106 protein-coding genes and 1 pseudogene (1 of these 107 running past the window's edge) are annotated in these 112713 nt (G+C 71.1%); 35 read left to right on the top strand and 72 right to left on the bottom strand.

From position 1 onward, the window contains the following. From ACTWNK_RS26795 to ACTWNK_RS26820, 6 genes and pseudogenes are all read right to left on the bottom strand, one after another. Positions 1 to 732 carry the 5' end (the start) of an FAD-dependent oxidoreductase gene (locus tag ACTWNK_RS26795; protein ID WP_474307305.1) on the bottom strand. It extends 1671 nt beyond the left edge of the window, so the window shows 732 of its 2403 coding nt (coding positions 1–732); it begins with the start codon at positions 730 to 732; its stop codon lies off the left edge, out of view. Positions 733 to 1851: 1119 nt separating this feature from the next. Continuing rightward, positions 1852 to 3024, bottom strand: a pseudogene (gene mshC, locus ACTWNK_RS26800) (cysteine--1-D-myo-inosityl 2-amino-2-deoxy-alpha-D-glucopyranoside ligase); the annotation flags it as partial. A gap of 700 nt (positions 3025 to 3724) precedes the next feature. Continuing rightward, entirely contained in the window at positions 3725 to 4414 is a 690-nt protein-coding gene (locus ACTWNK_RS26805; RefSeq protein WP_474307306.1) for an NRDE family protein, read from the bottom strand. Between the two features lie 85 nt (positions 4415 to 4499). After that, complete coding sequence (locus tag ACTWNK_RS26810) at positions 4500 to 5255, bottom strand: SCO1664 family protein (RefSeq protein ID WP_474307307.1); 756 nt, start codon at positions 5253 to 5255, stop codon at positions 4500 to 4502. Beyond that, positions 5252 to 5800: a DUF3090 domain-containing protein gene (locus tag ACTWNK_RS26815; protein ID WP_474307308.1), complete on the bottom strand. Its 549-nt coding sequence runs from the start codon at positions 5798 to 5800 to the stop codon at positions 5252 to 5254. The genes ACTWNK_RS26810 and ACTWNK_RS26815 overlap by 4 nt, the downstream gene beginning before the upstream one ends. A 9-nt stretch (positions 5801 to 5809) precedes the next feature. Next, entirely contained in the window at positions 5810 to 6496 is a 687-nt protein-coding gene (locus ACTWNK_RS26820) for a histidine phosphatase family protein (RefSeq protein WP_474307309.1), read from the bottom strand. Positions 6497 to 7477: 981 nt separating this feature from the next. On the opposite strand from ACTWNK_RS26820, the gene ACTWNK_RS26825 reads away from it, so the two are divergent. Beyond that, positions 7478 to 8425, top strand: a complete 948-nt coding sequence (locus ACTWNK_RS26825) for an aldo/keto reductase (protein WP_474307310.1) — start codon at positions 7478 to 7480, stop codon at positions 8423 to 8425. Positions 8426 to 8868: 443 nt separating this feature from the next. Continuing rightward, positions 8869 to 9612, top strand: coding sequence for a hypothetical protein (locus ACTWNK_RS26830; protein WP_474307311.1), 744 nt, complete (start codon positions 8869 to 8871; stop codon positions 9610 to 9612). Between the two features lie 256 nt (positions 9613 to 9868). On the opposite strand, the gene fabI is transcribed toward ACTWNK_RS26830, so the two are convergent. Together fabI and fabG are read right to left on the bottom strand one after the other, a co-directional pair. After that, positions 9869 to 10633 carry an enoyl-ACP reductase FabI gene (gene fabI / locus ACTWNK_RS26835; RefSeq protein WP_474307312.1) on the bottom strand — a complete coding sequence of 255 codons (765 nt, stop codon included), beginning with the start codon at positions 10631 to 10633 and terminating at the stop codon, positions 9869 to 9871. 3 nt (positions 10634 to 10636) lie between these two features. Beyond that, positions 10637 to 11332, bottom strand: a complete 696-nt coding sequence (gene fabG / locus ACTWNK_RS26840) for a 3-oxoacyl-ACP reductase FabG (protein WP_474307313.1) — start codon at positions 11330 to 11332, stop codon at positions 10637 to 10639. A 77-nt stretch (positions 11333 to 11409) separates the two neighbouring features. On the opposite strand from fabG, the gene ACTWNK_RS26845 reads away from it, so the two are divergent. Together ACTWNK_RS26845 and ACTWNK_RS26850 are read left to right on the top strand one after the other, a co-directional pair. Beyond that, positions 11410 to 12903, top strand: a complete 1494-nt coding sequence (locus ACTWNK_RS26845) for a TldD/PmbA family protein (protein WP_474307314.1) — start codon at positions 11410 to 11412, stop codon at positions 12901 to 12903. Continuing rightward, positions 12903 to 14273, top strand: coding sequence for a metallopeptidase TldD-related protein (locus ACTWNK_RS26850; RefSeq protein WP_474307315.1), 1371 nt, complete (start codon positions 12903 to 12905; stop codon positions 14271 to 14273). Before ACTWNK_RS26845 ends, ACTWNK_RS26850 begins: the two co-directional genes overlap by 1 nt. Here the strand turns inward: ACTWNK_RS26850 and ACTWNK_RS26855 are convergent. Further along, positions 14257 to 15261, bottom strand: coding sequence for a carcinine hydrolase/isopenicillin-N N-acyltransferase family protein (locus ACTWNK_RS26855; RefSeq protein WP_474307316.1), 1005 nt, complete (start codon positions 15259 to 15261; stop codon positions 14257 to 14259). The two genes, ACTWNK_RS26850 and ACTWNK_RS26855, sit on opposite strands and share 17 nt — an antisense overlap. Positions 15262 to 15817: 556 nt before the next feature. On the opposite strand from ACTWNK_RS26855, the gene ACTWNK_RS26860 reads away from it, so the two are divergent. The 7 genes from ACTWNK_RS26860 to ACTWNK_RS26890 all read left to right on the top strand — a co-directional run bounded on the left by ACTWNK_RS26860 (position 15818) and on the right by ACTWNK_RS26890 (position 21840). Continuing rightward, complete coding sequence (locus ACTWNK_RS26860) at positions 15818 to 17431, top strand: pyridoxal phosphate-dependent decarboxylase family protein (RefSeq protein ID WP_474307317.1); 1614 nt, start codon at positions 15818 to 15820, stop codon at positions 17429 to 17431. Next, the gene (locus ACTWNK_RS26865) at positions 17428 to 18981 is read left to right on the top strand and encodes a phenylacetate--CoA ligase family protein (RefSeq protein WP_474307318.1); all 1554 of its coding nucleotides are present in this window, start codon (positions 17428 to 17430) and stop codon (positions 18979 to 18981) included. Before ACTWNK_RS26860 ends, ACTWNK_RS26865 begins: the two co-directional genes overlap by 4 nt. A gap of 42 nt (positions 18982 to 19023) precedes the next feature. Beyond that, the gene (locus ACTWNK_RS26870) at positions 19024 to 19455 is read left to right on the top strand and encodes a hypothetical protein (RefSeq protein ID WP_474307319.1); all 432 of its coding nucleotides are present in this window, start codon (positions 19024 to 19026) and stop codon (positions 19453 to 19455) included. Between the two features lie 37 nt (positions 19456 to 19492). Continuing rightward, positions 19493 to 20278, top strand: coding sequence for a hypothetical protein (locus ACTWNK_RS26875; RefSeq protein WP_474307320.1), 786 nt, complete (start codon positions 19493 to 19495; stop codon positions 20276 to 20278). An 18-nt stretch (positions 20279 to 20296) separates the two neighbouring features. Next, entirely contained in the window at positions 20297 to 20728 is a 432-nt protein-coding gene (locus ACTWNK_RS26880; RefSeq protein WP_474307321.1) for a hypothetical protein, read from the top strand. A 13-nt stretch (positions 20729 to 20741) separates the two neighbouring features. Further along, positions 20742 to 21278, top strand: coding sequence for a hypothetical protein (locus tag ACTWNK_RS26885; protein WP_474307322.1), 537 nt, complete (start codon positions 20742 to 20744; stop codon positions 21276 to 21278). A 274-nt stretch (positions 21279 to 21552) separates the two neighbouring features. Then, the gene (locus ACTWNK_RS26890) at positions 21553 to 21840 is read left to right on the top strand and encodes a DUF3099 domain-containing protein (RefSeq protein WP_474307323.1); all 288 of its coding nucleotides are present in this window, start codon (positions 21553 to 21555) and stop codon (positions 21838 to 21840) included. A gap of 274 nt (positions 21841 to 22114) precedes the next feature. Here the strand turns inward: ACTWNK_RS26890 and ACTWNK_RS26895 are convergent, their stop codons facing one another. Genes ACTWNK_RS26895 through moaA form a run of 3 tightly spaced genes read right to left on the bottom strand, consistent with a single transcriptional unit; the run spans position 22115 to position 23964 of the window. Next, complete coding sequence (locus tag ACTWNK_RS26895; protein WP_474307324.1) at positions 22115 to 22372, bottom strand: DUF6457 domain-containing protein; 258 nt, start codon at positions 22370 to 22372, stop codon at positions 22115 to 22117. Continuing rightward, positions 22369 to 22923, bottom strand: a complete 555-nt coding sequence (gene mobA, locus ACTWNK_RS26900; RefSeq protein ID WP_474307325.1) for a molybdenum cofactor guanylyltransferase — start codon at positions 22921 to 22923, stop codon at positions 22369 to 22371. Before mobA ends, ACTWNK_RS26895 begins: the two co-directional genes overlap by 4 nt. A gap of 51 nt (positions 22924 to 22974) precedes the next feature. Beyond that, positions 22975 to 23964: a GTP 3',8-cyclase MoaA gene (gene moaA / locus ACTWNK_RS26905; RefSeq protein WP_474307326.1), complete on the bottom strand. Its 990-nt coding sequence runs from the start codon at positions 23962 to 23964 to the stop codon at positions 22975 to 22977. Between the two features lie 223 nt (positions 23965 to 24187). On the opposite strand from moaA, the gene ACTWNK_RS26910 reads away from it, so the two are divergent. After that, positions 24188 to 25342, top strand: coding sequence for an RtcB family protein (locus ACTWNK_RS26910; RefSeq protein WP_474307327.1), 1155 nt, complete (start codon positions 24188 to 24190; stop codon positions 25340 to 25342). Positions 25343 to 25352: 10 nt separating this feature from the next. Here ACTWNK_RS26910 and ACTWNK_RS26915 read toward each other — a convergent pair whose 3' ends face one another. Further along, a complete protein-coding gene (locus tag ACTWNK_RS26915) occupies positions 25353 to 26273 on the bottom strand; it encodes a hypothetical protein (RefSeq protein ID WP_474307328.1) in 921 nt (306 codons plus the stop codon). A gap of 168 nt (positions 26274 to 26441) precedes the next feature. Here ACTWNK_RS26915 and ACTWNK_RS26920 point away from each other — a divergent pair, with 168 nt between their 5' ends. Beyond that, positions 26442 to 27011: a papain-like cysteine protease family protein gene (locus tag ACTWNK_RS26920; RefSeq protein ID WP_474307329.1), complete on the top strand. Its 570-nt coding sequence runs from the start codon at positions 26442 to 26444 to the stop codon at positions 27009 to 27011. A 12-nt stretch (positions 27012 to 27023) separates the two neighbouring features. After that, complete coding sequence (locus tag ACTWNK_RS26925; protein WP_474307330.1) at positions 27024 to 27839, top strand: hypothetical protein; 816 nt, start codon at positions 27024 to 27026, stop codon at positions 27837 to 27839. Between the two features lie 85 nt (positions 27840 to 27924). Here the strand turns inward: ACTWNK_RS26925 and ACTWNK_RS26930 are convergent, their stop codons facing one another. The 13 genes from ACTWNK_RS26930 to ACTWNK_RS26990 form a co-directional block, all read right to left on the bottom strand. Next, positions 27925 to 28782, bottom strand: coding sequence for an aldo/keto reductase (locus tag ACTWNK_RS26930; protein WP_474307331.1), 858 nt, complete (start codon positions 28780 to 28782; stop codon positions 27925 to 27927). Positions 28783 to 28906: 124 nt separating this feature from the next. Next, the gene (locus ACTWNK_RS26935; protein WP_474307332.1) at positions 28907 to 29404 is read right to left on the bottom strand and encodes a hypothetical protein; all 498 of its coding nucleotides are present in this window, start codon (positions 29402 to 29404) and stop codon (positions 28907 to 28909) included. Positions 29405 to 29515: 111 nt separating this feature from the next. Continuing rightward, entirely contained in the window at positions 29516 to 30595 is a 1080-nt protein-coding gene (locus ACTWNK_RS26940; RefSeq protein ID WP_474307333.1) for a hypothetical protein, read from the bottom strand. 73 nt (positions 30596 to 30668) lie between these two features. Next, a complete protein-coding gene (locus ACTWNK_RS26945) occupies positions 30669 to 31223 on the bottom strand; it encodes a DUF6461 domain-containing protein (RefSeq protein ID WP_474307334.1) in 555 nt (184 codons plus the stop codon). 25 nt (positions 31224 to 31248) lie between these two features. Beyond that, a complete protein-coding gene (locus ACTWNK_RS26950) occupies positions 31249 to 32613 on the bottom strand; it encodes a type I glutamate--ammonia ligase (RefSeq protein ID WP_474307335.1) in 1365 nt (454 codons plus the stop codon). Between the two features lie 16 nt (positions 32614 to 32629). Continuing rightward, entirely contained in the window at positions 32630 to 34489 is a 1860-nt protein-coding gene (gene asnB / locus ACTWNK_RS26955) for an asparagine synthase (glutamine-hydrolyzing) (protein ID WP_474307336.1), read from the bottom strand. 9 nt (positions 34490 to 34498) lie between these two features. Next, the gene (locus ACTWNK_RS26960; RefSeq protein ID WP_474307337.1) at positions 34499 to 35686 is read right to left on the bottom strand and encodes an MFS transporter; all 1188 of its coding nucleotides are present in this window, start codon (positions 35684 to 35686) and stop codon (positions 34499 to 34501) included. 1 nt (position 35687) lies between these two features. Continuing rightward, the gene (locus ACTWNK_RS26965; RefSeq protein WP_474307338.1) at positions 35688 to 36923 is read right to left on the bottom strand and encodes an LLM class flavin-dependent oxidoreductase; all 1236 of its coding nucleotides are present in this window, start codon (positions 36921 to 36923) and stop codon (positions 35688 to 35690) included. Beyond that, complete coding sequence (locus ACTWNK_RS26970) at positions 36920 to 38524, bottom strand: ABC transporter substrate-binding protein (RefSeq protein WP_474307339.1); 1605 nt, start codon at positions 38522 to 38524, stop codon at positions 36920 to 36922. The genes ACTWNK_RS26965 and ACTWNK_RS26970 overlap by 4 nt, the downstream gene beginning before the upstream one ends. Next, positions 38521 to 40134, bottom strand: coding sequence for an ATP-binding cassette domain-containing protein (locus tag ACTWNK_RS26975; RefSeq protein WP_474307340.1), 1614 nt, complete (start codon positions 40132 to 40134; stop codon positions 38521 to 38523). Before ACTWNK_RS26975 ends, ACTWNK_RS26970 begins: the two co-directional genes overlap by 4 nt. Continuing rightward, entirely contained in the window at positions 40131 to 40964 is an 834-nt protein-coding gene (locus ACTWNK_RS26980) for an ABC transporter permease (RefSeq protein WP_474307342.1), read from the bottom strand. Before ACTWNK_RS26980 ends, ACTWNK_RS26975 begins: the two co-directional genes overlap by 4 nt. Next, the gene (locus ACTWNK_RS26985) at positions 40961 to 41959 is read right to left on the bottom strand and encodes an ABC transporter permease (RefSeq protein ID WP_474307343.1); all 999 of its coding nucleotides are present in this window, start codon (positions 41957 to 41959) and stop codon (positions 40961 to 40963) included. The genes ACTWNK_RS26980 and ACTWNK_RS26985 overlap by 4 nt, the downstream gene beginning before the upstream one ends. Next, complete coding sequence (locus ACTWNK_RS26990; RefSeq protein WP_474307344.1) at positions 41944 to 43320, bottom strand: aspartate aminotransferase family protein; 1377 nt, start codon at positions 43318 to 43320, stop codon at positions 41944 to 41946. The genes ACTWNK_RS26985 and ACTWNK_RS26990 overlap by 16 nt, the downstream gene beginning before the upstream one ends. Before the next feature lie 607 nt (positions 43321 to 43927). Between ACTWNK_RS26990 and ACTWNK_RS26995 the strand changes: the two genes are divergently transcribed. The 5 genes from ACTWNK_RS26995 to ACTWNK_RS27015 are packed head-to-tail and all read left to right on the top strand — an operon-like array spanning position 43928 to position 48720. Beyond that, positions 43928 to 44587, top strand: coding sequence for a hypothetical protein (locus ACTWNK_RS26995; RefSeq protein ID WP_474307345.1), 660 nt, complete (start codon positions 43928 to 43930; stop codon positions 44585 to 44587). Next, the gene (locus ACTWNK_RS27000) at positions 44584 to 45759 is read left to right on the top strand and encodes a 3-deoxy-7-phosphoheptulonate synthase (protein WP_474307346.1); all 1176 of its coding nucleotides are present in this window, start codon (positions 44584 to 44586) and stop codon (positions 45757 to 45759) included. Before ACTWNK_RS26995 ends, ACTWNK_RS27000 begins: the two co-directional genes overlap by 4 nt. Before the next feature lie 21 nt (positions 45760 to 45780). Next, the gene (locus tag ACTWNK_RS27005) at positions 45781 to 46860 is read left to right on the top strand and encodes an AMP-binding protein (protein WP_474307347.1); all 1080 of its coding nucleotides are present in this window, start codon (positions 45781 to 45783) and stop codon (positions 46858 to 46860) included. After that, complete coding sequence (locus ACTWNK_RS27010; RefSeq protein WP_474307348.1) at positions 46860 to 48242, top strand: aldehyde dehydrogenase family protein; 1383 nt, start codon at positions 46860 to 46862, stop codon at positions 48240 to 48242. Before ACTWNK_RS27005 ends, ACTWNK_RS27010 begins: the two co-directional genes overlap by 1 nt. A gap of 10 nt (positions 48243 to 48252) precedes the next feature. Next, positions 48253 to 48720, top strand: a complete 468-nt coding sequence (locus ACTWNK_RS27015; protein ID WP_474307349.1) for a GNAT family N-acetyltransferase — start codon at positions 48253 to 48255, stop codon at positions 48718 to 48720. 2 nt (positions 48721 to 48722) lie between these two features. Here ACTWNK_RS27015 and ACTWNK_RS27020 read toward each other — a convergent pair whose 3' ends face one another. Then, positions 48723 to 50519 (bottom strand): AMP-dependent synthetase/ligase, encoded by a 1797-nt coding sequence (locus tag ACTWNK_RS27020; RefSeq protein WP_474307350.1) that lies wholly within the window; start codon positions 50517 to 50519, stop codon positions 48723 to 48725. A 171-nt stretch (positions 50520 to 50690) separates the two neighbouring features. Between ACTWNK_RS27020 and ACTWNK_RS27025 the strand changes: the two genes are divergently transcribed. Next, positions 50691 to 52157 (top strand): peptide MFS transporter, encoded by a 1467-nt coding sequence (locus ACTWNK_RS27025; RefSeq protein WP_474307351.1) that lies wholly within the window; start codon positions 50691 to 50693, stop codon positions 52155 to 52157. Positions 52158 to 52181: 24 nt separating this feature from the next. Further along, positions 52182 to 52796, top strand: a complete 615-nt coding sequence (locus ACTWNK_RS27030) for a trimeric intracellular cation channel family protein (RefSeq protein ID WP_474307353.1) — start codon at positions 52182 to 52184, stop codon at positions 52794 to 52796. Here the strand turns inward: ACTWNK_RS27030 and yczR are convergent. Beyond that, a complete protein-coding gene (gene yczR, locus ACTWNK_RS27035; RefSeq protein WP_474307354.1) occupies positions 52788 to 54224 on the bottom strand; it encodes a MocR-like transcription factor YczR in 1437 nt (478 codons plus the stop codon). The genes ACTWNK_RS27030 and yczR overlap by 9 nt on opposite strands. Positions 54225 to 54287: 63 nt before the next feature. Between yczR and yczE the strand changes: the two genes are divergently transcribed. Together yczE and ACTWNK_RS27045 are read left to right on the top strand one after the other, a co-directional pair. After that, positions 54288 to 54896 carry a membrane protein YczE gene (gene yczE, locus ACTWNK_RS27040; RefSeq protein ID WP_474307355.1) on the top strand — a complete coding sequence of 203 codons (609 nt, stop codon included), beginning with the start codon at positions 54288 to 54290 and terminating at the stop codon, positions 54894 to 54896. Positions 54897 to 54988: 92 nt separating this feature from the next. Then, positions 54989 to 56743 carry a glycoside hydrolase family 15 protein gene (locus tag ACTWNK_RS27045; protein WP_474307356.1) on the top strand — a complete coding sequence of 585 codons (1755 nt, stop codon included), beginning with the start codon at positions 54989 to 54991 and terminating at the stop codon, positions 56741 to 56743. A gap of 15 nt (positions 56744 to 56758) precedes the next feature. On the opposite strand, the gene ACTWNK_RS27050 is transcribed toward ACTWNK_RS27045, so the two are convergent. Next, positions 56759 to 57640, bottom strand: coding sequence for a hypothetical protein (locus ACTWNK_RS27050; RefSeq protein WP_474307357.1), 882 nt, complete (start codon positions 57638 to 57640; stop codon positions 56759 to 56761). 42 nt (positions 57641 to 57682) lie between these two features. Continuing rightward, positions 57683 to 58558 (bottom strand): S66 peptidase family protein, encoded by an 876-nt coding sequence (locus ACTWNK_RS27055; protein WP_474307358.1) that lies wholly within the window; start codon positions 58556 to 58558, stop codon positions 57683 to 57685. An 87-nt stretch (positions 58559 to 58645) separates the two neighbouring features. Here ACTWNK_RS27055 and ACTWNK_RS27060 point away from each other — a divergent pair, with 87 nt between their 5' ends. Beyond that, the gene (locus ACTWNK_RS27060; RefSeq protein WP_474307359.1) at positions 58646 to 59524 is read left to right on the top strand and encodes a sulfotransferase family protein; all 879 of its coding nucleotides are present in this window, start codon (positions 58646 to 58648) and stop codon (positions 59522 to 59524) included. 27 nt (positions 59525 to 59551) lie between these two features. Here the strand turns inward: ACTWNK_RS27060 and ACTWNK_RS27065 are convergent, their stop codons facing one another. From ACTWNK_RS27065 to ACTWNK_RS27085, 5 genes are all read right to left on the bottom strand, one after another. Then, positions 59552 to 61420: an ABC transporter ATP-binding protein gene (locus ACTWNK_RS27065; protein WP_474307360.1), complete on the bottom strand. Its 1869-nt coding sequence runs from the start codon at positions 61418 to 61420 to the stop codon at positions 59552 to 59554. Positions 61421 to 61494: 74 nt separating this feature from the next. Further along, the gene (locus tag ACTWNK_RS27070; protein ID WP_474307361.1) at positions 61495 to 62274 is read right to left on the bottom strand and encodes an enoyl-CoA hydratase/isomerase family protein; all 780 of its coding nucleotides are present in this window, start codon (positions 62272 to 62274) and stop codon (positions 61495 to 61497) included. A 179-nt stretch (positions 62275 to 62453) separates the two neighbouring features. Further along, positions 62454 to 62669, bottom strand: coding sequence for a helix-turn-helix domain-containing protein (locus ACTWNK_RS27075; RefSeq protein ID WP_020547488.1), 216 nt, complete (start codon positions 62667 to 62669; stop codon positions 62454 to 62456). Between the two features lie 113 nt (positions 62670 to 62782). Beyond that, positions 62783 to 64381 carry an ABC-F family ATP-binding cassette domain-containing protein gene (locus ACTWNK_RS27080; RefSeq protein WP_474307362.1) on the bottom strand — a complete coding sequence of 533 codons (1599 nt, stop codon included), beginning with the start codon at positions 64379 to 64381 and terminating at the stop codon, positions 62783 to 62785. A gap of 121 nt (positions 64382 to 64502) precedes the next feature. Further along, positions 64503 to 65189 (bottom strand): acVLRF1 family peptidyl-tRNA hydrolase, encoded by a 687-nt coding sequence (locus ACTWNK_RS27085; RefSeq protein ID WP_474307363.1) that lies wholly within the window; start codon positions 65187 to 65189, stop codon positions 64503 to 64505. A 137-nt stretch (positions 65190 to 65326) separates the two neighbouring features. Between ACTWNK_RS27085 and ACTWNK_RS27090 the strand changes: the two genes are divergently transcribed. After that, positions 65327 to 66412, top strand: coding sequence for an EAL domain-containing protein (locus ACTWNK_RS27090; protein WP_474307364.1), 1086 nt, complete (start codon positions 65327 to 65329; stop codon positions 66410 to 66412). A 3-nt stretch (positions 66413 to 66415) separates the two neighbouring features. Here the strand turns inward: ACTWNK_RS27090 and ACTWNK_RS27095 are convergent, their stop codons facing one another. Together ACTWNK_RS27095 and ACTWNK_RS27100 are read right to left on the bottom strand one after the other, a co-directional pair. Further along, on the bottom strand, positions 66416 to 66811 hold the full coding sequence (locus ACTWNK_RS27095; protein WP_474307365.1) for a nuclear transport factor 2 family protein: 396 nt from the start codon (positions 66809 to 66811) through the stop codon (positions 66416 to 66418). Positions 66812 to 66851: 40 nt separating this feature from the next. After that, positions 66852 to 67427, bottom strand: coding sequence for a TetR/AcrR family transcriptional regulator (locus tag ACTWNK_RS27100; protein WP_474307366.1), 576 nt, complete (start codon positions 67425 to 67427; stop codon positions 66852 to 66854). Between the two features lie 85 nt (positions 67428 to 67512). Here ACTWNK_RS27100 and ACTWNK_RS27105 point away from each other — a divergent pair, with 85 nt between their 5' ends. The 4 genes from ACTWNK_RS27105 to ACTWNK_RS27120 all read left to right on the top strand — a co-directional run bounded on the left by ACTWNK_RS27105 (position 67513) and on the right by ACTWNK_RS27120 (position 72885). Next, the gene (locus ACTWNK_RS27105) at positions 67513 to 68829 is read left to right on the top strand and encodes an aminotransferase class V-fold PLP-dependent enzyme (RefSeq protein ID WP_474307367.1); all 1317 of its coding nucleotides are present in this window, start codon (positions 67513 to 67515) and stop codon (positions 68827 to 68829) included. Positions 68830 to 68911: 82 nt separating this feature from the next. Then, complete coding sequence (locus ACTWNK_RS27110) at positions 68912 to 70057, top strand: PucR family transcriptional regulator (protein WP_474307368.1); 1146 nt, start codon at positions 68912 to 68914, stop codon at positions 70055 to 70057. 114 nt (positions 70058 to 70171) lie between these two features. Next, entirely contained in the window at positions 70172 to 71920 is a 1749-nt protein-coding gene (locus ACTWNK_RS27115; protein WP_474307369.1) for a glycoside hydrolase family 3 protein, read from the top strand. Further along, complete coding sequence (locus tag ACTWNK_RS27120) at positions 71917 to 72885, top strand: alpha/beta hydrolase (protein ID WP_474307370.1); 969 nt, start codon at positions 71917 to 71919, stop codon at positions 72883 to 72885. The genes ACTWNK_RS27115 and ACTWNK_RS27120 overlap by 4 nt, the downstream gene beginning before the upstream one ends. 18 nt (positions 72886 to 72903) lie before the next feature. On the opposite strand, the gene ACTWNK_RS27125 is transcribed toward ACTWNK_RS27120, so the two are convergent. The 19 genes from ACTWNK_RS27125 to ACTWNK_RS27215 all read right to left on the bottom strand — a co-directional run bounded on the left by ACTWNK_RS27125 (position 72904) and on the right by ACTWNK_RS27215 (position 91986). After that, a complete protein-coding gene (locus ACTWNK_RS27125; RefSeq protein ID WP_474307371.1) occupies positions 72904 to 73518 on the bottom strand; it encodes a response regulator transcription factor in 615 nt (204 codons plus the stop codon). Continuing rightward, positions 73515 to 74651: a sensor histidine kinase gene (locus tag ACTWNK_RS27130; protein WP_474307372.1), complete on the bottom strand. Its 1137-nt coding sequence runs from the start codon at positions 74649 to 74651 to the stop codon at positions 73515 to 73517. The genes ACTWNK_RS27125 and ACTWNK_RS27130 overlap by 4 nt, the downstream gene beginning before the upstream one ends. After that, positions 74648 to 75367 carry an ABC transporter permease gene (locus ACTWNK_RS27135; RefSeq protein WP_474307373.1) on the bottom strand — a complete coding sequence of 240 codons (720 nt, stop codon included), beginning with the start codon at positions 75365 to 75367 and terminating at the stop codon, positions 74648 to 74650. Before ACTWNK_RS27135 ends, ACTWNK_RS27130 begins: the two co-directional genes overlap by 4 nt. A gap of 2 nt (positions 75368 to 75369) precedes the next feature. Further along, on the bottom strand, positions 75370 to 76254 hold the full coding sequence (locus ACTWNK_RS27140) for an ABC transporter ATP-binding protein (RefSeq protein ID WP_474307374.1): 885 nt from the start codon (positions 76252 to 76254) through the stop codon (positions 75370 to 75372). A gap of 136 nt (positions 76255 to 76390) precedes the next feature. Next, positions 76391 to 77092, bottom strand: a complete 702-nt coding sequence (locus ACTWNK_RS27145; protein ID WP_474307375.1) for a carbonic anhydrase — start codon at positions 77090 to 77092, stop codon at positions 76391 to 76393. A gap of 88 nt (positions 77093 to 77180) precedes the next feature. Further along, positions 77181 to 78026 carry an ATP phosphoribosyltransferase gene (hisG, locus tag ACTWNK_RS27150; protein WP_474307376.1) on the bottom strand — a complete coding sequence of 282 codons (846 nt, stop codon included), beginning with the start codon at positions 78024 to 78026 and terminating at the stop codon, positions 77181 to 77183. Positions 78027 to 78086: 60 nt separating this feature from the next. Continuing rightward, the gene (locus ACTWNK_RS27155) at positions 78087 to 78350 is read right to left on the bottom strand and encodes a phosphoribosyl-ATP diphosphatase (RefSeq protein ID WP_474307377.1); all 264 of its coding nucleotides are present in this window, start codon (positions 78348 to 78350) and stop codon (positions 78087 to 78089) included. Between the two features lie 38 nt (positions 78351 to 78388). Further along, positions 78389 to 80836, bottom strand: coding sequence for a glycoside hydrolase family 2 protein (locus ACTWNK_RS27160; RefSeq protein WP_474307378.1), 2448 nt, complete (start codon positions 80834 to 80836; stop codon positions 78389 to 78391). A gap of 231 nt (positions 80837 to 81067) precedes the next feature. Continuing rightward, on the bottom strand, positions 81068 to 82981 hold the full coding sequence (locus tag ACTWNK_RS27165; protein ID WP_474310992.1) for a DEAD/DEAH box helicase: 1914 nt from the start codon (positions 82979 to 82981) through the stop codon (positions 81068 to 81070). 419 nt (positions 82982 to 83400) lie between these two features. After that, positions 83401 to 83766 (bottom strand): metal-sulfur cluster assembly factor, encoded by a 366-nt coding sequence (locus ACTWNK_RS27170; protein ID WP_474307379.1) that lies wholly within the window; start codon positions 83764 to 83766, stop codon positions 83401 to 83403. Then, entirely contained in the window at positions 83763 to 84203 is a 441-nt protein-coding gene (sufU, locus tag ACTWNK_RS27175) for a Fe-S cluster assembly sulfur transfer protein SufU (protein ID WP_474307380.1), read from the bottom strand. Before sufU ends, ACTWNK_RS27170 begins: the two co-directional genes overlap by 4 nt. Positions 84204 to 84205: 2 nt before the next feature. After that, complete coding sequence (locus tag ACTWNK_RS27180; protein ID WP_474307381.1) at positions 84206 to 85468, bottom strand: cysteine desulfurase; 1263 nt, start codon at positions 85466 to 85468, stop codon at positions 84206 to 84208. Then, positions 85468 to 86214, bottom strand: a complete 747-nt coding sequence (sufC, locus tag ACTWNK_RS27185; RefSeq protein ID WP_474307382.1) for a Fe-S cluster assembly ATPase SufC — start codon at positions 86212 to 86214, stop codon at positions 85468 to 85470. Before sufC ends, ACTWNK_RS27180 begins: the two co-directional genes overlap by 1 nt. A 3-nt stretch (positions 86215 to 86217) precedes the next feature. Next, on the bottom strand, positions 86218 to 86535 hold the full coding sequence (locus tag ACTWNK_RS27190; RefSeq protein WP_474307383.1) for a non-heme iron oxygenase ferredoxin subunit: 318 nt from the start codon (positions 86533 to 86535) through the stop codon (positions 86218 to 86220). After that, the gene (gene sufD / locus ACTWNK_RS27195) at positions 86532 to 87653 is read right to left on the bottom strand and encodes a Fe-S cluster assembly protein SufD (protein ID WP_474307384.1); all 1122 of its coding nucleotides are present in this window, start codon (positions 87651 to 87653) and stop codon (positions 86532 to 86534) included. The genes ACTWNK_RS27190 and sufD overlap by 4 nt, the downstream gene beginning before the upstream one ends. Beyond that, complete coding sequence (gene sufB / locus ACTWNK_RS27200) at positions 87653 to 89065, bottom strand: Fe-S cluster assembly protein SufB (protein WP_474307385.1); 1413 nt, start codon at positions 89063 to 89065, stop codon at positions 87653 to 87655. The genes sufD and sufB overlap by 1 nt, the downstream gene beginning before the upstream one ends. Then, positions 89062 to 89772, bottom strand: coding sequence for a helix-turn-helix transcriptional regulator (locus ACTWNK_RS27205; protein WP_474310993.1), 711 nt, complete (start codon positions 89770 to 89772; stop codon positions 89062 to 89064). Before ACTWNK_RS27205 ends, sufB begins: the two co-directional genes overlap by 4 nt. 93 nt (positions 89773 to 89865) lie before the next feature. Then, a complete protein-coding gene (locus ACTWNK_RS27210) occupies positions 89866 to 91098 on the bottom strand; it encodes a multidrug effflux MFS transporter (protein ID WP_474307386.1) in 1233 nt (410 codons plus the stop codon). A gap of 114 nt (positions 91099 to 91212) precedes the next feature. Further along, on the bottom strand, positions 91213 to 91986 hold the full coding sequence (locus ACTWNK_RS27215) for a VOC family protein (RefSeq protein WP_474307387.1): 774 nt from the start codon (positions 91984 to 91986) through the stop codon (positions 91213 to 91215). 230 nt (positions 91987 to 92216) lie between these two features. On the opposite strand from ACTWNK_RS27215, the gene ACTWNK_RS27220 reads away from it, so the two are divergent. The 3 genes from ACTWNK_RS27220 to ACTWNK_RS27230 all read left to right on the top strand — a co-directional run bounded on the left by ACTWNK_RS27220 (position 92217) and on the right by ACTWNK_RS27230 (position 95077). Then, on the top strand, positions 92217 to 93125 hold the full coding sequence (locus tag ACTWNK_RS27220; RefSeq protein WP_474307388.1) for an ABC transporter ATP-binding protein: 909 nt from the start codon (positions 92217 to 92219) through the stop codon (positions 93123 to 93125). A gap of 160 nt (positions 93126 to 93285) precedes the next feature. Then, positions 93286 to 94002, top strand: coding sequence for an ABC transporter permease (locus ACTWNK_RS27225; protein WP_474310994.1), 717 nt, complete (start codon positions 93286 to 93288; stop codon positions 94000 to 94002). Positions 94003 to 94141: 139 nt separating this feature from the next. After that, entirely contained in the window at positions 94142 to 95077 is a 936-nt protein-coding gene (locus tag ACTWNK_RS27230; protein WP_474307389.1) for an EamA family transporter, read from the top strand. 7 nt (positions 95078 to 95084) lie between these two features. Here ACTWNK_RS27230 and ACTWNK_RS27235 read toward each other — a convergent pair whose 3' ends face one another. Together ACTWNK_RS27235 and ACTWNK_RS27240 are read right to left on the bottom strand one after the other, a co-directional pair. Then, entirely contained in the window at positions 95085 to 96068 is a 984-nt protein-coding gene (locus tag ACTWNK_RS27235) for an SPFH domain-containing protein (protein WP_474307390.1), read from the bottom strand. A 126-nt stretch (positions 96069 to 96194) separates the two neighbouring features. After that, the gene (locus ACTWNK_RS27240; protein ID WP_474307391.1) at positions 96195 to 96623 is read right to left on the bottom strand and encodes a hypothetical protein; all 429 of its coding nucleotides are present in this window, start codon (positions 96621 to 96623) and stop codon (positions 96195 to 96197) included. 132 nt (positions 96624 to 96755) lie between these two features. On the opposite strand from ACTWNK_RS27240, the gene ACTWNK_RS27245 reads away from it, so the two are divergent. Next, the gene (locus ACTWNK_RS27245; RefSeq protein WP_474307392.1) at positions 96756 to 97430 is read left to right on the top strand and encodes a GntR family transcriptional regulator; all 675 of its coding nucleotides are present in this window, start codon (positions 96756 to 96758) and stop codon (positions 97428 to 97430) included. 79 nt (positions 97431 to 97509) lie between these two features. Here ACTWNK_RS27245 and ACTWNK_RS27250 read toward each other — a convergent pair whose 3' ends face one another. From ACTWNK_RS27250 to ACTWNK_RS27295, 10 genes are all read right to left on the bottom strand, one after another. Next, positions 97510 to 98058 carry a hypothetical protein gene (locus tag ACTWNK_RS27250; protein WP_474307393.1) on the bottom strand — a complete coding sequence of 183 codons (549 nt, stop codon included), beginning with the start codon at positions 98056 to 98058 and terminating at the stop codon, positions 97510 to 97512. A gap of 148 nt (positions 98059 to 98206) precedes the next feature. Further along, positions 98207 to 98872: a GntR family transcriptional regulator gene (locus ACTWNK_RS27255; protein ID WP_474307394.1), complete on the bottom strand. Its 666-nt coding sequence runs from the start codon at positions 98870 to 98872 to the stop codon at positions 98207 to 98209. A gap of 10 nt (positions 98873 to 98882) precedes the next feature. Next, positions 98883 to 99872 carry an ornithine cyclodeaminase family protein gene (locus ACTWNK_RS27260; RefSeq protein WP_474307395.1) on the bottom strand — a complete coding sequence of 330 codons (990 nt, stop codon included), beginning with the start codon at positions 99870 to 99872 and terminating at the stop codon, positions 98883 to 98885. Continuing rightward, positions 99869 to 100912 (bottom strand): proline racemase family protein, encoded by a 1044-nt coding sequence (locus tag ACTWNK_RS27265; RefSeq protein WP_474307396.1) that lies wholly within the window; start codon positions 100910 to 100912, stop codon positions 99869 to 99871. The genes ACTWNK_RS27260 and ACTWNK_RS27265 overlap by 4 nt, the downstream gene beginning before the upstream one ends. After that, entirely contained in the window at positions 100909 to 102240 is a 1332-nt protein-coding gene (locus ACTWNK_RS27270; RefSeq protein ID WP_474307397.1) for an aldehyde dehydrogenase family protein, read from the bottom strand. Before ACTWNK_RS27270 ends, ACTWNK_RS27265 begins: the two co-directional genes overlap by 4 nt. 98 nt (positions 102241 to 102338) lie before the next feature. Further along, entirely contained in the window at positions 102339 to 103340 is a 1002-nt protein-coding gene (locus ACTWNK_RS27275; RefSeq protein ID WP_474307398.1) for a proline racemase family protein, read from the bottom strand. 29 nt (positions 103341 to 103369) lie between these two features. Beyond that, positions 103370 to 104263, bottom strand: coding sequence for a dihydrodipicolinate synthase family protein (locus ACTWNK_RS27280; RefSeq protein ID WP_474307399.1), 894 nt, complete (start codon positions 104261 to 104263; stop codon positions 103370 to 103372). Then, positions 104256 to 105584, bottom strand: coding sequence for an FAD-dependent oxidoreductase (locus ACTWNK_RS27285; RefSeq protein WP_474307400.1), 1329 nt, complete (start codon positions 105582 to 105584; stop codon positions 104256 to 104258). The genes ACTWNK_RS27280 and ACTWNK_RS27285 overlap by 8 nt, the downstream gene beginning before the upstream one ends. Further along, positions 105581 to 105829, bottom strand: a complete 249-nt coding sequence (locus ACTWNK_RS27290; RefSeq protein WP_474307401.1) for a (2Fe-2S)-binding protein — start codon at positions 105827 to 105829, stop codon at positions 105581 to 105583. The genes ACTWNK_RS27285 and ACTWNK_RS27290 overlap by 4 nt, the downstream gene beginning before the upstream one ends. Next, on the bottom strand, positions 105826 to 106971 hold the full coding sequence (locus tag ACTWNK_RS27295) for an NAD(P)/FAD-dependent oxidoreductase (RefSeq protein WP_474307402.1): 1146 nt from the start codon (positions 106969 to 106971) through the stop codon (positions 105826 to 105828). Before ACTWNK_RS27295 ends, ACTWNK_RS27290 begins: the two co-directional genes overlap by 4 nt. Before the next feature lie 250 nt (positions 106972 to 107221). Between ACTWNK_RS27295 and ACTWNK_RS27300 the strand changes: the two genes are divergently transcribed. Next, positions 107222 to 108199: a COX15/CtaA family protein gene (locus ACTWNK_RS27300; RefSeq protein ID WP_474307403.1), complete on the top strand. Its 978-nt coding sequence runs from the start codon at positions 107222 to 107224 to the stop codon at positions 108197 to 108199. A 165-nt stretch (positions 108200 to 108364) separates the two neighbouring features. Then, entirely contained in the window at positions 108365 to 109000 is a 636-nt protein-coding gene (locus ACTWNK_RS27305; protein ID WP_474307404.1) for a SanA/YdcF family protein, read from the top strand. Position 109001: 1 nt separating this feature from the next. Here ACTWNK_RS27305 and ACTWNK_RS27310 read toward each other — a convergent pair whose 3' ends face one another. From ACTWNK_RS27310 to ACTWNK_RS27325, 4 genes are all read right to left on the bottom strand, one after another. After that, positions 109002 to 110279 (bottom strand): PrsW family intramembrane metalloprotease, encoded by a 1278-nt coding sequence (locus ACTWNK_RS27310; RefSeq protein ID WP_474307405.1) that lies wholly within the window; start codon positions 110277 to 110279, stop codon positions 109002 to 109004. Between the two features lie 84 nt (positions 110280 to 110363). Further along, on the bottom strand, positions 110364 to 110993 hold the full coding sequence (locus ACTWNK_RS27315) for a response regulator (protein WP_474307406.1): 630 nt from the start codon (positions 110991 to 110993) through the stop codon (positions 110364 to 110366). Continuing rightward, positions 110990 to 112084 (bottom strand): sensor histidine kinase, encoded by a 1095-nt coding sequence (locus ACTWNK_RS27320; RefSeq protein ID WP_474307407.1) that lies wholly within the window; start codon positions 112082 to 112084, stop codon positions 110990 to 110992. The genes ACTWNK_RS27315 and ACTWNK_RS27320 overlap by 4 nt, the downstream gene beginning before the upstream one ends. 31 nt (positions 112085 to 112115) lie before the next feature. Beyond that, complete coding sequence (locus ACTWNK_RS27325; RefSeq protein ID WP_474307408.1) at positions 112116 to 112676, bottom strand: RNA polymerase sigma factor; 561 nt, start codon at positions 112674 to 112676, stop codon at positions 112116 to 112118. Between the last annotated feature and the right edge of the window lie 37 nt (positions 112677 to 112713).

The following is a 112713-nucleotide window of genomic DNA, read 5'->3' on the forward strand; positions in this document are numbered from 1 at the left end:
CCCTCCACCAGCCCCTCTCGCCAATTCTCCGGCGAACCCTTCACCAGACCCCCTCGCCAGCTCTCCGGCAAGCTCTCCACCGGACCGTCTCGCCAGCTCTCCGGCGTGCCCACCACCGGACTTCCCCGCCAACTCCCCCCTGGCCCCTCTTGGAGGCTGTAAGGAGTGCTCCCTGCCCGCATCCGGCTTGAGCCCCTTCGTGAGTCCCGTTCTGGACTCCCCCACGGGCTCCGTGGCGAGTTCCCTGCCGGACTTGCCCGTGAGTTCTGTCGTGAACTCCGCCCGCAGGCCTGCTCGTCTCGCCGCTGTTGCCTCAAGGCATACCTGGCGTGCGCTCTCGCCGCTTGCGGCGTAGGTGATGGCCGGTCGGCGTTCGAGGTCGCAGGCGATGCCGAGTTCGGCGACGAGCTCCTCGACGTGCCTGACAGCCTCCTGCTGCGCCTGGGCGTACAGCCTGCCCTCCTGGTCGCTCAGCCGTGAGTAGACGAGGCCGTGCAATGCGGTCACCTTGCCGCCCCCGTGTCCCGTAACGCCCCCGGCCACCCGCCCCGCCTCCAGCACCACCACCCGAGCCCCCGCCCGCACCAGCTCCCACGCCACACTCAACCCCGCGATCCCCGCCCCGACCACCACAACATCGGCGTCACACACCCCGTCGCCCAGCTGCGGGTATTCGTCCCCTTCCACCCCCATCCAGTACGAGCCGGGCCCGACACCGCTGCCCCTGGTCATGCTGGGCCATTCGTCCGTGTACGAGCCCTCCCCCACTTCGCAGGGGGAGGGCTCTCTGTGCCTTGATCCCGACCTATGACGTGTCCAGGAGAACTACCGGGGAACATCACCACCCGCCCCGACTGCCCTGGCACACCAGGTCAAAACACACCAACCTGGACTCCGAGCCCAGACCTCACGGTGGGACCACGCCTCCGACTGAGCAGATGCCTCCGACTGGGCAGACGCCTCCGACTGGGCAGACGCCTCTGGCCGAGCAGCCCACCTCGCACAAAGACCCCGGCCTGCACGCAGACCAGCAGCACGCCAAGAATCAACCGATCCCGAACACTCGCGACAAACGACAAACCGCAATCGACAAACGAAGCCACGCAACTCTGCCCACTACGCCCGCCATGCACATTCCACCCATCACCACACCCTCACCGCAGCCCGATCACGCCACCAGGGCCGTCTCGCAGCCTCATCGCGCCGCCAGCACACCCCCACCACGGCCTCACCGCACCCAGCCAGCAAGGGCACGTCGCCCCAACACGCTTCGCGGACCCATCACCACGAGCCCCCCAAACCGGGACGCCCCCACACCGGGACGCCCCGCGAAGCGGAGGCCAGCCGAGCGAAGGGCCAGCCGTGCCGACACGGTGGCAAGCAGGATGAGCGCGAGCGGCGGAGCAAAAGGGCGAGCGGGCAAGGATGAGCGACAGAAACGCCAACTCACCCGCCAAGCAACCTGCGACGCAGCCACGCCCTCAAACAGCCTGTGGCGCTGAAAGCGGCCCGACCTAACGCCCAGGGGCAAAGGCCCCAAGGTCAGAGACGGACCCCAAGCAGAGCATCAACCAGATCCCGCACCAGATCCGGCGCCCCAGCATCGAGATCATCCCGACCACCACCCGCAACCCCTGCACCGCCACCGACACCAGCCGTGACGACCACATCACCCGCACCGGCCACGCCAGCCACACTGACCGCTCCAGCCCTGTCAGCCCTGCCATCCGCGCCATCCGCGCCATCCGCGCCATCCGCGCCATCCGCGCCATCCGCGCCATCCGCGCCATCCGCGCCATCCGCGCCGATCATGCTGCCCGCGCTGGCCCCCACAGGCGTACCACCCGGGAAAGCAGCTGCGCTGTCGGCGCTGCTCTCCCTCGCCTGCTTCACCCAGGCGTCGATGGCTGCCAGTGCTCCAGGCGTGTCGAGGTCGTCGGCCATGCGCTCGCGTACCTCGGCCAGCAGGGCGGTGGCCGACGGCGCGGCGTCGAGTGCCACGGCGGCCCGCCAGGCGGTCAGCCGGGCTTCGGCTGCGGCGAGCTGGTCGGCGGTATAGGCCCAATCCTCACGATAGTGATGCGCCAGCAGGACCAGCCGTACGGCCATCGGGTCGTGCAGTGCCCGCAACTTCGACACGAAAACCAGATTGCCCCGCGACTTCGACATCTTCTCGCCGTCGAGCCCGACCATCCCGGCATGCGTGTAGAACTTGGCGAACGGCCACTCCCCGGTCACCACATGCCCTTCGCAGGCACCACACTCGTGATGAGGGAAGATCAGGTCGGACCCGCCCCCCGCCACATCGAACCCCGCCCCAAGATTCGACAGCGCGATCGCCGTACATTCGATGTGCCACCCCGGCCGCCCCTGCCCGTACGGCGAAGGCCACGACGGCTCGCCCGGCCGCTCGGCCCGCCAGAGCAGCCAGTCGAGCGGATGCTGCTTGCCCGCCCTGTCCGGATCGCCGCCGCGCTCGCCGAAGAGGGCGAGCATCTCCTGCTCGGAGTACCCGGAGACGGCGCCGAACTTGGGCGCCGACGCGACCGAGAAGTAGATGTCGCCGTCAAGGTCGTAGACGACGCCCTTGCCCTCCAGGTCGGTGATCAGCTGGACGACCTGGTCGATCACCTCGGTCACCCCGACGTACTCCCGAGGCGGCAGAATCCGCAACGCCTCCATGTCGGTGCGGAACAGCTCGATCTCCCGCTCGGCCAGTTCCTGCCAGTCGACGCCTGTCTGCTCGGCGCGTTCCAAGAGCGGATCGTCGACATCCGTGGCGTTCTGCGTGTAGTGCACCTCCAGCCCGGCGTCCAGCCATACGCGCTGCACGAGGTCGAACGCCAGGTACGTATTGGCATGCCCGAGATGCGTCGCGTCGTAGGGCGTGATGCCACACACGTAGATACGAGCCGTACCCTCGGGATCGCTCTGGCGTACCTGCCGCGCGGCCGTGTCATAGAGCCGCAGCGCGACACCAGTGCCAGGAAGATCCGGAACATTCGGGGCAGACCACGATCGCATACACCCAGCCTATCCAGCGCCCAGACTACCGATCACCCGGGTATACCCCACCCCACCACCCCAAAAGCCTCCCCACCCCTAACACCCCACACAACCAACAAACAATCCCGCCAATCCCCGCCCTTACACTCGCCAAGCGCCTCATATTGCCACAAATCACCCCACGCCCCGAGCAGGCGCTCACCCGACGCACTACCGGCCCGCACACAACAACATCCACGGATACCCGCCTACCAAGCGCATCGCTCTCTCCATGCATGCCCGCCCACCAAGCACATCGCCCTCACCACGCATGACGTCACCCGTACGCCGCCCACTCAAGAACAGCCACCCAGGACACCTCACCTCCGCCCCGCCCACCGCCAACGCCTTCTCCTCACACGCCCCCATCCGCCGCGGTCGTCTCACTGTTGGAGGATCCGAGCGCTTCAGGTCTCCAGGCGCACGACAGCTATCAGTCACCCTCGGGCGAGCACCGCCAGAGAGGCATCCCGCCCGGTGGGACGAGATGGGGCGTTTGGATAGTTGTTGCCTTCCGAGCGACACGGAGCGTCATTGGGGTGATGCGGAGTCATTGGATGGCGACAGCCCCGCCCCCTCGCTCACCCCAGGCGACCCCAGCCACCCTAAAGGCCCACAAAAGCCCGCGAAAGCCCACAAAAGACCCCTAAAGCAATCCCAGCCCCATCGCAGGCCTCCCTCAGATCACGTCCGCCCACCCCTCGTCGCGATCACCCAACCCGCTGAACTCGTACCCAACCGCCCCATCGCCCAACGTCACCAGCGAGGCCGACAGCGAAGCGAACACCCGCCCATCCGGCAGCTCATGCCGAATGATCAACGCCTCAGGCGCACTCGACGCCTCGCCGGCCGTCAGCCCCCGCCAGTCCTCCGCCCCCTCCGCCTCTTCCACCCGAGGCGCGAACTCCCGCACCCGAGGACTGTCAAGATCATCAAGCCCGGTGTTGACGACAATGTGCGTCCCCTCCCCCAGCTCCACCGAGGCAAGCCGCACGCCGTCCCAACTCCACATCCGCCCACGGCTCCGCCCTTGTACCTCATCCACGATCACCAGATGAAACGGGTCGTACCGCTCCAGCTCGAGCTCAGGCAGCCCCCCAGCCGCAACAGCCCGCAACGGCAACTCACCCCGCGAGATCCGCCCCTCCTCAGGCGCAAGCCGCCCCACCCCGTTCAACAGGGCCGCGACCCGCCGCCTCGCAGGATCGACCGCCAGCCAAGTCCCCCCAGCCTGCAAGTCCCGCCCACCAAGCACTCCGGGATAGTCCGCCCAATGCCCCCCGGGGCCCTCCCAAGGCCGCCCTACGAACTCATCCCGCACGCCCAGCAGCGCGCCTTCCTCCCCAACTCGCACAACAACCGTACACATACGGCAAACATAGCCTCACCCGACCAACCGCCCCCCAATCGCCGTACGTAACGCAGTCCTTCAAGGGTCGGCCTCGCACCGACCGCTAAATGGGTGGCCAGGGAATCGCAGGCCAGTCCTCGGACGGGTACGGATGGGTGCCGGTGTCGAGGAGGCGGCGGACTCGGGTCCAGGTGGCTTCCACCTCGGCGAGGGTCAGGAGTTCGCGCAGGCGGCGGCCGAGGGCGCCGGACTCAAGGTCACGTTCCAATCGGGCCAGGACGCCTACGGCTTCGCGCGACAGGGTCTTGCCGCGCCACTGCCACAGGACCGTGCGGAGTTTGTCCTCGGCGGAGAAGCAGACGCCGTGGTCCACTCCGTAGACATGGCCGTCGGGGAGCGGGAGCAGGTGGCCGCCCTTGCGGTCGGCATTGTTGACGACGGCGTCGAACACCGACATACGACGCAGCGCCGGGTGGCGGCTGCGGACCAGGCCCATGAGGTCGACCTCATGGTCGGTGTCGATCCATAACTGACACATGCCGGGACCGAACGGGCCGTCGCGATAGACGGTCGGAGGGACGATACGCCACCCCGTGGCCGCCGAGACCTCGAAGGCCGCCACCTCCCGGGCGGCGAGGGTACCGTCGGGGAAATCCCACAACGGCCGTTCCCCGCGTACGGGCTTGTAGACACAGGCAGCGGTCAGGGTGCCGAGCCTGACCGAGCAGTAGAGCGTCATGTTGCTCGCCTCGACCAGACGGCCGGCGACCTCCAGACGCCCTTCCTTGAGCAAACGCAGCGCACTAGCGTCGTCCAGCGAACCCGGTGGCGCAACCGGCTCGCTCTCAGGCGCACTCATCGCGCGTCATCACCCCCGCGGTAGCCGTTCAATCGAACACACACATGCCCCTCGGCGTCGAGGGGTTGAGCACACAGCGGGCACGGTGGTCTGCCCGCCGACACGATGCGCAGCGCCCTGGCGGTGAACGCCCTGGCCACCCCGGCCGCGATCCGCACCCGCAGCACGGCGGGCTCGGAGGCGTCCAGGTCGCCCTCGTCCGTTACCTCTTGGGCCTCGATGACGACCCTTGCCGTCTCCGGATCCCAGGCGAGCGCCATCGTGCCCACCCGGAAGTCCTCGTCGAGCGGTGTTTCGAGCGGACCGTCGTCGGCCAGATCGACCGGTGCCACCGCGGGCACCGCGGCGGTGCCGCCACTGCGGCGGAGCACCTCGTCGAGAAGCTCTTCGAGTCTGCCCGCGAGCGCGGCGACCTGGAACTTCTCCAGCCCTACTGTCGTCAGTCTGCCGGCACCCCGGGCCTGCAGATAGAACGCTCGCGCCCCCGGCTGCCCCATGGCACCGGCCACGAACCTGTCTGGTGGGTCGTAGTCGAAGACCGGCATAGCCCGACCTTACGTGGTCCCGGGTCCGCCGCCCACGGCGGCATCGCTCCCGGTGGAGTTTTCTCCCCCGTCTTTGTCCTCCGAATCCTCCGGAAGCCGCAATTCCCCCACATCGTTGAGTTTGATGACAAAGGGGCGCAAGAGGGTATAGCGAATCACGGTGACGGAGGCGGGATCTGCGGTGATTCGCTGGAATTGATCCAAATGAAGGCCCAAGGCGTCGGCAACAATGGCCTTGATCACGTCTCCGTGGCTGCAGACCAGGTAGACGCCTTTATCTCCCAGTGTGGCATTCCACTCCCGCACGGCCGCGACCGCGCGATGCTGAACGTCGGCCAGCGCCTCCCCACCCGGGAAGACCGCCGCGCTGGGATGCGTCTGCACCACCCGCCAGAGGTCCTCCTTGGCGAGATCCTTCAGCGGCCGACCGGTCCAGTCGCCGTAGCGGCACTCGCCGAACCGGTCGTCGATCCGCACCTGAACGTCGCGCCCGTCGGTCACCGCCTCGGCGGTCTCGCGGCACCTCTCCAGCGGACTGGACACGACGGCGTCGAGCCGCACGTGCCCGAGCCGCTGCGCCAGCGCCTTGGCCTGCGCCCTGCCGGGCTCGCTCAGGTGCACACCGGGAGTCCACCCGGCGAGCACAGGTCCGGTGAGCTCGGTCAGCCCGTGTCGGGCGAGGATGAGCGTGGTCACACAGGCAAGGGTACGGCGGGAAAACGCGAAACGAGCGGCACGGAGCGAGCCTGTGGACAACGAGTAGGACAACGACCTGGCCTGTGGACAGCGGTATGGACGATCGGTATGGGTGACACACCGCACACGGAGGAAAAGTGCACTACGGGTGAACGCCTGAATCGATCACGTGGGAGGAATCGACTCGGCGGGACTCGCCGGAGGCAGGACCACCACAACACGGCCCCGCCTCCGGCGAACCCCACCCACCACGCCCCTGACCCACTACTTCCTGACACACCGTTTCTTGACACACCGCTCCTCAGCCTCAGCGCAGCCCTGACACGCCGCCCTCCTCGACACACCGCTTCCTGACGGACCGCTCCCCAGCCTCAGCGCGCCCCTGAGATGCCGCTCTCCCTAGTACGCCGCTCGCCAGCCCTTGCTCACGCCCTGCGCACCAACCCCCTCCCCCTGACATCCCGCGCCGAACCGCCCGGCGTCGGCATAGTCGCTGGGCGCAGAATTCAGGAGGAGGGAAACAGGACGCAGGGTGCGGGGGCAGGAAGTAGGACGCAGAGCGCGGGAAGTAGGACGCGGGGCGCAGGACGCGGGACGTAGGAAGCAGGGCGAGGACACAGAGCGCGGGACGCAGAGCATAGGAAGCAGAGCCCGGGATGCGGGGGGTAGGAAGCAGGGCGGGGACGCAGAGCATAGGAAGCAGGGCGCGGGAAGCAGGAGGCAGAGCGCAGGAAGCAGGATGTGGGCAGGCGAATGCGTGGCGCCACGCAGCTGACGCCTGCCTGGTGCCATGCGGCTGACGTCGGGAATGCGCGGTTGGCCCTGGACTCGTCCCCCCTCCCACCCCCACCAGCCAAATCCCCCACACCCCCCGCCTCCTCCCCAACCCCTCCCGCGCCCCCCGCCCCCTCCCCCCGACATGCCCACCCTCCTGTGTGCCTCCCCGGCTTTCAACCCCCCGACCGGTACCCTGGCCGGATCATGGAGCAGCGGTATGTCGGGCGGAGCGGGTTGTCGGTGTCCCGCCTTGGACTGGGCACGATGACGTGGGGGCGTGACACCGACGCCGAAGACGCGGGCGCGCAGTTGCGTACGTTCGTGGAGGCGGGCGGGACGCTGATCGACACGGCGGACGTGTACACGGGAGGCGACTCCGAGCGGCTCATCGGGCGGCTGTTGCGTGACACCGTGGCCAGGTCCGAGGTGGTGATCTCCACCAAGGCGGTGCTGACCCCGGCGGGACGCCGTCCCAGGGACGCGTCGCGGCGGCATCTGATCGCGGCCGTCGACGCCTCCCTGTCGCGGCTCGGTCTGGACTGTGTGGATCTGTGGCAGTTGCATACCTACGACGCCGAGGTCCCCTTGGAGGAGACGCTCGCGGCGCTGGACGCCATCGTGGGATCCGGACGCGCACACTATGCAGGGGTATGCGACTACACGGGCTGGCAACTCGCCGCGGCGGCGGTGACCCAGCGGGCGGTGCCCGGACGAATCCCGATCAGCGCGACGCAGGTCGAGTACTCGCTGCTCGCCAGGGATCCGGAACGTGAGGTCCTGCCTGCCGCCGAGCACGTGGGAGCGGGCGTACTGGCGTGGTCCCCGCTGGGACGCGGCGTACTGACCGGGAAGTACCGTACGGGGATCCCGGCCGACTCACGGGCGGCGACGCCGCATTTCGCCGATTTCGTACGCCCATATCTCGACGAGCGCTCGCGACGGGTCGTGGAGTCGGTGACGACCGCGGCCGAGGGGCTCGGCGTTTCACCGCTTTCGGTGGCCCTTTCCTGGGTACGCGACCAGCCGGGCGTTTCCTCCGCGATCGTGGGTGCGCGCACACATACGCAACTGGCCGCCATTCTGCTGTCGGAAGACCTCAAACTGCCCCGGGAGATCCGCGAGGCCCTCGACGACGTCTCCACCCTCGACTGACCACCCACCCGGACCACGACTCACCGCGCCAACTACAAACCCGGATAACTCACCGCACCCCAGACCAGCCACCCCAAAACCCCCACCCTCCAGATCGCCCTCCCAGATCGCCCCCAGATCGACCAATTGCACCTCCGCCCCTATCTCCCTAAAACCCTCCCGCGTTACCGTGTAATGATCACAACAAGGTATCGGTGAACGAGAGCGGGACTCGCGTATCACTAGTCGATACCGAATCGCAACTTTCCCCGGAAAACGCGGACGTCTCAACAATGCTGGGGCCCTGATAGAGCGACTCGGGAGGGGCACGGATGGGGAAAGGCCGCCGAAGGTCTGCGATCTCGGCAGGTGTGCTGGCAATGGCGTTGGCTGCGGTCCCCCTCACCGCCGGGCCGGCGCTGGCCAGGGTTCACGAATGTCAGGGGGGCGGTCTGCTGGCTCCGTTGACCGATCCGCTGTGCAGGGTCGTGGGCGGTGTGACGGACGTGGTCGACGAGCTCACCGGCAACACGCTTTCGCCGGTGACCAACACCCTCGACACCGCGACGGGTACCGTCCTGGACACCGTCGGCGAGGTCGGCAAGGGCAAGGACGGGAAGCCGGGCAAGGGCAAGGGCGCGACGCCCTCGCCGACGCCGGGACAGGGCCAGGAGGGCGTGCTGCCGCTGCCTCCGTTCGAGGAGGTGTGCTTACCCCTGGTGGAGTGCCCGACCGAGGTGGACGAGGCCCAGGGCCCGCACGCGACGACGTCGGAGCGCCCCAGGCCTTCGGCCGACCCGTCGCAGCCTCCGGGCAAGCGCAAGCGAGGCCGGGTCGGGCAGGACGAGGACGGCGCAGCGGTGAGCCACGACAGGACACCGACTCCCCCGCCGACCGAGCCGCACTCACTCGACAGCACCACCACCGAGCTCATCGCCGACGAGCCCGTCGCCGAACTCGACGACGCCAGGGTGGACCTGCTGCTCCCGCTCCCCCTGGCCGACCAGCTCACCGGCCAGGTCAGAGGCCAGCGCCTGGTACGGCCGGGCGACGGCTCGGACCCGCTGGGCACGGCCCTGACGGCCGGACTGCTGGTCGCGGCGATCCTGGCGGCCAGGATCGTGCAGGCCAGACGGGGCGCCGAGGAAGGGGAGTCGATCCCGTTCGAGCCGATCCGCGTGAGCGGCGGCCGTCACCGCCTGGCCTGACACAGCACATTAAGCACAACACACAAGCACGAAAGGGGCAAAGCGCTACGGAGGCGCAGCGCCACTCAGAGCTTCCACAAGAACAAGCCAGCCCCCAGCACGACCTGCGCGAACGCGGCGCCGTGGCCGACGCCAACCCCATTCCGTCGGGCGCTCCCAGAGCTCCCAACGGAATGAGTCGCCCCCTCCAGTGACACCTCACACGGCCACGGCGCCCACCAAGCACCCAAGACGCAGAGCCGACCCCAGCCCCCGCTCAAGCCCCGATCGCGTGCACCCCACCATCGACATGCACGATCTCACCCGTGGTAGCCGGGAACCAGTCCGACAGCAGCGCCACCACAGCCTTGGCCGCGGGCACCGTGTCGGCGAGGTCCCAGCCCAGCGGCGCCTTCGCCGGCCAGCTGTCCTCGAACTCCTTGAAGCCGGGGATGGACTTGGCCGCCATCGTGCGCAGCGGCCCGGCGGCGACCAGGTTGGCGCGGATGCCGTGGGCGCCGAGGTCGCGCGCCAGGTAGCGGTTGCACGACTCCAGCCCGGCCTTGGCCACGCCCATCCAGTCGTAGACGGGCCACGCCTTGGTGGCGTCGAAGTCGAGTCCGACGACCGCGCCGCCCGCCTTCATCAGCGGCAGGCAGGCCACGGCCAGCGACTTGTAGGAGTAGGTGGAGATGTGCACCGCGGTGGCGACGTCCTCCCACGTGGTGTTGAGGAAGTTGCCGCCGAGCGCGGTCTGCGGCGCGAAGCCGATGGAGTGCACGACGCCGTCGAGGCCGTCGACGTGCTCGCCGATCCTGGTGGCCAGCGATTCGAGGTGCTCGGTGTTCTGCACGTCGAGTTCGAGCACGGGCGGCAGCTCGGGCAGCCGCTTGGCGATGCGCTCGACGAGCGACATCCGGCCGAAGCCGGTGAGCACGACGGTCGCGCCCTCCTCCTGGGCCAGCTTGGCCACGGAGAAGGCGATGGAGGCGTCGGTGAGCACCCCGGTGACCAGGATGCGCTTGCCTTCGAGGATTCCCATGTGTCAGTGCCCCATTCCCAGGCCGCCGTCGACCGGGATGACGGCCCCGGTGATGTAGGAGGCGTCTTCGCTCGCCAGGAAGCGCACGACGCGTGCGACCTCGGCGGGCGAGGCCTGCCGTCCCAGCGGGATGTTCTTGACGATCGCCTCGGTGTCGAGGTCGGCGGTCATGTCGGTGTCGACGAAGCCGGGCGAGACGATGTTGACCGTGATACCGCGCGAGCCGTACTCACGGGCCAGGGAGCGGCCGAAGCCGATCAGACCGGCCTTGGAGGCGGCGTAGTTGGACTGGCCCGCCTGGCCGAGCATGGCGATGACCGAGGAGACGAGGATGATCCGGCCGCGCTTGAGCCGCATCATGGGGCGGATCGCCCGCTTGGCGACGCGGTAGGCGCCGGTGAGGTTGGCGTCGATGACGTCGGTGAAGGTCTCCTCCTTCATCATCGCCAGCAGGGTGTCCTTGGTGATGCCCGCGTTGGAGACGACGACCTCGACGGGACCGTGCTCGGCCTCGATCTTGTCGAACGCCGCGTCCACGTCGGACGTGCTCGTCACGTCGCATCGGACGCCGAACAGCCCCTCGGGGGGCTCTCCCGAGCGATAGGTGACGGCGACGGCGTCGCCCGCCGCCGCGAGGTCTCGGGCGATCGCGAGGCCGATGCCGCGATTGCCGCCGGTGACGAGTACAGAGCGTGCCATGGGAAGCGACGCTATCGCCTACCGGCGGGTATGCCCTTGTCCAGGGGATACAAGATCACAGGTCTAGGATCGTCGGTATGCGCCAGATCGACAACGACTTCCTAGCGCTGCCGCTCAGGCAGCTGGCGGATGCCGCGCTACAGCGCGCCCGCGACCTCGGTGCCGAGCACGCCGACTTCCGCCTTGAGCGGGTCCGCGCCGAGAACCTGAGCCTCTACGACGCCAAACTCGAAGGCTCCGTCGACGCCGACGACCTCGGCTATGCCGTACGCGTGATCAGGAACGGGACCTGGGGGTTCGCCTCGGGGCTGGTGCTGACGCCCGAGGCGGCGGCGCTGGTGGCCGAGGAGGCGGTGGCCGTGGCCACGCTCGCCGCAGCGGTCAACCGGGAGCCGATCACCCTGGCGCCCGAGCCGGTGCACGCCGACGTCACCTGGGTCTCCTCCTACGAGGTGGACCCGTTCGAGGTCGCGTTGCGGGAGAAGGTCGCGCTGCTGGCCGACTGGTCGGGCGAGCTGCTCAAGGGGGCCGACCACGTCTCGGCCAGGCTCATGCAGGTCAAGGAGCAGAAGTTCTACGCCGACACGGCGGGCACGGTGACCACCCAGCAGCGGGTGCGCGTGCATCCGGTGCTCAACGCGATGAAGACGGCGGGCGACAGGTTCGACGACATGTCGACGATCGCGCCTCCGGCGGGCCGGGGGTATGAGTACCTCACCGGCACCGGTTTCGACTGGGCCGCCGAGCTCGCCGCGCTGCCCGGCCTGCTCGCGGAGAAGCTGGCCGCGCCCTCGGTCACGGCAGGCGACCACGACCTGGTCGTGCACCCGTCGAACCTGTGGCTGACCATCCACGAGTCGATCGGCCACGCCACCGAGCTGGACCGGGCGCTCGGCTACGAGGCGGCCTACGCCGGCACCAGCTTCGCCACGTTCGACCAGCTGGGCGAGCTGGTCTACGGCTCGCCCGTCATGAACGTGACGGGCGACCGCACGGTCGAGCACGGCCTGGCCACGATCGGCTACGACGACGAGGGCACCGAGACCCGGAGCTTCGACATCGTCAAGGACGGCGTGCTGACCGGCTACCAGCTCGACAGGCGGATGGCCGAGATGAAGGGGTTCGGCCGCTCCAACGGCTGCGCCTTCGCCGACTCCCCCGGCCACATGCCGATCCAGCGCATGGCCAACGTCTCGCTCAAGGCGGCCGAAGGCGGCCCCTCGACCGAGGAGCTCATCTCGCGCGTCGAGCGCGGCCTGTACATCGTCGGCGACAAGAGCTGGTCGATCGACATGCAGCGCTACAACTTCCAGTTCACCGGCCAGCGCGCCTACGCCGTCGAGAACGGCGAGCTGAAGGGCCAGGTACGCGACTTCGCCTACCAGGCGACCACGACCGACTTCTGGGGCTCCATGGAGGCCGTCGGCGGCGAGCAGACCTACGAGCTGGGCGGCGCCTTCAACTGCGGCAAGGGCCAGCCGGGCCAGGTGGCGCCGGTCAGCCACGGCTGTCCTTCGGCTCTGTTCCGCGGCGTGCGCATTCTCAACACCGTGCAGGAGGGTGGCAAGTAGTGAAGCCTCAGGAGCTTGTCGAGCAGGCCCTCGCGCTGTCCACGGCCGACGACTGCGTGGTCGTCGTCGACGAGGGTTCCAGCGCCAACCTGCGTTTCGCGGGCAACACGCTGACCACCAACGGCGTCTCGCGCTCCTCCCGGCTGACGGTGATCTCGATCGCCGGCCAGGGAGTGGGCGTGGTGTCGCGCGCCGCCGTACGCGCCGAGCAGGTGGCCGGGATCGTGGCCGCGGCCGACCGGGCGGCGCGTGAGTCCTCGCCCGCCGAGGACGCGCGCCCGCTGCTCGAAGGCGGCGAACCGGCCGCCGACTGGGACGCGCCCGTCGTCCCGACCTCGATCGCGGTGTTCACGAGCTTCGCCCCGGCGCTCGGCGAGGCGTTCGCCGCCGCCGAGGCGGGAGACAGGAAGCTGTACGGCTTCGCCGAGCACGTGCTGACGACGACGTTCGTCGGCTCCTCGCGCGGCATGCGGCTGCGCCACGACCAGCCGACGGGCCGCCTGGAGCTCAACGCCAAGTCGCCCGACATGAAGCGTTCGGCCTGGACCGGGGTGGCGACCAAGGACTTCACCGACGTGGACGTGGCGGCGCTGGACCAGACGCTGGCCCAGCGCCTGGAGTGGGCCAAGACGCGCATCGACCTGCCCGCCGGCCGCTACGAGACGCTGCTGCCGCCCAGCGCGGTCGCCGACCTGATGATCTACCTGTACTGGTCTGCGGGCGCGCGTGACGCGCTGGACGGGCGCACGGTCTTCTCCAGGCCGGGCGGCGGCACGAAGGTGGGCGAGAGGCTCGCCGCGATCCCGCTGCGCCTGGCGAGCGACCCGGCGGCGGCGGGGATCGAGGCGGCGCCGTTCGTGGTGGCGCACGCGCCCAGCAGGGAGAGCTCCGTCTTCGACAACGGCCTGCCGCTGCCCGCGACCGACTGGATCAGCGAGGGGAGGCTGACGGCGCTGCGGCACACGCGTTACTCGGCCGAACTCGCGGGCGCGCCCGTGACGCCCGCGATCGACAACCTGATCATGGAGGGCCCCGAGGGCGGCAGGTCGCTGCAGGAGATGATCGCCTCGACCGAGCGCGGACTGCTGGTGACGTGCCTGTGGTACATCCGCGAGGTGGACCCGCAGACGCTGCTGCTGACCGGGCTCACCCGTGACGGCGTCTACCTGGTCGAGCACGGCGAGGTCGTCGGCGAGGTGAACAACTTCAGGTTCAACGAAAGCCCGGTCGACCTGCTGGGCCGCCTGAGCGAGGTCGGGGCGAGCGAGCGCACGCTGCCGCGTGAGTGGAACGACTACTTCAACCGCACGGTCATGCCGCCCGTGCGGGTGCCCGACTTCAACATGTCGACGGTCAGCCGGGCGAACTGACCGAGCCGATGGAGAAGGTGTGCACCCGGTCCCAGCGCTGTCCGGTGACCAGGCGCGCCTTGCCTGCCTGCAGGTCGTAGAGCACCGACCAGCGGGTGTGCCCCTGGGCCACCCGCTGGAGCAGGTCGAAGCCGGTGGCCTCGGTGTTGAGTCCCTTGGTCAGCGTGGCGTACCTGTCGTCGCGCATGCGCTGCTCGGTCGTGGTGGCGTTCATGGTGAAGTTGGTCAGCACCCTGTCCTCGATCACCTCGACGCCGTCGTCCGACATCTCCACGACGGCCGACTCGCCCCAGGCGTCGGCGATCAGGTAGTGCACGACCGGCCCGCCGGTGAAGTCGATGTCGTGGTCGCGCATGAGGGCGACGGCCTCCTCGACGCTGGCCGCACGGTCGAGCAGCAGCCTGATGACGCGCACACTGCTGACGGCGGTCCGGTTCGGCCGTCTGGCGGGCAGCCCGGTGTCGGGCACGGAGGCGAGGCCGACCGCGAGGCCCTTCTCGTTGAGCCCGTCGAAGGGTGAGAGCACGGCGTGGGCGAGCCTGCGCCTGACGCCGGGGTCGCTCAGGTCGGCCGGGGCGCGTGAGCCGAGCACGTAGAAGGCGTCGACCATGGAGACCGAGGCGTAGTCGCGTCCTGGCGGGTCGTTGTGCACGATCAGGGCCGGGTTGGGGTCCCAGTCGAAGTTGCGGCCGAACTCGCCGTCGCGCACGAACAGCGAGCAGGCCCAGCCGCCGCCGGGCGCGGCTTCGAGTTCGGCCTGGCTGAGCGGCGTCTCGGCGTTGTAGCCGCCGTGGAAGGTCATCTCGTACAGCGGGTGGTCGTTCACCTGGCGCAGGCTGGCCACCGTCCGCCTGATCTCGTCGGCCGTCTGGTAGAGCACCGGGGCCGTACGCGTGGGCGCCTGCGGGGCCGGTGCGCCGCCCGTGCACCCGATGGCGCAGAGCACGACGGCCAGGAAGGCCGAGGCGACGAAGGTACGGCGTGACATGGAACTCCCCCTGAGTGATCTCCTGTGGCCAGTCTCGCCCGGCCGGGCGCAGAAGTCACCCCGTAAATCCGAGCCGCACCCCGGCCGCCCAGGGGCCCAATAGAACGCGATGACAATTCATGATGAATTATCCAAATGGGACAAACACAGATATGGCCCTCCCCATAGCCCCTCCCCTTCACCGCCGTATCCTCCGAACCCCCTTTCCGGCCACGCTTTTCGGTATGGGCGACGCCTCGCCCGATATGCGGTCGTGATCTTATCCGGGCCAAACCGAATCGGAGACACCCTATTGATTTCGATAACCAATCCATGTTTTGATCCAATCTGCTACCGAGACTTACATGTCCCACCAACGGACAGTACGGCCCGCAATAAGACGGACGCAGGTCGCCAGGCAATTCTCGATTGCTCCCCGAGAATGTCGTGTACCTCGTTCTGCAGTGCACACCACCCCTGAGGCCACACGCGGGCCGCATCCCCTTCCACCAGCACTTCTCGCTCCGCCATGCCCGAACGAACTGCGTCCCGCCCGCACCGAACCAGGTGTATCCGCATGTTTTCGAAGGAGGCCGCTCTGATGGAATGCCGGTCGCACTCCCTCGCAAATGCGATGCCGGTCCCGCATTCTCCCGACCCCGATCCGCCTCCCTTATCGACCGAACGCGAACAGGCCGGAGGAATGCTGCTGGAGGCGTTCGACGCCCAGGTGTTCAAAGACAGTGCGGAAGCCGCCGTGTCCAAGCTGGACAAACATCTGGCCGACCTGTCGATCAGAGGATTACGGCTGACCGACCCTTCGGCGCTGTCCAGGGCGGCCAGGGCCCTGATGACGGCCGAGCACCTGCGGATCGCCGGGCACGACGAGGAGCGCCTGGCCGCGATCATCGACCTCTACCTGTCGACCGGCATCCAGGTGCACTCGCCCGGCTCCATGGGGCGGCAGTTCGCCGGGCCGATCCCGCTGGGCGGCGTGCTCGACTTCGTGAGCTCCATGGTCAGCCAGCCGTCGTCGTTCTACGAGGCGGGCCAGCTGCCCAACGTGGCCGAGAAGATCATGGCCGAGGAGCTGAACCGTTTCATCGGCTGGGACCCCGGTCGCCTCGCCATGGTCACCACGTCTGGCGGCTCGCTGGCCAACCTCACCGCGATCCTGGCTGCGCGCAACGACCGGCTGCCCGGCTTCTGGCTGGAGGGCGGCGCCGCACTGCCCGCAGGCGTCAGAGCTGCCATCGCGGTCGGCGAGGACGTGCACTACAGCGTCAGCAGGGCGGCCGGCGTCCTGGGCATCGGTGAGGCCCAGATCGTCCGGCTCCCGCTGAACGCCGCACGCCAGATCGACGTCGCCCTGGCCGGTCCGGCCCTGGAGGCGGCCGAACGGCGAGGGCTTCGGGTGTTCTGCCTGGTCGCCACCGCGGGCACCACCTCGGTCGGCGCCTTCGATCCGATCGGCGAGCTGGCCGACCTTGCGGCCGAGCGCGACATCTGGCTGCACGTCGACGGCGCGCACGGCGCCAGCCTGCTGGTCTCGGACCGCCATCGCGACCGGCTGCGCGGCATCGAGCGCGCCGACTCGCTGACCTGGGACGCGCACAAGCTGATGTTCGCGCCCGCGCCCTGCACGCTGCTGTTCTACCGCGACCGCGACACCAGCCTCAGGGCGTTCAGGCAGCAGGCCAGCTACGTCTTCGACGAGGAGCCCGACGCCTACACCGCACTCGACAGCGGCGGCCGTACCGTCGAGTGCACCAAACGCCCGATGATCATGCCGCTGTGGGCGACCTGGGCGATGTACGGCAGGGCGCTGTTCAGCGAGAAGATCGACTACCTCTGCGACCTCGCGACGAGCGCGTACACGATCGTGTGCGGCGAGCCCGACTTCGAGGCGGTGCACGCGCCCGAGTCCAACATCCTGTGCTTCCGCCACCGGCCCGACGGGCTGGCCGAGGCCGACGTGCACCGGCTGCAGGTCGCCGTCAGGGACCGGATCAAGCACAGGGGCAACTTCTTCGTCTCCAAGGTGAACATCGACGGCGTCGCCGCACTGCGGGTCGTGCTGATGAACCACCTCATCACCGAAGAGCACTTCCGGCTGCTGCTGGCCGAGATCAGGACCGTCGGACAGGAGCTCCGCGCCGCCGGAGCGGGCATCGAGAGGGGACGGGTATGAGCGCGACACGATCCATGGAGGTCCGCACGGACGCGGAGGCGACGGAGCTGGCCGCACGGCTGATCCCCGACGAGGAGCTCGCGCCCCGCTCGATCGACGAGGTGATCGCCCTGCCCGCGTTCGCCGCGAAGATGAGCGAGGTCGAGCGGGTGGTCGGCGCGCCCTACAGCGAGGTTCCGCACGTCGTGCAGGACGCGCTGGTGCTGCGGCGGCTGCGGCAGATGGTCAACACCGTGCTGCTCAATCCGGCCTGGCGTTCCAGGCTGGAACGTTCCGGGATCACCGATGCCCCCGCCTCCTACGAGGACTGGCAGCGCATCCCGCTGTCGGACAAGAACCTGCAGCGCGACCTGTACATGGGCGCGCGGCCCGGCCTGGTCGTGCCGCTGGAGCGCGGCGGCTTCGAGGTGGTGGCCAGCGGCGGCACCAGCGACGGCAACCCGCTGGAGATCGTGTACTCCCTGCGCGAGCTGCATGACACCTACCGGGTGGCCGGGCGCTTCCTCGGCGACTACCAGCTACGCGCCCATCTGGCGGGCGAGGAGCCCAAGTGGCTGCTCACGACGCTGGCCGACTACCAGATGTGGAGCAGCGGCACCATGGTCGGCGGCGTCCTGCAGAACGTGCCCGGCGTCAACTACATCGGCGCCGGACCCGTCACCGGCGGCGTGCTCGAGCACATGTTCTCCTACCCGGGTCCCAAGGCGCTCATGGGCATCACCGCGGGCATCGCGATCCTGAGCGAGCTCGGCTCGGGCCTGAAGCAGGAGGCCAGGGAGAGCTTCCGCCTCGCCCTGTACGGCAGCGGCGTGCTCTCGCAGCGCAAGCGGGCCGAGCTGAAGGAGGTCTATCCGAACCTGGCGATCCTCAGCTACTTCGCCGCCACCCAGGCCGAGACCATCGGCCTGCAGCTCAGCGAGCGCTCGCCGTACCTGGCGGCGGTGCCGGGGCTGCATCTGGTCGAGATCGTCGACGAGCACGGGCGCTGGGTGAAGGAGGGCCAGGAGGGCGAGCTGGTGGTGACCAGGCTGCACGCGCACGAGGCGCCGTTGCTGCGGCTCAAGCTGGGCGACCGGATGATCAAGCGGCCACCGCTGGACGGGCCGGGCCCGAAGGCGGCCCAGTTCGAGTTCGCGGGACGCACGGGTGACGTCCTGCACATCGCCGACAGCCAGTACTCGGCCACCCGCACCTACGCCGCGCTGCGCGAGGACCTGAGGACGGCCACCTCGGTCGACCTCGACGACGTGGCGCACGAGATCCAGTTCATCAACCACAGGGAGGCCAAGACCATCACGCTGCTCGTCGCCGTCGACGACGTCGCCGGTCTGACGTACACGGCCGAGAGGCTCTTCGGCCCCTACGGCACGCATCAGCTCTTCCTCACCGCACTCCCCCGTGCGCTCTCGCTGTTCAACCAGGGGGAGGCCAATCCCGCCTCCATCGAGAAGAGCGGCTACCGCTTCCAGGTCAGGTTCGTCTACCGGACCTCCGCCGAGATCGAGCGCACGAACGTCGGCAAGGTGCCGCTCGTCAGGGACCGAGGCTAGCCGCCGCATCCAGGAAGCCGCATCCAGGAAAGGAGCACGGACGTGGTGGTCAAACCACAGGTCAACATCGTGGCTCTGGTCGACGTCATCGGGGCGCTCTCGGCCAGGTCGCTGGCGCAGGGCAACCTCTGCCTCATCGACGACAGTCCCTTCCAGAGCACCGCGCAGGGCACGACGGAGCTGTGCACCGTCGTGCAGCCCGGCCAGGTCGTGCAGTGGACGGCGCTGGCGGTCGACCTGCAGACGCCGGTCGACATCAGGTCCATCACCTTCCTCGGCCCCGGCGGAGAGGTACCGGCCGCCGCCGGCGAGCAGGAGGCCGACAGCGACAAGCTCGACCTGCGGGTCTGGTCCGGCGTGGTGCCGCACCACCTGACGCCGGGCACGCCGTACCGCTACCGCCTCGAACTGCAGATGTACGAAGGCCCGCACAGCCTGCTGCACGTCGACTCCCCCGCCCTGCTGGCCCTCTAGACGGCCCGCGCAGGGCGCAATCGAGGAAGGAGGACCCATGCCCCAGCAACTCGCGATCATCGTCCTGGTGGACATCGGCAACGCGCTGGACAGCGGGACCCTGGACGGCAACACCTATCTGTTCGACAACATGAAGCTGCACGGCTCCGAAGGCCAGGGCACGGGCGAGCTGGTCACGGCGATCAACGGCGCCTACTGGCTGGACGGCTCCCAGGCCACTGAGCAGGTGCTGAACTGGCTGCCCTACAGCCTGGGCTCGATGCCGCCGACGCTGCCGCGCGGCTACCTGGCCGATCGGGCGCGCCAGACCGACCAGCAGGCCCTCTCGGCGCTGCAGGAGCTCGCCAAGCACCCTCAGGAGGCGGGCTCGGAGGCCGAGCTCGGCCGTATCCAGAACGCGGTCGGCACCAAGGTCAGAAGTCCCAAGCGGACCAAGGGACCGGCGACTCAGAAACTGCTCGACGTCACCGGCAAGGTCGTCACCGCCGGGACGACCGCCTCGCTCAGCTACCCGCCCCCGGTGATCACCGACATCTACGGCGAGGCCGTGGAGGAGAAGATCATGTATCCGGCCGCGTACGGCTCGCCCGACCTGGTGACCGACGGCTGGTACTGGTCGGCGACCGTGGACACCTCACGGCCAGGCACCTACGCCTACACGATGGCCGTGCAGTTGCACCGGCTGAAGGTCCAGGGCGAGGAGTGGACCTGGGAGCCGGTCGACCTGACGTGCGCCTCACGGCTGCGCATCACCGCCGAGCCGAAGCGCAACGCCTTCACCGGCGCCGGTGTGGGGCCGCTGCCCGTCCCGCCGCCGTTCTGACACCTGAAGGAGGATCCAGTGCCCCCGAGAGCCAGAAAAGCCGAGACCCCCGAACGCCCGCCGATCTCGATCACCGCGGTCGTGGACTGCGTCGGCGCCCTCGCCTCCGACAGTGTGAGCGGCCATCTCTACTTCTACGACACCAACAAGGCGGCCGGCTCGACCGGCTTCGGCACCGAGGAACTGCGGACGAAGGTACGCAGCGGCGACCGGCTGCTGTGGAGTGTGCTCGCGCTGGAGTGCGAGGCCTATGTGGGCATCGCCGGCATCGAGATCGACGGCGAGGTCGCCGAGCCCGAGCGCAAGGTCTATCCGGGCACCGACGTCGCCTACTGGACGGCGGTCGTGAAGAAGGACGTCACCGAGCCGGTGCCGTACCGGATCTCCTTCCTGCTGGGCTCGCGCGCCCAGCCCGTCACGACCACGCTCTCGCCCGTACTCGTCGGTTGAGGAGGACAGCAGGATGGCCACGGCGGAAAAGCAGAACCCAGGGCAGCTGAACTCCGTTCAGCTCAACATCGTCACGCTCGTCGACATGGACAAGGCCGTGGAGAACGGCTCGCTCACCGGCGCCATGTACATGGTCGACAACAGCATCGGCGGCACCGGCCAGGGCACGGCGAGCCTGGAGACGGTGTGCAAGCAGGGCCAGGTCCTCAACTGGATCATCAGGCCGATCGACATGGACAGGCGCCCGGACGGCACCTGGCCACCGATGCCCAAGATCAGCAACATCGTGTTCCTCGACACCGAGGCCGGTGACGAGGAGGACGTGGCGGAGAAGAAGATCTGCACCGAACTCAAGATCTACGGAGCGCCCGACCGGATGCGGCACGCGTTCACACCAGTCTACTACTACTGGGCGGGCACGGTCCTGAGCACGGCCAGGCCCGGTCTGTATCGCTATCGGCTCGTGGTGGAGCTCGAACAGGAGCACAAGAAGGAACGGCTCTATCTCAACACCGAGCGGCATCCGTCGATCAGGGTGCTCGCCGTGTGAGCGGCTGACCACGAGGACGTGAAGCGGGGCGGCGCCTTCCGGGGGGTGCCGCCCCTTTTCATGGGCATTTTTCGTGGCAATTGCCTGAGGTCGCCGGGCGTCTCGACGGGCCGCCGACTATCTCCGTCACCTGGAACGCTCCAGCAGGCGACCTGGGACCCTTACCGGAAGGCCATGATCGCATGACCCGGGAGCCCGGCGGGGGCCGCGATCGCACCCTCCCCGTCCGAGGTCTAGGTTGGAAGGCGTGAAGGGTCGCCGCAAAGATCATGTCGTGTACCAGCTGACCGACGCCCAGCCGTCGCTGAGCGCCGACATCGGCCGTCGCGAGCGGGTCTACCTCGTTCAGATGGGCATCCGCACGATCTGCCTGATCCTGGCCGTGGTCGTGCCGGTGCCGTGGCCCTACCGGCTGCTGTTCATCGCCGGTGCGATCTTTTTGCCTTACGTGGCCGTAATCGGGGCCAACGAGAGGGGACGGGTTGGCCCGCCTCCGACCTTTAGCAGCCCTGGGGCTAACCAAAACGAGATACCACTCCACCGACGCGAGATCGGGTCGTGACTAAGTCTTGACGCATCCCACGGGTTGTAGGTGTACGCTTTAGCCATGCGCTTCGGTCCCCCGTCGAAGCGCAGGTGCCGGCGTTCCGGGCCCCCGTCGGAACGCCGATGAAGCGACGCCGGGTGGTTTGCCCCCGTAACCACCCGGCGTCGCCCTTTTCATTTTCCGGCGACTTGTCCGGTATTCCAGATCTGATAGGTCTTCTTTCCCGAAACCGTTTACAGTGCGGACATCTCTTCGGGTTTGCTGCGATTGGTCGCATGGTTGTTCTAGATCAGGCGTCCTGCGCGGGCTCGGTCGTCGCCTGCCGCCAGGTGCGGGCCAGGGCCGTCAGCCTGGCCACGGCGTCGTCCGGGGCCGTGCCCGCGCCTTCGGCCAGGCCCAGCAGGTAGGCCGTCAGCGGCGCGGCCGGTCTGGCCACCCCGTGTGCGACCTCCCTGGTGAGCTCCAGCACGGCGTCCCCGTCCACCCTGGCGGGGTCGACACCCAGCTCGTCGCATGCGAGCGCGGTCCATTCGGTCAGCGTGTTCATCGCCCGGCTCCTCCTCTGGCCCTGTGCAGGTCCTCCATGGTGTCGCAGTCGAACCAGGGCTGTCCGCGCAGCCCCACCTCGGCCGGGCGCAGCGGGGCGAGCAGGCCGTGCAGGGAGCGGCCGGTGTAGGCGTCGAGCGCCTCGCGCAGCGCGGCCAGGTCCCAGGCGCTCGTCAGCCACTGCGCCCTGTCCTCGCCGTCGACCAGCACCGCGCCCGGCGCGCCCCGTGCCGCCCGCCTCAGCGCGGCCACGTGGGCGGCCTCCAGCAGCGGGAGGTCGGCGGCCAGGAGCACCACCTGCGGCGCCGAGAGATGCCGCAGGCCCTCGCGCAGCGCGGGCACGGGCCCCGAACCCGGCGGGTCCTCACGGACGAACAGGGCGCCGGGCAGGTCGCGCTCCGGACCGACGACGACCAGCCTGGCGGCGCCGGGCACGGCCGCGGCCACCGAGGCCAGCAGGGATCGCCCGCCGACGATCAGGCCGGGCTTGTCCAGGCCGCCCAGGCGCCTGGCGCCGCCGCCTGCCAGGATCAGCGCGTCAAATACCGACATATCCCGTCGCCTCGCTGAAACTTTTCTCGCTCATCCGAACCGGCACCCGGCTCAGCCGCCGATCGCGGACATGGGACGCGCGGGCTGCAGGAAGGACGGGTCGTCGATCCCGTGGCCGGGCTTCTTGCCGCGCACCGCCGCGATCCAGCGTTCGGCCAGCACGTCGTCGGAGGCGCCATCGCGCATCGCCGCACGCAGGTCGGACTCCTCGGTGGCGAACAGGCAGTTGCGCACCTGCCCGTCGGCGGTGAGCCTGACCCGGTCGCAGGCCCCGCAGAACGGACGCGTCACCGAGCCGATCACCCCGACCCTGGCGGGCCCGCCGTCGACCAGGAACAGCTCGGCGGGCGCACTGCCGCGCTCGGCCGCGTCGGCGTCGGTGAGGTCGAACTCGCGCTTGAGCAGCTCCAGGATCTCATCGGCCGTGATCATGTCGTCGCGGCTCCAGCGGTGCTGCGCGTCCAGCGGCATCTGCTCGATGAAGCGCAGTTCGTAGCCGCGCTCCAGGCAGTGGCGCAGCAGGGCGCCCGCCTCGTGGTCGTTGACGCCGCGCATGAGCACCGCGTTGACCTTGACCGGCCGCAGCCCGGCCTCGTGCGCGGCCGTCAGGCCTTCGAGCACGTCGGTGAGCCGGTCGCGATGGGCCAGCCTGACGAAGGTGGGCCCGTCCAGCGTGTCGAGCGAGACGTTGACCCGGTCCAGCCCGGCCTCGGCCAGCGGTCCGGCGAGCCTGGCCAGGCCGATGCCGTTGGTGGTCAGCGAGACCTGCGGCCTGGGGTCGAGCGCGGTCGTACGGGCGACGATGTCGACCAGTTCGCGGCGCAGCAGCGGCTCGCCCCCGGTGTAGCGCACCTCGGTGACGCCCAGGCGCTCGACGCCGATCGTGACCAGCCTGACGATCTCGTCGGCGGTGAGCAGCTGGGGCTTGGGCAGCCAGTCCAGGCCTTCGGGCGGCATGCAGTACGTGCAGCGCAGGTTGCACTTGTCGGTCAGGGACACCCGTAGATCTGTCGCCACCCGTCCGAACGAGTCTCGCAACATGGGTGTCACCTCCTGTGGGTCGGGGTCTCCGGCCAGACTACGGCGCGCCGTGTCCGTGGCCCAAAACCCGGGCTTCACCCCCGGCAACAGTGGCGGGCGCCAGACGATTCCTTGGGCGAAGGCCCGGGCTACCGGGTGTTTCGCCCCGATTCGCGGAAAAACCATTAGGCGAGGCGCCGAGCCCAGGCCAGACTTGGCCCTCGACCGATCAAGGAGAGCAGTCATGCCGAACCACCCCGCGCCGAACCTGGTGTCGTGGGCCAGCGAGATCGACGAGGGCACGATCACGCAGGCCGCGCGCACCGCACGCCTGCCGATCGTGGCGGGGCACGTCGCCCTGATGCCGGACGCCCATGTCGGGATCGGCGCGACGGTCGGCTCCGTCATCCCCACCGAGGACGCGATCATCCCCGCCGCCGTCGGCGTCGACATCGGCTGCGGCATGGTCGCCACCGAGACGACGCTGACCGCGGCCGACCTGCCCGACAGCCTGGCCCCGCTGATGGCGCTCGTGGAGCACCGCATCCCGGCCGGTGTGGGCAAGGGGCACGGCGACCCGGCCATGGACAGGGCGCTGAGCGAGATCGGCAGGCCGCACACGAGCCTGAACCCCAAGCTGGAGAAGAAGACCGGCCTGCAGTTCGGCACGCTCGGCTCGGGCAACCACTTCGTCGAGGTCTGCCTGGACGAGCGCGACCGCGTCTGGACCGTGCTGCACTCCGGCTCGCGCGGCGTCGGCAACGAACTGGCGACCCGGCACATCCTGGACGCCAAGCGCATGATGAAGCAGCTGGCGATCGGTCTTGAGGACCCGGGCCTTGCCTACTTCGTCCAGAACACGCCTGAGTTCGCCGCCTACATCGAGGACATGCTCTGGGCGCAGCGCTATGCCATGGCCTCGCGGGCCAGGATGGACAAGGTCCTCATCACCTCGCTGTTCAGCGTCGTGGGCACGGGCAGGCGGGTGCGTACCATCAACTGCCACCACAACTTCACCCAGCGCGAGACCCACTACGGCAGGAAGTTGTGGATCACGCGTAAGGGCGCCATCAAGGCCGACACCGGCGACGAGGGCGTGATCCCGGGCTCGATGGGCACCAGGTCCTACATCGTGCGTGGTCTCGGCAATCCCGAGTCCTACCACTCCTGCTCGCACGGCGCCGGGCGCAGGATGTCGCGCAGCAGGGCCAAGCGCGAGCTGTCGGCCGCTTCGCTGAAGGAGGCGATGGCCGGGCGCACGTGGAACGCCGACCGGGCCGACGCGCTCGTCGACGAGCACCCGGAGGCCTACAAGTCGATCGACCAGGTGATGGCCGACCAGCGTGACCTGGTGACGGTGCGGCACACGCTGCGGCAGGTGTTCAACTACAAGGGCTGACCCGCCCGCCTCACGACGGCCAGCTCCAGCGCACGCCGACCAGGCCGGGCTGCAACGAGGGCGTCACGACGTGCACGGCGTGATGGGCGTTGAGCGTGAGCTCCTCGCCCGTCTCGCCGACGCCCGCGCGTTTGGCGAAACGCCTGATCCTGACCGGCAGCGCACGGGCGTCGAAGCCGACGCGCAGGACGTACTGGCCGGCGGCGAAGCGGAAACCGCGTTCGTACTCCAGCGCCTCGGCCGCGCTGGAGTCGGTCAGCTCGTACCTCAGCACCTGCGTCTCGCCCACGCGCAACGCCCTGTCGAACAGCAGCTCGGCCGCGACCAGGGTGGAGCGGGGGTCGCGGCGCACCCGGCCGAGCCTGCAGTCCTCGACGGCCGTGACGCGTATCCGGTCGACGTCGCAGCCGGGGTCGCCGCGGTAGACCATGATGTAGCGGTCGGCGGCGTCCTCGTGCGCCTGGACGACCTGGAGCGTCTCGCGGCGGACGATGCTGCGGTCGGCGCCGATGACCACGTTCTCGTACATCCCGGCGATGTGCAGCCTGCGGTCGTCGGCCACGCCGTCGAGTTCGCGCAGCAGTTCGGCCAGGGCGTCGGCGGTGTGCATGATCGAGGAGTAGTTCACCGAGCCCGGCGGCAGGCCCGCGCCGCGCCCGCGCGGGCGCGGCGGGCCGAGCAGGGCGGTCAGCGAGGTCGGGGGCAGCGCAAGGATCTCCTCCAGCGCCCTGACCGCGCGCAGCGACTCGGCGCGTTCGGGACGGCGCAGGCCCTGCTGCCAGTAGCTGAGGCTGGTCACGCCGACGCGTAGCCCGCGCTGTTCCAGTCTGGCCCGCAATCGGTGCAGGGTCAGCCCGCGCGCCTCGACGGCGGCGCGCAAGGCGACATGGAACGGGCCTGAGCGCAGCACCGCCTGGAGGTCGTCGGGCACATGTGAATGTTCACAGATTTTCACTCTTACGTCACTGTCTGCGGTGCCTTGCGTGCCGGGCTTCGGTCTGGTCTTCACACCTGCCGGTCAGGACGATTCATGGCTTCTTGTCGGGCCGTTGGGGGCGCGCTCAGAATCCGGTCACCCCCCATTTCCATAGGAGCGCACATGCAAGTAGGCAGAGCCTCCCGCCTGGCCGTGGCGCTGGCCCTGGTCGCGAGCGCCTGGTTCGCGACCTCGGGCACAGCACACGCCTGGACCTGGTACAAACTCGGATTCACCCAGCAGGCCCAGCAGTACTCCAACTGGTGCTGGGCGGCCACCGGCAATTCGGTCGCCGCCTTCTACGGCCACACCTACAGCCAGAACCAGTTCTGCAATCTGGCGTTCAACCGTTCGGTGAACTCCTCGTGTCCGAACAACCAGGCCACGCTGGCCAACGACCAGACCGCCTTCAGCAAGATCGGCATCAGCCCCGGCACCTACGTCTACAACTACCTGAGCTACGCGGCCATCATCAGGGAGATCGACGCGGGACGGCCGATCATGACACGGATCCAGTGGACGTCGGGCGGCGGCCACATGGAGGTCATCTACGGCTACGACACCAGCAAGTCGTGGGTGTACTGGTCCAACCCCTGGGCCTCGAGCACCCGCTACAACTGGACGACCTACAGCTACTACACCTCCAACAGCTCCTTCTTCTGGACCCACTCGCTCAACTACATCGGCGCATAGGGAGGCCATCGCATGAAGCACATCGCATGGGCGGCCGCTCTCGCCCTCGCCGTCATCCTCACCCCCGCCACCGCCCTGGCCGCATCGGCCCCGGGCCCCGACCCGGCCGCCGTCGCCGCCGAACCCGCGCCTCCCGGCCCCGCCGACGTGGCCGCGGCGCAGTCGGCGGCGACGGCGGGCGCCACCCGCACCACGCTCGGCAAGTTCTTCGGCGCCAAGGGCAAGGCGCCCAACGCGCCCGGGGTCGCGCAGGCGGCGCCGATCGAGGCCTCCGTCGAGCGCCGGAGCGTCGCCGTCTACGACCTCAACCCCGACTTCGTGACGGGCCGGGCGCCGCAGGTGGCCAGGTTCGCCTTCCTCGCCACCCGGGCGACGGCGGCCGACGGCCAGCTCGCCTCGGTGTGGACCACGCGCGACCCGCAGGGCACGTGGGCGGTCACCAACATCGCCAGCGGCGACGACGAGCAGCGCTACGCGGGCCAGCCGGGCACCGTGTTCCGCGAACTGCAGATCAACGCCTGGTACGCACTGCGCTCGGGCATCGTGGTGCCGCTCAACCAGGAGGCGGTCGCCTCGGTCGGCGCGGCAGGCGTGCCGCTGGCCGGGTACCAGCGCCTGGTACGGCAGCGCTATGCCGACAAACTGCCGGGATCGGCCTACGACCGCGACGGGTACGCGGGCGGCTACGGCCCGCCCGCGGCCGGCGCGTCGGGCGGTCCCCGGGGTGAGACACCGGGAGGCGCTCCCGTGGGGCTGCTCCTCGCCACGGCCCTTCTGCTCGGCGGCGGCCTGCTCACCGCCCGCCTGGCCATGAGCCGCCGTTCCTGATCCCACCCCGTTCCGGGTACGGCTCGCGCCTCCTCCTCCGGCATCCGGGGCGCGAGCCGTACCTTTTCGCCTCTGGCTTGTGGGGTCAGGGCAGTTCGGCCAGTTCCTGCGGGGTGAGCTCCAGGTCGGCGGCGGCGATCGAGTCCAGGACGGTCTCGGGGCGGCTCGAACCCGGGATCGGGATCACCGCGGGGCTGCGGGCCAGGTGCCAGGCCAGGCACAGGCGCTGGGCCGAGATCCCGCGCAGGCGGGCGAGCCTGCCGAACGCCTCGTGCTCGCCTCCCAGGCCGCCCGCCACGCCGATCCCGCCGAGCGGCCCCCACGGCAGGAACGCCACGCCCAGGTCCTCGCACACGTCGATCTCGGGCTCACTGCCGCGAAAGCGCGGGGAGTACTCGTTCTGCACACTGGCCAGCCGCCCGCCGAGTATCTCGTAGGCCAGGCCGATCTGCCGCGGATCGGCGTTGGAGATGCCCGCGAGCCTGATCTTCCCCTCGTCCAGCAGGTCGCGCAGCGCGCCGATGGAGTCCTCGTAGGGCACGGCGGGGTCGGGCCTGTGGTGCTGGTAAAGGCCGATGGCCTCGACGCCGAGCGCCTTCAGCGAGCGCTCGCAGGCCGCCCTGATGTAGGCCGGGCTGCCGTTGCGGCCCCACGAGCCGTCCGGCTCCCTGGTGTGGCCGCCCTTGGTCGCGACCAGGATCGTGTCCTTGTCGCCGCTCCACAGGGCCAGGGCCTTGGCGACCAGGCGTTCGTTGTGGCCGATGTCGGCCGGGTGCGGGGTGTAGGCGTCGGCGGTGTCGATGAGCGTGACCCCGGCGTCGAGCGCGGTGTGCACGGTCAGGATCGAGCGGCCTTCGTCCGGCATGTGACCGGCTTCCGACATGGGCATGGCGCCGAGACCGATGGCGCCTACTTGGAGTGGTCCGAGGGTTCGCGTCCGCATGCCACCATGCTCACCCGTGGAGTGCGCTCCAGGTCAAGATCCGTACCCGGGTACGGCGGAGGCCCGGCGCCCTCTGACGCCGGGCCTCCGTCGTTCACCGGTGCCCGGGTGGTGTGCTGCCCGGTTATCGGACGACCTTGACCCAGTCGGTCGCCTCGGCCGGGCGCAGGTGCTTGGCGCCCTCGAACACCACGCGCCACGTGCCCGAGGTGTAGGCCTTCACCTCGGTGTAGAAGCGGCCGTCGCTGTTGGTGCGGATGGTGTCGACGTACTGCCACTTGGAGGAGTGGTCAGGCTGGAACAGTACGACGATCTTCTTCCAGCCCAGACGGTGCCAGCGCTCGACCTTGTCGCAGGAGTCGGCGTGGTGCACCGAGACGAATCCCTCGATGTAGTCCTCGGAGCACTGCACCGACAGCCTGCCGCCGAGCGAAAGCCTGTGGTGCTTGTAGACCGGCTCGGGCCCGGCGTCGAAGGACAGCCTGGTGCCGCCGAGGTCGAGGTCGTAGCCCCACTCCTTGCCCGGGTCGTAACCCGGGTCGGCCATCGCGGGCGCCGACATGGCCAGAACCGACGCGCCAAGGGCGGCCGCGACCGCTGCCGAGGCCAGACGTCGCATCATGTGTGATCTTCCCTTCCCCGTGTGAGACACGCTCAGGGCAGAGCGCGTCTATGCCGGAGACGCGCAAAAGGGGGGAAAAGTTGGCAAGATCGGGATCACAATTACACAACATCACGAACGGCGCGTTGTGGCCTGTTCTCCCGCATAGTGCGCGGTTCCCCGGTAGGTGATGCGCCAGTAGCCCTTGCCCGGTGTCCTGACTTTTCGGGTGAATCGCCCATTCTTACTGGTCATGGCCGTGGCGACACGCTTCCACTCGCCTGTGCCGTCCTTGCGGTGGTGAATCTCCAGGCGCTGTCCGGCGTACGGGGCGAAGTCCGAGTAGCCCTGCGGGTCGACCCTGGCGAGCACTCCCCTGACCCTGACCGTCCCCCGCGTCCGCTCGGCCTTGACCGAGGCCAGCCTGGTCTCCCGCTTCAACGAGAACACGGCGTACTCGGTCACCTTGGCCTTGCCTCGCCCCTTGGCCGTGACCGTGACCGTCCATTGGCCTGAGGGGTAGAAGCGGTTCAGGCCTCGCGCCGGGAGGAAGCGCCATGTCTCCCAGGCGGGGGCGGCTTCCGCGGATCGGCGTAGGGGGGTGTCGGTCTGGGTGGCCGACTCCTGCCAGCTTTGGGCGGGTGGGGTGGAGGGGCCTTCGAAGGTGGTGGGGGTATCGGACCATGCGGTTTCGGCTGGGTATGGGTGCTGGTCGGCGGGGACAGGCTGCGGGGTGTCCGGGGGCGCCTGGACCAGCGGCGAATCCAGAGGCATGGGAGATGCCGGGGGCGTCGGCGACTGCGGAACTGCCTCGACCGTGGGAGGTGGCGACGTTTCCCAGCCTTGCGGGGCCTGCCCTGACTCCGTCGTCGGCCCGGTCTCCGCAGCGACTGCTCCCCCTTCACTCCCGGTGGACTCCCCCGGCGGCGCGGGTGGAAGGTCGCTGAGGAGGGTGGCGCCCTTGGGAGGAGGGCCGGGCTCGACCTTGATGCTGACGCCGTTGCGGCCGCGGGCGCCGAGGGCGACCACGTCGACCACCAGGCGTACCGAACCGGTGGGCCCCACGACCGGGCGGGCCGGGCGGATCGTGATGGAACGAATGGCCAGATCGTCCGCGACGGCGGACGGCGCGTCGGCCGTCGAGGCCTCGGCGATGACGGGCAGCCCGAGCGTGCCCACCGCCAGCGACGCGAGAAGAACTCTCTTGGTCATGCCCGTCACGCTAGGAAAGCCCCGGTCATCCCCGAGCCCGCAACACGCGCCCCAAACGGCAAAAGCCAGAGCCTCAGGAACGACGCCTTCCGCCGAGGTAGCACCGCTGCGGACCGTCGAACCACGCCCGGTCGAGCGCCGCCCCACTCAGCCGTTCCCCCACCCCCAGGGCCACAGCCACACGCTCGCCGAAGCTCTGCCCAGCCGCGAACCCGGCGCCCTCACGACCGGAACCCCCGCCGGTCAGCGACGACGAGGTGACGACCGCACCCCCCTCGGCCAGCGTCAGCCCGCTGTCCAAGTTGACCGTCCAGAACACGGCGAACGCCTGCCCGGCACCCGCCGACAGCCCCCTGAGCCGATCCTCGTCGGCCCCCAGAAAGCTCTGCGGCTCGACGACGAGCGTGTGCGCCACGCCGATCGGCCCCACGAACAGCACCGGCCGATCCCCGGCCACACGCCACCGATCGGCATGCACCTCCCGCATGCTACGAACGGTCGCCGTACGGACGTCGGCCCCGAACGCCCGGACGACGTCGTCGGCGCTCAGCCCGCGAACCCACGTCCCGCAGAACTGCTCAAGAAGGCCCACGCCCTCCAGCAGGTCTGCCACGTCGGTGGTGTTCACGGGCTCCTCGTCCAGGTGTGCGGCGTCAGTAGCGCCACAGGTGGCCGGCGACGACCTCCTCGGGGCCGCGTTCGCTCGCCCAGCGGGCGTCGGAGGCGCGTACGACGCGGAAGGCCTCCCGGTGTTCGGGGGTGAAGACGGAGTGTACGGGCGCGCTCGCGTCGATGGCCGCCTCGGCCTCCTCGGGTGTGTACGGCAGCGGCAGCACCCCGAGCGCCTCACGCCGCTCCCGCGACCACAGATGCGGGTCCTCGGCGATCGGCGAGGGCAGCGGCGCCTCCCGGGCCAATCCGGCCAGCCCGGCCGAAACCAGTGCGGCCAGCACCAGGTACGGGTTGCCGGAGGCGTCGGCCGCCCGGAACTCGACGTTCCAGTACGCGTCGCCGAGCAGCGCACCGCCTTCGGCCACCCGCAGCACGGCGTCGCGGTTCTCCACCCCCCAGAAGGTGTAGGACCCGGCGAAGTACCCGGGCCGCAGCCGCCGCAGCGAGGGTGCGCTGGGCGCGGCGACGGCCGACAGGGCGGCGACCTCGCCGAGCAGCCCGGCCAGGAACGACGAACCGGCCCGCCCGAGCCCGTGCACGTCGCCCGCGCCTCCCGACGGCGTCAGCAGGTTCACCCCGTCACGCCAGGGCGAGATGTGCACGTGGGCGCCGTTGCCCACCCGGTCGAGCGCGGTGAGCGGGGCGAAGCTGGCCCGCAGGCCGTGCCTGGCGGCGACGTCGTGCACGAGATGGCGGGCCAGCAGGAGTTCGTCGGCGGCCTGCAGCGGCCCGGTCGCCCCCAGGCTCACCTCGACCTGGCCGGGGCCGTACTCGGCGTGGACCTGGTCGGCGGCGATCCCGGTCGTGGCGAAGGCGTCGAGCAGGGCGGCGGGGAAGGCGCCGAGCTCGGTCAGGGCGAGCGCGCTGTAGGCGGGCCCGGCGTGCGCCGGGGTGGAGCCGTCGGCGCGGAACAGGGTGAACTCGAGCTCGTGCCCGACCAGGAAGGACACGCCTTCGGCCGCGGCCCGCTCCAGCTGCCGCCGCAGTGCGTGCCGTGGGTCGTACTCGCTGGGCGCGCCGTCGGCGCGGTACTGGTCGACGGGGGCGAAGGCCAGGTGCGGCCTGCTGCCCGAGCGCCGCAGGCCGCCGAGGTCGGGTACGACCCTGCGCTCGCCGCTCGCGGTGTCCAGTCCGGCGTAGCCGCGCGCGACCCCGTCGTGGGAGTCGAAGGCGGCCAGCAGGACCGAGGAGCCGAGCCCGCGCCCGGCCACCCGTTCGAGGCGTCGTACGTCGACCAGCCGGGCGCGCAGGATGCCGTTGTTGTCGGCCCAGTGCAGGACGAGCCCGGTCACGCCCTGCTCGCTCAGCTCCTCGGCGAGCTTGGCCGCGTCGATCGTCAGCGTCATGCGATTCTCCCTGGGGTCAGGCGACGAGGTTGGGGCGGTACTGCCGCAACCAGGAGGCGAAGTTGAGGACGACCTCGCCTTCGAAGTTGCTCACCAGGCCGTGCGACCTCGCGGCCTTCTCGATCTCACGCGGGTCGAGCAGGCGTTCGGCGAAGAGGTCGCCCAGGCCGTCGGGCGGGTCGGCGACGACCTCGGTGACCTGCGCGGCGATGGTGCGCGAGTAGTCGGGGTCGGGTGTCGTCGGATAGGGCGACTTCTGGCGTTCGAGCACGTCGTGCGGCAGCAGGCCCTTGGCCGCGTCGCGCAGGACGCCCTTCTCCCTGCCGCCCGCGTTGTGCACCCGGCGCGAGAGCGTGACGACGTGCTCGACGATCCGGTGGTCGCAGAACGGCACGCGGATCTCCAGGCCGGTGGCCATGCTGAGCCGGTCGCTGCGGTCGAGCAGCATGGGCAGGAAGTAGGTGAGCCCGAGGTAGACGATCTCCCGGTGCCTGCGCTCCGCACGGTCCAGGCCGGGTTCGAAGGCGAGGCCGCCGAGCGCGGTGGCGTACTCGTCGCGCAGGTGCTCCTCGAGGCGCAGCTTCTGGGCGAGGCCGGGCGCGAGGGTGGCCAGCACGCGCTGGTGCAGGTAGCCGTGCGCCGGGCTGTCGGCCATCCAGGGGAAGGTGCCGCCCCAGACCGCGCCCGGGTCGTGGAACCAGCGGTAGCCGCCGAGTATCTCGTCGGCCGCCTCGCCCGACAGCGCCACGGTGGCGTGCCTGCGGATCTCGGCGCACAGCAGCAGCAGGCTCATCTCCAGGTCGCCGAACCCGTTGGGCAGGTCCCTGGCGCGTACGGTGGCGTCTCGCGCCTGGCGGGCCGACAGGGAGGCGGCGTCCAGCACGACGTTGGTGTGCCGTGAGCCGATGTGGTCGGCCGCCTGCCTGGCGTAGCGCCGGTCGAGTGCCGAGCGGGAGTCGTCGGCGCCCGCCGCGTCGGAGAAGTCGACGGAGAAGGAGGCGACGCCGCGCCGTCCGGGCAGGCCACCGGCGATGGCCGTCACCACGGAGGAGTCGAGCCCGCCCGACAGCAGTGTGCACAGCGGCACGTCGGCGATCGTCTGGCGGGCGACGGTGTCGTCGAGCAGGTCGCGCAGGCGTTCGGCCGATGCGGCGGCCGTGGTGTGCTCGGCCGGTCGGGTGATGATCTCGCGTAGGTCCCAGTACTGGATCGGGCGGGCGCCCTGGCGGGAGAAGGCGAGGATCTGGCCGGGCAGCACCTCGCGTACCCCTCGGTAGGGGTTGGCGCCGGGGAACTTCAGCAGCGGGAGCACCAGCTGGCGCAGCCCGTCCTCGTCCACGGCCGGGGGCACGGCGGGATGGGCCAGCAGCCCCTTGGCCTCGGAGGCGAAGAGCAGAGCGCCGTCGGCCAGGTGGTAGTGCAGCGGTTTGACGCCCAGCCGGTCGCGTACCAGCCACAGGCGCTCGTCGGTGGCGTCCCACACGGCGAAGGCGAAGATGCCGTTGAACCGCTCGACGGCTCCCGCGCCCCACTCGGCCCAGGCGTTGAGGATCACCTCGGTGTCGCTGACGGTACGGAAGCGGTGTCCGCGTGTCCGGAGTTCGGCGCGCAGTTCGCGGTAGTTGTACAGCTCGCCGTTGTAGGTCAGGACGAGGCGTTCGCGCCCCGAATCGGGATCGGTCAGGGTCATGGGCTGGCCGCCGGTCTCGATGTCGATCACCGAGAGCCGCCGGTGGGTGAGGATCACCCGTTCCGCGCTCCAGCTGCCGGAGCCGTCGGGGCCCCTGCTCGCCTGGGCGTCGTTCATCCGCCCCGCGATCAGCGCCGCGCCCGGGGCGAGTCCCCTGTAGTCAACCCAGCCTGCGATCGCGCACATGTCGGCCCCCTAGTTCGTGTGGTGTTCTTCGGTCCTGGCCGGGTCCGGGCCCCACGGCAGGACGGCCAGTGCGGCCAGCACGAGCCCGGCGGCGCCCCACAGCAGCGTGGTCGTGCCCGCCGCCTCCAGCACGGCGCCTCCGGCGAGGCTGCCCAGCGCCACGGAGGCGTTGAACGTGCCGACGTACTGGCCGGTGACCTGTTCGGCCCGGCCCGGCGCCGAGCGGGTGAGCCAGATCTGACCGCCGACGGACAGCCCGCCGTAGGCCAGGCCCCACAGCAGCACGCTCACGCCGGTCACGGCGGCGACCGGTCCGGCGGCGGCCAGCAGGACGAGCGAGGTCAGGACGCCCACGCCGATCCCGGCGATCGTGCGCCTTGCCCTGCGTGCGGCCAGCGCCCCGGCGGCGAAGTTGCCCGCCAGGCCGACGACCCCGTAGGCGAACAGCGCGACGGCCACGGCCGCGGGCCCGAACGCGGCGTCGCGTTCGAGGATCGCCCTGATGTAGGTGTAGGCGGCGAAGTGCCCGGTGACCAGGACGGCGACGACGACCAGCCCGACGCCGACACCGCTGCCGCCCCCGTCCCCGCGCCTCGGCCCGGCGGGCTGCCCGGGCAGCGAGGGCAACGCCACCGGTACGGCCGCCGCCAGCACCAGTGCGATCGCCGCGACGAGGGCGAAGGCGCTGCGCCAGCCGAGCAGGTCGCCCGCGACCGTGCCCAGCGGCACGCCCGCGACGGCCGCCGCCGCCACGCCGCTCACCGCGACGGAGACGGCCAGCGGCCCTTCGCGGGACTCCACCAGCCTGACGGCCACCGCACCGGCCAGCGCCCACACGACGGCGACGGCCACGCCGAGCACCAGCCGCCCGGCCGCCAGCGTCGCGAAGTCGCGCGCCAGCGCCGTCACCGCGTTGCCCGCGCACAGCAGCAGCACGGCCCCGCAGAGCGCGAGCCTGCGATCCAGCGTGCCGAGCACACGCGGGACGAGCGGAGCGGCGACGGCGGTGACCAGGCTGGTGATCGTCAGCGCGTAGCCGATCGTGCCGGGATCGGCCCGCAGCCCGGCGGCGACCGGGGTGAGCAGGCCGATCAGCAGCGTCTGCGAGGTCACGGTGGTGAAGGTGACGCCCCACAGGAAGGCGACACGCCCCCACTGCCTGCGTGTCGTGGCAGGGGTCGCCGAGAGGTCCGGCATGTCAGCGTCCGGTGCCGAGCAGGCGTGGCACGACGTGGTCGCACACGGTGTCGAAGGCGTTGCCGAGGATGAGCTGGAAGCCGTCCACGCCGCCCTCGTCGTACCAGCGGCGCAGCTCGTCGCCGACCTGTTCGGCGGTGCCCGAGAAGTGCGCGTGCTCGCCGAGCCCGGCCAGGGCGACCACCAGGTCGCCGATCTTCCTGCCCGGTTTGCGGGCCTCCTCCCAGACCGGCAGGTAGCGGGAGCCGAGCGTCTCGAACACGACGTCGGGATCGCGGGAGATCAGCGTCCGCGGCACCAGGTCGCCCGGGGCCACGCCGTCCAGGTCGAGTGCGGGGAAGCGGGAGCGCACCAGGGCGAGCGCCGCGCCCGCGCCCAGGGGTTGCGGCGCGGGCCTGGCCGTCCAGGTGTCGGTGATCTGGACGAAGGCGCCGGGCAGCAGCTCCACCGCGTCCGCGCCGCGCCCGGCGCGCACGCTCTCGGCGCGCAGGATGCGGCGCAGCTCCTTGGCCGAGCCGAGCGTCGGCGTGCCCGCGAACACCGCGTCGGCCGTGCGCGCCGCCAGCCGTACCCCCTCAAGGGAGGAGGTGGCCTGCAGCGTGTAGGGGAAGGGGGCGGAGTAGGGTGCGGTGTCGATGGGACCGGCCTGCTCGTAGAACTCCCCGGCGTGGTCGACGTCGGTGATCAGCTCGCTGCGGACGTAGGGGCCGCCGTCGGCGCCGAGCACGTTCGCGTGCGGTGGCCAGCTCGACCACAGGTCCCGTGCGACGGTGAGGAACTCCTCCGTCTGCAGGTGGCGCTTGTCCTTCGGGATCTCGCGCCGCATGCCGATGGCCGTGCCCTCCCGGAAGGAGGAGACGACGTTGATCCACGCCCGGCCGCCCGCGATGCGGTCCAGGCTGGCCAGATTGCGGGCGAAGGTGAAGGGATGGGTGTAGAGCGTGGAGACCGTCGGCATCACCGCGATACGCGTGGTGGCGCTCGCGACGAGCGCGGACAGCTGGAAGGACTCGAAGGCGGCCAGCGGCGGCCCCTGTCTGAGCCGGTCCCTGCTCACGCCGGAGAAGTCGGCCTGGAACAGCGCGTGGAACCCGGCCGCCTCCGCCTGCTGGGCCTGACGGACGAAGGTGGCGACGTCGAAAGGCGAGTTCGCCCTGCCCTCCTCGGTGCGCCAGTCGTGGCTGGTCGGCAGGTACTGGGCGTTGAGCAGCAGCGTCGGCCGCGAAGCGCCGCTCACCGCTTCTCCCCCTTCTCGACGCCGTAGAAGATCGGCTCCCAGGAGTTGATCGGGAAGGTGAGGCCCTTCACCGTGTTCCTGACCAGGAGCACCTGGGCGGAGTCGTAGAGCGGGATGCCGTAGCCGTCTTTCAGGATCTTCGTCACCGCGTCGTCGACGAGACGGCGGCGCTGTGCGGTGTCGAGTGTGGCCGCCTGCTCGGCCAGCGGGCCGTCGATCTCGGGCCGCGCCGCCAGGCCCTTGTAGAGGCTCAGCCTGGTGGAGTAGTAGGCGGCGATGCCGTCGGCGTCGCCGCGCGCCGCGCCCTGCGCGATGGCCAGCTGCCACTTGCCCGACGTGCGCAGGTCGCTCTGCTGGGCGTTGGAGATCGGCGCCAGGGTCAGCTCGATGCCGACCTCCTTGAGCTGGGTCTGCACGTACTCCCAGCCGGACTGCACGGCGCCGATCGACCCGCTGACGAACGACAGGGCGAACGCCAGGCGCCTGCCGTCCTTCACCCGGACGCCGTCCGCTCCCGGCTTCCAGCCCGCCTCGTCCAGGAGGGTACGGCTGAGCTCCTGGTCGAAGCTCAGCAGCTCGCCCCGGTCGCGGTAGAAGGGATGGCCGCGCGAGACGACGTCGCTCGCCGGCTCGACGCCTTCGCCGTAGAAGGTGGCCACCAGCTCCTTCCTGTCGACGGCGTGCTGCAGAGCCTGCCGTACGGCGGGGTCGGCGAGCACGGGGTCGGCGGTGTTGGGCAGGAAGCTGTTGACGACGCCGCGGTTGGGCGCCAGCACGCGGGTGACGTCGGCATGGCCCTTGGCCTGGTCCACCCCGGTCTGGAAGATCGAGTACGCGATGTCGTAGTCGCCCGCGATCAGCCCGGCGGCCCGGCCGCTCTCCTCGGGCACGATCTGGATCGTCAGCCGCTCCAGCGCGGCCTCCCCCTTGCGCCCGAACGTGGCAGGCGCCCAGGCGTAGCCCTCGCGCCTGACGTACTCCAGGCGTTCGTCCTGTACGGCACGCTTCAGGACGAAGGGTCCGGTGCCGATCGTGCCGAGCGCGCATCGCTGTTCGGGCGTCTTGGCCAGCGAGGCCGGGGCCAGGATGCCGAACTGGCCTTCGGTGTTGGCCTGGAGGAACCCGGCGTTGGGCGCGTCGAACACCACCTTGACCGTGCGCTCGTCCACGGCCTCGGCATGGTCGAAACCGCGCAGGTAGGCGCCGGGCGTGGGCGAGACGCCCTGCTCGGCCAGGCGCCACAGCGTCCGGAAGTTGTCCGCGACGACCTTCGCGGTCAGCTTCTCGCCGTTGCTGAACGTCACCCCCTGCCTGATCGTGAACTCGTAGACCTTCCCGCCTTCACGCACGGCCCACGACTCGGCCAGGTACGGCTTGAGCTCGCCGGTCGAAGGGTCCTCGCTGAGCAGGGTGTCGAGCACCTGCCTGCCGAAGATGGCGACGGGATTGGACTGGGCGTAGTCCAGGCAGGTGGGATAGGCGCCGTAGGCCACCCGCAGATGCGCGGTCGCGGCCACGGGTTCGGCGCCGTCGCCTCCTGAGCATCCGGAGAGCAGCAGTGCGGCGGCGGCCAGCAGGCCGCTCCAGGGTCGAAGGGTCATGACAGAGCTGTCCTTTCCGATGGGAGCACGGTCCCCGGCGCACCGGCCGATGGCACCGCGTCGAGCAGGGCGCGGGTGTGCGCACTGCGCGGCCGTTCGAAGACCGCCCGCGTGGGCCCGCGCTCCTCGACCCGGCCCGCACGCATGACGATCACTTCGTCGGCCACCGCGCGCACCACACCGAGGTCGTGCGAGACCAGCAGGTAGGCGATGCCGAGCCGATGCTGCAGCTCGGTGAGCAGAAGCAGCAGGTCGTACTGCACGGCCTGGTCGAGTGCGGAGACCGGCTCGTCGAGCACGACCACGCCGGGTTCGAGCGCCAGGGCCCTGGCGATGGCGACGCGTTGCTGCTGACCGCCCGACAGCGCGGTCGGGCGGCGGCCCGCGACGTCGCCGGGCAGGCCGACGAGGCCGAGCAGGTCGCGGGCGCGGGCGGCGCGCGAGGCGGGGGTGCCGACGCGGTGGGCCAGCAGCGGTTCGGCGACGATGCGCCCGACGGGCATCGCCGGGTTCAGGCTGGCCGCCGGGTTCTGGTAGACGAGCTGGACCCGCCGGGTGAAGTCGGCGTGCGAGCGGCTCGGCCTGCCGTGCAGCAGCACCGATCCCGCGTCCGGCCGCTCCAGGCCGGTGATCAGCCGCATCAGCGTCGACTTCCCCGCGCCCGACTCCCCCACGACGGCGACGGTCTGGCCCCGGCGCAGGGTCAGGCCGACGTCCTGGACGGCCTCGACGCGTTCGCGCCCGGCGCCGAACGCCTTGGCCAGCGACCTGGCCTCCAGCACCACCGGGGCCTCGCCCGCGGCCGGGCGCGCCGGGAGCCTGCCCGGCTGCGACGACAGCAGCTGCCTGGTGTAGGCGTGGCGCGGATCGCCGACGACCGAATCGGCCGGGCCGGACTCGACGACCCGGCCGTGCCTGACGACGAGCAGGTGGTCGGCGCGTTCGGCGGCGACCGCGAGGTCGTGCGTGACGAGCAGCAGGCCGAGGCCGCGCTCGGCGCGCAGGGCGTCGAACAGGTCGAGCACCCGTCGTTGCACGGTGGCGTCCAGGTTCGAGGTCGGCTCGTCGGCCAGCAGCAGCCGTGGTTCGCCGACGAGGGCGAGTCCGATGAGGATGCGCTGGCGGATGCCGCCCGACAGCTCGTGCGGGTACTGCCGCAGCCTGGCCTCAGGCCGGTCGACGCCGACGGCCCGCAGCGCCTCGACCGTGCGCCGCCTGCTGTCGCCTCTGTGGGTGACGCCGAGGAAGTGGCGGTGCAGTTCGGCGAAGTGGCGTTCGATGCGCACGAGCGGGTCGAGTCCGCGCACCGGGTCCTGCGGGACCAGGCCGACGGCACGGCCGCGCAGCTCGCGCGGGTCGGCGACGGCCCTCGGCACGCCGTCCGCGCCCGCGATCTCCAGGGCGCGGTGCGAGCTGCGGGCGGACCTGGGCAGCAGGCCGAGCAGCGCGTGCAGGGTGGTCGACTTGCCCGAGCCGGACTCGCCGACCACGGCCACGCATTGGCCGTGCCCGACGGTGAGCGACAGATCGGCGACGGCGGGCGCCCGGCCGCCCGGATAGGTGACGGTCAGGCCGTCCAGGCGCAGCAGCGTGATGGGCGTGGTGCTCATGCCAGACCGGCTCCCGTCACGCCGAGCGAGCGGCCGAGCCGGTGCAGGGCCAGCACGACGCCCGCGAGCACGACGCCCGGCAGCACGGTCAGCCACCACGCCGTGGCGAAGTGGTCGCGTCCGGCGGCGATCAGATTGCCCCACTCCGGGTCGGGCGGCCTGGTGCCGTAGCCGAGGAAGCTGAGCGCCGAGACCGACAGCACCATGCTCGCCAGCTCCAGCGCCGCCAGCGCGGTGATCGGCCCCTTGGCGTGCGGGAGCACGTGCCGCCACAGGACGCCTGCCCTGGACAGGCCGTAGCCGCGTGCCGCCTCGACGAACGCCTGGGAGCTGACCCGCAGCACCTCGGCCCTGGTGACCCGGGCGAAGGCGGGCACCGAGGCGATGCCGATGGCCAGCGCGAGGTTGACCGGCCCGGTGCCGAGCCCCGACACGACGAGCAGCGAGATCAGCAGCGAGGGCAGCGCGAGCAGCACGTCGACGACCCCCATGAGCATCCGGTCGACCAGCCCGCCCAGGTAGCCTGCGAGCAGCCCGGCCGCGATGCTCAGCCCGAAGGCCAGCGCGAGCGCGAGCAGCGCGGTCGACAGACTCGCCCGTGTGCCGTGCACGACCCGGACGAGCTGGTCGCGCCCCAGCTCGTCGGTCCCGAACGGATGGGCGAACGACGGCGCGAGCAGCCGCCGCGAGACGTCGGAGTCCAGCGGATCCCCGGCCGCCACCAGCCACGGGAAGGCCGCCGCCACCCCCGCCAGCACCAGCACCGCCGAAGCCACCCACGGCACCCCGCTGCGGCGGACTCGGCCCACCGCGACGAGCACGGCGCTCATCTCGGCGCCCCGCGCGTGCGCAACCGGGGATCGACGAGCGGGTGGAGCAGGTCGACGGCGAGGTTCACCCCGGCGAACACGACTCCGGCCAGGACCGCGATCGCCAGCACGACGGGCGCGTCCTGCGTCTCGACCGAGGCCACGAGCAGCCGGCCGAGCCCCTGCCTGGCGAAGACCGTCTCGGTGATGACGGTGCCGACCAGCACGCCGCCCACGGTGAGCCCGGTCAGCGTCATGAAGGGCAGCAGGGCGTTGCGCGCCACGTGCCCGAGGTAGACGCGCCACCAGGGCAGCCCCCTGGCCCGCAGCAACGCCACGAACGGCGCGTCCTGGACGTCGTCGAGGCTGCGCACGAGCACGGCGGTGAGCACGGCCGAGACCGGCAGCGCCAGGGCGATCGAGGGCAGCACCAGCCCTTCGGGCCCGCTCCCGCCGGTGGAGGGCAGCCAGCGCAGCTCGAAGGCGAACACTTGAAGGAGCAGCAGCCCGAGCCAGAAGGCGGGCACGGCCGAGACGAGCGCGGGCACGTTGACCAGCACCCGGTGGGCCAGGCCGCCGCGCCGCCACGAGGTCAGCAGGGCCAGCGCCGCCGACAGCGGCACGGCCAGCGCGAGCGCGGGCACGGCCAGCGCCAGCGTGCTCGGGGCCGCCGCGCCCAGCACCTGCGGCACCGGCATGCCCGACTGGAAGGACACGCCGAGGTCGCCGGTGAGCAGGCGTCCGAGTGTGGAGAAGTACCTGACGTGCAGCGGCCGGTCCAGCCCGTACCTGGCCCGCAGCGCCGCGATCTGCTCGGGCGTGCCGCCTCCCGCCCCCATCGACCTGCGATCGAGCATCAGGGCGACCGGATCGCTCGGCAGGGCGTACAGCAGGAGGTAGGCCAGTGTGTAGACGGCGAGCACGACGACGGCGAAGTAGCCGAGTCTGCGCAGGACGTACCAGCCCGACGGGCGTCGCTCGCGTGCCCGCCAGGCGACGGTCACAGACGCTGCCATGCGGTGGCCAGGACCGAGCGGAGCACCTGCTCGATGAAGGCGAACTCGTCGGCGCCGATGGTGGTGGGAGGGGCGAGCAGGACGGTGGGGTCGCCGCGTTCGTCCAGGCGCACGTGCAGCCCGGCCTCGCGCAGCGCGGGGGCGAGGAGCTCGTCGAGCAGGCGGCGGCGTTCGGCGGGGGCGAAGCTCTCGCGGGTGGCCTGGTCCTTGACCAGGACGACGCCCCAGAAGTAGCCCGCGCCACGCACGTCGCCGACGATCGGCAGGTCGCGCAGGCCCGACAGGGTGGCGCGGAAGGCGTCCTCGTTGGCCCTGACGCGCTCGTTGAGCTTCTCGCGTTCGAAGATCTCCAGATTGGCCAGGCCGACGGCGGCTGCGACCGGGTGCCCGGCGAAGGTGAGGCCGTGCGCGAACGTGTTGCCCGCCTTGGTGAACGGCTCGAACAGCCGGTCGCTGACGATGGTGGCCCCGGCGGGGATGTAGCCGGAGGTGATGCCCTTGGCCCCGGTGATGATGTCGGGCGTCAGGCCGAAGCGGTTGACGGCGAAGTAGTCGCCGATGCGGCCGAACGCGGTGATGACCTCGTCGGCGACGAGCACGACGCCGTACTTCCGGGTGATCTCGCGCACGCGTTCCAGGTAGCCCTTGGGCGGGGGGATGGCGCCGCCGGAGTTCTGCACGGGTTCGATGAAGACGGCGGCGACGGTCTCGGGGCCCTCGAACTCGATGGCCTCGGCGATCCTGTCGGCCGCCCATACGCCGAAGGCCTCCTCGTCGTCCCTGAGGTGCTCGGGTGCGCGGTAGAGGTCGGTGGCGGGCACCTTGTGGCCGCCGGGGACCAGGGGTTCGAACGGCGCGCGCAGCGGTGGCAGCGAGGTGATCGACAGGGCGCCCTGGGTGGTGCCGTGGTAGGCCATGGCCCGGCTGATCACCTTGTGGCGGCCGGGCTGGCCGATCAGTTTGAAGTACTGCTTGACGAGTTTCCAGGCGGTCTCGACGCTCTCGCTGCCGCTGTTGGTGAAGAAGACGCGGTTGAGGTCGCCCGGCGCGCGTGCGGCCAGCGCCTCGGCCAGCCTTGCCGCGCTCGGGTGCACGGCGTTCCAGATCGGGAAGTAGTCGAGCTCGCGGATCTGCCGCGCCGCAGCCTCCGCGAGTTCGGCCCGGCCGTGCCCGGCGTTGACCGCGAACAGGCCGGACAGGCCGTCGAGGTGCCTGCGCCCCCTGTCGTCCCAGAAGTAGGCGCCTTCGGCCCTGGTGACGACCGGGACCTCGCCTCCGGCGTGCAGGGAGGCGTGGTTGGTGAAATGCAGCCAGAGGTGCCTGCGCGCCTGCTCCAGGACGGTGTCGTGGGTGTCTGCCATGTGCTCTCCGCTCTGCTTTCCGGCGCGCCGAAGAGGGGGCACGCCGCGTTCGTACGGTTCAGCGGGGTTGTGAGGGTTCGCCCGATGAAGGGCATGGGCCATCGCGTCGTCGTGGGGTTCGTCGTCGGAGGAGGCGGACGTCAGGCGTCTTTCCTGGCACTCCGAGGGGTGCGTCGCTTGGGTGGCACGGTCACCATAACCCCATAAAACCTACTTTTCATAGAGGAAATCAAGGGATCGTCGGAACGAGTCGATCATGACGGAAACCCGTACCCACAGGGGCTCCGGGCGGCCTGGAGTGCGTTTTGGGTCCCCCACCTGCGAAAAGAAGACTTTCCCGTATAACCCCTATGAAAAGTAGGTTTTATGGGGATATGGTGACCGCACCCCCCGCCCCGCGACGCAGGCGTTGACATGCGCCCGCATCGCAGCCCAGGTATGTCCGCACCGTCAGCTTCAGCGGGACCACCCCACCCGCGACCATCCGGCCCCAGGACGGCGAACCTCGCCGCGTGCCGGAGCCCGTGTCGCCGCCCGTCCTCCACCACGGCCGAACCGGCCCGCGCTGTGCCGCGGGCCGCATTGGGGATACTGGAGAAACCAGGTGATGATCGAACCTGCCCACGATCCGTCCTGCCGCGAGCCTGCGATCGTGGCCGGGCTGGAGCACCGCAGCACGCTGTGGAGGCGACGGCTGTTCGAGGCCGAAGCCGGTCTGACCAGATTCGTCGTCGAGAGCCGCGCCGGGGCCTTCATGCACGACCTGCTGCGCGTCAAACAGGCGATCTTCGAGTCGCTGCCCCCTTCGGGAGCGGGCGAGCAGGAGTGGAAGGCCGCCTTCTTCCGGGCTCAGGCGCTGATGGAGCAGTTCGTCGTGACCAGGTTCGGGCACGACCAGCTCGCCGCCTGGGCCTCGGCCAACAGCGCCGTGTACGCCGCCGTCGACGCGGCCCCCAGGCACGACGCCGTCGTGCCGCTGCAACGCCTGCACGACCAGGCCGAGCTCTACCGCTCGGAGGTCAGATGGCTGGCCAGGGACGAACGCAGGGCCGTGTTCGAGATCCGCCACTGTGCGATCTGGGACTACCGCGAGCTGGCCAGGAGCCGCGGCGTCACCATCACACTCGGCTCGCCCTGCGAGTACTGCGTGCCCGCGACCACCGCGATGATCACCAACAAGGGCCTGCACGCGCGCTGTGAGCTGACCGACGGCGAGCAGGGCAAGGGATGCGTGTGGACGGCTTCGGCGGCGAGGACCGAGGCTTGAGCGACAACAGCGCCCTGATCGAGACCGACGCGTGGACGGCCCTGCGCCGCCTGCCCGCACACCAGCAACCCGACTGGCCGGACCGGCGTGAGCTCGACGCCGTCCTGGACGCCCTGCCGCCCGGCGACCTCGTCACCCCGGCCTCCGTCGACGCCTTCGCCTCGGCATTGGCCACCGTCGGCTCCGGCGCGCTCGTCCTGCAGCTCGGCGACTGCGTCGAGGACATCGAGGGCGACGTCGCCGCCGTCACCGCGGACAAGACGGGCTTCCTCGCCGAGGCGGGAGCGCATCTGCGTCACCGCACCGGCCGTGAGGTCGTCACCGTCGGCAGGATCGCGGGGCAGTACGCCAAACCGCGCTCCAACGACCACGAGAGCGTCGGCGGGGTGCTGCTGCCCAGCTTCCGCGGCCCGATCGTGAACTCGCCGCATCCCAGCGCCGAGGCCCGGGTGCCCGCTCCCTCCCGCATCGCACGGGCGCACGACGCCGCCAGGCGCGCCCACGACGTGATCTCCGCCCACAACCGCACCACGGGCCGCGAGCGTCCGGTGTGGACCAGCCACGAGCTGCTCCTGCTGGACTACGAGCTGCGCTTCCTGCGCCCCGGCCTGCCCCGCAACCACCTCGCCACCACGCACTGGCCCTGGATCGGCGAGCGCACCAGGCAGCGCGACGGCGCCCACATCGCCGTCGCGGCGGGCCTGCGCAACCCGGTCGGGGTGAAGATCGGCCCGACCACCACGCCGCAGGAGGCCCTGCGCCTGGCCCTGCTGCTCAATCCGCACGACGAACCCGGCCGCCTGACCTTCATCGTGCGGATGGGACACCGCCACATCGGCAACCTGGCCGCCGTCGCCCGGGCCGTGCACCGGCGTCTCGCGCACGTCGCCTGGATCAGCGACCCGATGCACGGCAACACGACCACCGCGCGCTCGGGGCTCAAGACCCGTCACGTGGAGCACGTCGTCACCGAGCTGCGCGCCTTCCAGGAGATCCTGCTGCGCGAACGGCTCACGCCCTCCGGCCTGCACCTGGAGGCCACGCCCGACGACGTGCACGAGTGCGCGCGCCACGGCCGCGAACCCGCCGACCACTCCCGCTACCTCACCCTGCTCGACCCGCGGCTGAGCCCGGAGCAGACCGCGCACGTGCTCGACCAGTGGTTCGCCTGACGACCAGCGAAGGAGACACCCATGCCGCGCTCGTTGCCCGACCTGGAGGACGCAGGCCCGATCGACCCCGCCGAGTACCTGGCGGCGGCCCTTCGCTGGCACTTCTCCGAGCGGACGGGATCCAGGCTCTGGCTCACCCTCGCCAAGGAGCTCGACTTCGACCCGCTCACCGACATCACCTCATACGACCAGCTGCGCCGCTTCCCCGACATCGGCGCGCACCTGCGCGAGCGGCCGGTCGAGGACCTGCTGCCCCGCGGTCTCGACGGCGACCCGGCCCCCTCGGTCTTCGAGACCGGCGGGACCACGGGATCGCCCAAACGCCTGCTCTACACCGAACGCTGGGTACACAGGGCCCTGGCCTGGAAGCGCGAGGAGCTCGTCGAGGCCGGGTTCCCCGCCGGCAGGCCGTGGCTGGTGGCGATGCCGTCAGGCCCGCACGCCTTCGGGTACACCACCAGGCTGCAGGCGCGTGAGCTGCGCTCGGTGCTGCATGCCGTCGACCTCGATCCGCGCTGGGTGAAGAAGCTCATCGCCGCGGGCGGCGCGCCCGACGCCTATGTCGCCCATCTGGTCGACCAGATCGGGCACGTCATCCGCAGCCAGCCCATCGCCGCCCTGACCACCACCCCGCCGATCCTGTCGGCGCTGCTGCTGCACGAGGGGCTGACCGACCGGCTGCGCGGCACGCTGAAGTACCTCGCCCTGGCCGGGGCCCACCTCGACGACGACACCTACGACCTCATCGCCGAGGCCTTCCCCGACGCGGTGATCCACAACGTCTACGGGAGCACGATGGTCCTGACCACGGCCAGGCTCAGACCCGGCCCCGCGAGCGTGCCCGACTCGGTCTACGACGGCTACTCACCCTTCGTCCTGTTCAACGTCGTCGACCCCGACAGCGGCGAGCCCGTGCCCTACGGCGAACGCGGGCAGGTGCGGATGAGCCATGTCAGCAGCGGCGTCTTCATCCCCAACAACCTGGAACGCGACTCGGCCGTCCGGGTGCCGGGCCCGGCCGGGTCGGCGGGCGACGCGCTCACCGCGATACGCCCGCTGGCCACGTTCGAGGGCGACCGGGTGATCGAGGGGGTGTACTGATGGCCTCCGGCGCGGCCGCCCCGCTCAGGCTGCCCGCGCTCACCCATCGCGGACGCCTGGTCACCAGGGCCGCCGACGTCGTGCACGGCGTCGGCGGCGAGCCGCTGGCCGAGCTGTCGATCAGCCCGGACCTGCTCATCGCCCAGGCGATCCAGGCCCAGCGGGCGAGCCAACCGCTGCCTGCCGACGAGCGGGCGCACCGGCTCGCCGACGCCGCACGGCGCTTCGCCGGCGACGTGCTCGGCGGGCTGACGTTCGCCGAGCACCTCGACCTGGTCGCCAGGGTCTCCGGGCACAACCCCGGCCTGACCGAACGGCTGAGCCTGGCGGTCGCGGACGCCGTCGCCCAGGCGCCCGGGCGGGCCGACCGGGCCAGGCCGAACGGCTCGGTACGGGCCTGGCGCGAGGTCGCGGGCGGATCGGGCAGCGGCGTGTGGACACGGCGCGGCGAGACGCTCGGCGCCGTCCTGTCGGGGAACCTGCCGACGATCCAGAACGGCTGGCTGCAGGCGCTGGCGCTCGGCTACCGTGTCGCGGTGCGGCCGTCGAGCCGCGAGCCGTTCACCGCCTACCGGGTGATCGAGGCCCTGCGCGCGGCCGGGTTCCGCGACGCCGACGCCGTGTACCTTCCCGCCTCGCACGCCGGGGCCGCCACCGTGCTGCGCCGGGCCGACCTGGGCCTGGTCTACGGCGGCGACGACGTCAAGGCGGCCTACGAGCACTCCCCCACGGTCAAGGTCGGCGGCCCGGGCCGTTCCAAGACCTTCGTCGGCCATGACCGGCTGACCCCCGGGACCGTCAGCTCGGTGGCCGACTCGGTCGGCGCGCTCGGCGGCGTCGCCTGTGTCAACACCACCGCCGTGCTCGTCGAGGGCGACCACGCCGCCTTCGCCGCCGACCTGGCCGCCGAGCTCACCGCGCGGGCGGGCGAGCGGCAGGGCACCGACGCCCATCTCGGCCCGCGCGTGCGCGAGGCGGCGGCCCGTACGCTTCTCGACCGGCTGCGCGCCCGGGCGGCGCACACCCGCGCCGAGATCCCGTTCGAGCGGATCGCGACCCCGCACCCCGGCGGCGGCGTCGTGCTCGGCCCCGCCGTGTTCACCGTCGAGGACCCGCTGGACGCCGTGCTCGGGGCCGAGCTGCCCTTCCCCTGCGTGTGGGTGGCGCCGTGGCGAAGGCACGACGGCGTCGCCCCGTTCGCCGGGTCGCTCGTGGTCAACGCCGTCACCGGCGACGGCGAGCTCATCACGAGCCTGCTGGCCGAGCCCGGCATCCAGAACGTGCACGTCGACGTGCCCACCGTGCACAGCGACGGCGACCTGCCGCACGAAGGCTTCGTCGGCGACTTCCTCATGCGCAACAAAGCGCTCGTGTCCGGCTGAGAGGAATCCCATGCAGATCCGCCGCGTCGACTTCGACCACCCCGACGCCGCCGAACTCAGAGCCCGCCTTCAGGAGTTCTACGTCGACAGGTACGGCGGGCCCGACGAGGCGCCCGTCGACCCGGCCGAGTTCCGCCCGCCGCTCGGCGAGAGCCTCATCGGCTACCTGGACGACCTGCCCGTGGCCGCGGGCTCCTGGCACACCGTGGACGTCCGGCGGCTGGGCGCCGGGCGCGCGGCCGAGTTCAAACGGGTGCACGTGGTGCCGGAGGCCAGGCGCAAGGGCCTGGCCCGCCTGCTGCTGGGCGAGCTCGAACACACGGCCAGGCAGGCCGGCCACGAGGCGGCCGTGCTGTCCACCGGGATACGCCAGCCGGAGGCCATCGCGCTGTACGAGTCCTCCGGCTACACGCCGATCAAGGGGTTCGGGCACTACGCCGGGCACCCCCTGGTGGTCTTCCTCGGCAAACGGCTGTGAGGTCAGTCCTCGTAGAGGGAGTCGATCACCTCGGCGTACTTGGCGTGGATGACGCGCCTCTTCAGCTTCAGCGAAGGCGTCAGCTCCTCGGTCTCGGCCGTCCACTCCACACCGAGCAGCGCCCAGCGCTTGACCTGCTGGACCCTGGCCAGCTTCTCGTTGGCCGCCTCGACCGCAGCCCCGACCGCCTTGAGCACGTCGGGGTGTGCGGCCAGGTCGGCGGGCGAGTCGAAGGCGATGCCCTGGGCCCGGGCCCAGCCGGGCGCGACCTCGCCGTCGAGGGTGAGGACGGCGACGGGGTGCGGGCGGTTGTCGCCGTAGGCGAGCGCCTGGCCGATGAGGGGGTGTTCCTTGAGGTAGCTCTCGATGTTGGCCGGTGAGATGTTCTCGCCGCCCGCGGTGATGATGAGCTCCTTCTTGCGGTCGACGATGCGCACGAAGCCGTCCTCGTCGATCGAGCCGACGTCGCCGGTGTGCAGCCAGCCCTCCTCGTCGAGGAGTTCGGCCGTCGCCTCGGGGCGCTTGAGGTACCCGGCGGTGTTGAGCGGGCTGCGGGTGAGGATCTCGCCGTCGTCGGCGATGCGGATCTCGACGCCGGGCTCGGCGCGGCCGACCGTGCCGAGCTTGTAGGCCTGCGGGCTGTTGGCGGTGAAGGCGCCGGACGTCTCGGTCATGCCGTACACGTCGATGACCTTCATCCCGAGTCCGGCGAAGAAGCGCTGGGTCTCCAGGGGCATGGGCGCCGCGGCCGTGGCCAGCCACTGGGCGTCGCCGAGGCCGATCATGGAGCGGATGATCGAGAGCAGTCCGGCGTCGGCGGCGTCGTATGCGGCCTGGATCTCCGGGGTGATCGTGTGCCCGACCTGGCCGGCCTCGACCCAGGCGCGGCCCGCCCGCATGGCCTGGCGTACGCCCTCCTGCTGCTCGGCCGGCTGGGTGGCGAGCAGGGCCTGCAGTCTGGCCTGCATCTTCTCCCACACGCGCGGCACGCCGAAGAACATCGTGGGCTTCACCTGGCCGAGCGTGGCGCCGAGATCGGCCAGGTCGGTGCAGAAGTGCACGTGGCCGACCTTGAACAGCGGCAGGTAGAGGCTGAGCGCCCGCTCGGCGATGTGGGCGTAGGTGAGGTAGGAGACCTGCGGCCCGTGCTCGGGCAGGCTGACGATCTGGTCGACGGCGTCCACGGCGAAGCCGAGGTTGGCATGGGTGAGCGGCACGCCCTTGGGCATGCCGGTCGTGCCGGAGGTGTAGAGCACGGTCACGGTGTCGCCCGGTGCGACGGCCTGCCAGCGCGCGTCGATCGAGGCGGGGTCGTCGGCCAGCCGCCGCCTGCCGAGCTCCAGCAGGTCCTGCCAGCCGAGGAAGCGCTCGCCCTGGCCCGAGCCGTCCAGCACGATGATCTTGCGCAGGCCGGGCAGCTCGTCGAGGACCGGCTCCCAGCGGGCCAGTTCGGCCGCGCCGCCGAGCACGGCGTACTTCGCCTCGACGTTGTCGGCGACGAAGGCGATCTGGTCGGGTGTGAACGTGGAGTACACCGAGCACGGCAGCCCACCGGCGTGCAACGCTCCAAGGTCGGCCAGCACGTGCTCGCTGCGGTTGACCATCATCAGCGCGACGGCCTCGCCCGGCCGCAGCCCGAGTGCGACGAACCCGGCGGCGATCTCCAGCACGCGCTGCCTGGCCTGGCCGTAGGTCAGCGTGCTCCAGCCGCCGTCGACCGGGTCGGAGTAGGCCGGGGCGTCGGGAAAGCGCTCGGCGGTGCGGCGCAACTGCTCACAGACGGTCGGGACGTCGGCCATGGTGCACGCCTCCAGAAAGTGCTCACTTGCACGAGTGCTGTGCATCGCATCACACCGGATCGCGACTGGACAACCCCCTCTTGGGGAGAAGAAGCCACGCCCCAGCACAGGGGTGACAATTCGATCACGTAGAGTGACCGATCATCAGCACACAGTGCCGGAAGGGCGCGCATGACAACGGGCGAGAAGACGTTCTTCGGCCATCCGCGGGGACTGGCCACGCTGTTCGGCACCGAGATGTGGGAACGCTTCAGCTGGTACGGCCTGCGGGCCATCCTGGCGACGTTCATGGCCGCCTCCCCCGCCGTCGGCGGTCTCGGGATGAGCGAGACGACGGCCCAGGCGGTCGTCGGCGTCTACGGCGCGCTCATCTACCTGGTCGCCCTGCCCGGCGGCTGGGTGGCCGACCGCATCCTGGGTGCGCGCAGGTCGGTGCTGTGGGGCGGCTTCGTCATCATGCTGGGCCACATCAGCATGGCGCTGCCGGTGTCGAACTCGGCCTTCATCTGGATCGGCCTGCTGCTCATCATCAGCGGCACCGGCCTGCTCAAGCCCAACATCTCGGTCATGGTCGGCAAGCTCTACCCCGAGGACGCCGACGCGCGCAGGGACTCCGGCTTCTCGCTGTTCTACCTGGGCATCAACCTGGGCGCGTTCGTGGCGCCGATCGTGGTCGGCTGGCTCTCGGCGGGCGACCGCTGGCACCTGGGCTTCGGCGCGGCGGCGGTCGGCATGGCGCTCGGCCTGGCGCAGTACGCCCTGGGCCGCCGCTACCTGCACGGCGTGGGCGACCGGCCCGGCCTGCCGCTGACCACGCACGAGCGCAAGCGGGTCGGCCTGCTGGTGGCCGGTGTGGTGGTGCTCGTGGCCGTGGTGATGGGTGTGTGGGTGGCGACGGGCACGTTCGACGTGGACACGCTCACCCTGGTCGTGACGATCATCATCGTGCTGGTGCCGATCGGCTACTTCACCTACATCCTCAAGGGACCGCACGAGCTCACCGACGACGAACGGTCGCGGATGAAGGCCTACATCTATCTCTTCATCGCCGCGGCCATCTTCTGGATGATCTACGACCTGGCCCCGACCAAGCTCCTGTTCTTCGCCCAGAACAGTACGAACCTGTCGCTGTTCGGCATCCCGATCCAGGCGGCGACCACGCAGTCGTTCAACCCGCTCTTCATCATGATCTTCGTACCGGTGTTCGCCGCCCTGTGGGTCAAGCTCGGCGACCGGGTCAGCACGCCGCAGAAGTTCGCCTTCGCCCTGCTGATGGTCGGCCTGAGCTTCGTGGTGATGGCGATCGCCTCCGGTCTGGCCTCGGGCGGTGCGAAGGTCACCGTGTGGTGGCTGGTGCTGGTCTATCTCATCCAGGTGTTCGGCGAGTTGTCGCTGAGCCCGGTCGGCCTGTCGGTCACCACGAAGCTGGCGCCGATGGCCTTCAAGGGGCAGATGCTCGGGGTGTGGTTCATCGCCAACTCGGTGGGCGACGCGGTCGGCGGCCAGACCGGGCGGCTGAGCGAGGTCATGTCGGACCCGGTGTACTTCCTCACGCTGGCGGCGATGGCGATCGCGGCGGGCCTGGCGCTGTTCCTCTTCGTCCGCAAGCTCAAGGTCATGATGCGGGAACACGCATAGAGCCGGTCATGGGATGATTTATCGGTGTCCGCACTTCTCGATCTCGTCGGTATCTTCGTCTTCGCCCTGACCGGCGCCCTCATGGGCGTGCGCAAGCGGCTGGACGTCGTCGGCATGGCCGTACTCGCCGAGATGACCGCGCTCGGCGGCGGTATCGTGCGCGACCTCATCCTCAACGTGCCGCCCGCCGCCTTCCAGAGCGTCGGGTACGTGCTGGTGCCCGTCGGGGCCACGGTGATCGTCTTCTTCTTCCATCCGCACGTGGCCAGGGTGATGCCGGCCATCCTGGTGCTCGACGCGGCCGGGCTCGGGCTGTTCTGCGCGGTCGGCACCGAGAAGGCGCTGGTCTACGGGCTCAGCCCGCTGCACGCCACCCTGCTCGGCGTCACCACGGCCGTCGGCGGCGGCATGCTGCGCGACCTGCTGGCCGGTCAGATCCCGACCCTGCTCTACGACCGCCAGCTCTACGCCCTTCCCGCCCTGCTCGGCTCGGCCAGCATGGCCTCGCTCTACACCTTCGACCTGCACGGCTGGCAGGCCACGCTGGCCGCCGCCGTGCTGGCCTTCGTGCTGCGCATCGCCGCCATGAGGTACGGCCTGCGGGCCCCGCTGGCCAGGGGCGTCACGCCCTCAGAGTGACGGGGTCAGCGACTGGGCCCGCCTGGCCCCGACCACGCCCCGCACCCTGGCCAGCGCGATGCGCTCGACCGCCTCGGCCAGGATCTGCGGCGGCTGGGTGTAGGGCAGGCGCAGGTAGCCCTCCAGCGTGCCGTCGAGCCCGAACCACGGGCCGGGCGCCAGCCGTACCCCCTGGCAGGCGGCGGCCTCGGTCAGCGGGGTCGCGGCGTCGCCGTTCAGCCTGACCCACAGGGTGCCGCCACCGGCGGGCACGGTGAACGACCACGCGGGCAGGTGCTCGCCGAGCGCGGCCACCAGGACGGCACGCGAGGCGCGCAGCAGGTCCTGGCGCTCGGCCCTGCCCTCGTGCACGGTCTCGAACAGCCTGGCCACGGTGAGCTGTTCCAGCACGGAGCTGGCGATGTCGACGGCGGCGCGGTGCACGGCCAGGCGGCGGGCCATGGCCGCGGTCGTGCGGATCCAGCCGATGCGCAGCCCGCCCCACCACAGCTTGGCCGCCGAGCTGATCGACACGACCCGGCCGTCGGTGTCGAACGCGGCCATCGGCGAGGTGCGTTCGCCGTCGTCGAGCGGAAGTTCGGCCCAGGTCTCGTCCACGATGAGTGTGGTGCCGGTGCGCCTGGCCGCCCCGACGATCGCGGCCCTGACGGCGTCGGGCATGTTCGCGCCCGTGGGGTTGTGGAAGTCGGGGATGAGATAGGCCATCCTGGCCGCCGCCTGCCGCATGGCCCCGGCGACCAGGTCCGGCTCCCAGCCCGCCTCGGTGACGCCCACCGGCACGATCCTGGCCCCGCGCTGGCGTGCGGCGTCGATGGCGTGCGGATAGGTGGGCGACTCCAGCACGATCGGGTCGCCCGGCCCCAGCAGCAGCCCCATGACCAGGCTCATCGCATGCTGGGCGCCCGAGGTGACGATGATCTGCTCGGGCCTGGTCGCCACGCCTCGCGCGGTGTACCTGGCGGCGATGCGCTCCCGCAGCACCGGCAGGCCGATCGGGTCGTACCCGGCCCCCATGGCGTACCTGGGCAGGTCGTGCACGGCGGCGAGCATGGCCTCCTGCACCCTGGGCGTGGCCGCGGGCGCGGCGCAGTGCAGTTGCAGCAGGCCGTCGTCCTCGCTGGACAGCCACGGGTTGTCCGCGCCGAGCGCCGAGGGGTCGGGCAGCGCGGTCCAGCTCCCCGCGCCCTGCCTGCTGTCCAGGTAGCCGCCCTCCCGCAGCCGGTCGTATGCGGCCGTCACCGTGGTGCGGCTGACGCCGAGCACCTCGGCCAGGTGCCGCTCGGCCGGAACGCGGATGCGCAGCGGCAGCCGCCCGTCCACCACGAGCTCCCTGATCCCCGAGGCCAGCGCCTGGTAGAAGGGCCTGGCCGCCCGGTCGAGCTCCAGCAGCCCGGCGAGCTGGGCCGCACTCACATGCCTGTCTGACATAAGGCCACTTTTCACGATTGGCCCTTTAATGGCAAGCCATTGGCCTGCGACAGTGGGCTCACTATGAGCGAACTCACCGCCACCGCCTCCCCCGTGACCCTTCCCCGGCGTCTGCTCAAGCTCTACGGCGGGCTGATGCTCTACGGCGTCGGCATCGGGCTTCAGGTCGAGTCCGGTCTGGGCAACGATCCTTGGGACGCCTTCCACCAGGGCCTGGCGGTCCGCACCGGACTGTCGATCGGCACGTGGATCATCCTGGTGGGCGCGCTGGTGCTGCTGCTGTGGATCCCGTTGCGCCAGAAACCGGGGCTCGGCACGATCAGCAACATCGTCTTTCTCGGCCTCTTCGCCGACGCCGCCATCTGGCTGCTGCCGACGCCGCACCACTGGGCGCCCTCCTGGGCCTACCTGCTGGGCGCCGTCACCCTCGTGGCGCTCGCGACCGTGCTGTACATGAGCGCGGCCATGGGGCCCGGACCGCGCGACGGCATCATGACCGGGCTGGTCAGGATGGGGCTCTCGGTCAGGCTGGCCAGATTCGCCATCGAGATCACCGTCCTGGCCGTCGGCTGGCTGCTCGGCGGCACGGTCGGCATCGGCACCCTGGTGTTCGCCCTGCTCATCGGGCCGCTCACCCAGTTCTTCACCCGATTCTGGCCGTTGCCCGACTGACGGCCTCCCCGAGCGGGCGGTGGCCGCCTCCGTGACGCGACACGGGGGCGGCCACCGCCGATCCGGGGCCGATGTTGGCTAACGTCACAGTCATGCGGATTGAGGACTACGCCCTCATCGGGGACATGCAGTCGGCGGCGCTCGTCGGCCGCGACGGCTCGATCGACTGGCTCTGCCTGCCCAGGTTCGACTCGCCCTCCTGCTTCGCCGCCCTGCTCGGCGACGAACGCAACGGGCACTGGTGGCTCGGCCCCGTCGGCAGGCAGCCCGCCACCAGGCGCGCCTACCGCGAGGAGACGCTCATCCTGGAGAGCGAGTGGGACACCCCGACCGGCACGGTCAGGGTCCTGGACTTCATGCCGCCCCGCCATGCCAATCCCGACGTCGTCCGTATCGTCGAGGGCGTCAGCGGCACCGTCGAGATGGCCACCCAGCTGCGCGTGCGCTTCGACTACGGCCGCATCGTGCCCTGGGTGCGCCGTACCGACGGGCATCTGCAGGCGATCGGCGGGCCGGACTCGGTGTGGCTGCACTCCCCGGTCGAGCTCAAGGGCGGCGACTACGCGCACAAGGCCACGTTCGAGGTGTCGGCGGGCCAGCGGCTCGGCTTCGTCTTCACCTGGCATCCCTCGCACGAGAGCATGCCGGTCGAGCTCGACCCCGAGGTGCAGCTGGCCGAGACCGAACTCATGTGGGCCGACTGGGTCTCGCGCTGCACCTACAAGGGCCCCTGGCGCGAGGCCGTCGTGCGCTCGCTCATCACGCTCAAGGCGCTGACCTACTCCCCCACCGGCGGCATCGTGGCCGCGCCCACCACCTCGCTGCCCGAGGACATCGGCGGCGTGCGCAACTGGGACTACCGCTTCTGCTGGCTGCGCGACGCCACGATGACACTGGAGGCGCTGATCGGCTCCGGCTATGTCGACGAGGCCGCCGACTGGCGCGCCTGGCTCCTGCGCGCCATCGCGGGCCGCTCCCAGGACCTGCAGATCATGTACGGCGTCGCGGGCGAGCGCCGCCTGACCGAGCTGGTGCTCGACTGGCTGCCCGGCTACGAGAACTCACGGCCGGTGCGGATCGGCAACGGCGCGGTCGACCAGCTCCAGCTCGACGTCTACGGCGAGGTCATGTCCGCGCTGTACCTGTCGCGCACCTCCGGCCTGGGCGCCGACGACCGGGCCTGGGCCATCCAGCGCGAGATGCTGGACTTCGTCGAGGAGCACTGGGACGAGCCGGACGAGGGCCTGTGGGAGGTGCGCGGCCCCAGGCGGCACTTCACCCACTCCAAGGTGATGTGCTGGGTGGCCTTCGACCGGGCGATCAGGCAGGTGGAGGAGTTCGACCGCACCGGACCGGTCGAACGCTGGAAGCGGCTGCGCGACCAGATCCACGCCGAGATCTGCGACAAGGCCTTCGACGCCGAGCGCAACACCTTCACCCAGTCCTACGGCTCGCACGAGCTGGACGCCGCCCTGCTGCTCATCCCGATCGTGGGCTTCCTGCCGCCCGGCGACCCCAGGGTGATCGGCACGGTGACGGCCATCGAGCGCGAACTGCTGGCCGACGGCTTCGTGCTGCGCTACCCGGTCGCCGAGGACAACGACGTCGACGGCCTGCCCGGCGGCGAGGGCGCGTTCCTGGCGTGCAGCTTCTGGCTGGTGGAGGTGCTGGCGATGGTCGGGCGCAGGGACGACGCCATGGCGCTGTTCGAACGGCTGCTGGCCCTGCGCAACGACGTGGGCCTGCTGGCCGAGGAGTACGACCCTCGGTACGCCAGGCTGGTGGGCAACTTCCCCCAGGCCTTCAGCCACGTGCCGCTGATCAACGCGGCCCGCGCGCTGTCCTAGGCGCCTGCCCGCCGGTCAGGTCGCGGCGATGCGGGCCAGGATGCGGGCGAACTCGGGCGGCGGGGCCACCACCAGCCTGGTCTGGCCGTCCTGCAGTTCGATGTCGGCCTTGATGAGCGTCAGGCGTCCGCCGTGCCACCAGTGCACCTGGGTGCTCAGCCCGCCCTCGCGGGCGGCGTGCACGCGCAGGCGCTCGATGGCGCGCACGACGCCGATGCCGTCGACCGGGTGCACGAGCAGGGTGGCGGGGCCGGGCAGGGCGACCAGCACGCCGTCGCGTGGCACCGGCACGTAGTCGCCGAGCCAGCGCAGATGCGCCGCCGCACTGCCCTCGCGCTCGGCCGTGACCCGCCACACCGGCGTGTCGCCGAGCGTGTGCGGCTCGGCCACCAGGCGTTCGGTCGCCCGGACGTTGGCCGCGGCCAGGTCGAGCGCGCTTCCCGTCGGGACCGGCCAGCAGCCCGCCTCCTCCGGGCGCACGTTGCGCCTGCCGACGGTGAGCAGTTCGACCAGGTCGGCCGACAGGTGCCTGCCGACGACCCTGGTCAGGTCGGGGATGTCGTCGACGTGCTGCACGCTGGTGCGCAGATGCGGCCTGACCTGGCCGAGGTCGCAGACGTCGACGGGCTCGGCCGCCGAGGAGACGGCATGGGCCAGGTGCTCGGAGACCAGCGTGGGCCAGTCCTCGCGCGAGCGCCTGCCGGCCTCACGGCGCAGACCGGTGAGCCTGACGGTGATCTCACCGCCGCCGCCGAGCCGCAGCCAGGAGCCGTCGGGTGCGAAGGTACAACTGTGGCCGAGGGAGTCCGCGACCAGGGCGAGCAGCGAATCGAGGTCGACGTCCTCGACTGAGCGCGGGGGTGCGCTCGGGTCGCGGTGCCGTCTGAACAGGTTCACGTGCCACGTCCCTTCTGTCGGGTTTACTCCCTATGCGACTCTCTACATTGCCGCGCCCTCGTTGTGGAACAGACAAGTGAGCGAGCACGATTCGGTATCGATACCACCAAGCGCGCCGAGCCACACGCTCAACTGTGGTGTCCCGTGTCCCACCGCCAGCCCCGCCACGATCGGCACTCCGAACGGCGTCAGCCGCTCGGCGAGCACAGGCCCCGGATCGCCGCAGCCGACCCACGAACCGAGCGCGAACCCGGCCACCCCGGCGAACGCGCCGGCCTGGACGAGCTGGGTCAACAACCGGTCGATCCGGTACGGCGCCTCGCGCACCTCCTCCAGCAGGACGATCCTGCCGGCCAGCATCGGCTGCCACCTGGTCCCGCACAGCGAGGCGAGCAACGACAGGTTCCCGCCCGCCAGCGGCGCGACGACCCGGCCGGGCACGAGCGCGTGCGTGCCGTACACCGGGGCCGGTGTGTGCGACAACGCGGCCAGCAGGCTCTGCCGCGAGGCGGGCTCGGCGCCGCTCTCGTCGCCGAGCGTGGCGCACGCCGGCATCGGCCCGTGCAGGGTGGCGACGCCGAGCTCCATGCCGAACACGTGGTGCAGGGCCGTCACGTCGCTCGACCCGAGCAGGACCTTCGGCCCGGCCGCGCGCATCGCCGTCCAGTCGAGCAGCTCCAGCGTCCTGACCGCGCCGTAGCCACCCCTGGCGCAGAACACCGCGTCGATCGCCGGGTCGCACCAGGCGGCCTGCAGATCGGCGGCCCTGGCCTCGTCGGCGCCCGCCAGATGGCCCAGCGGGTGACGCTCCAGCGTGTGCTCGCCCGTGACGACCTTGAAACCGTGCTCCTCCAGCAGCCGCACGCCCCTGGCCAGCCTGACCGGGTCGACCGGGCCCGAGGGGGCGACGACGGCCACCGTGTCACCCGGTGCGAGGCTTGCGGGGATCGAAGATGGCGTGGCCGGTTCGTTCACCTCGTAAACGGTGTCACACTTACCTCACCTATGCGACCTCCGCCCCACATCCTCGTGGTGAACGGCATCAAGGTCCGCAGGCCGGTCTTCCTGCTGGGAGCCCCCCACTCCGGCGCGGACCTGCTGGCGCGTGCCCTGAAACGTTCCCCCGGATTCCACGTCACCATGGGCCGCGCCTCCGTGGCCACCGTGGTCTACGCCTTCGCCCGCAGGCCCTCCATCACCAGGAGCACGGGCGCCGCCCGCGTGATCCGCGACGCGCTGGCCGAGTGCTGGCAGGTGCTGCCCGGCGCGTGCGGCCTGTGCCCACCCGCCTGCCGTGAGGCCGGGGGCGTCACCGGCGCCGGGCCCTGCGTCTCGACCGCGGCCGTGGCCAGGTTCGGCGACGCCAGTCCCGATCTGCTCTACAGTGCGCCGGTGCTCATGCGGGCCTTTCCCGACGCCAGGTTCGTCCAGCTGATCAGGGACGGGCGCGACGTCACCGCCGACATGCTCACCGATCCCGCGTGCCTGGCGTGGTTCAAGCCCGTGATGCTCGCCGAGGACACCGAGTTCCCCAATCCGTTCCTCGGCGTCAACCGCGACGAGCACCGCGACCGCTGGAAGGGCATGCCGACGGCGGGCAAGTGCGCGCTTCGCTGGCGCAGCGCCGTGCGGATCAGCGCCGCCCTGCGCAAGGACCTGCCGCCCGAGCAGTTGCTCACCCTGCGTTACGAGGACCTGGTGGGCTCGCCCGCCGAGGCCGTGGCGACGCTGTCGTCCTTCCTCGAGACCAGGGTGTCGAAGATCGCCCTGTTCGGCGGCACCGCGCCCAAGATCGGCTCATGGCGCTCCCGGCTGCGCCACGAGGACGTGACGATCGTGGAGAAGGTCGCCAAGGACGAGCTGACCCGGCTGGCCTACCTCTAGCCCCTAGCCCTCTAGCTCTCTAGCTCTCTAGCTGTCGGCGAACTGCGTGCGATACAGCTCGGCGTAGAGCCGGCCCTCGGCCAGCAGGTCCTCGTGCCTGCCGCGTTCGGCGATCCGGCCGTCCTGCACGACCAGGATCTCGTCGGCCTCCCTGATCGTCGACAGGCGGTGCGCGATGACCAGGGAGGTGCGCCCGGCCAGCGCCGTCTTCAGCGCGCGCTGCACCGCGGCCTCCGACTCCGAGTCCAGGTGCGCGGTCGCCTCGTCGAGCACCACCACGCGCGGCGCCTTCAGCAGCAGCCTGGCCAGGGCCAGCCGCTGCTTCTCCCCGCCCGAAAGCCGGTAGCCCCGGTCGCCGACGACCGTCTCCAGTTGCTCGGGCAGCGCCTTGACCAGGTCGGCGACCTGCGCCGCGGCCAGCGCCCGCCAGATGTCGTCGTCGCTCGCCCGCGGTCTGGCATAGCGCAGGTTGGCGCCGATCGTGTCGTGGAAGAGGTGGGCGTCCTGCATGACGACGCCGACCGTGTCGCGGATCGAGGCCAGGGTGGCCTCGCGCACGTCCAGCCCGTTGATCCGCACGGCGCCGCCGTCGACGTCGTAGAGCCTGGAGACCAGCGAGGTGATCGTCGTCTTGCCCGCGCCCGAAGGCCCGACGAGCGCGATCAACCTGCCGGGGCCCGCCGTGAACGACACGCCCTTGAGCACCTCGTGCGAGGGCCCGGTGTCGGGCCTGGCCACCGACTCCAGCGAGGCCAGCGACACCTCCTCGGCCGCCGGGTAGCGGAAGCGCACGTCGTCGAACTCCACCGTGACCGGCCCGTCCGGCACGGCGGTCGCGCCCGGCCGCTCGGCGACCATCGGCTTGAGGTCGAGCACCTCGAAGACCCGGTCGAAGCTCACCAGGGCGGTCATCACGTCGATGTGCACGTTGGACAGGCTGGTCAGCGGGCCGTACAGGCGCATGAGCAGGGCGGCGAGCGCCACCAGCGTGCCGAGTTCGAAGATGTCGCCCACGGCCAGCACACCGCCGATGCCGTAGACGAGCGCGGTGGCCAGGGCCGCGACCAGGCCGAGTGCGATGCGGAAGACCGCGCCGTACATGGCCACGGTGACGCCGACGTCGCGCACCCGCTCGGCCCTGCCGCCGAACAGGGTGTACTCCTCCTCGGGCCTGCCGTACAGCTTGGCGACCATGGCGCCCGCGACGTTGAAGCGTTCGGTCATGACCGAGCTCATCTCGGCGTCGAGCCGCATCTGCTCGCGGGTCAGCCTGGACATGCGCCTGCCCACCCATTTGGCGGGGAAGATGAAGATCGGCAGCAGGACGAGTGCGACGAGGGTGACCTGCCACGACAGGACGATCATGGTGATCAGGACGATGACCAGGCTGATCACATTGGACACGACCGACGACAGCGTGCTGGTCAGCGCCCGCTGCGCGCCGATCACATCGGTGTTGAGCCTGGAGACCAGCGCCCCGGTCTGGGCCCGCATGAAGAAGGCGACCGGCATGCGCTGCACGTGGTCGAACACCTCGGTGCGCAGGTTGTAGATCAGCCCTTCGCCGATCCTGGCCGAGAAGTAGCGCTGGGCCAGGCCCAGCAGCGCGTCGAGCACGGCCAGCACGGCGATGGCGACGGCCAGTCCCACCACCACGCCCGCCTGCTTGGGGATGATGCCGTCGTCGATGATGGCCTTCATCAGCAGCGGATTGGCCACCACGATCACCGCCCCCACCACGACCAGCAGGAGGAATGCGGTGATCTGCCGGGAGTAGGGCCCGGCGTATGCGGCGATGCGTCGTACGGTGCCCGGTTTGATGCTCTCGGACATGACCGAGGCGTCACGCCTGAGCGACCGCATCGCCTGCGGTCCCATCCCGCCCATCATGGTCATGGCGCTCCTCTCCCTCGTGATCAGCACGGCGAGGGGCGCCCCGATTCCGCCGTCAGCTCAGCGCGAACACCTGCTCAGCCGCCGAACAGCGCCTTCACCCTGGCCGTCTGCTCCGCGCGTTCGGCCGCGGCCTGTTCGAGCAGGGTGCGCGCACCGGCGCCGTCCAGCAGCCGCTTGGTCGCCACGGCCGCGTCCCTGTGGGTGGCCAGCAGCGCCGTCGCCTGCTCACGCACGGCGGCGGCCAGGTCCTCGCGGGGCACGACGCGCTCGGCCAGGCCGATCCGCAGCGCCTCCTGCGCGCCCACGACACGGGCGGTGAGGCAGATCTCGATGGCCTTGGCCCTGCCGACCAGGTCGACGAGCGGCTTGGTGCCCGTCAGGTCGGGCACGAGGCCGAGTGCGGGCTCCTTCATGCAGAACATGACGTCGTCTGCCACGATGCGCAGGTCGCAGGCCAGGGCGAGCTGGAAGCCCGCGCCGATCGCATGGCCGTGCACGGCCGCGATGGAAACGATCTCTGGGCGGCGCAGCCACAGGAACCCCTGTTGCGCGCGTTCGATGCGCTGGTCGAACGCAGCGTCCTCAAGTTGTGCCACCGAGCTGAACGAGCCCTGTCCCGGGACTCCCTCGGGTGTGAACATTCTCAGATCTATCCCTGCCGAGAAGGACGGCCCCTCACCTGCTACCACGACGATGCGCACCTGCTCAGGCAGGTTGTCGCCGATCTGAGCCAGAGCCGACCAGGTCGCGAACGTCTGGGCGTTGCGCTTGTCCGGCCGGTTCAGCGTGATCGTCGCGATCTCGCCGTCCACCTCGTAACGCAGTCCGATCTCCGCGAGTTCTCGCGCGGACATCGTCTCCGCTTCGTTCCCCCCAAGCACCTCGGCGTCCGTCATACGCTCGCCCGCTCCCTTTTCGCTGTACCGTCGCGTCCGAGCCTACAGACTCCCCAGAATGAGGTTCTGGTAGGGCTCGGACGCGACGGCCGGCAGACTGGGACGAGCGGCTGCGGTCGCGTCGTTCCGAGGCGGCCTTAGCGCTTGGACTTGCCCCGGGTGGCCCCGCCGCGCCCGCGCAGAGTCACGCCGGACTCGCTCAGGATGCGGTGGATGAACCCGTAGGACCGGCCGGTTGACGCGGCGAGCGCGCGGATGCTCTCACCCGCGGCGTAGCGCTTCTTGAGATCACCGGCCAGTTTTTCACGGTCGGCCCCCGTTACCCGGGTGCCTTTCTTCAGAGTCTCGGCCACGAGTACCTCCTGTAGTGCCAGACTTCCGCAGCGTTACACCGCCATGATCAGTCATTTCTGCGGGATCGGCTACCTACTCCATGGGAAAAGATCCGTACCCGCTCAAATTAAGATCACGCAAGTGCCACAAGATCGGAAAATTCCTCGCTCCAGGCGTCTTCTGTTCCGTCTGGTAGCAAGATCACCCTATCTGGTGATAGAGCCTCAACGGCACCTTCATCATGCGTGACCAGCACAATCGCCCCAGAATAGGACCTAAGTGCACTAAGAACTTGTTCGCGACTAACCGGATCGAGGTTGTTGGTGGGCTCGTCGAGAAGCAGCACGTTGGCGCTCGACAGCACCAGCGTGGCCAGGGCCAGCCGGGTCTTCTCCCCGCCCGACAGCACGCCCGCGGGCTTCTCCACGTCGTCGCCCGTGAACAGGAACGAGCCCAGCACCTTGCGCAGGTCGACGTCGGCCACGTCGGGACCGGCCGAGCGCATGTTCTCCAGGATCGTGCGCCCGGCGTCGAGCGTCTCGTGCTCCTGGGCGTAGTAGCCGAGCTTGAGGCCGTGACCAGGCCTGATCTCGCCCGTGTCGGGTTGTTCCATGCCCGCCAGGATGCGCAGCAGCGTCGTCTTGCCCGCGCCGTTGAGGCCCAGGATGACGACCCGGTGGCCCTTGTCGATCGCGACGTCGACGTCGGTGAAGATCTCCAGCGAGCCGTAGGCCTTGGACAGCTCGACCGCCTGCAGCGGCGTCCTGCCGCACGGGGCGGGGTCGGGGAAGCGCAGCTTGGCGACCTTGTCCTGCTGGCGGACCTCCTCGGTGCCGGCCAGCAGGCGCTGGGCCCGCCTGGCCATGTCCTGGGCCGCCTTGGCCTTGGTGGCCTTGGCCCGCATCTTGTCGGCCTGCGCCATCAGCGCGCCCGCCTGCTTCTCGGCGTTGGCGCGCTCGCGCTTGCGGCGCTTCTCGTCGGTCTCGCGTTGCAGCAGGTAGGTCTTCCAGCCGACGTTGTAGGTGTCGATCACGCAGCGGTTGGCGTCGAGGTGAAGGACTTTGTTGACCGTGGCTTCAAGAAGACCCACGTCATGGCTGATGATCACCAAGCCGCCCTGATGTGATCGCAAAAAATCACGAAGCCAGCCGATCGAGTCAGCATCGAGGTGGTTTGTCGGCTCGTCGAGCAGGAGAGTCTCGGCCCCGCTGAACAGGATCCTGGCCAGTTCGACCCGCCTGCGCTGACCTCCGGAAAGGGTCGCGAGCGGCTGCTTGAGCACCCGGTCGGGCAGTCCGAGGCTGGAGGCGATCGAGGCGGCCTCGGCCTCGGCCGCATAGCCGCCGAGCACGTGCATCTGGTCCTCGAGCCTGCCGTACTGGCGGACCGCCTTGTCGCGGGCGCGCTGGTCGGTGGAGGACATGCCCTCCTCGGCGATGCGCAGCTTGCGCAGCACCTCGTCCAGGCCTCTGGCCGACAGGATGCGGTCGCGGGCCAGCACCTGCAGGTCGCCGGTGCGCGGGTCCTGGGGCAGGTAGCCGACGCTGCCGGTGGTGGTGACCGTGCCGGAGGCTGGCATGCCCTCGCCCGCGAGGACCTTGGTCAGCGTGGTCTTGCCCGCGCCGTTGCGGCCGACCAGGCCGATCTTGTCGCCGGGGTTGATCCGGAACGAGGCGCCCTCGATGAGCAGGCGCGCACCCGCGCGCAGTTCGATGTCCGTGGCAATGATCATGGTGAGAGAGACACTCCCGAGCTAGGAAAGAGAAAGGTTCGTCTGCGGCTCGCGAGGCCGGGCTAATCGGGAGTGTGCATACCCTTCAGTGTACGGCGCGCCCGGCGCCGCACGCCCGTCCTTATCCGGCGTCCAGAGGGTCGACGACACGCACCCGCAGGGCCAGGAACAGGCGCGGAGTGTCGCGCAGCACGGCCAGCCTGGGGTCGGGCACGGTCAGGAACGGCCCGCTCTCCTTGGCCAGCAGCCCGGCGAGCCTGCGGTCGGGCCGCAGCGCCTCCACCGCCTTGCGATCCCCGCCGAGCACCACCGCGTCCAGCTCTCCCAGGTACGGCGTGAGCACGCGGGCGGCGGTCTCGACGGCCGCGTCGTGGGTCTGGCCCGCCTGGTTCTGCCGCCGCCTGGCGAACCTCTGCTGCGACCAGCCGCCCGCGGCCGTGCGCCCCTGCACGTATCTGCTGTCGACCTTGGAGACCAGCAGGTCCTCGCCCCTGAACACGCCCGCCGCGTAACCGCCGAGCCTGACCAGGACCACCCCGACCAGCCGTTCCCGCTTCACGTGCGCGACCAGGGCGTCGAGCTCGCCGCCCGGCGCGCAGGTCAGCGGCGGGAAGGGCACATGGCACTCGGCCAGTGCGCCGTCGGCGGCCGTCAGGGCGAGCGTCCGCACGCCTTCGTCCCCCGCGGGCTCGGCGGTCACCGTGACCGGAGCGCCGTGCCGCTCGGCGAATCCGGCGATCCAGCCCTCGACGCGCCGGGGCGCCACCGACACCCAGCGCCCCCCGCCTTTGGCCGGTCGTGCCGTCATGCATTCAAGGCTATCGGAGTTATCCCCCCGCTTTTTGGTAGGAAGTCTGTCTTTAGTGGGGAACTCGCAGCGAAAAGTCGGTGAATTCCCTTTCAATGGCCTTATGTAACCGAGGGAATCGGAAGGAGCATCAGAGCGTGTCGCCCCACACCTCTCTTCTGGCCACCGCCGCGGACGTGGCCCCCATCGTCGATCTCGACACCGGGGGCGTCATCGCCCTGCACGCGACGGCCGACCCGCGCGGAGACATCGCCGAGAGCGTTGGCTCCTGTCTGGACGCAGCGGCCCACGAGGCCCTGCTCCCGCTCGTCATCGACCTGCCCGCCTCCGCCGTGATCGGTGGTTCGGGAGCGCTCGCACCGCTGCACGAGGCGATGCGCAGGTCGGGCAGGCGACCCCGAGAGATCATCGTCAAGGTCAAGGGAGAGGTGGGCGAGGACGAACGCAGGGCCCTGCTGGTGGGGCTCGACGGCCTGCGGGCCATCGGCTACCTCATCGCCTTCGGCGACCTGGGCACCGGCCATGTGCCGCTCGACCTGCTCGCCGACGCCTCGCCGTACCTGGTCGTGGTCTCGCCCGAGCTCATCGCGCGCATTCCGCGTGACCAGCGGCGCAGTGGCGTGGCCGAGTCGCTGGTCGCGCTCGCGCGCGGGATCGGCGCGCACGTGCTGACGCCGGGGGTGAGCGAGGAGGCCCAGCTGGTGGCCGTGCGCGGCTGGGGGGTACGGCTGGCGCAGGGGCCGCTGCTGCGGCCGGGGCCCGACGGGCGGGTGCACGTGCCGCTGCCCGTGCCCGAGCAGACGCCGATGTCGGCCATGCTCGGCCCGCGCGTGCAGGAGCTGCTGCTGCCCGCGGTCACCCTGCCGGAGACGGCGACGGCCGAGGACGTCGCGGAGACGTTCGGCAGCGAGCCCTCGATCACCAGCATCATCGTCGTCGACGAGTACCAGCGCCCCAAGGGCAGCCTGGACCGCAGCAGGTTCCTGCTGTCGTTCGCCGGCAGGTACGGCCACGCGCTGCACGGCAGGAAGCCCGCCCTGCGCCTGGCCGACCCGCCGCGCTCCCTGCCGAGGACCACGCCCGCCGTCGCCGCCATGCAGGTGGCGGGCAGGGAGGCGACGCGCGTCTACGACGACCTGGTGGTCACCGACGAGCTCAACCGCTGCCTCGGCATCGTGCGGGTGAGCGACCTGATCAGGCACGTCGCCGCCATGCGCCAGTAGGTCTCAGCCGACCGGCGGGCTCCAGCTCGCCGTGTCGGTGATCTGCGTGCCCTCGACGACCAGCCCGTCGCGCATGCGCAGGATGTGGGCGAAGGAGGCCTGGTAGCGCTCGCCGTCCGACCTGCGCGTCCCCCGGTAGTACCCGGTGACCACGACGCCGTCGTCGAGCCAGTGGTAGTCGTCGGGGTAGGGCGCGGTGTCGTAGGCGCCGAAGATCACCCCCCAGCAGTCGCGCAACGCCGCCTCCGGGCCGTGGTGCGTGCCGCCGACGCCCAGTGGCATGCCGGCCGACACGTTGAGCACGAACTCGGGAGCCAGCCCCCGCAGCAGCTCGACGGCGTCGTGATCGGCGAACGCCTGGTACATGCGCTTGATCGTGGCCCTGTCCTCGACATCCATGGACTGTCACCATCCCAGTTTTAGAGAGTGTTCTCTAGAACTATGCCTCCAACAGGGCTCGCGCCGCAACCGCGACCAGTCCCGCCGCGCCCGGCGGCACCTCGCGGCCCGCCAGCACGTGCCTGCGTACGGCCGCCATCGGCAGGTCGACCAGCGCCAGCGTGAGGCGCTCCATCGCGTCGGGCCGCTCCAGCCTGGCCGCCAGGCCCGCCATCGCCGCCTCGGCCGCGGTGTTGAGCCCGGCCAGCTCACGGCCGAGCTCGGCCGGCCAGCGCTCGCGCAGTTCGTCGGCGTCGTGGCGCAGCAGCAGCCTGGCCTCGTCGGGATGGGCCGCCGCCCACGCCACCACGTGCTCGGCCGCGGCACGCGCCGCCTCGACCGGGTCCTCGTGCCCGGCCGCCAGCAGGAAGCCCTCCTGGAAACGCCGGACCGAGCGGATCCACAGATGCGCGAGCAGCACGTCGCGTGAGCCGTACCTGTGGTAGATCGAGCCGCTCGGAGCGCCGATCCTGGCGGCGATGGCGGTCACCGTGACCGCCTGGTGGCCGGACTCGGCGGCCAGGGCCGCGGCCGCGTCGAGGATCTGGTCGCTGCCGAACTTCGCTGGACGTCCCATGGCGGCACGGTAACGGCACATCGGATCGATCACGACTTGCCGCGCCCGCTGGGCACCGCGCCGCCGCGCGCGTTAGACAGGAGGCGTGACGCAGGAACTGGGCAGGCGCGCCCTCATCGGCGCCGGGCTGCTGGCAGGCGCGGGGGCCGCGCTCACCGCATGCACCACCGACGAGGCCCCGCCGAAACCCGCCGCGAGCGGCGCCGACGCCCCCTTCGACCCGCACGACTGGACCCAGGTACGCGGCCAGTTCGCCCTACGGCCCGGCTACGCGCACCTGGCGGCGTTCGTCCTGGCCAGCCATCCGGCCACCGTGCGCGAGGCCGTGCGACGCCACCGCGAGGGGCTCGACGCCGATGTCGAGGCCTACCTGGAGCAGGACAGGGACGGCGAGGCCAGGACGGCCGTCGAGGGCTTCCTCGGCGCCAGGGCGGGCGAGGTGGCGCTGACCGACAGCACCACGATGGGGCTCGGCCTGCTGTACTCCGGCTTCAAACTGCGACCGGGCCAGAGCGTGCTGACCACCGAGCACGACTTCTACGCCACCCACGAGAACCTCAGGCTGCTGGCCGAACGCACCGGCGCGAAGGTCACCAGGGTCACCCTCTACGACGACGCGGCCACGGCGTCCGCCGACCAGATCGTCTCGCGCCTCAAGGCCGGGCTCACCCCCTCGACCAGGATCGTCGCCATCACCTGGGTGCATTCCAGCACGGGCGTGCGCCTGCCGGTCAGGGCGATCGCCGACATGCTCGCCGAGGCCAACGAGGGACGCGAGGCGAAGGACAGGGCGCTGCTGTGCGTCGACGGCGTGCACGGCTTCGGCGCCGTCGCCGACGAGGTGGGCGACCTCGGCTGCGACTTCCTGGCCAGCGGCACGCACAAGTGGATGTTCGGCCCGCGCGGCACCGGCGTGCTCTGGGGAAGGGCGTGGGAGCAGGTCAGCCCGGTCATCCCGAGCTTCAGCGGTCCCGCCCTGCAGGCCTGGATCGACGGCACCACACCGCAGGGGCCCGGCGGGCTGCTCGGCTCGCCCGGCGGGTACAAGGCCTACGAGCACCGCTGGGCGGTGACCGAGGCGGTGAACCTGCACTACGCCATCGGCAGGCAGCGCATCCAGCAGCGCACGCAGGAGCTCGCCACCCGCCTGAAGGACGGCCTGGCCGCACTGCCCGGCGTCACCCTGGTCACGCCGCGATCGGCCGAGCTGTCGGCGGGCCTGGTGTGCTGCTCGCTCGCGGGCGTGCAGCCGTACGAGGCCGTGGGCAGGCTGCGTGAGCAGCACAGGATCCTGGCCAGTACGACGCCCTACCGCGAGGTCTACCTGCGTTTCGGGACCAGCATCGTCAACACCCCCGAAGAGGTCGACCAGGTCGTCAAGGCGGTCGCCACGCTGAAGTGAGCGCCCTGTGCACGAGCCCCGTGCACAGAGCCCTATGCACGAGCACTGTGCACGCGCACAGGGCGGGCGTAGGCTCGGCCCCATGCACGACCCGCTGATGTCGCGGCTGGCCGCCGACATGCTGCAGGACACCACCGGCCTGGCCGACCGCATCTTCCAGGCGATCGTGACCGAGGACGAGACCTACGCCCGGATGGACCCGGCACGGCTGGCCGAGGTACGCGAGCACAACGAGCGCAACCTCCGCTCGCAGCTGCTCGACCTGGCCGAGCAGCGCGCGCCGCAGACGACCGCCTCGCGCGAGACCGCCAGGCGTAGGGCCGCGCAGGGGGTGCCGCTCGGCGCGCTGCTGCACGCCTACCGCATCGGCTTCCGGGTGATCTGGGAGGGGCTGGTGGAGCGCGCGACCGCCGATCCGGGTTTCCCCGTCGAGCGGCTCGCCACCTCGATGACCACGGTGTGGCTGCTCGTCGACGCCTACTCCGTCGCCGTGACCGACAGCTACAAGGAGACGCTGACCGAGCTCGCCCGCCAGGACGAACGCCGTCGCCTGGTGCTGCTCGACTCGCTGATCGAGGGCAGGACCAGCGACTGGAACGCCCTGGGCGGCTCCGCGCACGCGCTCGGCCTGCCCGCGCGCGGCCCCTACGTGTGCGTGGTCGCCGACCTCGGCGTCGCGCCCGCGCTGTGGGGCCTGCGCGGGGCGTGGCGCCTGCGCAGGGACGACCAGGTGGGGCTGCTCGCGGCCGGGCCCGACGCCGTGATCGGCGCCTTCCCCCGTGAGGGCAGGGCGCACGGCCGGGCCGGGGTGAGCCCCGCCTACGAGCACCTGCACGACAGTGCGACGGCGCTGCGCCTGGCGACGCTGGCCAGGGCGAGCCTGCCGCCGGGCGGGTCCGGCGCGACCAGCGTGGACCTGCGGCCGGTCGGCGCCCTGGTGGCGGCCAGCCCCGAGCTGGGCGAGCGGATGGTCAAGGCCGTGCTCGGGCCGCTGCTCGGCAGGCACGACACCGCGCAGCTGCTGCAGACCCTTGAGGCCTGGCTGGCCGGCGACGGCTCGGCGAGCGGGCTGGCCAGGCGGCTGTACTGCCATCGCAACACCGTGCGCAACCGGCTGGCCAGGGTCGAACAGCTCACCGGGAGAGCGCTCACCAGGCCCGCCGACGTGGCGGCGCTGCACACGGCGATGCTGGCGTATCGGCTGGCCGATTGTGCGGACGCCCAATAGGCGGCCCCGAAGCCACGTCACCGGCCTAGTGACGGCACCGGCCCGCCTCGCACAGGATCGGGACGGGTCGCCGCCGCCCGTGCAGGCGGCGGGCCCGATCGCCGAGGAGGGCCGATGAACTACCGTGACGCTTCGCTGCCCGTCGAACTGCGGGTGGCCGATCTGCTGGCCAGGATGACGCTGGAGGAGAAGGCGGGCCAGATGTTCCACACCCTCGTGGTGATGGACGGCTACCCGCGAGGGGTGAGCCTGCCCACCACCGAGGAGATGGTGACCGGCAGGCACATGACGCACTTCAACCTCTACAGCGCCGGCACCACGCCCGGCCGGATCGCGGCCTGGCACAACGAGCTGCAGGAGATGGCCGCCGCCACCAGGCTCGGCATCCCCGTCACACTGTCGAGCGACCCGCGCCACGCCTTCGCCGACAACCCGGCCGCCTCGATGAAGGCCGGGCCGTTCTCGCAGTGGCCCGAGGCGCTCGGCCTGGCCGCGATCGGCGAGGACGACCTCGTCCGCCGCTTCGGGGACGTCGTGCGCAGGGAGTACCTCGCCGTCGGCATCAGGCTGGCCCTGCATCCCCAGCTCGACCTGGCCACCGAGCCGCGCTGGTCGCGCATACGCGGCACCTTCGGCGAGGACGCCGAGCTGACCTCGCGGCTGGGCGTGGCCTACCTCAAGGGCCTGCGCGGCGGGCCCTCGCTCGGGCCGAGGAGCGTCTCGGCCATGGTCAAGCACTTCCCCGGCGGCGGCCCCCAGCTCGGCGGGCGCGATCCGCACTTCGCCTCGGGGCGCGAGCAGGTCTACCCGGGCGGCATGTTCGACCACCACCTGCTGCCCTTCCGCGCCGTGCTGAACGCGGGCGCGACCCAGGTCATGCCGTACTACGGGATGCCGGTCGGCACCTCCTACGAGCAGGTGGGCTTCGGCTTCAACAAAGGAGTGATCACCGGGCTGCTGCGCGGCGAGCTCGGCTTCGACGGCATCGTGTGCACCGACTGGACGCTGGTGTCGGACCGGGAGATGTTCGGTACGGCGATGCCCGCCAGGGCCTGGGGCCTGGAGGAGGCCACGCCGATCGAGCGCGTCGCGCGGATCGTCGAGGCCGGGGCCGACCAGCTCGGCGGCGAGCACTGCCCCGAACTGGTCGTCGAGCTGGTGCGCTCGGGCCGCCTCACCGAGGAGCGCGTGGAGGAGTCGGTGCGGCGGCTGCTGCGCGAGAAGTTCGCACTCGGCCTGTTCGACGACCCGTACGTCGACGCCGGCCTGGCCGACGAGATCGTGGGAGGCGCCGCGTTCCGGGCCGAGGGCCTGGCCGCCCAGCGGGCTTCGGCGACCGTGCTGAAGAACGCCTCGCTCGACCCCGGCAGGCCCGCCGCACCGCCGATCCTGCCGCTGCGTCCCGGCCTGCGCGTGCATACCGAGGGCTTTCGGGCCGACCTGTCCGGCTGGGGCGTCACATCGGCCCCGCGTGAGCGCGCCGACGTGGCGATCGTGCGCCTGTCGACCCCGTACGAGCCGGGCGGCGACTGGTTCGAGTCGCTGTTTCGCGGCGGCAGGCTCGACTTCCCCGCCGATCGCCTGGCCGAGCTGCTGGAGCTGCTGGGCGCGCTGCCCACGGTCGTGGTGATCGACCTGGACCGGCCCGCCGTCATCCCCGAACTGGCCGAGCACGCCGCCGCCCTGGTCGCGGTGTACGGCGCCGCCGACGAGGCCGTGCTCGACGTGCTGTTCGGCAGGGCCGAGGCGAAGGGGCGGCTGCCGTTCCAGCTGCCGCGCTCGGTCGCCGAGGTCAAGGCGGGGCGTGCGGACGTGCCGCAGGAGAGTGCCCATCCCCTCTACCCGCTGGGAGCAGGACTGTGACCCCTCACCATGTGGACCCGGTCGTGCGCAGGCTGTTCGAGGCGTTCGCGTCGGCCGGGCCGCCACCGCCGCCGCCCGCCGACTTCGCCGAGCGCCGGGCCAGGGCGGCGGCCGGGATGCGCCTGGCGATGCCCGCGCCCGATCCCGATGTGTCGGTCGAGCACCACCGGGTGCCGGTCGAGGGCGGCGAGATCACGGTCAGGATCCTGCGGCCGAGGAGTCTGCCCGGCCCCGCCCCCGTGCTGGTGTTCCTGCACGGCGGCGGCTGGGTCCAGGGCGACCTGGACACCGGCGAGGTGGAGTGCGGCCCGCTGCACACGCTGACGCCGTGCGCCGTGGCCTCGGTCGACTACCGCCTGGCCCCCGAGCATCCCTACCCCACACCGCTCGACGACTGCGTCACCGCCTACGCGTGGATCCTCGACCATGCCGCCGAGCTGGACCTGGACCCGGCCAGGCGGGCCGTGTGCGGCGCCAGCGCGGGCGGCAACCTGGCGGCGGCGCTGTGCCTGGCGGCCAGGGACAGGGGCCTGCCGATGCCGCTTGTGCAACTGCTCGACGCGCCCGCGCTCGACCTGCGGCCGGAGGCGAACACGGCCGAGGGGCGGGTGGGCTCGCTGAGCGGCGAGGCGGTGCTGGAGTTCGCCGGGCACTACCTCGCCTCCGGCGGCGACGCGGCCGACCCCTACGTCTCGCCGCTGCTCGCACCCGATCTGTCCGGGCTGCCGCCCGCGCTCGTCCTGGTGGCCGAGCACGACCCGCTGCGCGATCAGGGCGAGCGCTACCTGGTCAGGCTGCACGAGGCCGGTGTGCCCGCCGCGGCCGTGCGACTGCTGGCGCTGGGGCACGGCGGCTGGATCGTGCCGGGCACGCTGAGCGCGACACTCGTGCCGGAGATGCGCGCGGCCGTCCTGCGCCGCGCCTTCGAGGGCACCCTCATCGGCCCGGAGCTCCCTCTTCCCTGAGGGGGACGAGGGCGGCCGTCAGAGCCAGCCCTGTTCGCGTGCGCGGCGGGCGGCCTCGTTGCGGTTGCGGGTGTGGGTCTTCTGGATCGCCGCCGACAGGTAGTTGCGCACGGTGCCCTCCGACAGGTGCAGGGCCGAGGCGATGTCGCCGATCGTGGGACAGCGGGCGGCGGCGGCCAGCACGTCGCGTTCGCGTGGTGAGAGCGGGTTGGGCCCGGCGCTGAGCGCGGCGGCGGCCAGGCCGGGATCGATGACCCGCTCCCCCGCGTGCACCCGTCTGATGGCCGAGGCCAGCTCACGCGCGGGCGCGTCCTTCACCAGGAACGCCACCGCGCCCGCCTCCATGGCCCTGCGCAGATAGCCCGGCCTGCCGAACGTGGTCAGGATCATCACCTTGCACCCGGGCGCCTCGCTCGCCAGCCTGGCCGCGGCCGTGATCCCGTCGACGCCCGGCATCTCGATGTCGAGCAGCACGACGTCGGGCCGGGTCGCCCTGGCCACGGCCACGGCCTCCTCGCCGTCGGCCGCCTCCCCCACGACCCGCAGGTCGTCCTCGAGGCCGAGCAGCGAGGCCAGCGCGCCACGTACCATCGCCTGGTCCTCGGCCAGGACGACCCTGATCGGCTCGCTCATGCCCGTGCCCGCGCGGGAGCCGGAACCTCGGCGCGCAGCCGGAATCCGCCCTGGAGTGCCCTCGCCTCCAGGGAGCCGCCGCACGCCTGCACCCTCTCGCGCAGGCCGAGCAGGCCCGAGCCCATCTCCACCGGTCCGGGGGTGAGCACCCGGCCGTCGTCGACGATCTGCAGGCTGGCGTGCTCGCCGTCCCACGTCACGTCGATCTCGCAGCGCGTCGCCCCCGCGTGCCGCACCACGTTCGTCACTCCTTCGCGTACGGCCCAGCCGAACACGCCGTCGAGCGCGCCGGGCAGTGGGGTGCCGCTGGTGCGGACCACCTCGTGCACCCCGGCGGCGCGCAGCACCTCGGCGGCTCCGTCGAGCTCCTGCGCCAGGCCGCGTCCCCGGTAGCCGGTGACGGCCTCACGCACCTCCACCAGGGCCTTGCGCGCCACCGCCTCGATGTCGCCGAGCTCGGCGCGCACCGGGTCCGAACCGGCGAGCCGCCCGGCCAGCTCGCTCTTCAGCACGATCAGCGACAGGCTGTGGCCGAGCAGGTCGTGCAGGTCGCGGGCGATGCGCAGCCGCTCCTCGGACGCGGCGAGCCTGGCGACCTCCCCCTGGGCGTCGTGCAGCTGCGTCACCAGCAGCCGCGTGTTGCGCACACTGGTGAACAGCACGCCGAGCGTCACGACCTGGAGCAGCAGCAGGGCGATCGCCGCCCAGTCTGCCCCGATGACCAGCCCGTCGACGATGACGACCGCGCCCATGGCGGCCACGCCGTACAGGGAGGCCCTGGGTGGCAGTGCCATCGCCATCAGCACCGCCACGTAGATGGGCAGCGCCAGCCAGCCGCCGCCGAAGATCAGCGGCAGCACCACGGCCAGCAGTGCGGTCGCCGCGATCAGCGGGCCGGTCGGGCCGCCCGGGTCGCCCATGTTGCGCGCGGTGAGCACGACGGCCAGATAGAGGCCGATGAAGACGATGATCGAGGCCAGGCCCCACGCCGCCTTCGCGCCCGAGACCGCGCCCGAGGCGATCTCGGTGATCGGGTAGAAGAGGTACACCAGGCCGAGCGAGACACCCGCCAGCCGTCCCCTGCGCGACGACGGCGCCTCGCGGCCCGCTCCGGTGCGGCTGGGCAGCTTCACGTGCGTAGGGTAGCCCGGCGGTAGGCGAGGAGCGCCGACGCCCCGAGCGCGAGCCCCCACGCGCCCAGCACCAGCGGGTCGGCCGCGGGCGGCGTCGCCCCGGCGGCGACGTACTGGCCGAGGTCGGCGTAGTGGTAGCTGGGCAGCACCGCGGCCACCGTCTGCAGGAACGACGGCAGCTGGTCGTAGGGGAACCACAACCCGCCCAGGATGGCCAGCCCGAACATGGCGACCATCGTGGCCGACTGGGCGGCGTCGGCCCGCAGCAGCGACCCGATCGTCAGGCCGAGCGCCGCGAACGGCAGCGCCCCGAGCCACATGACGGCCAGCAGCACGGCCCACTGCCCCAGCCCGAGCGAGACGCCCCTGGTGAGCACGGCGACGAGCGCGACGAGCACCAGGGCGGGCAGGACGAGCAGCATGCCGGCGACCAGCTTGGTCGCGATGATCTTCCAGGAGCGCAGCGGCGTGATCTGCAGCTGCCGCAGCCAGCCGCTCTGCCGTTCCTGCGCCCACGGCACCGCGGTGCTCATCATCGAGGCGGCCAGCGCGCCGTAGGCGGCCATCGAGACCATGATGATCAGCGCGGCCTTCGGGTCGCCGCCGAATATGGCGGAGAACAGCACGTAGAACAGCACGGGGAAGCCCACGACGAAGATGACGTACTTGCGGTTGCGCAGCATGCGCAGGACTTCGATCCGGATGTAGGCGCCCATCGTCAGTGCTCCCTCGTCAGCTGGAGGAAGGCCTCCTCCAGATCGGCGCCGCCGAGGCTGAGCCCGCGCACGTCGAGTGTCGTGTCCCGGTACAGCGCCGCCACGGTGGCGTCCTGGTCGGCGGTGCGCAGGGTGACCAGGCCGCCGCCGAACTCCACGCCCGTCACGCCGGGCAGCGTGTCCAGACCGGCCGTGGGCTGGGCGCCGAGCCGGAAGCGCACGCTCTGGTGGCCGCCGCGCGCCTTGATCTGGGCCGCGGTGCCGTCGGCGGCGAGCTTTCCCCCGGCGATGACCACGACCCGGTCGGAGTGCTCGTCGGCCTCCTCCAGGTAGTGGGTGGCGAACAGCACCGTGCGCCCACCGGCGGCGTACTCGCGCATGGCGGCCCAGAAGCGCAGGCGCGACTCCACGTCCATGGCGGCCGTCGGCTCGTCGAGGACCAGCAGCCGGGGCGCGCCCGCGACGGCCAGGGCGAACCTGACCCGCTGGGCCTGCCCCCCGGACAGCGCGCCCGCCCTGCGCCCGGCCAGCTCGCCGAGGTCGGCCAGCTCCAGCAGCTCGCCGAGCGCCGGAGGAGCCGGGTACAGCCTGCGCACGAAGTCGACGAGCTCGGCGACGGTCAGCTCGGGGATGAGCTCGCCGCTCTGCAACATCGCGCCGACCTGCCCGGCCGCGACCGCCTCGTCCGGCGTCGAGCCGAACACGCGGATGTGTCCCGAGGTCGGGCGCAGCAGGCCGAGCAGCATGGAGATCGAGGTGGATTTGCCCGCGCCGTTGGGCCCGAGCAGGGCGACGGTCTGCCCGGGCTCGACGGCCAGGCTGAGCGCGTCCACGGCCAGGACGTCGCCGTAGGAGCGGCTGACGTCGTGGAATTCGATGGCGTTCATGCCTTCCACGCTAGGAGCGCGCCCCCACCCCCGGCAGTGCCGCCCGTCCAGTGCTGACCATGACATTTGTCAGGCAACGCGAGTATCAGGCAGCGCGAGTGTCAGGCAACGCGGGGGTCAGGCAGCACGGGCCGACTCAGACGACGCGGGTGACCTGGCCGGTGTCCAGTGAGTAGTGCGCGCCCATGACGCCGAGCCGTCCGGTCCCGACCAGGTGCGACAGCAGCGGATCGGCGCGCAGCTCGGCGACGGCCGCCAGCGTGTGCTGCCTGACCATGGCCTCGTTCTCGCCGCCCGAACGTTCGTACGCGGGCCGCAGCGCCTCCACGATGCGCTGCAGCTCGCCCGGCAGCTCACGCCCCTCCCGCAGCGCCCTGGCCGCGGCGGTGACCGCGCCGCAGCGCTGATGACCGAGTACGAGCACGAGCGGCGCGTGCAGGTCCTCGGGGCCGTAGGCGACCGCGCCCACCACCAGCGGGTCGATCGTCTGCGCCGCGGTGCGCACCACGAGCACGTCGCCGACTCCCGCGTCGAACACCACCTCGGGCGGCACCCGCGAGTCGATGCACGACAGCACCACCGCGAACGGCGCCTGCCCCGCCGCCACCAGCCGCCTGCGCTCCCTGTCCTGGTGCGGGTGGCGCACCGCGCCCGACACCCACCGCCTGTTGCCCGCCAGCAACGCCTCCCACGCCTGCGCCGGTGTGCCGGGCGTGCCCCCCTCATCGGGTACGGCAGGCGCCTCACGGCCGAAGGCGACGCCGGAGACGAACCCGGCACAGGTCAGGGCGGCACCGGCGAGCAGAAGCGCACGGCGCGTGTTCGATTCGTTACGCACAGCGACATGATGACGTTCCGCCCGGCAACGCCGCCATAGTCCGCGCGCTCACTCCAAGATCACCGGGACGGCGGCTTGACAGCCCTTCCTACAGGCGGCAGGCGTAGATCGCGGTGACCAGGATGGCCCGCGCGCCGATGTCCCAGAGCTGGTCCATCACCTGCTGGTGGCCCTTGCGCGGCACCATCGCGCGCACCGCGACCCAGCCCTCCCGATGCAGCGGGGAGACCGTCGGCCCCTCCATGCCGGGGGTGATCGCGATGGCCTCCTCGATGCGCTCGGCCCGGATGTCGTAGTCCATCATGACGTAGTCACGCGCGTGCAGGACGCCCTGCAACCTGCGGACGAGCTGTCCCACACCGGTCGAGAGCGGGCCGCCCTCCTGCTTGATCAGCACCGCCTCCGAGCGCATGATCGGCTCACCGAACACCTCGAGGCCGACATTGCGCAGTGTGGTGCCGGTCTCCACGACATCGGCGACCGCGTCGGCCACACCCAGCCTGATCGCGGTCTCGACCGCGCCGTCCAGCTTGATCACCCGGGCGTCGACACCGCTGTCGGCCAGGTAGCGGCCGAGCAGCCCGGCGTAGGAGGTGGCGATCCGCAGGCCCTGCAGGTCCTTGACCGAGGTCATGGACCCGGCGGCCGAGGCCAGGCGGAAGGTCGAGCCGCCGAAGCCGAGCGGCATGATCTCCTCGGCGGGCGAGCCGGAGTCGATGAGCATGTCACGGCCGGTGATCCCGGCGTCGAGCGTGCCCTCGCCGACATAGACGGCGATGTCACGCGGTCGCAGGAAGAACAGCTCGCAGGAGTTCTCCTCGTCGATGACGACGAGCTCCTTGCTGTCCTTGCGCTGGCGGTATCCGGCTTCCTTCAGGATGGTCTGGGCGGCGTCGTTGAGCGCGCCCTTGTTGGGAACGGCGAGTCGGAGCATGGCTGAGTCCTCGGGCTGGAGCGGGGGTCCTTGGGGGCACGTGCGGGCGCGCGGTGCGCCCTACAGATGCTTGTAGACCTCGTCCAGCCCGATGCCGCGCGCCAGCATCAGCACCTGCACGTGGTAGAGCAGCTGGGAGATCTCCTCCGCGGCCCGCTCCCTGCCCTCGTGCTCGGCCGCCATCCAGCTCTCGGCGGCCTCCTCGACGACCTTCTTGCCGATGGCATGGACGCCTGCGTCGAGCGCGGCCACGGTGCCCGAGCCCTCGGGCCGGGTGCGCGCCTTCTCTGACAGCTCGGCGAACAGCTCTTCGAAGGTCTTCATGGTCTCTCTCGACGGTCGGCCGGGTGTGCCCGTCTAGCCTAGCGGCCTCCGGAGACGGGCGAGGCGGGCGGTCCGGCAGGCGAGACGACCTCGTTGACACACCGCAGCACGGGTGCGCTGGTCAGGGCGCGCTCGTCGAGGTCGACGGCCGATCTGACGGTGAACGTGACACTCTGTCCCGGCAGCAGCGTCACGAGCTGGTCGTCGACCTCGGCGGCCGGGTCCAGCCGGTCGGGGAAGAGCGCCAGATCGCGTACCAGCGTGTGCGCCAGCACCCGAACGCGGGTGATCCCCGGGCCCGGCCTGCTCACCTCGGCGTCGAAACGCGCCCGCCCGAGCTCCAGGTCCCGGTCCACGGCGAAGAACCACAGCGCCGCCGCCGGGCCGTCACCCGCCTCCGGATCGACGATCGCCAGCACCTCGCGGCACGGCTCCCCCGCGACGGCCACGTCGCCGAGCGGTGTCGTCACCGCGCCGCGCGGCGGCACCGTCAGGGTGAGCTCGCGCGTCGCCAGCACCCGCCCGCCGAACTCCTGACGCACCGCGCGCACCGAGACCTCCCAGGCCAGCGCGCTGTCGTTGACCGCCACCAGCGCCGGTGCGCCGTCCCTCGGCTGCACGGTCAGCAGCCGGTCGGCATGGGCACGGCGCAGCGCGTGGAACATCGGCTTGCGCCTGCCCGCCCCGTCGACCGCCGCCCACGAGGTGACGGGCCAGCAGTCGTTGAGCTGCCACACCACCCCACCTGCGCAGTGCGGCCACAGCGAACGGAAGTGCTCGACGCCGAGCCCGATGGCCCTGGCCTGGTTGACCTGGGTCAGATACAGCCAGTCGTCGAACGTGTGCGGCTCGGGGAAGTGCGCCAGCAGGCCCGCGGTGAGCTTGGCCTGTCCCCTGTCGGCCTTCTGGTGGTGCAGCATGCCGGGCGAGTCCGGGGCGAGCGGCTCGTCGGACAGGGCCGCCCTGAGCGTGGCGTACGCGGGAGGCGCCTGGTAACCGAACTCGGCGACGAACCTGGGCCGGTAGTCGCGGTAGGCGGTGTAGTCGCGTTCGTTCCACACATCCCAGATGTGGCAGCTGTTGACCGCCGGGTCGTTCGGGTGGCGCTCCATCGAGCCGGAGTACGGGCTGCCCGGCCAGTACGGCCGCGTGGGGTCGAGCTCGGCGCACACGCGGGGCAGCAGGCCGAGATAGAAGCCCTCACCCCAGGTACGGCCCGCGAGGGGCTCACGCCACTGCCAGTCGAAGTAGCCCCAGATGTTCTCGTTGTTGCCGCACCACAGCACCAGGCTGGGATGCGGGGCCAGCCGGGTCAGCGCCTCGCGCGCCTCCGCCTCGACCTCGGCGGCGAACGGCTCCTCCTCCGGGTAGGCGGCGCAGGCGAACAGGAAGTCCTGCCAGACCATCAGGCCGAGCTCGTCGCACAGGTCGTAGAAGTCGTCGCTCTCGTAGATGCCGCCGCCCCACACCCTGACCAGGTTCGCGCCCGCCTCGACGGCCTCGCCGAGCGCCCTGGCGTAGTCGGCCCGGCCGAGCGTGCCGGGGAAGCAGTCGGCCGGGATCCAGTTGACGCCCTTGGCGTACAGCGGCATGCCGTTGACGACCAGGGTGAACGCCCCTTCGGCGGTGTCGAGCCGCACCGACCTGAACCCGACGCGCCCACGCCACTCAGCCGCCTCGCCCGCTCGCACCACCACGTCGTACAGCGGCTGCTCGCCGTAGCCGAGTGGCCACCATAGCTCCGGGTCGCGCACCTCGGCCGTCAGGACCGCCGACGTGCGGCCGGGCGGCACGAGCGCGCTCACCCGCACGCCCGCGACCTCGGCCGAGACCTCGGTGGCGGTCGCGCCGTCCGCCCACTCCAGCTCAACGTGCGCCTCCACGCGCGCGCCGCCGTCCAGCGTCACCAGCGGCCGTACCGAGGCGATCCGGACGCCGCTCCACTCGTGCAGGCCGATCGGCCGCCAGATCCCGGCCGTCACCAGCGTCGGCCCCCAGTCCCAGCCGAAGTTGCAGGCCATCTTCCTGATCATGTTGTACGGCTCCGCATACGCGCCTGGCCTGGCGCCGAGCCGTTCGATCATGTCCTCGGTGTAGTCGTAGGCCGAGTCGAACGTCACGGCCAGCCGGTTGTGGCCCGGCCTCAGCGCCTCACGGACGTCGAAGCGGTAGGACCTGTGCATATTGGCCGTCGCGCCGACCACGACGCCGTTGAGCTCCACGCTCGCCACGGTGTCCAGCCCCTCGCACACCAGGTCGGCCCGCGTGTGCTCGCCCGGCGTCCAGGTGAAGGCCGTCTCGTAGCGCCAGGTCGTCCTGCCGATCCAGGCCAGGTGCGTCTCGTTGTCGTCGCGGTAGGGGTCGGGGATGAGGCCGGCCGTACGCAGGGCGGTGTGTGCGACTCCCGGGACGGCGGCGGGTGCGCTCAGTCCGGCGTGGGGTCCGGAGACGGCGGTCAGGGTCCAGGAATCGTGCAACAGTCGCATGGTCGCCCATTAAACCCAAACATCACATAAGCCCACAGCCCGCCCTCCCCTGGTAGGGAGCCGGACGGGCTGTGGGCATCGTTGCCAAAGCCCACAGCCCGCCCTCCCACCGGTAGAGAGCCGGACGGGCTGTGGGCATCGTTGCGCAAAGCACACAGCCCGCCCTACTCCCAGGAGGGAGCGGGACGGGCTGTGGTCATCGTTCAACGGCCGGGCGGGTCCGGCCTGGGATCAGCGGCCGAAGCGGCGTGCGGCGTTGCCACGGTCGGAGCGGAAGCCGCCGCCGGTGCCGGTGCCGCGGTCGGCCGAGAACGGACGGCCGCGGTCGCCGCCGCGCTCACCCTGGAAACCGCCGCGAGCGCCACGGTCGCCGGTGCGCGGCGCGCGGTCGTCGCCGAACGTACGGGGGGCGCGGTCGTCGCGGAAGCCTCGGTCGGCCGAGAAGGGACGGCCTCGGTCGTCGCCACGGGTGTCGGCACGGGTGTCGGCACGGGTGTCGGTGCGGTTGTCGGAGCGGAAGCCGCCACGGTCGCCGCCGCCCTGGTAGCCGCCACGGCTGCCGCGGTCGTCGCGGACGCCGGTGCGCGGGCCCCTGTCGTCGCCGAACGCACGCGGGGCGCGCTCGCCACGGTAGCCGCCGCCGGTGGCGGGCCGCTCGGCGCCGCCCTGGTAGCCGCCACGACCGCCACGGTCGTCACGGGCTCCGGTGCGCGGCGCGCGGTCGTCGCCGAACGGACGGTCCTCGCGGGGCGGGCCCGCGTGGAAGCGGCGGGGGCCGCGGTCCTCACCGTCGTGACGGCGCGGACGGCGGTCCTCACCCTCGAACTCACGGCGCGGACGACGCGGGCGACGCTCGCCGCCACCGGCGTGGTTGTCGCGGCGCGGGCGCAGCGGCTTGCGGGTGTCGGGCTCCCACACCGGGACCGGCTCGCCGCTCGGTACACGGGCGCCCGCGACCTCGGCCAGACGGGGGTGACCCGGCGTGGCCTTGAGGCGGAACGGCTGGATACCGGCGCGACGGGTCAGGGCGTCGGTGGAGCGGCGCTCGTTCGGCAGCACGAGCGTCATGACCGTGCCCTTCTCGCCGGCGCGTGCGGTGCGGCCACCGCGGTGCAGGTAGCTCTTGTGGTCCTGCGGCGGGTCGACGTGCAGCACGAGGCTGATGTTGTCGACGTGGATGCCGCGGGCCGCGACGTCGGTGCAGACCAGGACGTCGACCTGGCCCTCCTTGAACTCCGCCAGGATGCGCGTGCGCTGGTTCTGGCGCTTGCCGCCGTGCAGGCCGCCGGACTTGATGCCGACCCTGGCCAGCTGCTTGCACAGCCGGTCGACACCATGCTGCGTACGGCAGAAGATGATCGTCCTGCCCTCGCGGTTGGCGATCTCGGCGGTGATGTCGAACTTGTCGTCACGGGTCACCTGGACGACGTGGTGCTCCATGGTGTCGACCGGCGAGGTGGCCGGGGCGATGGAGTGCGTGATCGGGTCCTTGAGGAAGCGGCGCACCAGCTTGTCGACGTCGCCGTCGAGCGTGGCCGAGAACAGCAGGCGCTGGCCCGACTCGGGCGTCTGGGCGAGCAGTTCGGTCACGACCGGGAAGAAGCCGAGGTCGCACATGTGGTCGGCCTCGTCCAGGACGGTCACCTCGACCTCCGACAGCGAGCACTCGCCCTGCCGGATGAGGTCGCCGAGACGGCCGGGAGTGGCGATGATCACATCGACGCCGCGGCGCAGCGCCTCCACCTGCTTGCCCATGGACATACCGCCCACGACGACCTTCATGCGCAGCGACAGCCCACGGCCGAGCGGCTCAAGGGCGTCGTGCACCTGCAGGGCGAGCTCACGGGTGGGCACGAGGATGACGGCGCGGGGGTGTCCGGGCCTGGGACGGGTGCCGGAGATACGGGCCATGGTGGGCAGGCCGAACGCGAGCGTCTTGCCCGAGCCGGTCTGACCGCGTCCGAGCACGTCGTGACCAGCGAGCACATCGGGAATGGTCGCCTGCTGGATGGGGAACGGGCTGTCGATGCCCTGCCGCGAGAGTCCGGTCACAAGCGGCTTCGGCAGGCCGAGCAGCTCGAACTCGGACAGGCCGCTCACGGGAGCGATCTCGTCGGCGGTTTCGGGCATGGCAGCGTCAAGCATGGTCACGAAGTCGTGCCTTTCAGTCGAAGTGGCGCGTCACTTCTGCGAAAAGGACGAGCCGGGGTGTACGGCGACATGCCGTACCGGTGAACGTTCCACGCGAGAGACCGGGAGGATCCGCGGCTGGCAGCCGGGGTTTCCTCCGCAGGGGGCCGCGGGGTTCCGCGGATAGGCCGCGGTGGGGTGGGGACGGCATCCTCCCGCCGGAGGATCTCACCAGAGATTCTCCCGATGGAGGGCCATCGACGCGCACCCAGGTGCCGGCCGCAGGCGGCTACGCATATGACTGCGTCAGGTGCACTTGGTGCCAACGCGCGGAAAGCTACGCCGTATTCCCGCGAACGACCCGGACTTTCCGGAGCGTGGCACGCTGAAGCGGCTGGCACCGAGGTGCCAGCCAGACAGGCAGTCTGAAATGATCAGACATTGAATCCTAGCATACGCAACTGGTCGCGGCCCTCATCACTGATCTTGTCGGGGCCCCACGGCGGCAGCCAGACCCAGTTGATCTTCACAGCGGAGACCATGCCGTCCAGGGCCGAGTTGGCCTGGTCCTCGATGACGTCGGTCAGCGGACAGGCCGCGCTCGTCAGCGTCATGTCGATGGTCGCGATCGGCCTGCCGCCCTCCTCACCCGGGTCGAGGTTGACACCGTAGATGAGGCCGAGGTCGACGACATTGATCCCGAGCTCGGGGTCGACGACGTCCTTGAGCGCCTCCATGACCTCGTCGAGGTTGGTGTCGCCGTCGTATCCGACGGTGGGGGTCTCTACCGGCTTGCTCATGCGCCCGCGCTCCTCACAACAGCGTCCTTGTAGGCCATCCACGACAGCAGGGCGCACTTGACCCGCGCGGGGAACTTGGCCACCCCGGCGAACGCCACCGCGTCGCCGAGCACCTCCTCGTCGGCCTCGACCTGTCCCCTGCCCTGCATCAGGCGGGTGAACTCCTCGACCACCGACAGGCTCTCCTCGACCGACGAGCCCGTGGTCAGCTCGTGCAGCACCGAGGCCGCGGCCTGGCTGATCGAACAGCCCTGGCCGTCGTAGGAGACATCCTCGATCTTGCCACCGTCGCCGAGCTTGACGCGCAGCGTGATCTCGTCGCCGCAGGTCGGGTTCACGTGGTGGACCTCGGCGTCGTAGGGGTCACGCAGCCCCCGGCCCTGCGGATGCTTGTAGTGCTCCAGGATCAGCTCCTGGTACATCGACTCGGCGATCATGGCTAGGCGAACACCTTCTTGACGTGGTGGAGGCCGCGCACCAGTGCGTCGATCTCGTCCGTGGTGTTGTACAGGTAGAACGACGCCCGCGTGGTCGCGGGTATTCCGAACCTCAGATGCAGCGGCCTGGCGCAGTGATGCCCGACACGTACGGCGACGCCGAACCGGTCGTCCAGGATCTGCCCCACGTCGTGCGGATGAATCCCGGCCAGGGTGAACGACACCGTGCCACCGCGCTCCTGCAGCGACTCGGGCCCGATCACCTTCAGCCCCTCGATCTCACGCAGGGCGTCGAGCGCGTAGGCGGTCAGCGTGCGCTCGTGCGCCTCGATCGCGTCCATCCCGATGCCGCTGAGGTAGTCGGCCGCCGCGCCGAGCCCGATGGCCTCGACGATCGGCGGCGTGCCCGCCTCGAACTTGTGCGGCACCGGCGCGAACGTCGAGTGGTCCATCCAGACCGCCTCGATCATCTCGCCACCGCCGAGGAAGGGCGGCATGGCGTCGAGCAGCTCGCGCCTGCCCCACAGCACGCCGATCCCCGAGGGCCCGACCATCTTGTGCCCGGTGAAGGCCACGAAGTCCGCGCCGAGCGCGGCGACGTCGACCGGGTGGTGCGGCACCGACTGCGAGGCGTCCAGCGCCAGCAGCGCCCCGGCCTCACGCACCCTGGCCAGCACCTGGGCGACCGGGTTGACGGTGCCGAGCACGTTGGACTGGTGCGCGATCGACACGATCTTCGTGCGCTCGGTGACGAGGTCGTCGAGACCGGACAGGTCGAGCCTGCCCTCGTCGGTCACCGGGAACCAGCGCAGCGTCGCCCCCGTGCGCTGGGCCAGCAGCTGCCACGGCACGATGTTGGAGTGGTGCTCCATCTCGGAGATGACGATCTCATCGCCCGGACCCATGCGGAAGCGCGGGTCGTCGTTGAGCGGGTTGCCGAAGGAGTAGGCCAGGAGGTTGAGCGCCTCCGAGGCGTTCTTCGTGAAGATCACCTCATCGCGCGACGGCGCGCCGACGAAGGCCGCGATCGTGTCACGCGCCCGCTCGTAGGCCTCGGTCGACTCCGCGCCCAGCGCGTGCATCGCCCTGCCGACATTGCTGTAGTGCAGGGCGAGGTGATCGCGCATGACGTCGATGACCTGCGTCGGCTTCTGTGAGGAGTTGCCCGAGTCGAGATAGACCAGCGGCCTGCCGCCGGGCAGCTCGCGGGACAGGATCGGGAAGTCCTTCCTGATCCTGTCCACGTCAAAGCTGGGGATGCTCATCAGGCGGAGGCCTTCACGTACTGCTCGTAGCCCTCGGCCTCCAGCTTGTCGGCCAGCTCGGGGCCGCCCTGCTCGACGATGCGCCCGCCGGAGAAGACGTGCACGAAGTCGGGCTTCACGTAGCGCAGGATCCGCGTGTAGTGCGTGATCAGCAGGACGCCGGTCTCGCCGCCCGCGCGGAAGCGGTTGATGCCTTCGGAGACCACGCGCAGGGCGTCGACGTCGAGGCCGGAGTCGGTCTCGTCGAGCACTGCGATCTTCGGCTTGAGCAGCTCCAGCTGGAGGATCTCGTGGCGCTTCTTCTCGCCGCCGGAGAAGCCCTCGTTGAGGTTGCGCTGGGCGAAGGCCGCGTCGATGGACAGCGCGTCCATGCCGCTCTTGAGGTCCTTGGCGAACACGCGCAGCTTGGGCGCCTCGCCGCTCATGGCGGTGACGGCCGAGCGCAGGAAGTTGGAGACGCTGACGCCCGGCACCTCGACGGGGTACTGCATGGCCAGGAACAGTCCGGCGCGCGCACGCTCGTCGACGGTCAGCTCCAGCAGGTCGACGCCGTCGAGCAGCACCTCACCGCCGGTGATGGTGTACTTCGGGTGACCGGCGATCGCATAGGCGAGGGTGGACTTGCCCGAGCCGTTGGGGCCCATGATGGCGTGGGTCTCGCCCGCCTTCACGGTCAGGTTGACGCCGCGCAGGATTTCCTTGTCCTCGACGGCGACCTTCAGGTCACGAATCTCAAGGGTGGACATGTGTTATGACTCCTTCGAGAGCGAGACGAGGACGTCGTCGCCGTCGATCTTGACTCGGTAGACGTTGACTGGCTTGTTGGCCGGCGGCCCCGTGGGCTTGCCGGTGCGCAGGTCGAAGCAGGAGCCGTGCAGCCAGCACTCCAGGGCGCCGTCGTAGACCTCGCCCTCGCTCAGCTTCACCTCGGCGTGCGAGCACACGTCGTGCAGGGCGAACACCTCACCGCCCTTGCGGACGAGCGCCACCGGCGTCTCGCCCACCTCCACGCCGATGACACCCTCGTCCGGGATGTCCTCGACCTTGCATACGATCTCGTAGCTCATCGCGCCAGCTCCGCCTCCACGGCGGTGAGCACGCGCTCACGGATCTCCTCGACCTCGATCTTCTCGATCAGCTGGGCGAAGAAGCCCCTGATCACCAGGCGCCTGGCCTCCTCGTGCGGGATGCCGCGCGCCTGCAGGTAGAACAGGTGCTCGTCGTCGAGCCTGCCGGAGGTGGAGGCGTGTCCCGCTCCGGCGACCTCGCCGGTGAGGATCTCCAGGTTCGGCACCGAGTCGGCGCGTGCGCCGTCGGTCAGCAGCAGGTTGCGGTTGAGCTCGTAGGTGTCGGTGCCCTCGGCCGCGACCCTGATGATGACGTCGCCGATCCACACCGCGTGCGCGTCGGCGCCCTGCAGCGCGCCGCGGTAGTCGACGCGGCTCCTGCAGACGGGCGTGGAGTGGTCGACCAGCAGGCGGTGCTCGATGTGCTGGCCGGCGTCGGCGAAGTAGACGCCGGACAGCTCGGCGTCGCCGCCGGGGCCGGTGTAGCTGACGCTCGGCGAAAGACGCACCAGGTCGCCGCCCAGGGTGACGACGAAGCTGCGGAAGGTGGCGTCCTTGGCGAGCTGGGCGTGGTGGTGCGAGACGTGGACGGCGTCGGCCGCCCAGTCCTGCAGCGACACGACCTTGAGCGTGGCGCCCTCGCCGACGACGAACTCGATGTTGTCGGCGTAGACGGCACTGCCCACGTGCTCGATCACGACCGTGGCGGTGGCCAGCGGCTCCACCTTGATCACGACATGGCCGTACGCGACGCCCTCGCCGGTGCCGCGCAGGGTCAGCACGGTGGCCTTGCTCGCGACGCTCTCCTTGGGGAAGGTCACGACGGTGGCCTTCTCGAAGGAGTTGTAGGCCTGCGCGCTGATCCGGTCGCCCGGCACGTAGGAACGGCCGATGCGGGAGTCGTCGCGGCCGACGGTCTCCACCGAGGCCTCGGGCGTGGCGTCGATCTCGACCACGACGCTGCCCGACGCGGCGGCGGTGCCGTTGTGCAGGCCCTTCAGGCGGCTGAGCGGCGTGAAGCGCCACTCCTCCTCGCGTCCGCTCGGCACGGTGAAGTCGTCGACGTTGTAGGACGACTTCTCGTGCAGAGTCGACAGGGGCTTCTCGTTCAGGCCCATCAGCCGACGGCCCCTTCCATCTGCAGCTCGATCAGGCGGTTCAGCTCAAGGGCGTATTCCATCGGCAGCTCGCGCGCGATCGGCTCGACGAAGCCGCGCACGATCATGGCCATGGCCTCGTCCTCGCCCATGCCCCTGCTCATCAGGTAGAAGAGCTGGTCGTCGCTGACCTTGGAGACCGTGGCCTCGTGGCCCATCGACACGTCGTCCTCGCGGACGTCGACATAGGGGTAGGTGTCGGAGCGGCTGATCTGGTCGACGAGCAGCGCGTCGCACTTGACCGTGCTGGCGCTGCCGTAGGCGCCCTCCTCGATCTGCACGAGACCGCGGTAGGAGGTGCGGCCGCCGCCGCGCGCCACCGACTTGGAGATGACGCTCGAGCTGGTGTGCGGGGCGAGGTGCACCATCTTGGCGCCCGCGTCCTGGTGCTGGCCCTCGCCCGCGAAGGCGACGCTCAGCGTCTCACCCTTGGCGTGCTCGCCCATGAGGTAGACGGCGGGGTACTTCATCGTGACCTTGGAGCCGATGTTGCCGTCGATCCACTCCATGGTCGCGCCCTCGTAGGCGACGGCGCGCTTGGTGACCAGGTTGTAGACGTTGTTCGACCAGTTCTGGATGGTCGTGTAGCGACAGCGGGCGCCCTTCTTCACGATGATCTCGACGACCGCGCTGTGCAGGGAGTCGCTGCTGTAGATCGGGGCGGTGCAGCCCTCGACGTAGTGCACGTAGCTGTTCTCGTCGACGATGATCAGCGTGCGCTCGAACTGGCCCATGTTCTCGGTGTTGATCCGGAAGTAGGCCTGCAGCGGGATCTCGACGTTGACGTTCGGCGGCACGTAGATGAAGGAGCCGCCCGACCAGGTCGCGGTGTTGAGCGCGGCGAACTTGTTGTCGCCGACCGGGATCACCGAGCCGAAGTACTCCTTGAAGAGCTCCTCGTGCTCGCGCAGGCCGGTGTCGGTGTCGACGAAGATGACACCCTTCTCCTCAAGGTCCTCGCGGATCTTGTGATAAACGACCTCGGACTCGTACTGCGCGGCGACGCCGGCGATGAGGCGCTGCTTCTCCGCCTCGGGGATGCCGAGCCTGTCGTAGGTGTTCTTGATGTCCTCGGGCAGCTCTTCCCAGGAGGTGGCCTGCTTCTCCGTCGAGCGCACGAAGTACTTGATGTTGTCGAAGTCGATGCCGCCGAGGTCAGAGCCCCAGGTGGGCATGGGCTTCTTGCCGAAGAGGCGAAGGCCCTTCAGACGCAGGTCGAGCATCCACTCCGGCTCGTTCTTGAGCGCGGAGATGTTGCGGACGACCTCCTCGGACAGACCTCGCTTGGCGAGGGCGCCCGCGGCGTCCGAGTCGGCCCAGCCGAACTTGTAGTTTCCGAGGCCTTCCAGCTCCGGGCGGTCGGTGACAGTCACCTTCCGGTCTCCTTGCTCTTGTCCATATGTACGGCGGGCCTGGCCGTGGCGGGGCCCAGCGCGTGCGGGCTGACATGTGTGGTGCAGACCCCGTCGCCGTGGGCGATCGTGGCCAGGCGTTGCACCGGCGTGCCGAGCAGGTGCCCGAACGCCTCGGTCTCGGCCTCGCACAGCTGCGGGAACTCCGCGGCCACGTGCGCCACCGGACAGTGGTGCTGGCAGAGCTGGTCTCCGCCCGATTTCGCCTTGCTCGCCGACGCGGCGTAGCCCTCGACGGAGAGCGCCTCGGCCAGCAGGCGCACCCGCTGGTCGGCGGGCGCGGCCTGCATCAGCGGCGAAAGCCGCTCGACCAGGCCGGCGACCTGCGATCGGGCGAACTGTGCGACGGCCTGCTCGCCCATGTGCTCGGCCAGGAAGCGCAGCGCGCTGCCTGCCAGGCCGTCGTAGGCGTGCTCGAAGGCACTGCGCCCCGCGTCGGTGATCGCGAAAAGCTTGGCGGGCCTGCCTCTCCCGCGCTGGCCGCGCGGTCGCGCCGTGCGGATGTCGATCATCCCCTCGGCGAGCAGCGCGTCGAGATGACGGCGCACGGCCGCGGGGGTGAGCCCGAGCCGCTCGCCGAGTGCTCCCGCCGCGACGGGACCGTGCTCAAGGATGAGCCGGGCCACGCGTGCGCGTGTCCCGCGCTCCGCGCCGGCCTCGGCGTTCATCCCGCTCACGCTTTTCACAACATCAGTGTGCCGTAATTCCTTCCCCGATCTCAAACCAACCGAGATGCAATTTCTCACGCAGGCAAGCCTTACCTAACCTGCGAAAACCCGCTTTTCACGCAAAAGGGAAAACGTGAGGACAGAGCCGATCGTGAGCACCAGCATCACCAGGGCCATCGGCGCCGCCGTACCCGATCCGCCGAGTCCCACCAGTGGGGCGGCCAGTGCGCCGAGTGCGAACTGCAGGACGCCGAGCAGAGCCGAGGCGCTGCCCGCGACCTGCGGCGGCTGACCGGCGAGCGCGAGCGCGCCGGTGCCGGGAAGGGCCAGGCCGGCGCCGCACATGAGGACGAACAGCGAGGCGACCACCGCGGCCAGCCCGCCGACGCCGGTCAGCGCCACCGCGGCCAGCAGCGCCGCCCCGCCCAGGCTGACGACGAGGCCGACGAGCACGAGCCTGCCGGGGTCGACCCGCCCGGACAGCCTGCCGCCGATCTGCGCCATCGCGGTCAGCCCCAGCGCGTTCAGCCCGAACACCAGCGAGAACTGCTGCGGCGTGGCCGCGTAGACCTCCTGCAGCACGAACGGCGAGCCCGAGATGTAGGCGAACATCCCGGCGAAGCCGAGCCCGCCCGTCAGCGCGGGCGCCATGAAGGAGCGGTCGCGCAGCAACTGCCAGAACGTGCGCAGCGTGTGCTTCAGCCCGCCACGCTCACGCCTGTCGGCGGGCAGCGTCTCGCGCACGCCGGGCAGCACGGCCAGGAGCAGCAGCAGACCGGCCACGCTCAGCACCACGAACACGCCGCGCCAGGTGGTGAACTCCAGCACCTGGGCGCCCATGATCGGCGCGAGGATCGGGGCCAGGCCGCTGACCAGCATGAGGGTGGCGAAGATACGCGCGATGGCGGCCCCGTCGTACAGGTCGCGCACGACCGCGCGGACGATGACGAGGGCGGCGCCGCCGGTGAGGCCCTGCAGCAGCCGCAGGGCGACGAGCGCGCCGACCGAGGGCGCGAACGCGCACAGCAACGACGACAGCGCATAACCGGCCACGCCGATCAGCAGCGGCGTCCTGCGCCCGCGCATGTCGCTCAGCGGGCCCGCGACCACCTGGCCGACCGCCATGCCGACCAGGCAGGCGGTCAGGGTGAGCTGCATCTGGGCCGGGCCCGTCATCATCTCGCCGGTGATGGCGGGAAGCGCGGGAAGGTACATGTCGATGGACAGCGGGCCGATCGCCGACAACGCCCCGAGGATCAGCAGGAGCAGTCCCCTGCGCTCACTCGTGCTCTGCTTGTCGGCCTTCGCGGCTACGGCCACGGACATGCCAAACCCCTCTCCCTCGCAGGTGTGCGGACCCACGAGGGGCGAGGGATCAAACCCGAATCGGTTTCACTTCATTCCCACAACTCACGAAAATTCCCCCGGTTGTCGGATATTTCACTCGGTCTGGATGAGCTGGATCACGGCGAACGTCGCGCCCTGCGGGTCGATCGCCATGGCCAGCGTGCCGACGGGCGAGTCCAGGCCCGGCACCAGCACGGTCCCGCCGAGCTCGCCGATCCGCGCCACCGTGGCCTCGACGTCCGCCACGGCGAAGTACGTCAACCAGTACGAAGGCACCTCGGCCGGATACTCGGGCCCCATCGGGATCATCCCCGCGACCCGCCCGCCCCCGAGCTCGAACGTCGTGTACGGCAGGCGGCCCGAGGAGTCCACGCTCGGCTCCCAGCCGAACACCGTGCCGTAGAAGTCCAGGGCCGTCTCGGTGTCGCGGGCCTGCAACTCGTTCCACGACAGTGCGACCGGCTCGTTGACCAGTTCGGCGCCCTTGTGCGCGAGGGCCTGCCAGACCTGGAAGAAGGCGCCCTGCGGGTCCCTGGCGATGCTCAGCCAGCCCTCCTCGAACACCTGCATGGTGCCGACGACCGTGCCGCCCGCCTTCTGGATCGCGTCGGCCGTGGCCTGGGCGTCGTCGCTGGCGATCGTGGTGTTCCAGGCCGAGGGCGCGCCCGGGGCCATCTGCGGGCCCACTCCCGCGACCTTCTTGCCCCGGTAGTGGAACTGCCCGTAGCCGCCCGCGTCCGGGCGCGGGTCGACGTGCGCCTCCCAGCCGAACAGTTCGGTGTAGAACGTGATCGACGCGGGCGCGTCCGTGCTGGACAGGTCCACCCAGCACGGAACTCCGGCCGCATAGCCATTGCGCTCCGACACAACATCCTCCTCGTGACACGCTTCCCGGTGGGCCCGCATCGCATCATGGTGTGTGACACAGGCCACATACCACCTAATCATCGACACATGCCCGCATCCTTCGACTTGGCGCTATGTGCCCGAAGGCTTTACCGCCGCGCCATGCGCCGGGACCGCCGCCGAGCACACCGGGAGCGTGAGGCGGCAGGTCGCACACGGGAGCACCCTGGATGGTCCCTAAACTCGTGGCCATGGACTCCCCAGCCGTCGAGGTCGTCGATCTGGTCAAGCGCTACGGCGGCGCCACCGCCGTCGACGGGCTCACCCTCGAAGCCGCCCGTGGCGCCGTGACCGCGATCCTCGGGCCCAACGGCGCGGGCAAGACCTCCACGATCGAGATCTGCGAGGGGTTCCGCCGGGCCGACGCGGGCGCCGTGCGCGTGCTCGGGGCCGATCCCGGTGATCCCGCGCTGCGGGCCAGGGTCGGCGTCATGCTCCAGTCTGGTGGCGTGCCGCCCGCGCTGCGCGCCGGGGACTGGCTGCGCCTGGTCTCCCGCTTCTACGCCAGGCCGCTGCCCGCCGACGCGCTGCTGGCCAGGCTCGGCCTCAGCGAGCACGCCCGCACGCCGTACCGGCGGCTGTCGGGCGGGCAGCAGCAGCGGCTCTCCCTGGCCGCGGCCGTCATCGGGCGGCCCGAACTGGTCTTCCTCGACGAGCCGACGGCCGGGCTCGACCCGCAGGCCAGGCACGCGTGCTGGGAGCTCGTCGGCCAGCTGCGCGACAGCGGCGTGTCCGTAGTCCTCACCACCCACCACATGGACGAGGCCGAACGGCTGGCCGACCAGGTGTTCATCATCGACAGGGGCCGCGTGGTGTCCGAGGGCAGCCCGGCCGTCCTCACCGGCGCCGAACGCCAGCTCCGCTTCCGGGCCAGGCCGGGTCTCGAGCTCGACGAGCTGCTCACGGCGCTTCCCGCCGGGAGCGCGGCCAAGGAGTCGCCCGCCGGGCACTACATCATCGAGGGGCAGGTCGGGCCCGAGCTGCTGGCCACGGTGACCGCCTGGTGCGCGGCCGAAGGCGTGACGACCGACGACCTGAGCATCGAGCGGCGCACCCTTGAGGACGTGTTCCTCGAGCTGACGGGGCGCGAGCTGCGATGACCACGCCGGGGAGCGGTGCGGCACGCTCGTCCATCGCCTGCTTCGTCTGCCGTGCGCCCTTCGTCCGCCCCGTTTCCGTTGTGTTCTCCCCGATCTGGAGTTCTCTGTGAGCACCGTCCTCGATCTGACGCCCGCGCCCGGGGCCGCGCCTGTGGCGCGCATGGTGGGGGCGCAGGCCGTCGCCGAGATCAGGGCCATCCTGCGCAACGGCGAGCAGCTGCTGCTGACGCTGATCATCCCGGTGCTGCTGCTGGTCGGCTTCTCCTCCGCGCCGCTGATCGACATCGGCGGCGGCGACCGCGTCGACTTCCTCACGCCAGGGGTGCTCGCACTGGCCGTCATGTCGACGGCGTTCACGGGTCAGGCGATCGCGACCGGCTTCGAGCGCAGGTACGGCGTGCTCAAGCGGCTCGGCGCGACGCCGCTGTCCAGGGGCGGGCTGATGCTCGCCAAGACGGCCGCCGTGATCGCGGTCGAGGCGTTGCAGGTCGCGGTGATCGTCGCGGTGGCGTTCGCGCTCGGGTGGAGTCCCGAGGGGTCGTTCGTGTGGGCGGTCGTGCTGCTGGTGCTGGGGACCGCGGCCTTCAGCGGGCTGGGGCTGCTGATGGCGGGCACCCTGCGGGCGGAGGCCACGCTCGCCGCGGCCAACCTGGTGTACCTGGTGCTGCTGGGGTGCGGCGGAGTGATCTTCCCCCTGTCGAAGTTCCCCGCCGGGGTGCAGCCGCTGCTCGAACTGCTGCCGATCTCGGCCCTGGCCGGCGGGCTGCGGTCGGTCCTGGCCGGCGGGCACGGGCTGCCGCTCGGCGCGGTGGCCGTGCTGGCCGGGTGGGCCGTGGTGTCGCTCGGGCTGGCGGCGCGCACGTTCCGGTGGGAGTGAGCCGGTCGGGTCCGGGATGTGGGGGCGACCCCGCGGCGGTTTCTGTCGGTGGGGATGAGTAGGGTCGGGCGCGGTGTGACGTCGATGGGGCGCCCGCCGTCCGACGATCGCCGTACCACCGCACGCCGCTAGGAGCACCGTGACCGCCGACGCGTTGCCCGGACCCGCAGAGCCGTACCGTCAAGGGCTGCCCAGGCTCGGGGCGCTGGCGCGCAACGCGACCGACTCGATCCCGCCCTCCAGTCTGGTGATCCTGGCCATCCTGTCGGTGCAGATCGGGGCGGGGCTGGCCAAGGATCTGTTCGGGGTGCTGCCGCCGAGCGCGGTGGTGTTCCTGCGCATCGCGGCCGGAGCCCTGATCATGGCGGTGGTCGCCAGGCCAAGGCTCAAGGGGCTCACCCGCCGCGACCTCGCGTTCGGTGTGGCGTTCGGGGTGACGCTCGCGGTGATGAACCTCACCTTCTACGAGGCGCTGGCCAGACTGCCGATGGGCATCGCGGTGGCGATCGAGTTCATCGGGCCGCTCGGCGTCGCGGTGGCCGCCTCGCGCCGCAGGCTCGACCTGCTGTGGATCGCACTGGCGGCGAGCGGGGTGCTGCTGCTCGCGCCGTGGAGCCAGTCGTCGACGGTGAGCTGGGCGGGCATCGGCTTCGCGCTGGTCGCGGCGGCGTGCTGGGCGGGCTACATCCTGCTGTCGGCGGCCGTGGGGCAGCGTTTCCCCGGCACGTCCGGGCTGTCGTTCGCGATGATCGTGTCGTTCGTGCTGCTGATGCCGATCGGCGTGAGCACCGGCGGGGCCGATCTGCTGCAGCCCGAGTTGCTGCTGATCGGGCTGGGGGTCGGGCTGCTGTCCTCGGTCATCCCCTACTCCCTTGAGCTGCAGGCGTTGCGCAAGATGCCCAAGCACGTGTTCGGCATCCTGATGAGCCTGGAGCCCGCCGTCGCCGCCCTGGTCGGGCTGCTGCTGCTCGGCGAGCTCCTGCACGTCCAGGAGTGGGCGGCCATCGGCTGCGTGGTGGCGGCCAGCTTCGGCGCCACCCGGGCGGCCAGATCGGGCGGGTCGGGCGGGTCCTGAGCCGGGTTCAGCGTGAGGGCACCACGACGGCGTCCGGATTGCCGGGCGCGTAGACGGTGATGCCGTCGGGCAGCGAGCGCAGCTTGTCGATCTCGATACAGGCCGAGCAGGCGCGGTAGCCGTCCTGGCGTGCCTTGTTCGCCTTGGCCTCGGCCTCGGCGGTCGCGACCGATGCCGCGTCGCGTACCTTGCTGCGCTCGGCCTCCGCCTCGGCCTCGGCCACCGAGGCGCGTGCCGCCTGGGCCTTGGCGATGGCCGCCTGCACCTCGGCGGGCAGGGTGACCCTGACCAGGTTGAAGCGGAACCCGGTCAGGAAGCCGTCGCCGAGCATCTGGGCGATCTCGCGCTCGAGCCCGGCGTTGACGGAGCTCTGCACCTTGGCCAGGTTCGCATTGCCCGCCGCGCTCGCCTCCTTCTCCAGGTCGGTCTGGGCCAGCAGGGCGCACGAGGGGACGAGCTCGTGGCAGCGCAGCGCGCCGATCTGCACACGCAACGCGTTGTAGACGACCGGCCGCACGGCCTGGGAGAAGAAGGCGCTCCACCCTTCGTCGCCGTCCCACGGATACAGCGAGTCCCCGTCGGCCGCACGGTAGGTCCGCGTGCCGTACCTGTCGTCGAAGCGCTTGAGGGTCTCGTGGTCGAGGTTGAGGGTGAAGTACAGCGTGCCCTCGACGCCGATGTTGACGCCGTCGGCGCTGGGCACGACGACCTCGTCCACGCCCAGGGCGCTGGCCCGCTTGGCGTCGGAGGTGATGGTGTAGATGCGCTGCTGGGCCGGGTAGGTGTGGCTGCTGGAGAACAGCCCTGTCCAGGTCAGGCCGGACGCCGGGTCGATGACCTGCCTGATCCCGGCGTCGTCGAGCGGCCCGCCGTCCCTGATGACGGCGACCGAGCCCGCGTCCGTCCTCGTGTAGGGGGCGGTCACCAGCAGGAAGACGGCGGCGAGCACGACCAGGGCGGCGACAAGGCCGGCGAGCAGACGAGCGCTCATGCGGGATACCTCCGGAAACCGGGTGACGGGGATGGATCCAGCCGTTCCTCCCACGATCGGGAGTACGGGGCGCTCTCGTACAGGTTCGCATAGGGGGACGCCGCCGGGCATAACGCTTTTGAGGTGTCAGGCGAGACGCCTCAGGACGGAGAGGGAGAAGGTGACGTCCACCCCGAGCCGGGCGCGTACCTCCGGCAGCAGGGCACGGGAGTACGTGCGCACAGGCGCGACGAGGGACATCCCGGCCTTCGCACCTGATTGCCCGACCGCGACGAGGGCCGGCGGCTCCGGGACGCGCAGCCCGGCCCGCAGCCCGACGAGGACGAGCACTCCGGACAGCGGGAACGGGACCCGCCGCTCCCACGCCGGAAACGGAGCCCCTGGCCACCAGGCCGCCATCAGCGCGAGCGGCGTCAGCGGCGCGGCACAGGCGAGCGGCAGGCCGATGTGGAACGCCGCAACGACCAGGAGCACGAGCGCGACGACCAGGGCGTGGCCGGGCACGACGCCGCCGAGCGGCCTGGCGACGATCACTCGTCGGGTGGGGCTCGCCATCGCCTTGCTCCTCACGTTCGCGGGATGCGGAGGGCTGTGCTTCGATCGCCTTTGCTTCAACATAAGGATTGTTGAACAATTCGACAAGAGGCAGATTCACTGGTTCGGTGAGCGCATGAAGCCGGTGAGCCGATGAAGAACGCCCTCAGCGAGCTGCGCGCCGGACGCGACCGCATGGAACGCAGCAGCACCGCCGAATGGGCCGCCGACCGCCTGCGCGAGCAGATCGCCGAAGGCAACCTGGCGCCCGGCGACCGCCTCCAGGAGAAAGAGCTCGCCGAAGCGCTCGGCGTCTCCCGCAACACCCTGCGCGAGGGCTTCCGCCTGCTCAGCCACGAGCGCCTGCTCGAACACCGCCTCAACCGGGGCGTCTACGTACGCGAGCTGACCGAGGTCGACGTCGCCGACATCTACCGCGTGCGCCGCGTCATCGAATGCGCCGCCGTACGGCATGCCTCCGGTGACACCGGCGCTCTGCGTAACGCCGTCGCCGAGGCCGAGCGTGCCGCCGCCGACGACAGATGGCCGGACGTGGGCACCGCCAACATCCGCTTCCACCAGGCGCTCGCGGCCCTGAACAGCAGTCCGCGCCTGGACGAGGTCATGGGCCAGTTGCTGGCCGAACTGCGTCTGGTGTTCCATGTCATGAGCAATCCGAAGGCGTTCCACGAGCCGTTCGTCGCACGCAACCGGGAGCTGCTCGCCATGGTGGAACGCGGGGCGCTGCAGGAGGCGGAGGCGGAGCTCGCACGCTATCTGGACGACGCGGAACAGCTGCTCGTGTCGGCCCATCTGCGCAAGGCGTGAGGCGGGCGTTCCCGCCACAACGGAAAACGCCCGCACCGGGATGGGTCGGTGCGGGCGAGTCGGATCGGTCAGCGATCGGTCAGCGGAGGAAGGGCATCCGGCGGACCAGCGCGGTGCGGGCCCAGGCGGCGCCGAGCCCGAACGTGTCGCCCGCCTTGGCGGCTGCGAGGCCGATCAGGACCAGCGCGTAGATGACGTGGTCGTCGATGACCGGGTTGCCGGCCAGCGGCAGTGCGGCCATCCACATGAACACCATCATCAGCGCCCCGGCGCCCGCCGCGACCCGCATCCCGATGCCGAGCACGAGCGCGAGCCCGACGCCGAGCAGTCCCGCCATGAACAGGACGTTGACCACGGGGTTTCCGGCCATGGCGTGGAACATCCCGCTGAACGGCCCTTCGACCGCCCCGAGGAATCCCGCCGTCGGGTTGCCCCCGTTGATCCAGGCGTTCGCGCCCGGTGTGGCGAAGCCGAGGCCGAAGGTCTTGTCGAGGAAGGCCCACAGGAAGACGAATCCGAGCCCGATCCTGGTCACCGCCCAGACGTACGGCGCGACGCCGTTCCTGACAGGGGTGGCCTCGGCCGCGGCGTGACGGGCTTGGGGGCGGTCGAGTGTCTGCGTGCTCATGCTCTTCCCCGATCTCACCGGCCCGCGAGCCTCTCCACGCCTCCCCGAGGAAGATCGTGAAAACTTTCACAAGCTGATGCGTACTGAACTTCGTTGTCCCTTACGACAGCTACATTACCACCAACCCGACAAACCGCCCATCCGCCCCCTACTTCGCCCAGATGCCCCGTACGTGCTGGATGTGTTCGGCCATGATGGCCTCGGAGGCGGCGGTGTCGCCGCTGCGCAGGGCGTCCAGCAGGGTGAGGTGCTCGCGGGCCGAGTCGGTCAGCGTGCCGCGTTCGGACAGCTGGGACAGGCCGTACAGGCGGGCGCGGTTGCGCAGGTCGCGCACCACCTCGACCAGGTGCAGATTGCCGGCGAGGGTGAGGAGGTCGACGTGGAAGCGGATGTCGGCGTCGACATAGGCCAGCAGGTCGCCACGCTCGGCGGCTGCGACGATCTCCTCGGCGATGGGACGGAGGCGGTCGAACTCTGCGGCACGTTCCACCGAGGCCAGCCGGGCGACGGTCGGGACCTCGATGAGCTGCCTGATCTCGGTGAGCTCGTCCAGATCGCGGTCCGACAGCTCGGTGACCCGGAAACCCTTGTTGCGCACGGCCTCGACCAGGCCCTCCTTGGCCAGGTCGAGCATGGCCTCGCGGACCGGTGTGGCCGAGACGCCGAACTGCGCCGCGAGCACGGGCGCGGAGTACACCACGCCGGGGCGCATCTCGCCTGTGATCAGCGCGGCCCGGAGCGCGTGCGCGACCTGCTCACGCAGGCTCTGGCGCTCGCCCACGACAGGCAGGTCGAGCCGATCTTCCGCAGCCATCCCGGCTTCCCTACTTTCGCTCGGTGCCCGGGCCCACGTCCGTGAGCCCATCTCCTACGCTCGCGACCCACGCCTCGTAGGCCGCGGCCGCGACCACGAGGTCCTCCCAGGCCATGCCCACGCTCTTGAACAGCCGGGGCCCCGGGCCGATCGCCACCCGCCCTGTGACCAGCTCGGCGAGGTCGCCGGCAAGATGATCACTCATGATCGTACCGTTACGCAGTGGGACGATCACATCTCCTGCCTCGGCGAGCGCGGCCGAGCGGGCCTCGACGACCACGGTGGCCCTGACGACGAGGTCGTCGTCGACCTCGCGCGCGTCGGCCTCGTGGGATCCGACCGCGACGACGGTGACGCCGTCGGAAGTGAGTTTACCGGGGAAGAGGGGCACTCTGGAGGTGGTACAGCACGCGATCAGGGCGGCTCGCGCCACACTTTCCCGCGTCGCCTCGCCGAACGCCTCCACCCGGTTCACGCCGTCGGCCAGGCAACGTCCCGCGAAGGCCGATCTGCGCGGTTCGTCCCGTCCGATGACCGTGATGCGATCGATCGGGCGTACGGCCCGCAACGCCTGGACGTGCCCCCACGCCTGCGGCCCCGTACCGAAGAGCAGCAGTTCGGCGGCGTCGGCGGCGGCCAGATGGCGTACGGCGAGCGCCGAGACGGCCGGGGTGCGCAGCGAGGTGAGCGCGATGCCGTCCAGCACGGCGAGCGGCGTCAGCGTGTCACCGTCGAACAGCAGGTACGTGCCCTGGACGCGCGGCAGGCCCCTGGCCGGATTGCCGGGCGCGACCGTCGCCACCTTGATCCCGGCATAGCGCCCGGCCGAGGCGGGCATCAGCAGGAGCTGCCCGGCCGGCACGCCGACGATCGGGCGGCGCGGGGTCGCCTCCGGGTCGAGGCCGTCGCGCAACGCCCGTTCCAGGACGTCGACGGCACGGTCCATGGGCACGAGACGCTCGATCGCCGGGCCGTCCAGGAAGACGGGAGGGGTGCTCATCGCAGGCTGAAGCCCAATCCGATCGGGTCGTCGGCGGCCAGGTCGAAGGCGTGACGGCCGGTACGGTAGGCCATGCCCTCGATGTCCGGGACGATGGCCGTGCGGCCCTCCGCCTGGACGGTGGCCGAGACCTCGGCCAGGAAGACGGCTCCGGTGATGCCCTCGTGGCGCAGGCGCGTGACGCCCGTCTCGGCCAGCAGGGCCAGACGGGCGGCGGTGCCGCTGCCGCAGGGCGAACGGTCGACCTCGCCGTCGGCGAACACCGTCACGTTGCGCTGGTGCCCCGGGCCGATCTCGTCGTAGAAGATCACGCCGTACACGCCGGACAGCCGGGGATCGCTGGGATGACATGTCGCCGGATGCCCGGACAGAGCGGCCTTGATCGCCCGGCCGTGTGCGATGAGATCGGTCAGATCCCCGGGACGCACGGCCAGGCCGAACGCCGACGCGGGCACCGAGGCGTACACGGCCCCGCCGTAGGACAGGTCGACCGCGACACCCGCCACCGGCACCCGGCGCGCCAGGACATACGACGGCACATTGCGGAAGACGACCGAGGTGACGCGCCCGCCGTCACGCCGGATCAGCGCGCGCACCCGGCCCGACGGCACGTCGATCGTCACCTCGTCCGCGTCCGGCGCGACGAGCCCCTCCTGTACGGCATGCACGGCCAGGGCGATGGTGCCGTGACCGCAGGCCGTGGAGAAGCCGTCCTTGTGCCAGAACAGGACGCCCAGGTCGGCTCCGGAGTCGTCGGGAGGGACGAGGAAACAGCCGTACATGTCGGCATGGCCGCGCGGTTCGTGGCACAGCAGGCGGCGTACCTCGTCGGCCGTCAGGCGGCCGTCCCGGGCGGACGCGTGGGTGGAGGCGTGGGTGGAGGCGTGGGTGGAGGCGTGGGTGGAGGCGTGGGTGGAGGCGGCACGGGTGCGGCGTTCGAGCACGGTGGCGCCGGGCAGGTCGGGGGCGCCGCCGGTGACGATGCGGAACGGCTCTCCGGCGGTGTGGTAGTCGACCGTGGTGATCGCGGGCTCGTTCACGCCGCGCCGATCGTGATCGTGCGGACGGAGGTGTAGAACGCCTGGGCCGCCTTGCCCTGCTCGCGGCTTCCGTAGCTGGAGTCCTTCTCCCCGCCGAACGGCAGGTGGAAGTCGACGCCTGACGTGGGTGAGTTCACCTTCACCAGGCCGGTGTCGAGCCGGTCCACCATCGTCAGGGCGCGCTCCAGGTCACGGGTGTACACGGCCGAGACCAGGCCCTGGCGTACCGAGTTGGCCAGGGTGATCGCCTCCTCCACCGACGAGGCGTCCTGCACGACGCAGATCGGGCCGAACACCTCGTCGCGCGCCAGGACGTGATCGGCGGCGACGCCGTCCACGACCGTGGGCGCGACGAACCAGCCCGCACGATCCAGGGCCGAGCCGCCGCTCAGCACGCGCCCACCGGCGACGGCGGCCAGGACACGCTCGCGTGCGGCCTCGTCGATGACGGGGCCGACCGCCGTGGCGGGATCGGCGGGGTCGCCGACGCCGAGCTTCTCGACGGCGGCGACGAGGGCCGCACGCAGGCGGGAGCCGTCGCCCACGACGATGACGCGCTTGGTCGCGGTGCACTTCTGGCCCGCGTAGCCCATGGCGGCGGCGGCGATCTGCGCGGCGGCGGCCTCCGGATCGGCGTCGTCGAGCACGATGGCGGCGTTCTGCCCGCCCATCTCGGCCTGGACCGGGATGCCGCTCGCCGCCGCGGCCGCGGCCACCGCACGGCCCACGCCGGACGAGCCGGTGAACGACACCACGTCGGCCAGCTCCACCAGCGCCCTGCCCTCGGCCGCCTCGCCGGGCGCGATGACGAACTGCTCCAGGCCCAGCACCTCGGCCAGGCGCAACGCGACGCCGACGGCCTGCGGCGCCGGCTTGAGCACGACGGTGTTGCCGAAGGCCAGGGCAGGCGCCGCCTTCCACAGCGGGATGGCCAGCGGGAAGTTCCACGGCGTGATCAGCCCGGCCACGCCCAGCGGCCTGCGCCTAGTGAAGGCCAGCCCGGTCCCGGCCGACGGCTCGTGCACGGCGCCCGTGGGGTCGTAGACCTGCTGGGCGTAGTAGCGCAGGATGGCCACCGACCTCGCGACCTCGCCGCGCGCCTCGGTGATCGGCTTGCCGACCTCGCGCACGACCAGGGCGGCGAGCTCCTCCGACGCCCCTGCCACCGCATCGGCCGCCGCATGCAGTGCGGCCGAGCGGCCGGGCGCGCCGAGTGCGGCCCAGCCGGGCTGCAGCTCACGTGCCCGGCGTACGGCGGCGTGGACGTCGGCGGGCGCGACCTCGGCGACGACGTCGGCCGGCTGCTGGGGCGAGGTACTGACGATCACGACTGAAGGCCTTCCGGTCGGTCGGGGACGGTCACAGCTGGACATCTTCCAGGTCGAGGGCGATCACGGCCGGACACCTTCCGGTCGGTCGAGGGAGGTCACAGCTGAAAACCTTCCGGGAACGGGTCGCGGGGGTCGAGGAAGTACTGGGCGGTGCCCGTCACCCAGGCTCTGCCGTTGACGGAGGGCACGACGGCGGGCCTGCCGCCGACCTCGGCCGTGCCGACCAGGCGGCCGATGAACCTGGTCCCGATGAACGACTCGTTGACGAAGTCGGCGTCCATGGCGAGTTCGCCGCGCGCGTGCAGTTGCGCCATGCGGGCGCTGGTGCCGGTGCCGCACGGCGAGCGGTCGAACCAGCCGGGATGGATGGCCATCGCGTGCCGCGAGTGGGCGGCCGTCGAGCCGGGCGCGGTGAAGTACACGTGATGGCACGACCTGATGCGCTCGTCCTCGCGGTGCACGGGCTCGTCGGCGGCGTTGATCGCCTCCATGGTGGCGAGCCCGGCCGCGATGATCTCGTTCTTGGCCGACCGGTCGAACGGCAGCTTGTAGTCGTCGAGGTCGACGACGGCATAGAAGTTGCCGCCGTAGGCCAGGTCGTAGCGGATGGTCCCGAAGCCGGGCACCTCGACCTCGGCCTCCAGCCGGTCGCAGTAGGAGGGCACATTGCGCAGCGTCACCGACACGGCCATGCCGTCACGCACCTCGACGTCCACCTCGACCAGCCCGGCGGGCACCTCGAGGCGCACGGTGGTGACCGGCTCGACGACCTCGACCATGCCGGTCTCCACCAGGACGGTCGCCACCCCGATCGTGCCGTGCCCGCACATCGGCAGCAGGCCGGACACCTCGATGAACAGCACGCCGAAGTCGGCGTCCGGCCTGGTCGGCGGCTGCAGGATGGCCCCGCTCATGGCGGCGTGGCCGCGCGGCTCGTTCATCAGCAGCTTGCGGATGTGGTCGAACTCGTCCCGGAAGCGGATGCGCCGCTCGGCCATGGTGGCGCCGGGGATGACGCCGATCCCGCCGGTGATCACGCGGGTCGGCATGCCCTCGGTGTGGGAGTCGACGGCATGGAAGATGCGCTTGGTCCTCATGTATTACTCCTTGTCGGCGTTCAAGGATGTCAGCGCAGGCCTTCGGCGAGCACCTTCTCGGTGTCACGCCGGACGGCGGCCTCCTGCTCGGGCACCAGGGGCAGCCGCGGCGGACGGCAGGGGCCGCCGCGCCGTCCGGCGAGGTCCATGGACAGCTTGATCGACTGGACGAACTCGGTCTTGGAGTCCCAGCGCAGCAGCGGGTGCAAGGTGCGGTACAACGGCATGGCCGTCTCCAGGTCACCGGCCAGGGCGGCGCGGTAGAGCGCGACGCACGAGCGCGGCACCGCGTTGGGGTAGCCCGCGATCCAGCCGACGGCCCCGGCCAGCGCCAGCTCCACCAGCACGTCGTCGGAGCCGATGAGCACGTCCAGGCCAGGTGCGAGCTCGGCGATCTCGTAGGCCCGCCGCACGTCCCCGGTGAACTCCTTGACGCCGACGATCAGCCCCTCCTCGTGCAGCCTGGCCAGCAGGGCGGGCGTCAGGTCGACCTTGGTGTCGTAGGGGTTGTTGTAGGCGACGATCGGCAGTCCGGCCCGCGCCACCTCACGGTAGTGCTCGACCACGATGCGCTCGTCGGCGCGGTAGGCGTTGGGCGGCAGCAGCATCACCGCCTGGCACCCGGCCTCCTTGGCCTGCTCGGCCCAACGCCGCGACTCGGCCGAGCCGTAGGCGGCCACGCCCGGCATCACGTTCGCACCGCCGACGGCCTCGACCGCGGTGCGCACGACCTGGGCGCGCTCGTCGTCGGTCAGCGTCTGGTACTCCCCCAGCGACCCGTTGGGCACCACGCCGTCGCAGCCGTTGGCCACCAGCCAGCGGCAGTGCTCGGCGAACCCGTCGAAGTCGACCGACAGGTCCTCGCGCAGGGGGAGCGGCGTGGCGACGAGGACGCCGTGCCAGGGCTTGGCGCGATCAGTCATGGGAGATCCTCTCAAGTGAGCCGAGGGTGATCGGCTGGGCAAGGGGGCGCCGGGGAGCCTGGGGCCGCTCACCGGCGAGGCAGGAGACGGCGTAGCCGCACATCCGGCCCTGGCACCAGCCCATACCGGGCCTGGCCAGAAGCTTCACCGCACGCGCGTCGTCGGCGCCGAGCGCCTGGGCCTGGCGTACCTTCGACAGCGGCACCTCCTCGCAGCGGCACACGAGGGTGTCGGCGCTCAGCCAGTCCTGCCAGCCGTCCCTGACCGGGTAGGCCCGGTGCAGCGCCTGGGCGAACCTGCTGAGCCTGGCCCGCCTGCGCACCAGCTCGGCCGCGACCGGCAGGCCGGCGACCGTCAGCCCGGCGATCCGGCCTTCGAGCTCGGCCAGTTGCGCGCCGCCCACACCGGTCGACTCGCCCGCCGCGTAGACGCCTTCGACGTCGGTGCGCTGGCCCTCGTCGACCGTGACGACAGGACTCGCGTCGGCGTCGGCCGCCGTGCCGCAGCCGAGCTGCACGAGCAGGTCGAGCTGGGGGGTGAAGCCGAACCCGGCCGCGAGCGTGTCGCACGCGATCGTGCGGGTGCGCACCGGCCGCCAGTCGCGGTCGAGCGTGGCGACCGTGACGTGGGTCAGCTCCCGCTCGCCGTGCGCCGCGATCACCGCCTGCCTGCCGTGGTACGGCACGCGGTGCCTGGCCAGCCGCCAGGCGTATCCCGCGGCCTCGCCCGCCTTGGCGCTCGCGAGCAGCGGGTGCGCGGCCAGGCCGAGTCTGCCGTTGGCCTCGAAGACGCCCAGCACCTGCGCTCCGGCCTCGGCCAGACCGGCCGCGACCGGCAGCAGGAAGGGTCCGGTGCCCGCGACCACGATCCGGCCTCCCGCGACGACGCCGTTGCCCTTGAGCAGGGCCTGGGCGCCTCCGGCCGTGAGCACGCCAGGCAGGTCCCAGCCGGGGAAGGGCAGCGGCCGGTCGTGGGCCCCGGTGGCCACCAGCAGGGCGCGGGCCTCGATCCTGACCGGCCGTTCGTCCCTGTCTCCCGCGAGCGCGTGCACGACGAAGCCGTCGCCGTGCCGTTCGGCCGACCACACGCGGTGGCCCAGGCGCAGGTCGGCGCGTGCCCGCAGGACGTCGCACTGCCGCTGGAACCTGGCGAAGCCGGGCGTGCGCCTGCCGGGTGAGGCGGCGTCGGCGCCGTGCCTGAAGTACTGCCCGCCGAGGCGGTGGCCGGAGTCGACCAGCACCACGCGCAGTCCGGCCTGGCAGGCGGCCAGCGCGCCCGCGACCCCGGCGGGACCGCCGCCGATGACGGCGAGGTCGTTCACGAGGTGCTCACCTCGTCCCCCGCGAGCGCGGGCAGCAGGCAGGCGCGCTGCTCGCGTGCGCCGTTGACGGTGACCAGGCAGTCGAAGCACACGCCGATCCCGCAGAACAGTCCGCGCGGCCTGCCGCCGATCCTCGTCGTGCGCCATGCCCTGATCCCGGCGGCGTGCATCGCGGCGCCCAGCGTCTGGCCCGGCAGCACGGGGATCGGCCTGCCGTCCACGGTGATCTCGAAGGTGGGGCTCACGACGCCTCCTCGGTGAAACGGTCGGCCCTGAAGGCATGCAGGTCGAGGTCGGGCTTGGTCTCGGCCAGCAGCTGGGCGAGGAGGTACCCGGTCGCGGGCGCGAGGCCGATGCCCGCGCCCTCGTGCCCGCAGGCGTGGTAGAGGCCCGGCGCACGCGGATCGGCGCCGACGACCGGCAGATGGTCGGGACAGTAGGGCCGGAAGCCGCAGTACGCCCTGATCGCCCGCACGTCCCGCAGCACGGGGAACAGCGCGCTCGCCTGCGCGGCCAGCAGGCTGAGCACGGGCAGCGACATCCGCCTGTCGAAGCCGACGCGCTCCCTGCTGGCCCCGATGAGCACGGGGCCTGCCGGGGTGCCCTCGACGACGGCCGATGTCTCCAGGCCCTCGTTGTCGCTGGCCACATTCGTGACATAGGCCGCCGTGTACACCTTGTGCCTGATCAGCGGCTCGCGCAGCGGCTCGGTGACCAGGATGAAGCCGCGCCTGGGCAGGATCGGCAGGTGCACCCCGGCCAGCGCCGCGACCTCGCCGCCCCACGTGCCCGCCGCGTTGACGACCGCACCGGCCAGGATGTCGCCCTCGGAGGTGCGCACGCCCGTGACGCGCCCGCCGCCGCGCAGGAACCCGGTCACGCTCACGCCGGTCCGCACGTGCAGGGCGCCGTGGCCGTACTGCTCGGCGCCGAGGCGCAGCAGTTCGGCGGCGGCGAGCATGGGCTGGACCTGGGCGTCCTGCGGGTAGAAGACGCCGCCCGCCAGCCCTTGCGCCAGATGTGGTTCGTAGCCGTGCAGGGCCGGTCCCGGCACCTCGGTGTGCTCGACGCCCTGCTCACGGGCCAGTGCGAGCAGCCGTTCGCCCACCTCGGGCGTCTCGGCGACCACCAGGCCGCCCTTGGCCTCGAACTCGAAGCCGTCGCCGTGCGCGGCGAGCTCACGCCAGAGGCGGTTGGAGAGCAGGGCCAGGTCGAGCTCGGGGCCCGGCTCCTTGTCCGAGACGAGGATGTTGCCCTCGCCCGCGCCGGTGGTGCCGCCCGCGACCGATCCCCGCTCCAGCACGGCCACGTCCAGTCCGGCCCGCGCCGCGTAGTACGCGCAGGCCGCGCCGACCACTCCGGCGCCGATCACGATGACGTCGGGCATCTCCACCTCCTCTCAGTAATATGTCACATATTTCAATCCAGCGAAAGCGGCTGACCCGTTCATCACTACCCAGATCGCGAGCACCTCATCGGAAGGGTGTTGCATATGACATATCACAGTGCATTATGACCGATCCCCGGCCCCGATCCACCCCCACCTGCGCCCGTACGCCGTGGGCCATAACCCGGCGCTATGACCCGCGTGCGGCCTGCCGACGGGACCGCACCCCCCTCCGCCTACCATGAAGGGCGTGAAATCCAATGCGCTGACCGCCTTCTACCGGTCGTTCTGGACGCCTGCACCGCGCTCGATGCGCCACTGGGCGATGGCGGCCGTCGTGGTCAACGCGGGGATCACCGTCACGGGCGCGGCCGTGCGCGTCACCAAGTCGGGGCTCGGCTGCCCGACCTGGCCCCGATGCACGCCCGAGAGCCTGCTGCCCACCGCGCACGACGGCATCTCGTGGGTCAACATGGCCGTGGAGTTCGGCAACAGGCTGCTCACCTTCCTGGTGCTGGCCGTCGGCGTCGGATGCGTCGTCGCCGCGATGCGCATGGTGCCGCGCCGGGCCTCGCTGGTCAGGCTGGCCTGGATCCAGCCGGTCGGCGTCGCCGCGCAGGCGCTGTGGGGCGGGCTGGTCGTGCGGACCATGCTCAACCCGGTCACGGTCAGTGTGCACTTCCTCATCTCGATCGGCCTCATCGCCGGGTCGTGGGCGCTCTACGCCAGGGCCGGGGAGAGCGACGGGCCGGTGCGCTCGCTGGTGCACCGCGACATCCGCAGGCTCGGGCACGTGCTGGTCGCGGCCGTCGCCCTGCTGCTGGTCGCGGGCGTCATCGTCACCGGCACCGGGCCGCACTCGGGCGACGACCTGGCCTCGCGCTTCCCGTTCGACATCGAGACCGTCGCCCGTGCGCACGCCGACGTGGTGTACGTGGTGGTGGGGCTGACGTTCGCCCTGCTGTTCGCCCTGCACGTGAGCGGCGCGCCGAGAGCGGCCAAGCGGGCGGCGCTGGGGCTGCTGGTGGTGGAGCTGGCCCAGGGGGTGATCGGCTACGTGCAGTACTTCCTGGCCGTGCCCGCCTTCCTGGTGGGGCTGCACGTCTTCGGTGCGACGCTGGTCTGGATCGCCACCCTGCGTGCGGTGAGCGCCCTGCGCACGCGTACCCCGGACGCCGCCACGGCCGCCGAGGCGTCGCGCGCGAACCTCGACGCCGCCGCGGTCTGACCCCCTCCCCCACCGGGGTCCTTCCCGGCCTGCCCGGCGCTATGTCACGCTATGTGGTGATTGGTCGGCCACTCCCCCACCGACAGGAGTTGCGTTCTGTCAGCATTTGTCCGCCCCACTCGGGCGACGGCGCGCCGGGCCTTCCAGGGGCTCGTCCTGCTCAGCGTGCTCGCCGTCGCACCGCTCACCTGGGCGCATCTGGACAGCGCGGGGCATCGGCTGGTCGCCGGTGAGCCGGGCGAGCGGGCCTGGACGGCCGAGGTGCCCGTCGCCGAGGCGGCGCTCGTCCTGGGGGCCGGGCTGATGGGCGGAAGGCCGTCGCCGATGCTGGCCAGACGGCTCGACCTGGCCGCCGACCTGCTGGCCTCCGGCCGGGTCGGCGCCCTGCTGCTGTCGGGCGACAACAGCAGGCGCGAGTACGACGAGCCGACCGCCATGCGCGACTACCTGCTGGCCAAGGGTGTGCCCTCCGGGCGCATCGTGCTCGACTACGCGGGCTTCGACACCTGGGACTCCTGTGTCCGGGCGAAAAAGGTGTTCGGCGCCACGCACATCACCGTCGTCACCCAGCTCTTCCACCTGCCACGAGCGGTGGCCTTGTGCCGTACGGCGGGCCTGACGACCTTCGGCGTGGGCGACGACTCGGCCCGCAGATGGCCGGGCCCGACCTACGTCTATGCGGCCAGGGAGTTCGCCGCGACGGGCAAGGCCGTGCTCGACGCCCTGGTGCTGCGCTCGGACCCGCGCTTCCCCGGGCCGCCCGAGACCTCGCTGACCGCCGTGCCCGCCAGGGACGGATAACCTACTGGGCAGGCCAGCCCTGGCCGTAGCCGGAGGAGGAGCCCGTGCCGAAGTGCCGTTCGCCCTGGGCGTGCGAGCTCGGGTGGTGCGAATCCGGTGCGCCCGGCGCGTAGCCGGGAGGCGGGGTGCCCTTGGCCGCGGCGGCGGCGTGGCGCTCGGGGATCGGGAAGTCGGACCTGGCCGCGCTCATGCACTCCAGCAGCGCCCGCTGCTCCTCGTGGAAGGTCGTCTCGTCGACCAGCCGGGTGGCGCCGCGCTCGTGCAGCAGGCCGAGCTCGGTGGCGGCGAGCTGGTAGTCGCTCATCGCGCGCAGCCCGGCCCTGCCGCCGTGCGCCTTGGCCCACTGGCGGGCCTGACGCCGCCGGGAGAGCGCCGACAGCATGTAGATGTCGGCCTCGTTGACCAGCCGGGTCGGCTCGTAGGCGGGCAGGTAGAGCTGGATCAGCGCCACGATGCGCCGCCTGTCGCGCACCACCACGCCGATGAGCGCGAACAGCACGACCAGCAGCACCAGGTAGGCCACGACCAGGCCGGGGAAGCCCCCGTAGGAGGCGAGACCGTTCCACATCCCGTGCAGGACCATCGCGCCGATCCATCCGGCCAGGATGATGAACACCCGCTCGGGGCCGGTGCGCCTGGCGGCGTAGGCGACCGCGATGCCGATCATCGAGGTGAACAGCGGGTGCGCGAACGGCGTCAGGATGCCGCGCAGCACGACCGTGACCGCGAGCCCCTGCGCGCCCTGGGTGCCGAAGGCGGAGATGTAGTAGCTGACGTTCTCGCTCATCGCGAAGCCGAGGCCGACCATGCTGGCGTAGATGATGCCGTCGGTCGGCCCGTCGAGCTCGGCACGGCGGAAGCGCAGCAGCCCGAGCAGCACCAGGCCCTTGAGCGTCTCCTCGACCACGGGCGCGCCGAAGGTCGCCGCGATGTTGCGCGCGTTGCCCGGCGAAAGGCCCGCGGTGTCGATGATGTAGTGCAGGTTGAGGGAGTTGATGATGCCCGCGACGAGCACGGCGATGCCCGCGCCCCACGCGAAGGCGAAGATCAGGTTGCTGCGCGGCTCCGGCTCCATCCGGTCGAGGGCGAGCACGGCGGCCAGCAGCAGGGGCACCGGCGCGAGCGCGAGGGCCAGGGAGATGAAGAACTGGACGGGAGCGCCGTTGAGCACGTCGAAGGAGAAGGAGACGAGCGCGCATATGCCGGCGAGGACGAGCCCTACGATCAACGCTACGGACGGGCGGTCCTTGAACACCCAGCGTGCATCACGGGAACTCATAGGGTGACTGTAACCGATCAGCTGTCAGCTGTCCCTCTGAGCTGCCGCGACTTGATCGGAAAGCGCTTTCACCCAGGGCCTGCCTCACAACCCCAGACGGGCGGCGAGCAGGGCCGCCTGCGTCCTGTTGTCCAGGCGCAGTTTGTCCAGAACGCGCGAGACGTAGGTCCGCACGGTCGAGCCCGCCAGATGCAGCGCGCCCGCGATCTCGGCATTGGCCATCCCCCTGCCGAGGCAGGCGAGGATCTCGCGTTCGCGCTCGCTGAGCCGCTCCAGCCCGTCGGGCGGCGCGGGCGTGCGGACGACCCTGTCGATCATCGAGCGCAGCAGCGTCGGCGCCACCACCGGGTCGCCCCTGCCGACCGTCTCGATCGCCTCGATGAGCACGCCCGGCCGGTTGGCCTTGAGCATGAAGCCGTCGGCGCCCGAGCGCATGGCCTCCTCGAAGCTGATCTCGTCGCCGTGCGCGGTGAGCACGAGCACACGGGGACGCGGCCGCAGCGCGCGCAGCCTGGGCAGCGCGTCGAGGCCGCCCATCACCGGCATCGCCAGGTCGAGCAGCACCACGTCGGGGGCCAGCAGCCGGGCGCGCGAGACCCCCTGACCGCCGTCGGCGGCCTCCCCCACCACCTCGATGCCGGGCGCGCTCGCCAGGATCGCGCCCAGGCCCGCCCGTACCAGCGGATCGTCGTCGACGACCAGCACCCTGATCATGCCGGGCCCCGTACGGGCACCCTCGCGGTGAGCACGAACCAGCCGCCGGGCGTCGGGCCCGCCGCCAGCTCGCCGCCGAGGGCCGCCGTGCGCTCGGCCAGTTCGATCAGACCGTAGCCCGTGCCCGGCGCACCCGGCCCGGCCAGCTCGTTGGTCACCTCGACGACGACGTCGCCGCCGTCCAGACGTACCTCCACGCTCACGCCCGCGCCCGGCGCGTGCTTGGCCGCGTTGGTGAGGCCCTCGCCCGCGATGCGGTGCACCAGGAGCTGCACGTCAGGCGGCAGCCGCCGCAGGCCCTCGTCCATGCGCAGCTCGACCGGTGTGCCGACCGAGCGGAACCAGCAGGCCAGCAGGTCGATGCCGTCGATGTCGCCCGCCTCGCGCGCGATGAGGTGCGGATTGGGCGAGCGCAGCACCCTGCCCCACTCGTGCACGCTGGCGAGGGCGTGCTGGGCCCGCTCCTGCACCACGACGGCCTGCTCGCGCACCTGCTCGTCGGGGGCGCCCGCCTCCAGGACGCCCGCGGCGAGCACGGTGAGCGTGACCTGGCGTGCGACCGTGTCGTGCAGGTCCTTGGAGATCTTGGCACGTTCCACCTGCGCCGCCACCGCCGCCCGTTGCTGTGCCTCCAGGGCCAGCAGCCGCGTGGCCTTGCCGTAGGCGTGCACCTGGGCGCCGACCCAGGCCGGGATCAGCACCAGCGCCGCCATCCTGACCACCGCGAACACCACCCAGCCCCACCCTCCGGCCAGGCAGTCGACGACGACGAACCCCGCACCGGCCAGCACGATCCAGCCGCGCCCAGGCGAGTCGAAGATCGAGGTGAGGCTGTAACAGGCGAACGCCAGCGGGATCGGCTCCCCCGTCGCGGCGAAGCACAGCAGCCCGACCGGGATCAGCAGCGGCCCGAGCTTCCTGCGGAAGGCGAAACACACGGCCGTGGCCAGCACGACGACGAGTGCGCCGTCCTGGTCGAGGCCGGGAAGCACAGCACGCCACTGGGTGCGCGCGGCCGCGACCGTGTAGACGGCCAGCGTCGCCGCGAGCCCCAGGTCGAGCGCCCACTGCCTGGGCAGGCGACCGGCCACGAACCCCCCGATTCGATGCGACTCCCTCGGGTCAGCCTACGCGCTGGTACTCCTGGCGCAGTCGCAGCCTGCCTCTGTGCAGCAGCGCGGCGGCGGCGCCCTCGCTGATACCGAGCCTCGTGGCGATCTCGGCGTGCCCCCGCCCTTCGACCTCGCGCCAGCGTACGGCGAGCCTGGTGCGGTCGGGCAGGCGGCTCCAGGCGGTCACGGCCCGCTCGTGCGCGGGTGTGGCGGCGTCCCCGGCGGCGTGCAGGCTGCGGTCGGCGCCCCAGGTGGCCTCGGCGGCGTCGGCCCGGCGCGTCCTGTCGACCTCGGCGACGGCGGCGCGCCTGGCCGAGACCGCCAGGTAGGCGGCGACCGACTGGCGCGGCCCGCCGCCCTCGCGCAGCGCGCGCCACAGGCCGACGAACACCTCTCCGGCCGCTGCCTCGGCGTCGGTGCCGTGCGGGTCGCAGATACGGCGGGCCACCGCCAGCACCCTGTCGTGGTGCAGCAGCCACAACCGCTCGAACGCCTCACCCCGGCCCTGACGCGCCTGCTCGCACAGCAGCGCGTCGCGCGACTCCTCCTGCTGCCCGCTCCTCTCGCTCATGGCCCCGAAGCTAGGAACGCCCGCGGGCCCGCTCTGT

This window comes from Nonomuraea sp. IBHARD001 (genome assembly GCF_056106265.1).

Bases quoted from the DNA above. Each gene is read 5' to 3' on its own strand.
- ACTWNK_RS27045 (WP_474307356.1), top strand. From the start codon at position 54,989: ATGCGGATTGAGGACTACGCCCTCATCGGGGACATGCAGTCGGCGGCG.
- ACTWNK_RS27250 (WP_474307393.1), bottom strand. From the start codon at position 98,058: ATGAGCACGCAGACACTCGACCGCCCCCAAGCCCGTCACGCCGCGGCC.
- ACTWNK_RS27085 (WP_474307363.1), bottom strand. From the start codon at position 65,189: ATGACGGCACGACCGGCCAAAGGCGGGGGGCGCTGGGTGTCGGTGGCG.
- ACTWNK_RS26885 (WP_474307322.1), top strand. From the start codon at position 20,742: ATGGCCACGGCGGAAAAGCAGAACCCAGGGCAGCTGAACTCCGTTCAG.
- asnB (WP_474307336.1), bottom strand. From the start codon at position 34,489: ATGTGCGCGATCGCAGGCTGGGTTGACTACAGGGGACTCGCCCCGGGC.
- ACTWNK_RS26985 (WP_474307343.1), bottom strand. From the start codon at position 41,959: ATGGCAGCGTCTGTGACCGTCGCCTGGCGGGCACGCGAGCGACGCCCG.
- ACTWNK_RS27070 (WP_474307361.1), bottom strand. From the start codon at position 62,274: ATGTCCGCGCGAGAACTCGCGGAGATCGGACTGCGTTACGAGGTGGAC.
- ACTWNK_RS26855 (WP_474307316.1), bottom strand. From the start codon at position 15,261: ATGTCACGCCGTACCTTCGTCGCCTCGGCCTTCCTGGCCGTCGTGCTC.
- sufD (WP_474307384.1), bottom strand. From the start codon at position 87,653: ATGGGCCTGAACGAGAAGCCCCTGTCGACTCTGCACGAGAAGTCGTCC.
- ACTWNK_RS27210 (WP_474307386.1), bottom strand. From the start codon at position 91,098: ATGTCCGTGGCCGTAGCCGCGAAGGCCGACAAGCAGAGCACGAGTGAG.
- ACTWNK_RS27310 (WP_474307405.1), bottom strand. From the start codon at position 110,279: ATGAGTTCCCGTGATGCACGCTGGGTGTTCAAGGACCGCCCGTCCGTA.
- ACTWNK_RS27015 (WP_474307349.1), top strand. From the start codon at position 48,253: ATGCAGATCCGCCGCGTCGACTTCGACCACCCCGACGCCGCCGAACTC.
- ACTWNK_RS27170 (WP_474307379.1), bottom strand. From the start codon at position 83,766: ATGAGCAAGCCGGTAGAGACCCCCACCGTCGGATACGACGGCGACACC.
- ACTWNK_RS27240 (WP_474307391.1), bottom strand. From the start codon at position 96,623: ATGGCGAGCCCCACCCGACGAGTGATCGTCGCCAGGCCGCTCGGCGGC.
- ACTWNK_RS27325 (WP_474307408.1), bottom strand. From the start codon at position 112,676: ATGAGCGAGAGGAGCGGGCAGCAGGAGGAGTCGCGCGACGCGCTGCTG.
- ACTWNK_RS27010 (WP_474307348.1), top strand. From the start codon at position 46,860: ATGGCCTCCGGCGCGGCCGCCCCGCTCAGGCTGCCCGCGCTCACCCAT.
- ACTWNK_RS26990 (WP_474307344.1), bottom strand. From the start codon at position 43,320: ATGGCAGACACCCACGACACCGTCCTGGAGCAGGCGCGCAGGCACCTC.
- ACTWNK_RS27020 (WP_474307350.1), bottom strand. From the start codon at position 50,519: ATGGCCGACGTCCCGACCGTCTGTGAGCAGTTGCGCCGCACCGCCGAG.
- mobA (WP_474307325.1), bottom strand. From the start codon at position 22,923: ATGTCGGTATTTGACGCGCTGATCCTGGCAGGCGGCGGCGCCAGGCGC.
- ACTWNK_RS27190 (WP_474307383.1), bottom strand. From the start codon at position 86,535: ATGAGCTACGAGATCGTATGCAAGGTCGAGGACATCCCGGACGAGGGT.
- fabI (WP_474307312.1), bottom strand. From the start codon at position 10,633: ATGGGAATCCTCGAAGGCAAGCGCATCCTGGTCACCGGGGTGCTCACC.
- ACTWNK_RS27280 (WP_474307399.1), bottom strand. From the start codon at position 104,263: ATGACTGATCGCGCCAAGCCCTGGCACGGCGTCCTCGTCGCCACGCCG.
- ACTWNK_RS26845 (WP_474307314.1), top strand. From the start codon at position 11,410: ATGCGCCAGATCGACAACGACTTCCTAGCGCTGCCGCTCAGGCAGCTG.
- ACTWNK_RS27235 (WP_474307390.1), bottom strand. From the start codon at position 96,068: ATGAGCGCTCGTCTGCTCGCCGGCCTTGTCGCCGCCCTGGTCGTGCTC.
- fabG (WP_474307313.1), bottom strand. From the start codon at position 11,332: ATGGCACGCTCTGTACTCGTCACCGGCGGCAATCGCGGCATCGGCCTC.
- ACTWNK_RS27295 (WP_474307402.1), bottom strand. From the start codon at position 106,971: ATGCCCGACGTCATCGTGATCGGCGCCGGAGTGGTCGGCGCGGCCTGC.
- ACTWNK_RS26910 (WP_474307327.1), top strand. From the start codon at position 24,188: ATGCCGAACCACCCCGCGCCGAACCTGGTGTCGTGGGCCAGCGAGATC.
- ACTWNK_RS26930 (WP_474307331.1), bottom strand. From the start codon at position 28,782: ATGCGGACGCGAACCCTCGGACCACTCCAAGTAGGCGCCATCGGTCTC.
- ACTWNK_RS26805 (WP_474307306.1), bottom strand. From the start codon at position 4,414: ATGTGTACGGTTGTTGTGCGAGTTGGGGAGGAAGGCGCGCTGCTGGGC.
- ACTWNK_RS27205 (WP_474310993.1), bottom strand. From the start codon at position 89,772: ATGAACGCCGAGGCCGGCGCGGAGCGCGGGACACGCGCACGCGTGGCC.
- ACTWNK_RS26825 (WP_474307310.1), top strand. From the start codon at position 7,478: ATGGAGCAGCGGTATGTCGGGCGGAGCGGGTTGTCGGTGTCCCGCCTT.
- ACTWNK_RS26860 (WP_474307317.1), top strand. From the start codon at position 15,818: ATGTTTTCGAAGGAGGCCGCTCTGATGGAATGCCGGTCGCACTCCCTC.
- ACTWNK_RS26950 (WP_474307335.1), bottom strand. From the start codon at position 32,613: ATGACGCTGACGATCGACGCGGCCAAGCTCGCCGAGGAGCTGAGCGAG.
- yczE (WP_474307355.1), top strand. From the start codon at position 54,288: ATGAGCGAACTCACCGCCACCGCCTCCCCCGTGACCCTTCCCCGGCGT.
- ACTWNK_RS27160 (WP_474307378.1), bottom strand. From the start codon at position 80,836: ATGCGACTGTTGCACGATTCCTGGACCCTGACCGCCGTCTCCGGACCC.
- ACTWNK_RS27005 (WP_474307347.1), top strand. From the start codon at position 45,781: ATGCCGCGCTCGTTGCCCGACCTGGAGGACGCAGGCCCGATCGACCCC.
- ACTWNK_RS27065 (WP_474307360.1), bottom strand. From the start codon at position 61,420: ATGACCATGATGGGCGGGATGGGACCGCAGGCGATGCGGTCGCTCAGG.
- ACTWNK_RS27100 (WP_474307366.1), bottom strand. From the start codon at position 67,427: ATGGGACGTCCAGCGAAGTTCGGCAGCGACCAGATCCTCGACGCGGCC.
- ACTWNK_RS27275 (WP_474307398.1), bottom strand. From the start codon at position 103,340: ATGAGGACCAAGCGCATCTTCCATGCCGTCGACTCCCACACCGAGGGC.
- ACTWNK_RS27165 (WP_474310992.1), bottom strand. From the start codon at position 82,981: ATGCTTGACGCTGCCATGCCCGAAACCGCCGACGAGATCGCTCCCGTG.
- ACTWNK_RS26980 (WP_474307342.1), bottom strand. From the start codon at position 40,964: ATGAGCGCCGTGCTCGTCGCGGTGGGCCGAGTCCGCCGCAGCGGGGTG.
- ACTWNK_RS27125 (WP_474307371.1), bottom strand. From the start codon at position 73,518: ATGAGCGAGCCGATCAGGGTCGTCCTGGCCGAGGACCAGGCGATGGTA.
- ACTWNK_RS26970 (WP_474307339.1), bottom strand. From the start codon at position 38,524: ATGACCCTTCGACCCTGGAGCGGCCTGCTGGCCGCCGCCGCACTGCTG.
- ACTWNK_RS27225 (WP_474310994.1), top strand. From the start codon at position 93,286: ATGGTGGGGGCGCAGGCCGTCGCCGAGATCAGGGCCATCCTGCGCAAC.
- ACTWNK_RS27060 (WP_474307359.1), top strand. From the start codon at position 58,646: ATGCGACCTCCGCCCCACATCCTCGTGGTGAACGGCATCAAGGTCCGC.
- ACTWNK_RS27155 (WP_474307377.1), bottom strand. From the start codon at position 78,350: ATGAAGACCTTCGAAGAGCTGTTCGCCGAGCTGTCAGAGAAGGCGCGC.
- ACTWNK_RS27245 (WP_474307392.1), top strand. From the start codon at position 96,756: ATGAAGAACGCCCTCAGCGAGCTGCGCGCCGGACGCGACCGCATGGAA.
- ACTWNK_RS27080 (WP_474307362.1), bottom strand. From the start codon at position 64,381: ATGATCATTGCCACGGACATCGAACTGCGCGCGGGTGCGCGCCTGCTC.
- ACTWNK_RS26995 (WP_474307345.1), top strand. From the start codon at position 43,928: ATGATCGAACCTGCCCACGATCCGTCCTGCCGCGAGCCTGCGATCGTG.
- ACTWNK_RS26925 (WP_474307330.1), top strand. From the start codon at position 27,024: ATGAAGCACATCGCATGGGCGGCCGCTCTCGCCCTCGCCGTCATCCTC.
- ACTWNK_RS27095 (WP_474307365.1), bottom strand. From the start codon at position 66,811: ATGGATGTCGAGGACAGGGCCACGATCAAGCGCATGTACCAGGCGTTC.
- ACTWNK_RS26865 (WP_474307318.1), top strand. From the start codon at position 17,428: ATGAGCGCGACACGATCCATGGAGGTCCGCACGGACGCGGAGGCGACG.
- ACTWNK_RS27260 (WP_474307395.1), bottom strand. From the start codon at position 99,872: ATGAGCACCCCTCCCGTCTTCCTGGACGGCCCGGCGATCGAGCGTCTC.
- yczR (WP_474307354.1), bottom strand. From the start codon at position 54,224: ATGTCAGACAGGCATGTGAGTGCGGCCCAGCTCGCCGGGCTGCTGGAG.
- ACTWNK_RS26920 (WP_474307329.1), top strand. From the start codon at position 26,442: ATGCAAGTAGGCAGAGCCTCCCGCCTGGCCGTGGCGCTGGCCCTGGTC.
- ACTWNK_RS27180 (WP_474307381.1), bottom strand. From the start codon at position 85,468: ATGAGCATCCCCAGCTTTGACGTGGACAGGATCAGGAAGGACTTCCCG.
- ACTWNK_RS27315 (WP_474307406.1), bottom strand. From the start codon at position 110,993: ATGATCAGGGTGCTGGTCGTCGACGACGATCCGCTGGTACGGGCGGGC.
- moaA (WP_474307326.1), bottom strand. From the start codon at position 23,964: ATGTTGCGAGACTCGTTCGGACGGGTGGCGACAGATCTACGGGTGTCC.
- ACTWNK_RS26935 (WP_474307332.1), bottom strand. From the start codon at position 29,404: ATGATGCGACGTCTGGCCTCGGCAGCGGTCGCGGCCGCCCTTGGCGCG.
- ACTWNK_RS27025 (WP_474307351.1), top strand. From the start codon at position 50,691: ATGACAACGGGCGAGAAGACGTTCTTCGGCCATCCGCGGGGACTGGCC.
- ACTWNK_RS27140 (WP_474307374.1), bottom strand. From the start codon at position 76,254: ATGAACGCCATCGAATTCCACGACGTCAGCCGCTCCTACGGCGACGTC.
- ACTWNK_RS27255 (WP_474307394.1), bottom strand. From the start codon at position 98,872: ATGGCTGCGGAAGATCGGCTCGACCTGCCTGTCGTGGGCGAGCGCCAG.
- ACTWNK_RS26940 (WP_474307333.1), bottom strand. From the start codon at position 30,595: ATGACCAAGAGAGTTCTTCTCGCGTCGCTGGCGGTGGGCACGCTCGGG.
- hisG (WP_474307376.1), bottom strand. From the start codon at position 78,026: ATGCTCCGACTCGCCGTTCCCAACAAGGGCGCGCTCAACGACGCCGCC.
- ACTWNK_RS27110 (WP_474307368.1), top strand. From the start codon at position 68,912: ATGCACGACCCGCTGATGTCGCGGCTGGCCGCCGACATGCTGCAGGAC.
- ACTWNK_RS26810 (WP_474307307.1), bottom strand. From the start codon at position 5,255: ATGAGTGCGCCTGAGAGCGAGCCGGTTGCGCCACCGGGTTCGCTGGAC.
- ACTWNK_RS27135 (WP_474307373.1), bottom strand. From the start codon at position 75,367: ATGGGCGCCTACATCCGGATCGAAGTCCTGCGCATGCTGCGCAACCGC.
- ACTWNK_RS27115 (WP_474307369.1), top strand. From the start codon at position 70,172: ATGAACTACCGTGACGCTTCGCTGCCCGTCGAACTGCGGGTGGCCGAT.
- ACTWNK_RS26960 (WP_474307337.1), bottom strand. From the start codon at position 35,686: ATGCCGGACCTCTCGGCGACCCCTGCCACGACACGCAGGCAGTGGGGG.
- sufC (WP_474307382.1), bottom strand. From the start codon at position 86,214: ATGTCCACCCTTGAGATTCGTGACCTGAAGGTCGCCGTCGAGGACAAG.
- ACTWNK_RS26975 (WP_474307340.1), bottom strand. From the start codon at position 40,134: ATGAGCACCACGCCCATCACGCTGCTGCGCCTGGACGGCCTGACCGTC.
- ACTWNK_RS27220 (WP_474307388.1), top strand. From the start codon at position 92,217: ATGGACTCCCCAGCCGTCGAGGTCGTCGATCTGGTCAAGCGCTACGGC.
- ACTWNK_RS26895 (WP_474307324.1), bottom strand. From the start codon at position 22,372: ATGAACACGCTGACCGAATGGACCGCGCTCGCATGCGACGAGCTGGGT.
- sufU (WP_474307380.1), bottom strand. From the start codon at position 84,203: ATGATCGCCGAGTCGATGTACCAGGAGCTGATCCTGGAGCACTACAAG.
- ACTWNK_RS26875 (WP_474307320.1), top strand. From the start codon at position 19,493: ATGCCCCAGCAACTCGCGATCATCGTCCTGGTGGACATCGGCAACGCG.
- ACTWNK_RS26815 (WP_474307308.1), bottom strand. From the start codon at position 5,800: ATGCCGGTCTTCGACTACGACCCACCAGACAGGTTCGTGGCCGGTGCC.